General features: G+C 68.8%; 86 protein-coding genes and 3 pseudogenes. 37 read left to right on the top strand and 52 right to left on the bottom strand.

What is annotated here, in order from left to right:
• Positions 1-88 precede the first annotated feature (88 nt).
• Together AB0D57_RS11905 and AB0D57_RS11900 are read right to left on the bottom strand one after the other, a co-directional pair.
• Positions 89-445, bottom strand: a complete 357-nt coding sequence (locus AB0D57_RS11905; protein WP_362070594.1) for a hypothetical protein — start codon at positions 443-445, stop codon at positions 89-91.
• A gap of 116 nt (positions 446-561) precedes the next feature.
• On the bottom strand, positions 562-1,515 hold the full coding sequence (locus tag AB0D57_RS11900; protein WP_362070632.1) for a heme o synthase: 954 nt from the start codon (positions 1,513-1,515) through the stop codon (positions 562-564).
• Positions 1,516-1,893: 378 nt separating this feature from the next.
• Here AB0D57_RS11900 and tkt point away from each other — a divergent pair, with 378 nt between their 5' ends.
• From tkt to pgl, 5 genes are read left to right on the top strand one after another with little or no spacing between them, the layout of a single operon-like run.
• Complete coding sequence (gene tkt, locus AB0D57_RS11895; RefSeq protein WP_362070592.1) at positions 1,894-3,981, top strand: transketolase; 2,088 nt, start codon at positions 1,894-1,896, stop codon at positions 3,979-3,981.
• Between the two features lie 34 nt (positions 3,982-4,015).
• Complete coding sequence (gene tal / locus AB0D57_RS11890) at positions 4,016-5,134, top strand: transaldolase (RefSeq protein ID WP_362070590.1); 1,119 nt, start codon at positions 4,016-4,018, stop codon at positions 5,132-5,134.
• Between the two features lies 1 nt (position 5,135).
• Positions 5,136-6,662: a glucose-6-phosphate dehydrogenase gene (gene zwf, locus AB0D57_RS11885; RefSeq protein ID WP_362070630.1), complete on the top strand. Its 1,527-nt coding sequence runs from the start codon at positions 5,136-5,138 to the stop codon at positions 6,660-6,662.
• Positions 6,659-7,774, top strand: coding sequence for a glucose-6-phosphate dehydrogenase assembly protein OpcA (gene opcA / locus AB0D57_RS11880; RefSeq protein ID WP_362070588.1), 1,116 nt, complete (start codon positions 6,659-6,661; stop codon positions 7,772-7,774). Before zwf ends, opcA begins: the two co-directional genes overlap by 4 nt.
• Complete coding sequence (pgl, locus tag AB0D57_RS11875) at positions 7,771-8,553, top strand: 6-phosphogluconolactonase (RefSeq protein WP_362070586.1); 783 nt, start codon at positions 7,771-7,773, stop codon at positions 8,551-8,553. The genes opcA and pgl overlap by 4 nt, the downstream gene beginning before the upstream one ends.
• A gap of 353 nt (positions 8,554-8,906) precedes the next feature.
• Here the strand turns inward: pgl and pgi are convergent, their stop codons facing one another.
• From pgi to uvrC, 12 genes are all read right to left on the bottom strand, one after another.
• Positions 8,907-10,559, bottom strand: coding sequence for a glucose-6-phosphate isomerase (gene pgi, locus AB0D57_RS11870; protein ID WP_362070584.1), 1,653 nt, complete (start codon positions 10,557-10,559; stop codon positions 8,907-8,909).
• Positions 10,560-10,641: 82 nt separating this feature from the next.
• Positions 10,642-11,910, bottom strand: coding sequence for an MFS transporter (locus tag AB0D57_RS11865; RefSeq protein ID WP_362070582.1), 1,269 nt, complete (start codon positions 11,908-11,910; stop codon positions 10,642-10,644).
• 121 nt (positions 11,911-12,031) lie between these two features.
• Positions 12,032-12,367: an RNA polymerase-binding protein RbpA gene (locus AB0D57_RS11860; RefSeq protein WP_006349936.1), complete on the bottom strand. Its 336-nt coding sequence runs from the start codon at positions 12,365-12,367 to the stop codon at positions 12,032-12,034.
• Positions 12,368-12,606: 239 nt separating this feature from the next.
• A complete protein-coding gene (gene secG / locus AB0D57_RS11855; RefSeq protein ID WP_362070579.1) occupies positions 12,607-12,837 on the bottom strand; it encodes a preprotein translocase subunit SecG in 231 nt (76 codons plus the stop codon).
• A 150-nt stretch (positions 12,838-12,987) separates the two neighbouring features.
• Entirely contained in the window at positions 12,988-13,764 is a 777-nt protein-coding gene (gene tpiA / locus AB0D57_RS11850; RefSeq protein WP_362070577.1) for a triose-phosphate isomerase, read from the bottom strand.
• A 6-nt stretch (positions 13,765-13,770) separates the two neighbouring features.
• Entirely contained in the window at positions 13,771-14,982 is a 1,212-nt protein-coding gene (locus tag AB0D57_RS11845) for a phosphoglycerate kinase (protein ID WP_362070575.1), read from the bottom strand.
• A 127-nt stretch (positions 14,983-15,109) separates the two neighbouring features.
• A complete protein-coding gene (gene gap / locus AB0D57_RS11840; protein ID WP_362070572.1) occupies positions 15,110-16,120 on the bottom strand; it encodes a type I glyceraldehyde-3-phosphate dehydrogenase in 1,011 nt (336 codons plus the stop codon).
• Between the two features lie 188 nt (positions 16,121-16,308).
• On the bottom strand, positions 16,309-19,266 hold the full coding sequence (locus AB0D57_RS11835) for a M14 family zinc carboxypeptidase (RefSeq protein WP_362070570.1): 2,958 nt from the start codon (positions 19,264-19,266) through the stop codon (positions 16,309-16,311).
• Positions 19,267-19,428: 162 nt separating this feature from the next.
• The gene (gene whiA / locus AB0D57_RS11830; RefSeq protein ID WP_266757464.1) at positions 19,429-20,418 is read right to left on the bottom strand and encodes a DNA-binding protein WhiA; all 990 of its coding nucleotides are present in this window, start codon (positions 20,416-20,418) and stop codon (positions 19,429-19,431) included.
• Positions 20,409-21,479, bottom strand: a complete 1,071-nt coding sequence (gene yvcK / locus AB0D57_RS11825) for a uridine diphosphate-N-acetylglucosamine-binding protein YvcK (protein WP_362070567.1) — start codon at positions 21,477-21,479, stop codon at positions 20,409-20,411. The genes whiA and yvcK overlap by 10 nt, the downstream gene beginning before the upstream one ends.
• Positions 21,476-22,513, bottom strand: a complete 1,038-nt coding sequence (rapZ, locus tag AB0D57_RS11820; protein WP_362070565.1) for an RNase adapter RapZ — start codon at positions 22,511-22,513, stop codon at positions 21,476-21,478. Before rapZ ends, yvcK begins: the two co-directional genes overlap by 4 nt.
• Positions 22,510-24,546, bottom strand: a complete 2,037-nt coding sequence (gene uvrC, locus AB0D57_RS11815) for an excinuclease ABC subunit UvrC (RefSeq protein ID WP_362070563.1) — start codon at positions 24,544-24,546, stop codon at positions 22,510-22,512. The genes rapZ and uvrC overlap by 4 nt, the downstream gene beginning before the upstream one ends.
• A 269-nt stretch (positions 24,547-24,815) precedes the next feature.
• On the opposite strand from uvrC, the gene AB0D57_RS11810 reads away from it, so the two are divergent.
• The gene (locus tag AB0D57_RS11810) at positions 24,816-25,763 is read left to right on the top strand and encodes a hypothetical protein (RefSeq protein ID WP_362070561.1); all 948 of its coding nucleotides are present in this window, start codon (positions 24,816-24,818) and stop codon (positions 25,761-25,763) included.
• 45 nt (positions 25,764-25,808) lie between these two features.
• Here the strand turns inward: AB0D57_RS11810 and AB0D57_RS11805 are convergent, their stop codons facing one another.
• A complete protein-coding gene (locus tag AB0D57_RS11805; RefSeq protein WP_362070559.1) occupies positions 25,809-26,219 on the bottom strand; it encodes a Rieske (2Fe-2S) protein in 411 nt (136 codons plus the stop codon).
• A 209-nt stretch (positions 26,220-26,428) separates the two neighbouring features.
• On the opposite strand from AB0D57_RS11805, the gene AB0D57_RS11800 reads away from it, so the two are divergent.
• Positions 26,429-27,523 carry a LacI family DNA-binding transcriptional regulator gene (locus tag AB0D57_RS11800; protein ID WP_362070557.1) on the top strand — a complete coding sequence of 365 codons (1,095 nt, stop codon included), beginning with the start codon at positions 26,429-26,431 and terminating at the stop codon, positions 27,521-27,523.
• The gene (locus AB0D57_RS11795; RefSeq protein WP_362070555.1) at positions 27,520-28,431 is read left to right on the top strand and encodes a carbohydrate kinase; all 912 of its coding nucleotides are present in this window, start codon (positions 27,520-27,522) and stop codon (positions 28,429-28,431) included. Before AB0D57_RS11800 ends, AB0D57_RS11795 begins: the two co-directional genes overlap by 4 nt.
• 204 nt (positions 28,432-28,635) lie before the next feature.
• Here AB0D57_RS11795 and uvrA read toward each other — a convergent pair whose 3' ends face one another.
• On the bottom strand, positions 28,636-31,677 hold the full coding sequence (gene uvrA / locus AB0D57_RS11790; protein ID WP_362070553.1) for an excinuclease ABC subunit UvrA: 3,042 nt from the start codon (positions 31,675-31,677) through the stop codon (positions 28,636-28,638).
• Positions 31,678-31,899: 222 nt separating this feature from the next.
• Between uvrA and AB0D57_RS11785 the strand changes: the two genes are divergently transcribed.
• The 3 genes and pseudogenes from AB0D57_RS11785 to AB0D57_RS11775 form a co-directional block, all read left to right on the top strand.
• Entirely contained in the window at positions 31,900-32,586 is a 687-nt protein-coding gene (locus AB0D57_RS11785) for a maleylpyruvate isomerase family mycothiol-dependent enzyme (RefSeq protein WP_362070551.1), read from the top strand.
• Between the two features lie 9 nt (positions 32,587-32,595).
• Entirely contained in the window at positions 32,596-33,252 is a 657-nt protein-coding gene (locus AB0D57_RS11780) for an MBL fold metallo-hydrolase (protein ID WP_362070549.1), read from the top strand.
• Positions 33,253-33,516: 264 nt separating this feature from the next.
• Positions 33,517-33,666: pseudogene (locus AB0D57_RS11775) on the top strand (amino acid ABC transporter permease); the annotation flags it as partial.
• A gap of 7 nt (positions 33,667-33,673) precedes the next feature.
• Here the strand turns inward: AB0D57_RS11775 and aroQ are convergent.
• Entirely contained in the window at positions 33,674-34,147 is a 474-nt protein-coding gene (gene aroQ, locus AB0D57_RS11770) for a type II 3-dehydroquinate dehydratase (protein ID WP_362070547.1), read from the bottom strand.
• 129 nt (positions 34,148-34,276) lie between these two features.
• Between aroQ and AB0D57_RS11765 the strand changes: the two genes are divergently transcribed.
• Both AB0D57_RS11765 and AB0D57_RS11760 read left to right on the top strand, forming a co-directional pair.
• On the top strand, positions 34,277-35,323 hold the full coding sequence (locus AB0D57_RS11765) for a S66 peptidase family protein (protein ID WP_362070545.1): 1,047 nt from the start codon (positions 34,277-34,279) through the stop codon (positions 35,321-35,323).
• An 88-nt stretch (positions 35,324-35,411) separates the two neighbouring features.
• Complete coding sequence (locus AB0D57_RS11760; RefSeq protein ID WP_362070543.1) at positions 35,412-36,713, top strand: MFS transporter; 1,302 nt, start codon at positions 35,412-35,414, stop codon at positions 36,711-36,713.
• A 12-nt stretch (positions 36,714-36,725) separates the two neighbouring features.
• On the opposite strand, the gene AB0D57_RS11755 is transcribed toward AB0D57_RS11760, so the two are convergent.
• The 6 genes from AB0D57_RS11755 to AB0D57_RS11730 all read right to left on the bottom strand — a co-directional run bounded on the left by AB0D57_RS11755 (position 36,726) and on the right by AB0D57_RS11730 (position 45,248).
• Positions 36,726-37,826 carry an ionic transporter y4hA gene (locus AB0D57_RS11755; RefSeq protein ID WP_362070541.1) on the bottom strand — a complete coding sequence of 367 codons (1,101 nt, stop codon included), beginning with the start codon at positions 37,824-37,826 and terminating at the stop codon, positions 36,726-36,728.
• A gap of 198 nt (positions 37,827-38,024) precedes the next feature.
• Positions 38,025-39,020: a TerC family protein gene (locus AB0D57_RS11750; protein WP_362070539.1), complete on the bottom strand. Its 996-nt coding sequence runs from the start codon at positions 39,018-39,020 to the stop codon at positions 38,025-38,027.
• Positions 39,021-39,305: 285 nt separating this feature from the next.
• Positions 39,306-41,372 (bottom strand): TerD family protein, encoded by a 2,067-nt coding sequence (locus AB0D57_RS11745; RefSeq protein WP_362070537.1) that lies wholly within the window; start codon positions 41,370-41,372, stop codon positions 39,306-39,308.
• A 43-nt stretch (positions 41,373-41,415) separates the two neighbouring features.
• Entirely contained in the window at positions 41,416-41,982 is a 567-nt protein-coding gene (locus tag AB0D57_RS11740; RefSeq protein ID WP_362070628.1) for a TerD family protein, read from the bottom strand.
• 208 nt (positions 41,983-42,190) lie between these two features.
• The gene (gene uvrB / locus AB0D57_RS11735; protein ID WP_362070535.1) at positions 42,191-44,320 is read right to left on the bottom strand and encodes an excinuclease ABC subunit UvrB; all 2,130 of its coding nucleotides are present in this window, start codon (positions 44,318-44,320) and stop codon (positions 42,191-42,193) included.
• A gap of 40 nt (positions 44,321-44,360) precedes the next feature.
• Entirely contained in the window at positions 44,361-45,248 is an 888-nt protein-coding gene (locus tag AB0D57_RS11730) for an MHYT domain-containing protein (protein WP_362070533.1), read from the bottom strand.
• 279 nt (positions 45,249-45,527) lie between these two features.
• On the opposite strand from AB0D57_RS11730, the gene AB0D57_RS11725 reads away from it, so the two are divergent.
• Both AB0D57_RS11725 and AB0D57_RS11720 read left to right on the top strand, forming a co-directional pair.
• Complete coding sequence (locus AB0D57_RS11725) at positions 45,528-46,400, top strand: glycerophosphodiester phosphodiesterase family protein (RefSeq protein ID WP_362070531.1); 873 nt, start codon at positions 45,528-45,530, stop codon at positions 46,398-46,400.
• A 116-nt stretch (positions 46,401-46,516) separates the two neighbouring features.
• A complete protein-coding gene (locus AB0D57_RS11720) occupies positions 46,517-47,071 on the top strand; it encodes a methylated-DNA--[protein]-cysteine S-methyltransferase (protein WP_362070529.1) in 555 nt (184 codons plus the stop codon).
• Positions 47,072-47,305: 234 nt separating this feature from the next.
• Here the strand turns inward: AB0D57_RS11720 and AB0D57_RS11715 are convergent, their stop codons facing one another.
• Positions 47,306-47,734, bottom strand: a complete 429-nt coding sequence (locus tag AB0D57_RS11715; protein ID WP_362070527.1) for a VOC family protein — start codon at positions 47,732-47,734, stop codon at positions 47,306-47,308.
• 97 nt (positions 47,735-47,831) lie between these two features.
• Here AB0D57_RS11715 and AB0D57_RS11710 point away from each other — a divergent pair, with 97 nt between their 5' ends.
• Positions 47,832-48,737 (top strand): pseudouridine-5'-phosphate glycosidase, encoded by a 906-nt coding sequence (locus AB0D57_RS11710; RefSeq protein WP_362070525.1) that lies wholly within the window; start codon positions 47,832-47,834, stop codon positions 48,735-48,737.
• Between the two features lie 110 nt (positions 48,738-48,847).
• Positions 48,848-49,756, top strand: a complete 909-nt coding sequence (locus AB0D57_RS11705; protein ID WP_362070523.1) for a PfkB family carbohydrate kinase — start codon at positions 48,848-48,850, stop codon at positions 49,754-49,756.
• Between the two features lie 84 nt (positions 49,757-49,840).
• Here the strand turns inward: AB0D57_RS11705 and AB0D57_RS11700 are convergent, their stop codons facing one another.
• Positions 49,841-50,632, bottom strand: a complete 792-nt coding sequence (locus AB0D57_RS11700; RefSeq protein ID WP_362070520.1) for a methyltransferase domain-containing protein — start codon at positions 50,630-50,632, stop codon at positions 49,841-49,843.
• A 248-nt stretch (positions 50,633-50,880) separates the two neighbouring features.
• Here AB0D57_RS11700 and AB0D57_RS11695 point away from each other — a divergent pair, with 248 nt between their 5' ends.
• The gene (locus tag AB0D57_RS11695) at positions 50,881-52,008 is read left to right on the top strand and encodes a magnesium and cobalt transport protein CorA (RefSeq protein WP_362070518.1); all 1,128 of its coding nucleotides are present in this window, start codon (positions 50,881-50,883) and stop codon (positions 52,006-52,008) included.
• Between the two features lie 85 nt (positions 52,009-52,093).
• Here AB0D57_RS11695 and AB0D57_RS11690 read toward each other — a convergent pair whose 3' ends face one another.
• The 4 genes from AB0D57_RS11690 to AB0D57_RS11675 all read right to left on the bottom strand — a co-directional run bounded on the left by AB0D57_RS11690 (position 52,094) and on the right by AB0D57_RS11675 (position 54,177).
• Positions 52,094-52,522 (bottom strand): CBS domain-containing protein, encoded by a 429-nt coding sequence (locus tag AB0D57_RS11690; protein WP_362070516.1) that lies wholly within the window; start codon positions 52,520-52,522, stop codon positions 52,094-52,096.
• A 125-nt stretch (positions 52,523-52,647) separates the two neighbouring features.
• Positions 52,648-53,061 (bottom strand): PPOX class F420-dependent oxidoreductase, encoded by a 414-nt coding sequence (locus AB0D57_RS11685; protein ID WP_362070514.1) that lies wholly within the window; start codon positions 53,059-53,061, stop codon positions 52,648-52,650.
• A 58-nt stretch (positions 53,062-53,119) separates the two neighbouring features.
• A complete protein-coding gene (locus AB0D57_RS11680) occupies positions 53,120-53,761 on the bottom strand; it encodes a uridine kinase (protein WP_362070512.1) in 642 nt (213 codons plus the stop codon).
• 17 nt (positions 53,762-53,778) lie between these two features.
• Complete coding sequence (locus tag AB0D57_RS11675; RefSeq protein WP_362070510.1) at positions 53,779-54,177, bottom strand: helix-turn-helix domain-containing protein; 399 nt, start codon at positions 54,175-54,177, stop codon at positions 53,779-53,781.
• Positions 54,178-54,276: 99 nt separating this feature from the next.
• Here AB0D57_RS11675 and AB0D57_RS11670 point away from each other — a divergent pair, with 99 nt between their 5' ends.
• From AB0D57_RS11670 to AB0D57_RS11655, 4 genes are all read left to right on the top strand, one after another.
• Positions 54,277-54,954, top strand: coding sequence for an NAD(P)H-binding protein (locus AB0D57_RS11670; protein ID WP_362070508.1), 678 nt, complete (start codon positions 54,277-54,279; stop codon positions 54,952-54,954).
• 71 nt (positions 54,955-55,025) lie between these two features.
• On the top strand, positions 55,026-55,721 hold the full coding sequence (locus AB0D57_RS11665; RefSeq protein WP_362070506.1) for a DUF2293 domain-containing protein: 696 nt from the start codon (positions 55,026-55,028) through the stop codon (positions 55,719-55,721).
• Between the two features lie 441 nt (positions 55,722-56,162).
• Positions 56,163-56,642 (top strand): anthrone oxygenase family protein, encoded by a 480-nt coding sequence (locus AB0D57_RS11660; RefSeq protein WP_362070504.1) that lies wholly within the window; start codon positions 56,163-56,165, stop codon positions 56,640-56,642.
• Positions 56,643-56,785: 143 nt separating this feature from the next.
• Positions 56,786-58,273 (top strand): glutamate synthase subunit beta, encoded by a 1,488-nt coding sequence (locus AB0D57_RS11655; protein ID WP_362070502.1) that lies wholly within the window; start codon positions 56,786-56,788, stop codon positions 58,271-58,273.
• Between the two features lie 23 nt (positions 58,274-58,296).
• Here the strand turns inward: AB0D57_RS11655 and AB0D57_RS11650 are convergent, their stop codons facing one another.
• The gene (locus AB0D57_RS11650) at positions 58,297-58,836 is read right to left on the bottom strand and encodes a carboxymuconolactone decarboxylase family protein (protein WP_362070500.1); all 540 of its coding nucleotides are present in this window, start codon (positions 58,834-58,836) and stop codon (positions 58,297-58,299) included.
• A 41-nt stretch (positions 58,837-58,877) separates the two neighbouring features.
• On the opposite strand from AB0D57_RS11650, the gene AB0D57_RS11645 reads away from it, so the two are divergent.
• Together AB0D57_RS11645 and AB0D57_RS11640 are read left to right on the top strand one after the other, a co-directional pair.
• Complete coding sequence (locus tag AB0D57_RS11645; protein ID WP_362070498.1) at positions 58,878-60,302, top strand: PLP-dependent aminotransferase family protein; 1,425 nt, start codon at positions 58,878-58,880, stop codon at positions 60,300-60,302.
• A 12-nt stretch (positions 60,303-60,314) separates the two neighbouring features.
• Positions 60,315-60,926, top strand: coding sequence for a protein-tyrosine phosphatase family protein (locus AB0D57_RS11640; RefSeq protein WP_362070496.1), 612 nt, complete (start codon positions 60,315-60,317; stop codon positions 60,924-60,926).
• Here the strand turns inward: AB0D57_RS11640 and AB0D57_RS11635 are convergent.
• Together AB0D57_RS11635 and AB0D57_RS11630 are read right to left on the bottom strand one after the other, a co-directional pair.
• Entirely contained in the window at positions 60,880-61,143 is a 264-nt protein-coding gene (locus AB0D57_RS11635; RefSeq protein WP_362070494.1) for a DUF397 domain-containing protein, read from the bottom strand. The genes AB0D57_RS11640 and AB0D57_RS11635 overlap by 47 nt on opposite strands.
• Positions 61,144-62,004 carry a helix-turn-helix transcriptional regulator gene (locus tag AB0D57_RS11630; protein WP_362070492.1) on the bottom strand — a complete coding sequence of 287 codons (861 nt, stop codon included), beginning with the start codon at positions 62,002-62,004 and terminating at the stop codon, positions 61,144-61,146. It abuts the gene before it with no gap.
• Between the two features lie 190 nt (positions 62,005-62,194).
• Between AB0D57_RS11630 and AB0D57_RS11625 the strand changes: the two genes are divergently transcribed.
• The 3 genes from AB0D57_RS11625 to AB0D57_RS11615 all read left to right on the top strand — a co-directional run bounded on the left by AB0D57_RS11625 (position 62,195) and on the right by AB0D57_RS11615 (position 65,359).
• The gene (locus tag AB0D57_RS11625; RefSeq protein ID WP_362070490.1) at positions 62,195-62,785 is read left to right on the top strand and encodes an ATP-binding protein; all 591 of its coding nucleotides are present in this window, start codon (positions 62,195-62,197) and stop codon (positions 62,783-62,785) included.
• Positions 62,776-63,237, top strand: coding sequence for a hypothetical protein (locus tag AB0D57_RS11620; RefSeq protein ID WP_362070488.1), 462 nt, complete (start codon positions 62,776-62,778; stop codon positions 63,235-63,237). Before AB0D57_RS11625 ends, AB0D57_RS11620 begins: the two co-directional genes overlap by 10 nt.
• 259 nt (positions 63,238-63,496) lie before the next feature.
• Positions 63,497-65,359, top strand: coding sequence for an ABC transporter ATP-binding protein (locus tag AB0D57_RS11615; RefSeq protein ID WP_362070626.1), 1,863 nt, complete (start codon positions 63,497-63,499; stop codon positions 65,357-65,359).
• A gap of 2 nt (positions 65,360-65,361) precedes the next feature.
• Here AB0D57_RS11615 and AB0D57_RS11610 read toward each other — a convergent pair whose 3' ends face one another.
• From AB0D57_RS11610 to AB0D57_RS11545, 14 genes and pseudogenes are all read right to left on the bottom strand, one after another.
• Positions 65,362-65,535, bottom strand: coding sequence for a hypothetical protein (locus tag AB0D57_RS11610; protein WP_362070486.1), 174 nt, complete (start codon positions 65,533-65,535; stop codon positions 65,362-65,364).
• Positions 65,536-65,759: 224 nt separating this feature from the next.
• Positions 65,760-66,458 carry a DUF899 domain-containing protein gene (locus AB0D57_RS11605; RefSeq protein ID WP_362070484.1) on the bottom strand — a complete coding sequence of 233 codons (699 nt, stop codon included), beginning with the start codon at positions 66,456-66,458 and terminating at the stop codon, positions 65,760-65,762.
• Between the two features lie 105 nt (positions 66,459-66,563).
• The gene (locus AB0D57_RS11600; protein ID WP_362070482.1) at positions 66,564-67,937 is read right to left on the bottom strand and encodes an amidohydrolase; all 1,374 of its coding nucleotides are present in this window, start codon (positions 67,935-67,937) and stop codon (positions 66,564-66,566) included.
• 87 nt (positions 67,938-68,024) lie between these two features.
• Complete coding sequence (locus tag AB0D57_RS11595) at positions 68,025-69,902, bottom strand: FUSC family protein (RefSeq protein ID WP_362070480.1); 1,878 nt, start codon at positions 69,900-69,902, stop codon at positions 68,025-68,027.
• Positions 69,903-70,495: 593 nt separating this feature from the next.
• Complete coding sequence (locus AB0D57_RS11590) at positions 70,496-71,227, bottom strand: hypothetical protein (RefSeq protein ID WP_362070478.1); 732 nt, start codon at positions 71,225-71,227, stop codon at positions 70,496-70,498.
• Positions 71,228-71,268: 41 nt separating this feature from the next.
• Positions 71,269-71,484 (bottom strand): annotated as a pseudogene (locus tag AB0D57_RS11585) (nucleotidyltransferase domain-containing protein); the annotation flags it as partial.
• A 101-nt stretch (positions 71,485-71,585) separates the two neighbouring features.
• Positions 71,586-73,715: a DEAD/DEAH box helicase gene (locus tag AB0D57_RS11580; RefSeq protein WP_362070476.1), complete on the bottom strand. Its 2,130-nt coding sequence runs from the start codon at positions 73,713-73,715 to the stop codon at positions 71,586-71,588.
• Positions 73,712-75,043, bottom strand: a complete 1,332-nt coding sequence (brxD, locus tag AB0D57_RS11575; RefSeq protein ID WP_362070474.1) for a BREX system ATP-binding protein BrxD — start codon at positions 75,041-75,043, stop codon at positions 73,712-73,714. The genes AB0D57_RS11580 and brxD overlap by 4 nt, the downstream gene beginning before the upstream one ends.
• Positions 75,040-77,781 (bottom strand): BREX-2 system phosphatase PglZ, encoded by a 2,742-nt coding sequence (pglZ, locus tag AB0D57_RS11570; RefSeq protein WP_362070472.1) that lies wholly within the window; start codon positions 77,779-77,781, stop codon positions 75,040-75,042. Before pglZ ends, brxD begins: the two co-directional genes overlap by 4 nt.
• Positions 77,781-81,623: a PglY protein gene (locus AB0D57_RS11565; RefSeq protein WP_362070470.1), complete on the bottom strand. Its 3,843-nt coding sequence runs from the start codon at positions 81,621-81,623 to the stop codon at positions 77,781-77,783. Before AB0D57_RS11565 ends, pglZ begins: the two co-directional genes overlap by 1 nt.
• 136 nt (positions 81,624-81,759) lie before the next feature.
• Complete coding sequence (locus tag AB0D57_RS11560) at positions 81,760-83,055, bottom strand: PIN domain-containing protein (protein WP_362070468.1); 1,296 nt, start codon at positions 83,053-83,055, stop codon at positions 81,760-81,762.
• Positions 83,056-83,313: 258 nt separating this feature from the next.
• Positions 83,314-84,015 carry a hypothetical protein gene (locus AB0D57_RS11555; RefSeq protein WP_362070466.1) on the bottom strand — a complete coding sequence of 234 codons (702 nt, stop codon included), beginning with the start codon at positions 84,013-84,015 and terminating at the stop codon, positions 83,314-83,316.
• Positions 84,012-85,151: an XRE family transcriptional regulator gene (locus tag AB0D57_RS11550; RefSeq protein WP_362070464.1), complete on the bottom strand. Its 1,140-nt coding sequence runs from the start codon at positions 85,149-85,151 to the stop codon at positions 84,012-84,014. Before AB0D57_RS11550 ends, AB0D57_RS11555 begins: the two co-directional genes overlap by 4 nt.
• A 155-nt stretch (positions 85,152-85,306) precedes the next feature.
• Positions 85,307-85,816: an ATP-binding protein gene (locus AB0D57_RS11545; protein ID WP_362070462.1), complete on the bottom strand. Its 510-nt coding sequence runs from the start codon at positions 85,814-85,816 to the stop codon at positions 85,307-85,309.
• 186 nt (positions 85,817-86,002) lie between these two features.
• Here AB0D57_RS11545 and AB0D57_RS11540 point away from each other — a divergent pair, with 186 nt between their 5' ends.
• Together AB0D57_RS11540 and AB0D57_RS11535 are read left to right on the top strand one after the other, a co-directional pair.
• Positions 86,003-86,857 carry a helix-turn-helix transcriptional regulator gene (locus AB0D57_RS11540; RefSeq protein ID WP_362070460.1) on the top strand — a complete coding sequence of 285 codons (855 nt, stop codon included), beginning with the start codon at positions 86,003-86,005 and terminating at the stop codon, positions 86,855-86,857.
• Positions 86,854-87,060: a DUF397 domain-containing protein gene (locus tag AB0D57_RS11535; protein ID WP_362070458.1), complete on the top strand. Its 207-nt coding sequence runs from the start codon at positions 86,854-86,856 to the stop codon at positions 87,058-87,060. Before AB0D57_RS11540 ends, AB0D57_RS11535 begins: the two co-directional genes overlap by 4 nt.
• An 84-nt stretch (positions 87,061-87,144) precedes the next feature.
• On the opposite strand, the gene pglX is transcribed toward AB0D57_RS11535, so the two are convergent.
• From pglX to pglW, 3 genes are all read right to left on the bottom strand, one after another.
• A complete protein-coding gene (pglX, locus tag AB0D57_RS11530; RefSeq protein ID WP_362070456.1) occupies positions 87,145-90,870 on the bottom strand; it encodes a BREX-2 system adenine-specific DNA-methyltransferase PglX in 3,726 nt (1,241 codons plus the stop codon).
• A gap of 111 nt (positions 90,871-90,981) precedes the next feature.
• A complete protein-coding gene (locus tag AB0D57_RS11525; protein ID WP_362070454.1) occupies positions 90,982-97,743 on the bottom strand; it encodes a DUF3320 domain-containing protein in 6,762 nt (2,253 codons plus the stop codon).
• A 197-nt stretch (positions 97,744-97,940) separates the two neighbouring features.
• A complete protein-coding gene (pglW, locus tag AB0D57_RS11520) occupies positions 97,941-102,383 on the bottom strand; it encodes a BREX system serine/threonine kinase PglW (protein ID WP_362070452.1) in 4,443 nt (1,480 codons plus the stop codon).
• 510 nt (positions 102,384-102,893) lie between these two features.
• On the opposite strand from pglW, the gene AB0D57_RS11515 reads away from it, so the two are divergent.
• From AB0D57_RS11515 to AB0D57_RS11495, 5 genes and pseudogenes are all read left to right on the top strand, one after another.
• A complete protein-coding gene (locus AB0D57_RS11515; protein ID WP_143613026.1) occupies positions 102,894-103,097 on the top strand; it encodes a hypothetical protein in 204 nt (67 codons plus the stop codon).
• 188 nt (positions 103,098-103,285) lie between these two features.
• The gene (locus AB0D57_RS11510) at positions 103,286-105,166 is read left to right on the top strand and encodes a DUF2075 domain-containing protein (RefSeq protein WP_362070449.1); all 1,881 of its coding nucleotides are present in this window, start codon (positions 103,286-103,288) and stop codon (positions 105,164-105,166) included.
• Between the two features lie 453 nt (positions 105,167-105,619).
• Positions 105,620-105,748 carry a DUF6408 family protein gene (locus AB0D57_RS11505; RefSeq protein WP_362070446.1) on the top strand — a complete coding sequence of 43 codons (129 nt, stop codon included), beginning with the start codon at positions 105,620-105,622 and terminating at the stop codon, positions 105,746-105,748.
• 226 nt (positions 105,749-105,974) lie between these two features.
• On the top strand, positions 105,975-107,972 hold the full coding sequence (locus AB0D57_RS11500; RefSeq protein ID WP_362070444.1) for a DUF2075 domain-containing protein: 1,998 nt from the start codon (positions 105,975-105,977) through the stop codon (positions 107,970-107,972).
• Positions 107,973-108,144: 172 nt separating this feature from the next.
• Positions 108,145-109,712 (top strand): annotated as a pseudogene (locus AB0D57_RS11495) (ISAzo13 family transposase).
• Between the two features lie 251 nt (positions 109,713-109,963).
• Here the strand turns inward: AB0D57_RS11495 and AB0D57_RS11490 are convergent.
• A complete protein-coding gene (locus AB0D57_RS11490; RefSeq protein ID WP_362070442.1) occupies positions 109,964-110,347 on the bottom strand; it encodes a hypothetical protein in 384 nt (127 codons plus the stop codon).
• A 290-nt stretch (positions 110,348-110,637) separates the two neighbouring features.
• On the opposite strand from AB0D57_RS11490, the gene AB0D57_RS11485 reads away from it, so the two are divergent.
• Together AB0D57_RS11485 and AB0D57_RS11480 are read left to right on the top strand one after the other, a co-directional pair.
• A complete protein-coding gene (locus AB0D57_RS11485) occupies positions 110,638-111,366 on the top strand; it encodes a hypothetical protein (RefSeq protein WP_362070440.1) in 729 nt (242 codons plus the stop codon).
• 144 nt (positions 111,367-111,510) lie between these two features.
• A complete protein-coding gene (locus AB0D57_RS11480) occupies positions 111,511-111,939 on the top strand; it encodes a RidA family protein (protein WP_362070438.1) in 429 nt (142 codons plus the stop codon).
• A gap of 168 nt (positions 111,940-112,107) precedes the next feature.
• On the opposite strand, the gene AB0D57_RS11475 is transcribed toward AB0D57_RS11480, so the two are convergent.
• Together AB0D57_RS11475 and AB0D57_RS11470 are read right to left on the bottom strand one after the other, a co-directional pair.
• Positions 112,108-112,845 (bottom strand): aspartate/glutamate racemase family protein, encoded by a 738-nt coding sequence (locus AB0D57_RS11475; RefSeq protein ID WP_362070436.1) that lies wholly within the window; start codon positions 112,843-112,845, stop codon positions 112,108-112,110.
• 5 nt (positions 112,846-112,850) lie between these two features.
• The gene (locus AB0D57_RS11470) at positions 112,851-114,326 is read right to left on the bottom strand and encodes an NCS1 family nucleobase:cation symporter-1 (RefSeq protein WP_362070434.1); all 1,476 of its coding nucleotides are present in this window, start codon (positions 114,324-114,326) and stop codon (positions 112,851-112,853) included.
• 268 nt (positions 114,327-114,594) lie between these two features.
• On the opposite strand from AB0D57_RS11470, the gene AB0D57_RS11465 reads away from it, so the two are divergent.
• Complete coding sequence (locus tag AB0D57_RS11465; RefSeq protein ID WP_362070432.1) at positions 114,595-115,251, top strand: GntR family transcriptional regulator; 657 nt, start codon at positions 114,595-114,597, stop codon at positions 115,249-115,251.
• Positions 115,252-115,343 lie beyond the last annotated feature (92 nt).

Here is a 115,343-nt window from a genome sequence, read left to right as displayed (position 1 = left end):
CCTAACGGGTGAACCGGGCGTCGGGTGTTGGTTGCCCACACCCCGTGCGAACGGCCGACGGTTGTCGGCCGCCCCGCGGTACTCGGTCTCAGCCGTTGCCGGGTCCGCCGACCTGGATCCCGGCCATCCGCGTCCACTCGTACGGGCCGGTCTTCACCTTGGCGGCGAACTCCCCGTCGAACGCTTCATGAACAGTGATCCCGGCCTTCTTCACAGCCTGCTCGGCGATGGCGTAGGTGGGTGCCACCAGGTCGCCCCAGCCGCCGTCCGCGCCGACGAGCACCACACGGGCGCCCATCTGCCCGATGTACTCCAGGTGCCCCTCGGCGCCGCCGTGCTCCTTGGTGAAGGCGCCGATCCGCTGGGCGAGTTTGGCCGCCTTGCGCTCGGCCTTGGCGTCCTGGGCGGAGCCGGTGGTCTCGTCAACCTGCTGGGTGTCTGCCATGACCAGGATGCTACCGACGGGTAGACCAAACGGCGACGGGCGGGGTGCGTGGCTTTGACCACGCACCCCGCCCGTTCTCTGTCCAGGTCGCACGAACGGCCGTACGAACGGCCGTACTAACGCAGGAAGGGATCCACCGCGACAGCCACGAACAGAATCGAAACGTAGGTGATCGACCAGTGGAACAGCCGCATCTCCTTCAGCTTCCCACCCGTCACCTCGGCCTTGGCACGGTTCTGCAACCCGTGCGCCTCCCACAGCCAGAAGCCACCCGCGGCGAGCGCGACGGCCGTGTAGAACCAGCCCGTGTAGCCCAGCGGGGTGAGAAGCAGTGAGACCACGACCATCACCCAGCTGTAGATGACGATCTGGCGGGCGACGACCTTGTTGGAGGCGACGACCGGCAGCATCGGCACGCCCACGCGCGCGTAGTCGTCCCTCACCTTCATGGACAGCGGCCAGTAGTGCGGCGGCGTCCAGAAGAACATGACGAGGAAGAGGATGACCGGCGCCCACGACAGGGAGTTCGTGACGGACGACCAGCCGATGAGCACCGGGAGACAGCCCGCGATGCCGCCCCACACGATGTTCTGCGACGTGCGGCGCTTGAGGATCATCGTGTAGACGACGACGTAGAAAAGGAGCGCTCCGAGCGACAGCCACGCCGACAGCCAGTTGACCGTCAGGCCGAACAGCAGCGTCGAGACGACCGCCAGGGAGATACCGAAGGCCAGGCACTCGCGCGGACTGACCATGCCGGTGACCAGCGGGCGCTGCGAGGTCCGCTCCATGAGGGCGTCGATGTCACGGTCGATGTACATGTTGAGGGCGTTGGCGCCGCCCGCCGACAGATAGCCGCCGAGGCAGGTGAGCAGGACCAGCTTCAGGTCGGGCACACCCTGCTCGGCCAGAAACATCACCGGAACGGTGGTGATCAGCAGCAGCTCGATGATTCGTGGCTTGGTCAGCGCCACGAATGCCTTGACACGGGCCCCGAACGGCCGGTGGCTTGGGCTGCTGCTCGTCCCGAGCACCCCCGCTGGACGGGATTCGACGGCCGTCACGCACACCCCTGACAGAGACATCCCAGCAAGCCCCCGGTGTGAACTCCCGGTAAAGGCTCGCGCGTACCACGCCACTGTAGACGTTGCCCAGACCTCGACCTTCGCGGGGGTGGGGTCGTGTTGACGGTGGTCGCAACAGGGGTGCCGAGAGGCGCGCACAACGGGCGCACTGAAGCTCGATTGAGCACTCTTACGAGCGGCTCCGTATTCAGTTGCCGAACACGGATCGGACCAGCCAAGAGGCGGATCCCGGAGACTCCCGGCAGTCTGGAATGACTCGAAAAAACGCACGTACTTACGGGGGTAGGCTCGACAACGGCCGGTGGGCGCCCGAGTGCACCGGCACTGACATGTGGAACATGTGGAGAGGAGCCCTGACCCAGGGTGAGCACCAAGCCGACCACCACAGACCTCGAGTGGACCGAGTTGGACCAGCGGGCAGTCGACACCGCCCGCGTCCTGGCCGCCGATGCCGTACAGAAGGTCGGAAACGGCCATCCCGGTACGGCGATGAGCCTGGCCCCTGCCGCGTACACGCTCTTCCAGAAGGTGATGCGGCACGACCCGGCGGACCCCGACTGGACGGGACGCGACCGCTTCGTGCTGTCCGCGGGCCACTCGTCGCTGACCCTCTACACCCAGCTCTACCTGGCCGGGTTCGGCCTGGAGCTGGACGATCTGGAGTCCTTCCGGACGTGGGGCTCCCGCACCCCGGGCCACCCCGAGTACGGGCACACCCCCGGCGTGGAGACGACGACCGGCCCGCTGGGCCAGGGCGTGGCCAACGCGGTGGGCATGGCGATGGCCTCCCGCTACGAGCGCGGCCTGTTCGACCCGGACGCGGAGCCCGGCACCTCACCGTTCGACCACTTCATCTACGCGATCGCCGGTGACGGCTGCCTCCAGGAGGGCATCTCCGCCGAGGCGTCCTCGCTGGCCGGCCACCAGAAGCTCGGCAACCTGATCCTGCTGTGGGACGACAACCACATCTCGATCGAGGGCGACACCGAGACCGCGGTCTCCGAGGACACCGTCAAGCGCTACGAGGCATACGGCTGGCATGTACAGCGCGTGGCCCCGAAGCCGGACGGCGACCTGGACCCGCACGCGATCTACAACGCGATCGAGGCCGCGAAGAAGGTGACCGACAAGCCGTCGTTCATCGCGATGCGCTCGATCATCGCCTGGCCCGCCCCGAACGCGCAGAACACCGAGGCCGCGCACGGCTCGGCGCTCGGCGACGACGAGGTCGCGGCCACCAAGCGCGTCCTCGGCTTCGACCCGGAGAAGTCCTTCGAGGTGGCCGACGAGGTCCTCGCGCACACCCGTGAGGCCCTGGACCGCGGCCGCGAGGCGAAGGCCGAGTGGGAGAAGGGCTTCCAGGAGTGGCGCACCGCCACCCCGGAGCGTGCCGCCGAGTTCGACCGGATCGCCGCGGGCGAGCTGCCCGAGGGCTGGGAGTCCAAGCTGCCGGTGTTCGAGGCGGGCAAGGGTGTCGCCACCCGTGCCGCGTCCGGCAAGGTACTGCAGGCGCTCGGCGCGGTCATCCCCGAGCTGTGGGGCGGCTCCGCCGACCTCGCCGGCTCGAACAACACGACCATCGACAAGACGAGCTCTTTCCTGCCGGCGGACAACCCGCTGCCGGAGGCGAACCCGTACGGCCGCACGATCCACTTCGGTATCCGCGAGCACTCCATGGCCGCGGAGATGAACGGCATCGCGCTGCACGGCAACACCCGTATCTACGGCGGCACCTTCCTGGTGTTCTCCGATTACATGCGCAACGCCGTGCGCCTGTCCGCGCTGATGCACGCGCCGGTGACGTACGTGTGGACGCACGACTCGATCGGCCTGGGCGAGGACGGTCCGACGCACCAGCCGGTCGAGCACCTCGCCTCGCTGCGCGCCATCCCCGGCCTCAGCGTGGTCCGTCCCGCGGACGCCAACGAGACCGCGATCGCCTGGCGCGAGATCCTCAAGCGCTTCACGAAGGTGTTCGGCAAGGGCGGCCCGCACGGCCTCGCGCTGACCCGCCAGGGCGTGCCGACGTACGAGGCGAACGAGGACGCCGCGAAGGGCGGTTACGTGCTCTTCGAGGCCGAGGGCGGCACGCCCGAGGTCATCCTCATCGGCACCGGCTCCGAGGTGCACGTGGCCGTCGAGGCGCGTGAGCAGCTCCAGGCCGCGGGCATCCCGACTCGGGTCGTGTCCATGCCGTGCGTGGAGTGGTTCGAGGAGCAGGACCAGGGGTACCGGGACAGCGTTCTGCCGCCGTCGGTGAAGGCGCGCGTCGCGGTGGAGGCCGGTATCGGTCTGACGTGGTACCGGTTCGTCGGGGACGCCGGACGCATTGTTTCGCTGGAGCACTTCGGTGCTTCGGCCGACGGCAAGGTGCTCTTCCGCGAATTCGGTTTCACTGCCGAGAACGTCGCCAATGCCGCCCGGGAATCGATCGCCGCAGCCCAGCGCTGACGCTGATATACGACACGTAGGAGATGCAATTTCCATGACAGACGCACTCAAGCGCCTCTCCGAGGAAGGCGTCGCGATCTGGCTGGACGACCTGTCGCGCAAGCGGATCACGTCCGGCAATCTCGCCGAACTGATCGACCAGCAGCACGTCGTGGGCGTCACCACCAACCCGTCGATCTTCCAGAAGGCGATCAGCAGCGGCGACGGCTACGAGCAGCAGCTCACCGACCTCGCCGCCCGCAAGGTCACCGTCGACGAGGCCATCCGCATGATCACGACGGCGGACGTCCGTGACGCCGCCGACATCCTGCGCCCGGTCTTCGACGCGACGCAGGGTCAGGACGGCCGGGTCTCCATCGAGGTCGACCCGCGCCTGGCCCACAACACCACCGCGACCATCGCCGAGGCCAAGCAGCTGGCCTGGCTGGTGGACCGCCCCAACACGCTCATCAAGATCCCGGCGACCAAGGCGGGCCTGCCCGCGATCACCGAGGTCATCGGCAGGGGCATCAGCGTCAACGTCACGCTGATCTTCTCGCTGGAGCGCTACCGCGAGGTCATGGACGCCTACCTGGCGGGCCTGGAGAAGGCCAAGGCCGCGGGCATCGACCTCTCCGGGATCCACTCGGTGGCGTCCTTCTTCGTGTCCCGCGTGGACACCGAGATCGACAAGCGGATCGACGCCCTGGGCACCCCCGAGGCCAAGGCCGCCCGCGGCAAGGCGGGCCTCGCCAACGCCCGGCTCGCCTACCAGGCGTACGAGGAGGTCTTCTCCTCCGACCGCTGGGCCGCCCTCGACAAGGCGCAGGCCAACAAGCAGCGCCCGCTGTGGGCCTCGACCGGCGTCAAGGACCCGGCGTACAAGGACACCCTGTACGTCGACGACCTGGTCGCGCCGAACACCGTCAACACCATGCCGGAGGCCACCCTGCAGGCCGCCGAGGACCACGGCGACATCACCGGAAACACCATCGCCGGTACGTACGAGCAGTCCCGCGCCGAACTCGACGCCGTCGAGAAGCTCGGGATCTCCTACGACGACGTGGTCCAGCTCCTGGAGGACGAGGGCGTCGAGAAGTTCGCGGCGTCCTGGAACGACCTGCTCAAGTCCACAGAGGCAGAGCTCCAGCGCCTCGCCCCCTCGGAGGGCTGAAATCTTGTCAAGCAGCAACCCGCTGCGTGACCCCGCAGACCGACGGCTCCCGCGTATCGCGGGGCCGTCGGGCCTGGTCATCTTCGGCGTCACAGGCGATTTGTCACGTAAAAAGCTGATGCCCGCCGTGTACGACCTCGCCAACCGCGGGCTGCTGCCGCCGGGCTTCTCGCTCGTCGGCTTCGCCCGCCGTGAGTGGGCCAACGAGGACTTCGCCCAGGAAGTCCACGACGCCGTCAAGGAACACGCCCGTACGGAGTTCCGCGAGGAGGTCTGGCAGCAGCTCATCCAGGGGATGCGCTTCGTCCAGGGCACCTTCGACGACGACGACGCGTTCGAGCGGCTGCGCTCCACGATCGAGGAGCTGGACAAGGCACAGGGCACGGGCGGCAACTTCGCCTTCTACCTGTCCGTGCCGCCGTCCGCCTTCCCGGTGGTCATCCAGCAGCTGAAGAAGCACCGTCTGGCCGATCAGTCGAGCGGCTCCTGGCGGCGCGCGGTCATCGAGAAGCCCTTCGGCCACGACCTGAAGTCGGCCGAGGAACTCAACGCGATCGTGCACGAGGTCTTCTCCTCGGACCAGGTCTTCCGCATCGACCACTACCTCGGCAAGGAGACCGTCCAGAACATCCTGGCGCTCCGCTTCGCCAACCAGATGTTCGAGCCGATCTGGAACCGGTCGTACGTCGACCACGTGCAGATCACCATGGCCGAGGACATCGGCATCGGCGGCCGCGCCGGCTACTACGACGGCATCGGCGCCGCCCGCGACGTCATCCAGAACCACCTGCTCCAGCTGATGGCTCTGACGGCCATGGAGGAGCCCTCGTCCTTCGACGCGGACGCACTCGCCGCCGAGAAGACCAAGGTGCTCGGCGCGGTGCGGATCCCGAAGGACCTGGGGCGCGACACCGTGCGCGGGCAGTACGCGGCAGGCTGGCAGGGTGGCGAGAAGGCAGTCGGCTACCTCCAGGAAGACGGTATCGACCCCAAGTCGAAGACCGACACCTACGCGGCCATCAAGGTGGAGGTCGACAACCGCCGCTGGGCGGGCGTCCCCTTCTACCTCCGCACCGGCAAGCGCCTCGGCCGCCGCGTCACCGAGATCGCCGTCGTCTTCCAGCGCGCCCCGCACTCCCCCTTCGACCACACGGCGACGGAGGAGCTGGGCCAGAACGCGATCGTCATCCGCGTCCAGCCCGACGAGGGCATCACGGTCCGCTTCGGCTCCAAGGTGCCCGGCACCTCCATGGAGATCCGGGACGTCTCGATGGACTTCGCGTACGGCGAGTCGTTCACGGAGTCGAGCCCGGAGGCGTACGAGCGTCTGATCCTGGACGTCCTGCTGGGCGACTCGAACCTCTTCCCGCGCACCGAGGAGGTCGAGCTGTCCTGGAAGATCCTCGACCCGATCGAGGAGCACTGGGACAAGCACGGCACGCCCGCGCAGTACCCCTCGGGCACGTGGGGCCCCGTCGAGGCGGACGAAATGCTCGAACGAGACGGACGGAGCTGGCGTCGCCCATGAAGATAGACCTCACGGACACCACGGCCAGCAAGATCAACAAGGCGCTCGTGCAGGGCCGCCGGGCCATCGGCACCCCCGCCGTCGGCATGGTCCTCACCCTCGTCATCGTCACCGACGAGGAGAACGCCTACGACGCTCTGAAGGCCGCCAACGACGCGTCCCGCGAGCACCCCTCGCGGACCCTCGTGGTCATCAAGCGCGTCTCCCGCTCGCCCCGCGACCGCACGAACTCCCGCCTCGACGCCGAGGTACGGCTCGGCGCGGACGCGGGCACCGGCGAGACGGTCGTCCTGCGGCTCTACGGCGAGGTCGCGGACCACGCCCAGTCCGTCGCGCTCCCCCTGCTCCTGCCGGACGCCCCGGTCGTGGTCTGGTGGCCGGTCGGCTCCCCACGTGATCCGGCCAATGACCCACTGGGGGCCCTGGGCCAGCGCCGGGTCACCGACAGCTACTCGGCGGAGAAGCCCGTCAACGAACTGCGGGCCCGCGCAGAGAACTACGAGCTCGGCGACACCGACCTGGCGTGGGCCCGGATCACTCCGTGGCGCTCGATGCTGGCCGCTGCCCTCGACCAGATCAGCTGCGAGGTCATCTCCGCCGAAGTGGCCGGCCAGGAGTCCAACCCGAGCGTCGAGCTGCTCGCCATGTGGCTCGCCGACCGGCTCCACGTACACGTCCGGCGCGCGATCTCCGCCGGTCCCGGCCTGACCCAGGTGCGGATGGAGACGACCGGTGGCCCCATCACGCTGCACCGGTCGGACGGAGCGATGGCCACGCTGGCGCTGCCGGGCCAGCCGGACCGCGCGGTGGCGCTCAAACGCCGCGAGACGTCCGAGTTGCTCGCGGAGGAGCTGCGAAGGCTCGATCCGGACGACACGTACGCGTCCGCCCTGCGGTTCGGGGTGGACCGGCTGGGCGGGATTCCCTCCGCCACGCAGAGGGCGGAGGCGCTCATTCAGACCTCGGCGCCCCTTCCGGTCCGGACGGTGCCGGACTCGGCAGCCCCGGGCCGGACGTCCGCGCAGGCTCTGCCGCCCGCCTCCGCGTCGGGCGACGGCGATCGGCCCTCTCCGGCGAAGATGCCCCCGGTCAAGAAGGCGGACTCGCCGTGAGCACTCCACAGCTCGTCGTGCACCGCGACAAGGAGCTGATGGCCCAGGCCGCCGCGGCCCGCCTGATCACGAAGGTGGTGGACGCGCAGGCCTCGCGCGGCTACGCCTCGGTCGTGCTCACCGGTGGCCGCAACGGCAACGGGCTGCTCGCCGCGCTCGCGGCGGCACCCGCCCGGGACGCCATCGACTGGGGCCACATCGACCTGTGGTGGGGTGACGAGCGGTTCCTGCCCGAGGGCGACCCGGACCGCAATGACACCCAGGCCCGCGAGGCACTGCTGGACTCGGTGCCACTGGACCCCAAGCGCGTGCACACCATGCCCGCGTCGGACGGACCGCACGGTACCGACGTGGGCGCGGCGGCCGAGGTCTACGCCGCCGAGCTCGCCCGGGCCGCGGGACCCGAGAACCACGGCTCGGTCCCGACCTTCGACGTCCTCATGCTGGGCGTCGGCCCGGACACCCATGTGGCGTCGCTCTTCCCGGAGCTGCCCGCGGTACGGGAGACGGAGCTGACGGTGGTCGGTGTGACCGGCGCGCCGAAGCCCCCGCCAACCCGGATCACGCTCACGCTCCCCGCGATCCGCTCGGCGCGTGAGGTGTGGTTGCTGGCGGCCGGCGAGGACAAGGCGCAGGCCGCGGCCATCGCGTTGTCGGGTGCGGGTGAGGTGCAGGCCCCCGCGGCCGGGGCCTACGGTCGTTCCCGAACGTTGTGGCTCCTCGACGCGGCAGCGGCATCCCAGCTCCCGCGCTCGCTGTATCCGCCAGCTTCGGCTTGACGGAGGGGCGGCGGGGTTTTGATTCGCCCCCGCCGCCCCACCCCATTCCTGGGGGCTCCGCCCCCAGACCCCCGTTCGGCCTGAACGGCCTCGTCCTCAAACGCCGGACAGGCTAAAAAACTTCAAGCGCCGCCCGGCATCATCCAGCCCGTCCGGCGTTTGCGGACGGGCCCTTCGGGCGAAGGCGGGGGTCCAGGGGGCGCAGCGCCCCTGGCGGGGGGGTCTGGGGCGGAGCCCCCAGGGACGATGGGGTCACCCTGCTCGAGCGAAGCCGAGAGCTTGGGGGAGGGTAGGGGCGGCGGGGGCGAATCACCCCCCGACCACACCCCCGGCACCCAGCTCACACCCGGGCTCTACCGGCCCCGCAACTCCCGGTACTTGGCGACCAACGCCGTCGTGGACTCGTCCAGCCCCGACACCTCCGCCCCCTCCGTCAACGCGGGCTCGACGCGCTTGGCAAGCACCTTGCCGAGCTCGACGCCCCACTGGTCGAAGGAGTCGATGTTCCAGACGGCACCCTGGACGAACACCTTGTGTTCGTAGAGGGCGATGAGCTGCCCCAGAACCGACGGAGTCAGCTCGCGCGCGAGGATCGTGGTCGTCGGGTGGTTGCCCTTGAACGTCTTGTGCGGCACCAACTCCTCCGGCACCCCCTCGGCCCGCACCTCGTCCGGCGTCTTACCGAAGGCCAGCGCCTGCGTCTGCGCGAAGAAGTTCGCCATCAGCAGGTCGTGCTGGGCGACCAGACCGGGCAGCAGATCGGCGACCGGCTCGGCGAAGCCGATGAAGTCCGCCGGGATCAACTTGGTGCCCTGGTGGATGAGTTGGTAGTAGGCGTGCTGCCCGTTCGTGCCCGGTGTGCCCCACACCACCGGCCCGGTCCCCCACTCCACGGGGCGGCCGTCCCGGTCCACGGACTTGCCGTTGGACTCCATGTCCAGCTGCTGCAAGTACGCGGTGAACTTGGACAGATAGTGCGAGTACGGCAACACCGCATGTGCCTGCGCGTCATGGAAGTTGCCGTACCAGATGCCCAACAGGCCCAGCAGCAACGGCACGTTGGACTCCGCGGGAGCGGTGCGGAAGTGCTCGTCGACGAGATGGAACCCGTCGAGCATCTCGCGGAACCGGTCCGGGCCGATCGCGATCATCAGGGACAGCCCGATCGCCGAGTCGTACGAGTAGCGCCCGCCGACCCAGTCCCAGAACTCGAACATGTTGGCCGTGTCGATGCCGAAGTCGGACACCTTCTCGGCGTTGGTCGACAGCGCCACGAAGTGCTTGGCGACGGCCCCCTGACCTGCCTTCAGCTCGGTCAGCAGCCAGTCACGCGCGGAGGTCGCGTTGGTGATCGTCTCGATGGTGGTGAACGTCTTGGAGGCGATGATGAACAGCGTCTCGGCCGCGTCGAGGTCCCGCACGGCCTCGTGCAGATCGGCACCGTCCACGTTCGACACGAACCGCACGGTCAGCGAACGGTCGGTGAAGGCACGCAGCACCTCGTAGGCCATCGCCGGGCCGAGGTCGGAGCCGCCGATGCCGACGTTCACCACGTTCTTGATGCGCTTGCCGGTGTGGCCGGTCCACTCACCCGAACGGACCCGCTCGGCAAAGCCCGCCATCTTGTCGAGCACGGCGTGCACCGCCGGAACGACGTTCTCGCCGTCGACCTCGATCACCGCGTCACGCGGGGCGCGCAGCGCGGTGTGCAGCACCGCGCGGTCCTCGGTGACGTTGATCTTCTCGCCGCGGAACATGGCGTCTCGCAGCCCGAAGACGTCGGTCGCCGCGGCCAGCTCGTGCAGCAGCCGCAGCGTCTCGTCGGTGATCAGGTGCTTGGAGTAGTCGACGTGCAGATCGCCGACCTGGAGTGTGTAGCCCGATCCGCGCCCGGGGTCGGTCGCGAACAGGTCCCGCAGATGGGTGTCCGCGAGTTCCTCGCGGTGCTTGGCCAGAGCGGTCCACTCGGGCGTCTGGTTGAGCCTGGCACGGCTGTCTGCGTTCATCTCTGACTTCCGCCTTCTTTCCTGCGTGTGCTGCTGCGTACCTCTGCGTACCTAGCCCCGCTGCCGATCCCAACCTAATTGATCAGGGCTTGACGTGAGCTGTCGTCGCGCCGTCGTCCGGCTCAACAACAGATACGTTCGGCTTGAGCGCAGGTATCAGCGAGATGACGGCGAGTGCGAAGAGCACGGCCGCGAACAGCGCGGGCCCGTTCAGCCCGTACGCCCCGGCCACGACGCCGCCCAGCAGGGCGCCGAGCGGGGCTCCGGAGGTCGAGGCGGTGCGGAACGCGGAGCTGATGCGGCCCACCATGGATTCCGGGCTGCGCTGCTGCATCAGCGTGACCTGGTTGACGTTCCACACCATGTTCATCAGTCCGAGCAGCGCCATGCCCACGAGGAGGGCACCCAGGTGGCGGACGGTGCCGATGAGCACCAGGGAGACCGTCTGGACGCTTCCGCACAGCAGCAGGCTGCGGACTCGCCCGATCCGGCGCGCGATGCGCTGTGCCAGCACTCCCCCGGCCAGGCTCCCGGCGGAGTAGGCCGTCATCGCGGCCGCGAAACCGGCGTTTCCCGCGTGCAGCCAGCGGGTCACGTGCAGCACCAATGTGGCGATGAGGGCGCCCATGCCGATGTTGCACAGCAGCGTGGCCACGCAGATCGGGCGTAGTGCCCCGTCGCGCCACAGGGCACGCAGGCCCTCGGCCACCTCCGCCCGCAGGGTGCTCCCGGCCGGGCGGCGCTCCCGCTCGGGCGCCTGGATGCGCAGGGAGGCCACGAGTGCGGCGGCCAGGAGATAGGTGGCCGCGTCGGCCGCGAACGGCATGGCGGCCCCGACGGCGAGGAGCAGCGGTACGAACGGGCTGGCCAGGAAGCCGCCGGCGAGTTGCTGGCCGGTCATCAGCCTGGCATTGGCACTGCCGAGGCCTTCTCGGTCCACCAGGGACGGCAGCAGGGCCGTGGACGCGTTGTCGAACAGCGTCTGGAGGGTGGTCAGCGCGAAGGCGAGCGCGATCAGCAGGCCGATCGACGCCTGTCCGAGCCCGACTGCGAGGGCGAAGCAGACCATCAGCGCGCCACGTACGGTGTCGACGGCCCACATCGCCCGCCGCTGGTCCACCCGGTCCGCGACCGCACCGCCCACCAACCCGAAGAGGAGCCAGGGGAGATAGCCGCAGGCCGTGACGGACGCGATGACGAGCGGATCGTCCGTGAGCTGCACGGCGAGCAGCGGCAGCGCGGCGTTGCGCAGCGCGTCCCCGAACCGCGATACCACCGCCGCGGTCCAGAGCCGCCCGAACCCCCCGCGCCACGCGGGTGCCCGCACGCCCGCCACGTCCGTCGTCACCACAACGCCCCCTCCGATTGCGCCACTTCAACAACCGTAGAGGGCACCACTGACAATCGGTCCCGGCGCTAGGGCGAAACAGCTCCGGCCAGGCACCCTCAGGTGCCTGGCCGGTTGTCAACTCCTAGATCTCGCCCCGCAGTTTGGCGAGCGCCTCGGCGAGGATCGCCTCGCCGTCCGCGTCGCTGCGTCGCTCCCGTACATACGCGAGGTGCGTCTTGTACGGCTCGGTGCGCGGCGGGTCCGGCGGGTTGTCCTGGTCCTGTCCGGCGGGAAAGCCGCAGCGCGGGCAGTCCCAGGTGTCGGGAACCTGCGCGTCGCTGGCGAAGCTGGGCTGCGTCTCGTGCCCGTTGGAGCACCAGAAGGAGATGCGCAGCCGGGGCGCGGACTCGCCACGCTCAGCCTCGCCCATCGGCCCCGCCCCGACCCGGCTTCCTCGGATCGCGTTGCCACTTGCCACGGTCGTAACTCCCTGCGTGATGGTGCCGCGAAGCGAGTCGGCGTTTTCGCTTCGTTGCGAGCGCCTCAGTCTACGTAAGGCCCAACGCGCGTCCAGTGATTGGAGTTACCCCCCCGCCCCTAGACGCAAGCCCCATGATAGGCCGCGCCTGCGGGCGCGTACCGGACATGGGGCCTTACGTGTGTGGAATGTGCTTGCGGAATGCGCAGTTGTGCTGCCGTACCGATATCGGTCGGCGGTCAGTTGTTGACCTTCATCAGGATGCCGAGTACGACGATGCACGCGAACCAGAGCAGACCGATCACCACGGTGATGCGGTCGAGGTTGCGCTCGGCGACCGAGGAGCCGCCGACGGACGACTGCATGCCGCCACCGAACATGTCGGAGAGGCCGCCGCCCTTGCCCTTGTGCATCAGCACCAGCAGCATCAACAGCCCGCTGAAGACGATCAGGGCGATCGAGAACCCCATAACCACGGCTGAACCAACTTCCTCGGATCTGGATCGACGACGGGGGCCCGGTGGCCACGCGGCCGAACCGCACATGGACTGCACCGGACCCCCGCAAGGGTACGACGGATCGCCGCTACCGCATACTCACTGCTCGACTCGCTGGTCGGCTCACTGGTCGCGGAAGCGGACGATCTTGACGAACTCGTCGGCGTCCAGCGAGGCGCCGCCGACCAGAGCACCGTCGATGTCGGGCTTCGCCATGATCTCGGCGACGTTGCCGGACTTCACCGAGCCCCCGTACTGGATGCGGACCTTGTCGGCCAGCTCCTGGGAGTACAGCTCGGCCAGGCGCCCGCGGATCGCCCCGCAGACCTCCTGGGCGTCGTCGGAGCCGCAGACCTTGCCGGTGCCGATGGCCCAGACCGGCTCGTACGCGATCACGATCGTCTCGGCCTGGTCGGCGGGGATGTCCTTGAGGCCGCCTTCGACCTGGGAGAGCGTGTGCGTGACGTGGTTGCCCGCCTCGCGGACGTCCAGCTCCTCGCCGACGCACAGGATCGGGGTGAGGCCGTGCTTGAACGCGGCCTTGACCTTGGCATTGACGACGTCGTCGGTCTCGTTGTGGTACTGCCGGCGCTCGGAGTGGCCGATCGCCACGTACGTGCACTTCAGCTTGGACAGCATCGGGCCCGAGATCTCGCCGGTGTAGGCACCGGAGTCGTGCGCCGAGAGGTCCTGGGCGCCGTACTTGATCTTGAGCTTGTCGCCGTCGACCAGGGTCTGCACGGAGCGCAGGTCGGTGAAGGGCGGCAGGACGGCGACCTCACAGGCGTCGTAGTCCTTGTCGGCCAGGGCGAAGGCGAGCTTCTGGACGTGGGCGATGGCCTCGAGGTGGTTGAGGTTCATCTTCCAGTTGCCCGCCATCAGCGGCGTGCGAGTGGTCATACGGGGTCAGTCCTCCAGTGCGGCGAGGCCGGGGAGCGTCTTGCCCTCGAGATATTCGAGGGAGGCGCCGCCACCGGTCGAGATGTGGCCGAATGCCGTCTCGTCGAAGCCCAGGATGCGGACGGCCGCGGCGGAGTCGCCGCCGCCGACGACCGTGAAGGCCGGGGAGTCGAGAAGGGCCTGGGCGACCGCCTTGGTGCCCTCGGCGTAGTCGGGGTGCTCAAAAACGCCCATCGGGCCGTTCCAGAAGACGGTGGCGGCGTCGGCGAGCTTCGATGCGTACAGCTTGCGGGTCTCGGGGCCGATGTCCAGACCCTCCTGGTCGGCCGGGATGGCGTCCGCGGCGACGGTGGTGGGGTTGGCCGGGGCCTTGGTCTTCAGGTCCGGGAACTCCGGGGCGACCAGAACGTCGACGGGAAGGACCAGCTCGACGCCGCTCTTCTCCGCGCGCTCGATGTACTCCTTGACAGCCGGAACCTGGTCCTCCTGGAGGAGGGAGATGCCGACCTCGTACCCCTTCGCCTTGAGGAAGGTGTACGCCATGCCGCCACCGATGAGGAGACGGTCGGCCTTGCCGAGGAGCTGGTCGATGACGGCGAGCTTGTCGGAGACCTTGGCGCCGCCGAGCGCGACCACGTAGGGGCGCTTCACGTCCACGGTGAGCTTCTTCAGGACGCCGACCTCGGTGGCGATGAGGTAGCCCGCGTAGTGCGGCAGGCGTGCCGGGAGGTCGTACACGGAGGCGTGCTTGCGGTGCACGGCACCGAAACCGTCGCCCACGTAGACATCCGCCAGGGCGGCGAGCCGGTCGGCGAACTCGCCGCGCTCGGTGTCGTCCTTGGACGTCTCGCCGGCGTTGAAGCGCAGGTTCTCGATGACCGCGACCTGGCCGGGCTCCAGCCCGTTCACGGCGTCGTGGGCGGCGGGGCCGACGGTGTCCTGCGCGAACGCGACGGGGGCACCGAGGAGTTCACCGAGGCGCTCGGCGGGCTGCAGCAGGGAGAAAGCCGGGTCCGGGGCGCCCTTGGGGCGGCCCAGATGCGAGGCCACGACCACCTTGGCGCCCGCGTCCGCGAGGGCCTTGACGGTCGGCAGCACGGCGCGGATGCGGCCGTCGTCGGTGATGAGGCCGTCGGCCAGCGGCACGTTCAGGTCGGCACGGACGAAGACCCGCTTGCCGTCCACGCCTTCGGCGAGAAGTTCGTCGATCGTCTTCATAAGGGGACTCCTAGGAAGGCTCTTTTGATCCGAGAGGGCTGATCGATCAGACGCGAGTCAGGGCTCGGGCAGCGCGTCCGTGCGCTGCCCGAGCCCTGTGCTCACATCGAGGTGCCTGCTCCGGGTACTAGAGCTGGCCGCCGACGAAGACCGTGAGGTCGACGAGGCGGTTGGAGTAGCCCCACTCGTTGTCGTACCAGCCGAGGATCTTCACCGAGTTGCCCTCCTGGACCATGGTCAGGGAGGAGTCGAAGGTGCAGGAGGCCGGGTCGCTGACGATGTCCGAGGAGACGATCGGGTCCTCGGTGTAGGCCAGGTAGCCCTTGAGGTCGCCGTCCTCGGAGGCCTTCTTGAACGCGGCGTTGACCTCGTCCTTGGTGACCTCGCGCTGCAGCGTCACGACCAGGTCGGTGGCCGAGCCGGTCGGGACCGGGACGCGCATGGCGATGCCGTCCAGCTTGCCCTTGAGCTGCGGGAGGACCAGGGCGGTGGCCTTGGCGGCGCCCGTCGTGGTCGGGATGATGTTCTCGGCGGCGGCGCGGGCGCGGCGCAGGTCCGAGTGCGGGAAGTCCAGGATGCGCTGGTCGTTCGTGTACGCGTGAACCGTCGTCATCAGGCCCTTGACGATGCCGAAGTTCTCGTCGAGAACCTTGGCCATCGGCGCCACACAGTTGGTGGTGCAGGAGGCGTTGGAGATGACGTGGTGGTTGGCCGCGTCGTACTTGTCCTGGTTGACGCCCATCACGATGGTGATGTCCTCGTCCTTGGCCGGAGCCGAGATGAGGACCTTCTTGGCGCCGCCGGCGATGTGCTTCTCGGCGTCGGCCTTCTTGGTGAAGATGCCGGTCGACTCGATGACGATGTCGACGCCCAGCTTGCCCCACGGGATGTCGGCGGGGTTGCGCTCGGAGAGCACCTTGATGGTGTGGCCGTCGACGGTGATCGTGTCGGCGGTGTGCGACACCTCGGCCTTGAGACGGCCCAGGATGGTGTCGTACTTGAGCAGGTGAGCGGTGGTCGCGGTGTCACCCAGGTCGTTGACAGCCACGATCTCGATGTCAGCACCCTGCTCCAGCAGCGCGCGGAAGTAGTTACGACCGATGCGGCCAAAGCCGTTGATGCCTACGCGGATCGTCACGAACCGATCTCCTCGTTGGTACGCCGGCTCACGTGCCGGCGAGTTGTATGGGATGTCCCCGACCGCCTACGACCCTACCTCCCTGAGGGCCCGGTGGTGACATCGAGATGCCCCATACACGGCAGGGCGTTCCGTACCCACCAGTAGGGGTACGGAACGCCCTCGATGTTGACGACCGTCACGCAGGGTCAGCTCTTCAGTGCCGTGAGCGCCTTCCCGATCAGGGCCGTACGGTCGGCCGCCGCGGTGACGTGCTCCAGGCCGAAGCCCAGCAGCACGGTGTCGCCCGTGGTGACCCCTCCGTAGGTCTTGAACAGATCTCCGTAGCGTGCCCAGTCCTTGAGGACGGCCGGGCTGCCCGGCGGCGGTCCGGCTACGCTCCAGGCGCCGAGGGAGGTCTCGAAGCCCTCGGTCTGGGTGGCCGTGCCGCCGATGACGACAGAGGTGTCGTCGACGAGGAGGCCGTGGCCTGCCGCGCTCGGGTCGGAGATGTAACTGAACGAGACCTCGACCGACTTACCGGCGTACGCGCTCAGGTCGAAGTTGACCTGCTGCCAGCCGGTGGACGCGCCGGTGAAGCTGTTCCACGCCCCGGTGGTGCCGGTGTTGGCGCAGTCGGCGGAGTTCACGGTCAGATACCGCTTGAGGAAGGGGTGCTCCCTGACCAGGAATCCGGCCTCGCACTCCTCGGGGACCGTGGTGCTGGTGGCGCCGCCCGCCTCGGGAAGCGTCGTCCAGTCGTCGGCCCCGGTGGTGTGGGCCTCGAGCACCGCATGGTCGTAGCCGGGCTCGGCGTCCCACAGGAGCTGGGTGCGCAGCGTCGGCGCGTCCGCGGCACTGACACCGGTGAGGTCGATGGTGCGGGTGAGGCGCTTGTAGGCGTCGTCGGTGTGCACCGCGGCGGCCATGTACGAGCCCGCGTAGGGCCCGTACGGGTTGACGGTCCCGGCGAACTGACCCGCTCCCGCGCTCGTCGAGAACTGCGGGTACTGCGCGGCGGGCAGCGAGTCCGAGGTGACGCCGTAGGTGCCCGCGGCGTTCAGCGGGTTGCCCGGCGTGTCGCCGAGCGCCCCCGTGAAGCCGGTGAGCTTCCCGGAGCCGTTGAAGCCGGTGGCGCCAGGAGTGGACGTACGGGAGTACGCGCCCAGGTAGTACTGGCTGAAGTCGTTCGAGAGGGTGCCGCCGCCCAGGTCGACGCTGCCGCCGGCCTGCTCGCCCGACTCGATCAGCTTGCCGCCCTCGTTGAGGTAGGCGCGCAGTTGGAGCTGGGTGGCGTTGCCCGGCCGCGGGGCGCCGGTGTAGTGGACGACCGTCTTGAAGTGGTCGAGCACGCCGAGCGCGTCGGGCGCGCCCAGGGTCGCGACGTCCCAGACGAGGGCCTTCTTGCCGTTGGCCTTGAGGGCGTCGACGTACGTCTGGGCCTGCGTGGCGGTCGCGCCCTCCTCGGCGACGACGAGGGTGTCGGCCTTGGGCCGTTCGGCCACGGTGTAGGTGAAGTGTGTGCTGGAAGTGGGCTTTCCGCTCCTGGTCTCGCCGGTGAACCAGACCTCGACCGTGTCGCCCGGATCGCCGTCCTGGACCTTGGCCCGGTACTCGTCGAAGTAGAGGTTGTCCTTGCCGCCGTAGGTCTCGCCGCCCTTCCATGCCTTGAGCGCCATGTCCCACGTACGGCCGCCGTTGACGCGGTACTTGAGCTCCTTGTCGCGTACGGACTTGCGTACGAGGACGGAGACCTCCTGGTCGGCGCCGCGGGAGTACGACGTCGTGAAGGGGGCCGGGGTGAAGTCGGGGGCGTCGATGCCGACCGAGGAGGAGGGCCGGTCGGGGTGGGCCGCGGTCTCGGCGACGGAGAGCGCGAACGGGATGTTCTTCTCGAACTCCTGCGCGATCAGCTTCTCGTCGTCCGGGAAGGTGAAGACCGAGGCGCAGTCTGCCGCGTTCCAGGTGTCGTTCGGGTCGATGTTCGAGACGGTCTGACAGGTCGACATCTCGGGGGTGAACATCGCGATGCCGTTGACGTTGCCGGCGTGGCCGTCCGCCTCACCGTTGGTGGTGTAGAGCTCCGAGGAGACCTGCGGGCGGTAGCCCTCGATCGCCGGGTTCTCGGGGGTTCCGGCGAGCGCCTTGTAGAGCACGTCGTCCGGGGACGGCGTCGCGACCTGCCAGCCCACCCCGTAGAGGATCAGCTCGGCGGCGGAGTGGTAGTTGATGCCGTACGTGAAGCCGATCCGCTTCTCGAAGGCGTCGAGCGCCTGGGTCTCGGGCTCGGAGCCGGGGCTCGCGCCGCGGTAGGTCTCACTGGTGGGGTTGGGGGACGAACCCTCGTCGTCGTAGCCCCACTTGAAGGGGAAGTTGCGGTTGAGGTCGACGCCGTCTCCGGTGGAGATGGCACCGTCGCCGTTCACGTCCAGCAGGTTCTTGCGCCACTGGCGCGTGTCCTCGCTCTGGAACGTGTAGTCGTAGCCGTCGGGATTGGCCGACAGGACGAACCACAGCTCGGTCGAGTCGACGATCTTCTTGATGCGCTTGTCCGTGGCGTAGTTGTCCAAGTAGTAGTGCATCAGACGCCGCGTCATCTCCGGCGTGATCCACTCGCGCGCGTGCTGGTTGGACGCGTACAGCACGGACGGCTTGGTGCCGTCCTTGGCCTTCTTGGCGCCCTTGGTCAGTTTGAGCGCCAGGATGTCCTGGCCGTTCCGGGTCTTGCCGATGGAGACGACCTTGGTGAGGTCGGGGTGCGCCGCCCCGGTCTTGACGATCTCCTCCTGGAGATTGCCCGCTCCGCTGTACGGGCGGAACACACCCTCGGCCGCGGCTTCTACGCGGGCCTCCGCCTTGGCCGTCAGGCTGTGCTCGGTGAGCTCGACGCCCTGCTTCTCCAGCTTGTCGGCCTGCTGGTCGGTGACGTAGACCTCGACCGTGCTCTTGCCGTTCTTCCAGTTCTGATCGCCGAGTTCGTGACCGTCCTGCCCGGCCGCGAGCAACAGGGGTACCTGCTGCTTCGTGATCTCCGCGTGGAACACCTTGACGGCGTCCGCGTCGGGCGCGGGTGAAGTACCGCTCTGCGCCTGGGCGATGGGCGCCAGACCCGCACCGCCCAGCAGGAGCGCGCCCGTAGCGAGGATCGCTCTCGCTCTTCGTCTCATGAGCCCCCCTTGCATTAGTCCGCCACAGCAGCGAACAGATGCCAGGCTCATGACACTTCATGGTCAAGTCAAGGGCGCCTCACCGTCAGGCAAACACGGATGCCGATGTCCCAATTGGACATCGACACCGGCGTGTTGAGCTCGACTGCTCCATCTGGGCGATCAACCTGCGAGGTTGTCCGCCATCTCCTCGGAGAGGTTCGACTCCGTCCCGGGGATGCCCAGGTCCTGGGCCCGCTTGTCGGCCATCGCCAGCAGCCGGCGGATCCGGCCGGCGACGGCGTCCTTGGTCAGCGGCGGGTCGGCGAGCGCGCCCAGCTCCTCCAGGGAGGCCTGCTTGTGCTCCATGCGCAGCCGTCCGGCCGCCGCGAGGTGCTCCGGCACCTCATCGGCGAGGATCTCCAGCGCGCGCTGCACGCGGGCCCCGGCGGCGACGGCGGCGCGGGCCGAGCGGCGCAGGTTGGCGTCGTCGAAGTTGGCCAGCCGGTTCGCCGTGGCGCGGACCTCGCGGCGCATCCGCCGCTCCTCCCAGGCCAGCACCGACTCGTGCGCGCCCAGCCGGGTCAGCAGCGCCCCGATCGCGTCTCCGTCCCGCACCACCACACGGTCCACGCCGCGCACCTCGCGGGCCTTCGCGGCGATCGACAGCCGCCGCGCGGCGCCGACCAGCGCGAGCGCGGCCTCCGGGCCCGGGCAGGTCACCTCGAGCGAGGAGGAACGGCCGGGCTCGGTGAGCGAGCCGTGCGCCAGGAAGGCCCCGCGCCAGGCCGCCTCGGCGTCGCAGGTGGCCCCCGAGACCACCTGCGGCGGGAGGCCCCGGATCGGGCGTCCACGGCCGTCCACGAGCCCCGTCTGGCGGGCCAACTGGTCACCGCCCGCGACGACGCGTACGACGTAACGCGAGCCGCGGCGCAGTCCGCCGGGCGCCATCACGATCAGTTCGGAGCTGTGGCCGAAGATCTCCAGGATGTCCCGCTTCAGCCGGCGCGCCGCCATCGCGGTGTCCAGCTCCGCCTCGATCACGATCCGGCCGCTCACCAGGTGAAGGCCGCCGGCGAACCGCAGAATGGCGGAGACCTCCGCCTTTCTGCAGCAGGTCCGGGTGACGGGGAGCCGGGAGATCTCGTCCTTCACCGCTGCCGTCATCGCCATGGGCCGATCCTTCCATGCATCCGAAAAATACGGTCGTACGCGGCGGCCAACAGCTCCGGGTCGTGCCTCGGGCTACCGTCGGTCCGGGCCACCGGCGCCAGCTCGACCGCGGCGCCGAACCGCTGGGCGGCGTCGGTGAGTGAGTCGCGGTCGGGCACGGCGGCCTCGTCGGCCAGCACCACGTCCAGGGCGAGTTTAGGGGCGTGTCGTCCCAAAACCTCCAAATGACGCTGCGGGGAGAAGCCCTCGGTTTCTCCGGGCTGCGGGGCGAGGTTCAGGGAGAGTACCCGGCGGGCCTTCGTCTGGGTGAGGGCGTCCAGCAACTCGGGCACCAGCAGGTGCGGGATCACCGAGGAGAACCAGGAGCCGGGGCCGAGCACCACCCAGTCCGCGTCGAGGACCGCCGCGACGGCCTCGGGGACGGCGGGCGGGTCGTGCGGCACGACGTGCACGGACTGCACCTCGCCGGGCGTGAGCGCCACGGTGGCCTGGCCCCGTACCGTCTCGACGCCCTCGGGCCGCTCCGGGTCGTGCCCCTTGACCAGAGCCTGGAGCTCCAGGGGTACGGCGGACATGGGCAGCACGCGACCGTGCGCGCCCAGCAGCTTGCCGACCAGGTCCAGGGCCTGGACGTGGTCGCCCAGCTGCTCCCACAGGGCGACGATCAGCAGATTGCCGACCGCGTGCTGGTGCAGGTCGCCCTTGGACTCGAAACGGTGCTGGATGACGCGGGACCAGGTCTGGCCCCAGTCGTCGTCGCCGCACAGCGCGGCCAGGGCCTTGCGCAGGTCACCGGGCGGGAGCACACCCAGCTCGTCGCGCAGGCGCCCGCTGGAACCGCCGTCGTCGGCCACGGTGACGACGGCGGTGAGATCGCCGGTGATCCGGCGCAGCGCGGCGAGCGAGGCGGACAGTCCCATGCCGCCGCCCAGGGCGACGACCTTGGGCTGGGCGCCCCGGCGGCGCGGCTTCCCGCCGCGCGCCTCGACGGGCTTGGTGCCGCGTCCCTCGGGGGACAACCCGCGCAGCCTGCTCAGCCGCAGTGCGGCTCGTCCGGTCACTCGCGCCCCATGTCCCGGTGTACGACCACGGTCTCCACGCCCTGCGAGGCGAGGCGTGCGGCCAGCTTCTCGGACGTGGCGACCGAGCGGTGCTTGCCACCGGTGCAGCCGACCGCGATGGTCACATAGCGCTTGCCCTCGCGCCGGTATCCGGCCGCGATGAGCTGGAGCAGCTCGGCGTAGCGGTCGAGGAACTCCTTGGCACCGGGCTGGTTGAAGACATAGGCCGCGACCTCCTCGTTGAGGCCGCTGTAGGGGCGCAGCTCCGGGACCCAGTGCGGATTGGGCAGGAAGCGCATGTCCACGACCAGGTCGGCGTCGACCGGGAGGCCGTACTTGAACCCGAAGGACATGACCGTGGCCCGCAGCTCGGGCTCCTCCTCGCCCGCGAACTGGGCATCCATCTTGGCGCGCAGCTCGTGCACGTTCAGGCTGGAGGTGTCGATGACCAGGTCGGCGTCGCCGCGCAGCTCGCGCAGCAGCTCCCGCTCGGCGTCGATGCCGTCGACGATACGGCCGTCGCCCTGGAGGGGGTGCGGGCGGCGCACGGACTCGAAGCGGCGCACCAGGGCGTCGTCGGAGGACTCCAGGAAGACGATCCGCCGGGTGACGTTCTTCGACTCCAGATCGGCGAGGGACTCGCGGAGGTTGTCGAAGAAGCGGCGGCCGCGTACGTCGACGACGACCGCGATCCTGGCGACGTTGCCCTGGGAACGGGCACCGAGTTCCACCATGGTGGGGATCAGTGCGGGCGGCAGGTTGTCGACGACGAACCAGCCGAGGTCCTCCAGACACTTGGCGGCCGTCGACCGGCCCGCTCCGGACATCCCGGAGATGATCACCAGCTCGGGGATGGCGGCATCGGGCACTCCGGCCGTCTCCATCGTCGTATCCCCCTGCGTTCCTTCGGCGGACTGTTGTTCGGTCCGCCCTTCGGCCTGTTGTTCGGTCTGCTCTTCGGCCGGTGCTTCGGTCTGCTGTTCGGCCTGCCGTTCGGTCTGTTCTGGGCTTTCTGGTCGTCCGTTGTCGCTCATGTCTCCTGCCCCCGTCGCTCGTCCGAGGCGCCCGCGGACGCGAGCTCCTCTCGGGAGCCCGTCGTCGTCCCGGGCTCCTCGTCTTCCATGATCTCTCCAGTCGCCGTGTTCACGGCGGGTGCGGCCGGAGCCGCCTGGGCGAGGGCCACGGCGATGGCCTCGGCCGTCTTGCGGCCTATGCCGGGAATCTCGCAGATCTGGTCGATCGTCGCGGATCGCAGCCTTTTCACTGAGCCGAAATGCTTGATCAACGCCTGCTTACGGGTCTCACCGAGGCCCGGTACCTCGTCCAGCGGGCTTGTCTTGAAGCGCTTGGCCCGCTTGGTGCGCTGGTAGGTGATGGCGAAGCGGTGGGCCTCGTCCCGGACCCGCTGGAGCAGGTACAGCCCCTCGCTGGTGCGGGGCAGGACCACCGGGTCGTCCTCGTCCGGCAGCCAGACCTCTTCCAGCCGCTTGGCGAGGCCGCAGACGGCGATGTCGTCGATACCCAGCTCGTCGAGGGCCTTCTTGGCCGCCGCGACCTGGGGCTGACCGCCGTCGACGACGACGAGCTGCGGAGGGTACGCGAAGCGCTTGGGGCGGCCGTCGTCCTCAGTGAGGGCGTTCTCGCCGTCCGTCCACTCGCCCGTCTTCTCCTTCTCGGCGAGGTAGCGCTTGAAGCGGCGGCCGATCACCTCGTGCATGGACCGGACGTCGTCCTGGCCTTCGAAGCTCTTGATCTGGAAGCGCCGGTATTCGCTCTTGCGCTGGAGGCCGTCCTCGAAGACGACCATCGACGCCACGACGTCGTCGCCCTGGAGGTGCGAGATGTCGTAGCACTCGATCCTGAGCGGGGCGCTGTCCAGGTCGAGGGCCTCGGCGATCTCTTCCAGGGCGCGCGAGCGGGTGGTCAGGTCGGAGGCGCGCTTGGTCTTGTGCAGGGCGAGCGACTGGAGCGCGTTGCGCCGCACGGTCTCCATGAGCGCCTTCTTGTCGCCGCGCTGCGGGATACGGAGGGAGACATTCGACCCACGGCGCTCGGTCAGCCACTCCTGGACCGGCTCCACGGGCTCGGGCAGCGCCGGGACGAGCACCTCCTTGGGAACGGAGTCGCCCTTCTCCTCCCCGTAGAGCTGCTGGAGCGCGTGCTCGACGAGGTCACCGGTGGTGACGGCCTCGACTTTGTCGGTGACCCAGCCGCGCTGGCCGCGCACCCGGCCACCGCGCACATGGAAGATCTGCACAGCGGCTTCCAGCTCGTCCTCGGCGACGGCGATCAGGTCGGCGTCGGTCGCGTCGGCGAGCACGACCGCGTTCTTCTCCATGGCCTTCTTGAGGGCCTCTATGTCGTCGCGCAGACGGGCGGCCCGCTCGTACTCCATCTCCTCGGCCGCGTCCGTCATCTGCTTCTCGAGACGGCGGATGTACGTCCCCGTACGGCCGGCCATGAAGTCGCAGAACTCCTCGGCCAGTTCACGGTGTTCCCCGTCGGAGACACGTCCGACGCACGGGGCCGAGCACTTGCCGATGTAGCCGAGGAGGCAGGGGCGGCCGGTACGGGCGGCGTTCTTGAACACGCCGGCCGAGCAGGTGCGGACGGGGAAGACGCGCAGCAGCAGATCCACGGTGTCGCGGATCGCCCACGCGTGCCCGTACGGACCGAAATAGCGCACGCCCTTGCGCTTGTGGCCGCGCATCACCTGCACGCGCGGGAACTCCTCGTTCATCGTCACCGCGAGATACGGATAGCTCTTGTCGTCGCGGTACTTGACGTTGAACCGGGGGTCGTACTCCTTGATCCAGGAGTATTCCAGCTGAAGGGCCTCGACCTCCGTGGACACCACCGTCCACTCCACGGACGCGGCCGTGGTGACCATGGTGCGGGTGCGCGGGTGGAGGTTCGTCAGGTCCTGGAAGTAGCTCGCCAGGCGCTGGCGCAGGCTTTTCGCCTTTCCGACGTAGATCACCCGGCGGTGCTCGTCGCGGAATCTGTACACCCCGGGAGAGTCCGGGATCTGTCCCGGCTTGGGGCGGTAGCTGGAGGGGTCGGCCATGTCTCACACCCTACTGGCGAGGACTGACACCGCGACGGCCTCCCGGCCCGCCTGTGGACACCGGCTCCCGCACCCGCGAGAGGCGGCGACGGCGCGTACGGATGGTGCAGTCGAGCATGTTGAGCATCAGGTGTTGTCGGGGCTTGGTCAACACGCTTCAATGCGGGGGACTCGGGGCCGTGCACCCCGCGCGCCGACCACGCGCCCCCGACGAGCCGCAAACCGACGGTCCGACCAGCCGTTGCGAACATTCACAGAAAGGTCCCCGCATGCGCCACGGCACACAGCACGCGGACATCGCCACGGCGGAACTGGAGACGGCCCTGGCGGGCGGCCCCTTCCATGTCGCGCTGCGCGCCGCGATCGCCGCACGCGGTCTGCCCCTCCAGCGGGTACAGCACCATCTGTCGCGGCACGGCGTCACGGTCGGGGTGACGAGCCTGAGCTACTGGCAGCAGGGCGCCCGGCGCCCACAGCGCCCCGAGTCGCTGCGCGCCGTACGCGCCCTGGAGGAGATCCTCCAGCTCCCGGACGAGTCGCTGATCCGGCTGCTCGCCAAGGCGGACGAACGCTCCGACCTGCAGCACCCCACGGGCCGCTCGTACCGCTCGTTCGTGGAGGCCTCCGGCGTCCTGGAACAGTTCCTGGCCGAGCTGGAGTCATCACTCGACGGGGGGCTGCACACCCTCGGCCACCACGAGCTCGTACGGATCGGCGCGCATCGCGAGTTGCTGGCGCGTGAGTCGCACCACATCGTGCGCGCCCACAAGGACGGCGTGGACCGCTATGTGGCCATCCACCACGGCGACCCCGGATGCGCTCCGGAACGGACAGAGGTCCGCGCCATGGAGAACTGCCGCACGGGGCGCATGCGTTGGCACCACGACACCGGACTACTGGTGGCCGAGCTGCTCTTCGACACGCGGCTGCGCGCGGGCGACACCTTCCTCTTCCGCTACGGCTTCGAGGACGGCACGGCCGGTGCATCCAGCGAGTACGTACGCGGGTTCGGCTTCGCGGGCGGGCAGTACGCGCTCCAGGTGCGGTTCGCCGAGGAGACGCTGCCCCTGCGCTGCCACCGGTTCACGCAGCACTCGCCGGCGGCACCACGCAGCGGCCGCCAGGAGCTGACGCTGAGCGGGAGCCATCGTTCGGTGCATCTCGTCGAACCGCGGGTCCGGTCGGGCATCGTGGGGATCAGTTGGGACTGGGACTGACCGCTTCCGGTTTCCGTCGCGTCGCCGGCCCGCCGACGGCCCCGGTCAGGCGCCCGGACCCACGATGATCTTCCCGCCCTTCGCCTCCACGGACAGCTCCTCCAGTGGGACGGTGGCCGGCGCCTGCAGCACCTTTCCCGTCGCCGCGTCGAACTCGCTGCCGTGGCACGGGCAGCTCAGCGTGGCGCCCTGAAGCTTGTTGATGGCGCAGCCGGCGTGCGTGCAGATCGAGCTGAATGCCTTGAGGGAACCGTTCTCGGCGCGGCTGACCACGACGTTCTGCTCCCGGTACAGCTTGGCACCGCCCTTGGCGATCTCACTCTCCGCGCCCAGCTCGACGGGCGCGGTCGGCTTCGCCGGAGTCCCGCCACCGCCGGATCCGGCGCATGCGGTGAGGGCGATCCCGGCGATCGGGGTGAGCGCCGCTCCTCGCAGGACGGTACGACGGCCAGGCATGGTGCCTCCACAGGTTGACGCCGGTGCACGTCGACGATACCGGTACGGGTCATTCCGCTTTGAGTGGGTGTGTCGGTGAAGAGGACAGGTGGGGGCGGGGGCGGCAGGGGGCAGGGCGCAGTCGACGTAAACGTTTGCGCAAGCGTTTACGTCCGTCGCCTCATGCGATAGGTTCCCGCCTGGGAAGGGCCCCGGGGAGAGGCGGAGCGATGGCAACGATGGTCGATGTGGCGGCGCGGGCGGGGGTGTCCGTGGCGACCGTCTCACACGTGCTCAACAACACGCGCCCCGTGCTGCCCCACACGCGCCAAGCCGTCCTCGACGCCATCGACGCGCTCGGCTACACACCCAACGCCCTGGCCCGTTCGCTGGTCACCGCACGGACCCGGTCCATCGGGCTCGCGGTGTCGGCGATCAGCAACCCGTACTTCACGGAGATCTTGCAGGGCGTCGAGGCCGGCGCTCTGGAGCGTGGCTACGGCCTGCTCATCGCCGACCCGCACGACGACCCGCACCACGAGCGGAAGGTCGTCCAACTGCTGCATGAGCGACGCGTCGACGGCATGATCGTCGCGCCCTCGGCCGATCCGGAGGCGCTCCTGAACTACCTCGGGCAGCACGCCGTGCCGACCGTGGTCCTGGACCGACTGGTCGACGCCCCGGCCGACCGCCCCTTCCGCTTCGACCAGATCTGCGCCCAGAACGCCGAGGCCATGGCGCAGCTCGTCACCCACCTCGCCGAACGGGGCCACCGGCGCATCGGACTGATCGCGGGCCGGCCCGGGCTCAGTACCACGACCGAGCGGATCTCCGGCTACCGCCACGGCCTCGCGAGCGCCGGATTCCCCTACGACGAACGGCTCGTGGCGCACGGCGACTCCGAGGAGGAGGCCGCCGAGCGTGCCACCGGCGGCCTGCTCTCCCTCGCGGTGCCTCCGACCGCGCTCGTCACCGCGAACAACGTGATGACCATCGGCGCCCTGCGTGCCCTGCGCGAGCGCGGTCTGTCCGTGCCGGACGACCTGGCGCTGTGCTGCTTCGACGACTTCGCCTGGGCGGACCTGTTCACACCCCGGTTGACCGCGATCTCCCAGCCCGGCAGGGAGATCGGGGCGCAGGCGGTGCGACTGCTCCTGGAACGGCTGGCAGCTCCGCACCGCCCCGCCCGAACCGTGCGACTCCCCTGCACCTTCGTCCACCGCACCTCGTGCGGCTGCGCCGACATCTCCCGGTACGCCCGGACCCCCGAGCCCCTCCGGAACATCCAGAGCATCCAGAGCCCCACGAAAGGACCCATGTCGTGATCGTCGTCGCCGGTGAGGCCCTGATCGACCTGGTACCACAGGGCGCGGGCGCGCTCGTGAGTCTGCGGCCCGCGCGCGGCGGCGGACCGTACAACACGGCTGTGGCACTGGGCCGACTCGGCTCCCCCACCGCCTTCTGCTCCCGGGTCTCGCACGACGCCTTCGGCGAGGCGCTCCTGGGCGGGCTGCGCGAGGCGGGCGTCGATGTGTCCGCCGTGCAGCGCGGTACGGAGCCGACGACCCTCGCGGTCGCCTCCATCGGCGCGGACGGCTCGGCCGCGTACTCCTTCTACGTCGAGGGCACGGCGGACCGCCTGTTCGCGACGCCGGACCGTCTCCCGGACGGCACCAGGGCGGTGTCCTTCGGTACCTGTTCGCTTGTCCTGGAGCCCGGCGCGAGCGCGTATGAGGAGCTGATGCGGACCGCCGCCGCGCGCGGCGTGTTCACCGCACTCGACCCGAACATCCGAGCCGGGCTGATCCCCGACGCGGACGCCTACCGGGCCCGCTTCAAGAGCTGGTTGCCGTCGGTGTCACTGCTCAAGCTCTCCGAGGAGGACGCTCAGTGGCTGGGCGGCACCCCGCGTGAGTGGCTGGCGTCCGGCCCCTCGGCCGTCGTGATCACTCACGGCGGCGACGGCCTGACGGTGTTCACCCGCGACGGCGCCGTCCACCCCGTGCCCGGCGAACCGGTCGAGGTCGTGGACACGATCGGCGCCGGCGACACGGTGAACGCGGCCCTGCTGCACGGCCTCGCCGCGCGGGACGCACTGTCTCCGGAGGCACTGGCCGGCCTGGGCCCCGAGGGCTGGACCGACTTGCTGCGGTTCGCGGCGCGCGCGGCGGCGATCACCTGCTCACGAGCGGGCGCGGAACCACCGTTCGCCGCTGAACTCGGCGCCCTCTGAGGCCCGTTCGGCCTGTTGGATCAACCGCTGACGGCCCGCGGCGCCCCGGGCGAGTCGCCAGCACGCCGGGTTCGAGGCGATGGGCGAGTTCCGGCGCAGCGAACGGACGGTGCCCCACGGGGAGTTCCCGTGGGGCACCGTATTTCTTGGGACTTGTCAGGCCATGTACGCGTGGTCTGGTTCGCCCCTGCGCGTCCGGCCTGTTCAGGCTTTGGCGGCCCGTGTGGTCTTCTTCGCGGGCGTTGCCTTCTTGGTGGCCGTCTTCTTCGTGGCCGCTGCCGCCTTCTTCGTGTCCGTGTTGTTGACGGCCTTCGTGGCCGTCCGCTTGGCCGTCGACTTGGCCGCCGCCACCTTCTTGGCCGCGGTCTTGCGCGGGGCCTCCACGGGCTCTGCGTCGCTGATCCGGTCGGCGCCCAGGATCTCGCGCAGGAACTTGCCCGTATGGCTGGCCGGAACCCCGGCGACCTGCTCGGGCGTGCCCTCCGCGACGACGAGACCGCCGCCGTTGCCACCCTCCGGGCCCATGTCGACGACCCAGTCGGCGGTCTTGATGACGTCGAGGTTGTGCTCGATGACGATGACGGTGTTGCCCTTGTCGACCAGCCCGGAGAGCACCGTGATGAGCTTGCTGATGTCCTCGAAGTGCAGACCGGTGGTCGGCTCGTCCAGCACGTACACCGTGCGGCCCGTGGAGCGCTTCTGCAGCTCGCTCGCGAGCTTGACGCGCTGGGCCTCACCGCCGGACAGCGTCGGCGCGGACTGGCCGAGCCGGACGTAGCCGAGACCGACGTCGTTGAGCGTCCTCAGGTGGCGGGCGATGGCCGGGACGGCCTCGAAGAAGCCGAGGGCCTCCTCGATCGGCATGTCGAGAACCTCGGAGATGGACTTGCCCTTGTAGTGGACTTCCAAGGTCTCCCGGTTGTAGCGCGCCCCGTGGCAGACCTCGCAGGGGACGTACACGTCCGGCAGGAAGTTCATCTCGATCTTGATGGTGCCGTCGCCGGAGCAGTTCTCGCAGCGGCCGCCCTTGACGTTGAAGGAGAAGCGGCCGGGCAGGTAGCCCCGCACCTTCGCCTCGGTCGTCTCGGCGAAGAGCCTGCGGACGTGGTCGAAGACTCCGGTGTATGTGGCCGGGTTCGACCGGGGGGTGCGGCCGATGGGCGACTGGTCGACGTGCACGACCTTGTCGACGAGGTCGTCGCCCGCCACGCGCGTGTGCCGCCCGGGGACGCTCCGTGCGCCGTTGAGCTCGCGCGCCAGGTGCGTGTACAGGATGTCGTTCACCAGGGTCGACTTGCCCGAGCCCGAGACGCCGGTGACCGCGGTGAGCACGCCCAGGGGGAAGGAGACGTCGATGTCCTGGAGGTTGTTCTCGCGGGCGCCGTGCACCGTGAGCTGACGCCCCGGGGCGGTGGGGCGGCGGAGTTCCGGGAGCGGGATCTCCTTCTTGCCCGACAGGTACTGTCCGGTCATCGACTCGGCGTTGGCGAGCAGCTCCTTCAAGGGGCCGCTGTGCACGACCTTGCCGCCGTGCTCGCCCGCACCGGGGCCGATGTCGACGACCCAGTCGGCGACCTTGATGGTGTCCTCGTCGTGCTCGACGACGATGAGCGTGTTGCCCATGTCGCGCAGTCGGACGAGGGTCTCGATCAGGCGGTGGTTGTCGCGCTGGTGCAGGCCGATGGAGGGCTCGTCGAGGACGTACAGGACGCCGACGAGTCCGGAGCCGATCTGGGTGGCCAGGCGGATGCGCTGGGCCTCGCCGCCGGAGAGGGTGCCGGCCGCGCGGTTGAGCGACAGGTAGTCGAGGCCGACGTCGACCAGGAAGCGCAGTCGTTCGTTGACTTCCTTCAGGACGCGTTCGGCGATCTTCTTGTCGCGTGCGTCGAGCTTCAGCTCGCCCAAGAAGTCCGCGCAGTCGCTGATCGACATGGCGGAGACCTCGGCGATCGACTTCTCCATGACGGTGACGGCGAGGATGAGCGGCTTGAGGCGCGTGCCCTCACAGGTGGGGCAGGGCACCTCGCGCATGTAGCCCTCGAAGCGCTCGCGGCTGGCGTCGCTCTCCGCCTCGCTGTGCCGCCGCTTGACGAAGGGGACGGCGCCCTCGAAGGGCGTGGTGTAGACGCGCTCGCGCCCGTACCGGTTGCGGTACCGCACCTCGATCTGCGTCTTGTGGCCGTGGAGCAGGGCCTTCTTGGCACGCTGCGGCAGACCGGCGAAGGGGATGTCGGTCCGGAATCCCAACGCGTCCGCGAGAGCGCCGATCAGGCGGCCGAAGTAGTCCTTGGTGTGCCCGTGCGACCAGGGGTGGATGGCGCCCTCGTCGAGGGACTTGTCCTCGTCCGGGACGATCAGCTCGGGGTCGACCTCCATGCGCGTACCGATACCGGTGCATTCGGGGCAGGCGCCGAAGGGCGAGTTGAAGGAGAAGGAGCGGGGCTCCAGCTCCTCGAAGGACAGGTCGTCGTACGGGCAGTACAGGTGCTCCGAGTACATGCGCTCGCGCTCGGGGTCGTCCTCGGGGAGGTCGACGAAGTCGAGCACGACCATGCCTCCGGACAGGCCTAGGGCCGTCTCCACGGAGTCGGTGAGGCGGCGCTTGGCGGAGTCCTTCACGGTGAGGCGGTCGATGACCACCTCAATGGTGTGCTTCTCCTGCTTCTTGAGCGTGGGCGGCTCGGCGAGCTGGATCGTCTCGCCGTCGACCCGGGCCCGGCTGTACCCCTTGGTCTGGAGATCGGCGAACAGGTCGACGAACTCACCCTTGCGCTCGCGCACCAAAGGCGACAGCACCTGGAAGCGACTCCCCTCCGGCAGCTCCAGGACCCTGTCGACGATGGCCTGCGGCGACTGACGCGTGATGGAGCGGCCACACTCGGGACAGTGCGGCTTGCCGATGCGCGCGAAGAGCAGACGCAGATAGTCGTAGACCTCGGTGATGGTGCCGACCGTCGAGCGCGGGTTGCGCGAGGTCGACTTCTGGTCGATGGAGACCGCCGGGGAGAGGCCTTCGATGAAGTCGACATCCGGCTTGTCCATCTGTCCGAGGAACTGCCGGGCGTACGAGGAGAGCGACTCCACGTAGCGCCGCTGCCCCTCGGCGAAGATCGTGTCGAAGGCCAGCGAGGACTTGCCCGACCCCGACAGGCCCGTGAAGACGATGAGCGAGTCGCGCGGGAGGTCGAGCGAGACATTCTTCAGATTGTGCTCGCGCGCTCCACGGACGATGAGACGGTCGGCCACGCCGGTCCGCACCTTTCTTGAGAGAAGTGACAGGGGCGGGGCCCCCGTCCTTTTCAGACTAGGGGGAGCCACTGACAGCGCCGGTTGCTTTCCCTGGTTCACAACAATCCCGGGCCTTCCAGCATGCCCGACGCCACGCTCGAGCCTATAGCACGCACATTCGATTTGCGGGGGTGGCCGACCACCTTCACCCGAACGTGTGGCGGGACTAGGGTCGGCCTCATGATTGATCATGCGCGCGACCTGGAGTCTGTACGTGACGCGACCGAACGGCTGCTCAACGCAGCCGCCGCATGGGACAACGCTGCCGTGGCCGAGCCGTCACGGCTCCCCGGCTGGAGCCGCGGCCACATCCTCGCCCACCTCGCCCGCAACGCGGACGCGCTCGTGAACGTCCTCGCGGGGCGCCCCATGTACGTCTCCGGGGCCGCCCGCGACGCCGACATCGAGCGGGACGCACCGCGCCCCCTGAACGTACAGGTCACGGACGTGCGCGAGAGCGCGGCCCGCTTCCAGGAGGCGGGGACCGCGCCCGCGGACTGGTCGCGCACGGTGGAGCTGCGGGGCGGAGTCACGGACACCGCGGCCATGGTTCCGTTCCGGCGGTGGATCGAGGTCGAGCTGCACCATGTGGATCTGGGGATCGGCTACGAGCTCGAGGACCTCTCCGCCGAGTTCACCCGGCGCGAGATCGACTTCCTCACCTCACGATTCCTCGGCCACCCCGACGTGCCCGCCCTGGTCATCGAGGAGGACGACAAGCGCCGGATCCCCTCCGGCCGTCGCGAGGGCGAACCGGTCATCGTCACCGGCCGGCAGGCCGACCTGCTCGGCTGGCTCTCCGGCCGCCGCGACGGCTCGGGGCTGAGCACCGACGGCGGGCCACTCCCAGAGCTCCCCCCGCTATAGGCTGCCGTCATGACGTACAGCGGAGCGGTGAAGGTCGGCGGACCTGCCGACGTGCACGAGTTGCAGGACCTGATGATCTCCAAGGTCGCGGTCGGCCCGATGAACAACAACGCCTATCTGCTGCGCTGTCGAGCCACCGACGAGCAACTGCTGATCGACGCGGCCAACGACGCCGGCACGCTGCTCACCCTGATCGGCGACGACAGCATCGCGTCCGTCGTGACCACCCATCAGCACGGTGACCATTGGCAGGCACTCGCGGAGGTCGTGGCGGCCACGGGCGCCCGCACCTACGCGGGCCGGGACGACGCCGACGGCATCCCGGTGCCGACCGACGTCCTCGTGGGCGACGGCGACACGATCCGGGTGGGGCGCGTGGAGCTCACCGCGCGCCATCTCGTCGGGCACACGCCGGGCTCGATCGCGCTCGTCTACGACGACCCGCACGGACACCCCCATGTATTCACAGGGGACTGTCTTTTCCCGGGCGGTGTGGGCAACACGCGCAAGGACCCGAAGGCGTTCGCCAGTCTCATCCACGACGTCGAGACGAAGATCTTCGAGATGCTGCCGGACGAGACCTGGGTCTACCCGGGGCACGGCAACGACACGACGCTGGGCGCGGAGCGCCCGCATCTGCCGGAGTGGCACGCACGGGGCTGGTGACCACCGGCCTGATGACCACGGGGCTGGTGACCACGGGACTGGTGACCACGCACCAGGGGGCGTGAAGTCCATGAACGCGCGCCCCGTGTGAATCGAGCGCACGCGCCGGTGGCACGCGTGCGCTCCCGGCGCGCGCGGTGCCGCAGTCCACTGGAGGCAGCCCCGCACAGGACGACGGCTCCTGTTGCGGAACGGGCCGTCGGCCTGTCGATCCCCGCCCTCGGCCGACGGCCCCGGCAGGACGCTCGCCGGCCTGCGACCGGCCGCGCGGGCATCGAGCCCAACCACCCCTTGCAGCGCGCCGCGCCCCGCTCGCTCGGCCTCACCAATCGGCAGGCCCTGCGGTACGTCGTTCTCCCCCAGGCCGCGCGCCGCCAGGTACCGCCCCTGCTCAACGACCTGGTGTTCCTCCAGAGTCCGCTTACGCCTCCGCCTGCCCCGTCCCCGCCAGCGCGGCGACCCGCTCCACCGCGAACGCGTACCCCTGCACACCGCACCCCGCGATGACTCCGTCGGCCCGCAGCGAGACGTACGAGTGGTGCCGGAACTCCTCGCGCTGGTGAATGTTGGAGATGTGGACTTCCACCACCGGCAGGCCGTCACAGGTGTTGAGCGCGTCCAGGATGGCGACGGAGGTGTGTGAGTAGGCGGCCGGGTTGATCACGATCCCGGCGTGGTTCAGGCGCGCCTCGTGGATCCAGTCCACCAACTCGCCCTCATGGTTGGACTGGCGGAAGTCCGCCGTGCCACCGTGCGCGGCCGCCGCCTTGGCACACAGGGCCTCGACGTCGGCGAGCGTGTCGGAACCGTAGATCTCCGGCTGCCGTTGCCCGAGAAGGTTCAGGTTCGGCCCGTTGAGAATCATGATCGGGGCGTTGGCGAGGGTGCGGGGCACGGTTCCTCCGGTCCTTCCAGGTCGGCCGGTCCTTTTCAGGACGGGTCCTCTGCCGGTCCTTTCGGACCGCTGCTCAGACCCCGGTTTATCACGGTGCGGCGCGGCGCTGACGGCCCGTACCCTCCCGCCATGACGACACCCTCGTACCCTCCCAAGCCTTCGTCGGGCGACCGGATAGCGGTGATCTCACCGTCCTCGGGGCTGCCGGGTCTGTTCCCGCTCCCGTACGAACTGGGCTTGGAGCGGCTGCGCACGGAGTACGGCCTCGAACCGGTCGAGTACCCGACGACCCGCAAGATGGGCGCGACGCCGCGCGAACGCGCCGACGACATCCACGCGGCGTTCGCCGACCCGACGATCAAGGCGGTCATCTCGTCCATCGGCGGCGACGACCAGATCACCGTGCTGCCGCTGCTGGAGCGGGAGTTGATCCGCGACAACCCGAAGCCGTTCTTCGGCGTCAGCGACAACACTAACCTTCTCGCCTACCTGTGGAACGCCGGAGTCGTCGGCTACCACGGCGGCTCCGTGATGTGCGAGCTCGGCCGCCCCGGTGCCCTGGACCCGCTGACCGCTGAGTCACTGCGGGCCGCGCTGTTCACCTCCGGTCCGTACGAACTGCGCCCCGCCGACCGCTTCACCGACGTCAACAGCCCCTGGGAGGATCCGGCGACCTTCGACCGCGAGCCGGCCACTGAACCGGGTGGGGGATGGACCTGGCACCGCCCGGACCGCGTGATCGAGGCCCGCTCCTGGGGTGGCAACATCGAGATCCTTTCGTGGCTGCTGATGGCCGACCGCGAGATCGCGCCCGACCCTTCCGTGTACGACGGTCATGTGCTGTTCCTGGAGACCTCGGAGGACATGCCGAAGGCCGACGAGGTCTTCTGGATCCTTCGGAGCATGGGTGAGCGCGGCCTGCTGCGGCGCTTCCCGGCCCTCCTGATGGGCCGCCCGAAGGCGTGGTCGTTCGAGCGGCCCAACGGCGCGGAAGCGAAGGCCCGTTATGTGCGGGAGCAGCACGAGGCGGTACTCCGGGCCGTCGACATGTATGCCCAGGGCATGATGGTTGTTCTCGATGTGGACTTCGGTCACACCGATCCGCAGTTCGTCATCCCTTACGGAGGCACGATCCGCGTGGACGGCCCCTCCCGGCGCATCACGGTCACGTACTGACGCGGGCGCGCGGCAGTCGCGTGCCGAAAGGGAACCGAGCACCCACGCGCCCCCGTAACCGGTGGTCACCGTGGGTAGTTGACGCGGCATGCACGACGTACGCACCGTAAGGGCGCCTTCCATGCTCCGGCTCGCGGCAGCCTCGCTCGCGGGGACGGCCATCGAGTTCTACGACTTCTTCGTCTACGGGACTGCTGCCGCGCTGGTCCTCGGACCGCTGTTCTTCCCGACGTTCTCGCCGCTGGCGGGGACGCTGGCGGCCTTCGCGACGTTCGGCGTCGGGTTTGTCGCCCGCCCGCTCGGTTCGGTGCTGTTCGGGCACATCGGGGACCGGCACGGACGGCGCCCGGTGCTCGTCGCCTCCCTGCTGCTGACCGGTGCGGCGACCGTCGCGGTCGGCTTCGTGCCGACGTACGAATCGATCGGTACGGCCGCTCCCGTGCTCCTTCTCGTGCTGCGTTTTCTGCAGGGGCTGGGGCTCGGCGGGGAGTGGGGCGGGGCGGTGCTGCTGACCGCCGAGCACGCGCCCGCCGAGCGGCGCGGGCTGTGGTCGAGCTTCCCGCAGATCGGTCCATCGCTGGGGTTCGTTCTGGCCAACGGTGTGATGCTGGTGTTGTCGGCGACGCTGTCCGACGCGCAGTTCGCGTCGTGGGGATGGCGGGTGCCGTTCTGGGCCGCGGGTGTGCTCGCGGCGGCGGGGCTGTGGCTGCGCAGCTCGCTCGCCGAGAGTCCGCGATTTCTGGAGATGCGGGACCATGCGCGTGTGCCGCTCGTCGAGGTGGCGCGCGATCACTGGCGGCTCGTTCTGCTGACAGCCGGCGGACTCGCGGTCGGCTACGCGGTGTTCTACGCGGTGACGACCTGGGCGCTGGCCTACGGCGTCGAACGGCTCGGTGTGAGCCGTACCGTGATGCTGGCCTGCATCATGGCAGCAGTGGTGGTGAAGGGTTCCCTGACGCCGCTGGTGGCCCTGCTCGGCGACCGCTACGGGCGGCGACCGCTGTGCCTGGCGGGCTGTATCGGCGCGGCGCTGTGGATGTTCCCCATGGTCGCGCTGCTGTCGACCGGCGAACCTCTGCTGATGTTCCTCGGCTTCCTTGTGGCGCTGCTCGCGTTCATCACGATGTTCGCCGTGATCGCCGCGTATCTGCCGGAGTTGTACGAACCTCGGGTGCGCTGCACGGGCGCGGCGGTGGGCTACAACCTGGGCGGGGTACTCGGGGGCGCGCTCACGCCTCTCGTGGCGACGGCGCTGGCCGACGGAGAGCGGGTTCCCTGGGGTGTGGCCGCGTATCTGACGGGTGTCGCGCTGCTCAGTCTGGGGTGCTTCGCGCTGCTGCCGGAGACCCGCCCGGTGCCCCGTCTGGCGGTCGCACCGGCCACTGAGTGACCATCGGGCCGACTAGGGATTGACCGCGAGCTCCAGATACGCCGCGAACACCACCAGATGGACGCCTCCTTGGAGGGGGGTCGCGCGCCCGGGAACCACCGTCAGGGAGCTCACCACGACGGTCAGCGCGAGCAGCACCATGTGGGTGGGGCCGAGGCCGAGCACGAGTGGTCCGGAGAGCCAGATGGATGCCAGGGCCACCGCGGGGATCGTGAGGCCGATGCTGGCCATCGCCGAGCCGAGGGCAAGGTTCAGGCTCGTCTGCACCCGGTCGCGGCGGGCCGCCCGGACGGCGGCGATGGTCTCGGGGAGCAGCACGAGCAGTGCGATGATCACGCCGACCACGGAGTGCGGCATGCCTGCCGCCTCGACGCCTGACTCGATGGTGGGCGACACGCCCTTGGCGAGGCCGACCACGCCGACGAGGGCCAGGGCGAGCATCCCCAGGCTGATTCCGGCGGTACGGGCGGACGGGGCGCCCGCGTGGTCCTCCACATCGATCACTTCGCCCTGGCGGGTGATGGGCAGGAAGTAGTCGCGGTGGCGGACGGTCTGGGTCGTCACGAAGAGGCCGTACAGGACGAGTGAGGCGAGCGCGGCGAAGGTGAGCTGGGCGGTGGAGAACTCCGGGCCCGGCTTGCTGGTGGTGAAGGTCGGGAAGACCAGGCTGAGCGTGGCCAGCGTCGCGACGGTCGCCAGGGCGGCGCCGGTGCCCTCCGCGTTGAAGACGGCGAGCCCGTGCCGCAGCGAGGCGACGAGCAGGCACAGTCCGACGATGCCGTTGCAGGTGATCATCACGGCGGCGAACACCGTGTCGCGGGCCAGGGTCGAGCTCTTGGCGCCGCCGTCCGCCATCAGGGTGACGATGAGGGCCACTTCGATGATCGTGACGGCGACGGCGAGGACAAGCGAACCGAAGGGTTCGCCGACCCGGTGCGCGATCACTTCGGCGTGGTGGACGGCGGCCAGCACCGCCCCGGCCAGGACGAGCGTCACCAGCACGACGACCACGCCAGGCAGGTCACGGCCCCAGGTGAAGGCCAGCAGGACCACCGCGGCCACGGGCAGGACAGTCGTCCAGTGCGTCACGGGTGACCGGAGCCGAGCGATCATGCAGCGATCGTCGCAGGCATGGACGGGCCCCGCATTCCGATGGCAGCCAGGACTCGATCACCACGAGACAGCAGGCCGGAATGCCCCAGGACGGAAGCCCTCAGCGCCCGAGCGAGCGCCGGAAGCGGTGCCCGGCAATTTCGCCGTGCACCGCTCCCTGGGGACGGTCGCGTCCGCGTCTTCCCGCTCCTACGAGGGTCAGACGTCGATGCTGTCCTTCTGCGTCCCGTCGGTCTCCAGGACCCCTTCCGCCGCCTGCTTCTTGGTGGCGATGAGGCTGGTGATCGTGGTGATGACGAGGACCGCGCAGATCACGCCGAGCGAGACCGGGATGGAGATCTCGGGGACGTGGACGCCGGATTCGTGCAGCGCGTGCAGCACCAGCTTGACGCCGATGAAGCCGAGGATGACGGACAGGCCGTAGCTGAGGTGGACCAGCTTCTTGAGCAGGCCGCCGATCAGGAAGTACAGCTGGCGCAGACCCATCAGCGCGAACGCGTTGGCCGTGAAGACGATGTACGGGTCCTGGGTCAGCCCGAAGATCGCGGGTATGGAGTCGAGCGCGAAGAGCACGTCCGTGGTGCCGATGGCGAGCATCACGACCAGCATCGGCGTCATGACGCGCTTGCCGTTCTGCTGGATCCACAACTTGGTGCCGTGGTAACGGTCGGCCACGCCGAAGCGCTGCTCGGCGGCCTTCAGCAGACGGTTCTCCTCGTACTCCTCGTCCTCCTTGTCGGCTCGGGCCTCCTGGATCAGCTTCCAGGCGGTGTAGAGGAGGAACGCACCGAAGATGTAGAAGATCCACGCGAAACTCGCGATGATCGCGGCGCCCGCGGCGATGAAGATCGCGCGCAGAACGAGCGCTATGAGCACGCCGACGAGCAGCACCCGCTGCTGGTACTGCGAGGGCACCGCGAACTTCGCCATGATCAGGACGAAGACGAAGAGGTTGTCCACGCTCAGCGACTTCTCGGTGATGAAGCCCGCGAAGAACTCGCCGGCGGGCTGGCCACCGGAGAAGACGAGCAGTCCCAGTCCGAACAGTCCGGCCAGGGCGATCCAGACGATCGTCCAGATTCCGGCTTCCTTGATCGATACGTCGTGCGGCTTGCGGCCGATGAAAAAGTCGATGGCGATGAGGGCGGCGAGGCCCAAGATCGTCAGGACCCAAAGGGTCGGGGAAACCTCCACTGCGCCTCCGGCAGTTCGTAACGGCAAATTTCAGCGTCGTCGCTACCGGAGGTCTCTTCCACCCTGGACGGCTGTGACGCGTGATGCGTCCAGTGCCCATGGGCCGACGCCCCGGGATCTGGCCAGATCCGTATTGACGGGTACGCCGCAGCAGGTAGGGAGTACTCCCCTCCGTACGGAAGACAGTACCCGAATCACCAAGGAAAGGTAAAGAGCTTAGTAAAAGAAAGACCAAAAGCGCAGGTCAGATCTCTTTTACTGATGCTTGGTACAACCCTCCACAGGTCAGCGATTCCGCGGGTGGCGGGCCGCCGCCACCTGGGCCAGTACCTGCTGGAGCACCTGGCTGCCCGCCGGGACGAGTGCGGGCTCGTACGTCCAGGCGTGCCCGACCCACGGGTCGGCGAGGTGATCGTCGGGTACTGGGGTGAGTCGCAACAGCGAACGCCAGAGAGGGTCCAGCAGTGGCCCGTAGGCGGCGGCGTCCTCCCTGTCGGCCACCATCATCAGATGGACGCCGACGGCCGGGCCCTCGTCCGCGAGATAGCGCAGCTGGGTCACGGCACGGTCGTCGAAGCCGTGCGGGAAATCGTTGACGATCAGCAGTTGCTCGGCTGTGTCGAGGCCCGGCGGCAGCGCGTCGGCCGCTCCGCCGCGCACCGCCATCTGCACCAGGTCGACGCGCTGGGTGAGCCGCGCCAGAACGTCGGCGACGCCCCCGGCGCCGACCGCGGGCGGGCCGTCGAGCACTCCGGACCGGACCAGCGGCGCGAGGGACGAGGCTCCTGAACCGGCCGGGTCGATGACGTGCACCGCGAACTCACGTGCGGGATGGACGGCGAGCAGCCTCGCGGCGTGCGCCACCGCCGTGTCCATGGCCAGTCGGCGCAGCTCGTCGGAGTCGGCGAGCGAGTCGTCGAGGGTAGCCCGTCCGCTGTCGACCCATAGGCCGCGCTCGAGCGGCAGCCGGACCAGCATCGGGATGCGCAGACCCTCGCTCTCGGGCAGATGGAGGTCGCCGAGACGCAGGGCCATGGGGACCTCCATGGGCACCCGGTAGCCCTGCCAGACCGGGTTGTCCCAACGCGCGAAGGCCGCGGGCAGTGCGGGCTCGACCACCTGGGCCTCGGCGGTGAGCTGGGCGAGGTCCCGGTCGAGCGCCGCGCGGGCCTGGTCGACCAGACCGGCGTGCTTGGCCTGAGCCGCCTCGCGCGCGGCGTCACCCTGTCCGCCGATCCGGCTGCGCGGGTCGGACAGGACCTCGTCGAGCTCCTGCTCCATGCGCGAGTCGGCGAAGTCGACGGCGCTGCGATACGCGGCCGTGGTGCGCGCCAGGTCCTCGAACATGCCCCACACCTGGTTGTGGAGCCGCTCCTCCATGGACCAGCCCGTCGCGTCGCCCGCCACGGGCCGCGCGGGCTGCCCGGGCGGTGCCGGTGACGCGGTCGGCGAGGGTGGGGGAGGCGCGGCGGTCCGCCGGCCGGGGTGGCTGTAGTCGACCGGGCCGCCGACGGCCGCGGACGGACCGGGGATGGCTGAGGGGTCGCTCTGCGTGGGGCCGCTGCCCTGGTAGCTCGTCTGCGGCAGCGCCAGTCCTTGGGAAGCGGGCGCGTCGTACGGGGACTGCTGCGGCGGTACGGCCCCGGAGGCGCTCTGCGGTCCGGCGTACGGCTGATCCAGTCCCGAGGCCGAGGTGGCCGCCTGCCGTGAGCGGTCGGCGTCCGCCGTATGCGGTGGAGGTGCCGACATCGAGCGGGCCAGGCCCTCGGCGACGGCTTCATTGATGCTGCCCGCGAGCTGCTGAGCCTCCGGCAGGCCCTGGTCGGTGAGGAGTTCGGCGAGGCCGCCTGCGTACCCCTGGCCGACCGCGCGCACCTTCCAGGCGCCCTGCCTGCGATAGAGCTCCAGGGCAACGACGGCCGACTCTGCATCCAGGCCGGTGATGGTGTAGCTCGCGACCTCGGCACCGTCGAGGCCTGTGACCGCGACAAAGGGCGCGGCGAGGGCACCGAACCGGACCGGGCCTCCCCCGCTCTCGGCTTCGCTCGACGCTCGACCGGACGTACCCCCATCGCCGGTCGGCAGTGCGAGCAGCACATTGACCCGGTGTACGGCCACCGGCAGGGCGTCCAGGTCGAACGCGAGGCGGTGGTCGGCCGCCGCCTGCTGGGAGACCTCGAGTCCGGGCAGTGTGGGCGCGCCCGGGTGGGCCACCCATTCGACACCCCGGACCCTGCCTTGCTCGTCGCTGAGCGTGACCCCGGCCACGATCGGTCTGCCGGCCGATACGCGGACTTCAAGACGGACCTGGGAGAGCGGGTGGTTCTGCCCGCGGACCAGCTCGGCCGTCATCGCCTTGTCCCCCTGTGTCGCTTCGTGGGCCGCGCCCGGCCGCCTACAGGTGCGGCAGGATCGCGGGCATCAGGTCCTGGAAGGTGCGGCCGTTGGCCGGCGTGCCGAGGGCCGTCATCTGCCAGCCCGTGCCCGCACGGTGCACCTTCGCCATGATCTGGGCCGTGTACTGTCCGCCGCCCGCCAGCGTGTAGCGGGCGAGCTCCTGGCCGTTGGTCTCGTCGACCAGACGGCAGAACGCGTTCTGCACCTCTTGGAAGGTCTGGCCCGTGAAGGAGTTCACGGTGAAGACGATCTGGTCGATGTGGACCGGGATGCGCTGCAGGTCGACGAGGATCGCCTCGTCGTCGCCTCCCTGGCCGACGCCGCCGACCAGATTGTCACCGGTGTGCCGCACGGAGCCGTCGTCGCTGACGAGGTGGCGGAAGAACACGACGTCGACGGGCTGCTTGTCGGCGAACAGCACGGCGGAGGCGTCGAGGTCGATCTCCCGGGTGCGCGAGCCGAACAGACCGCGCCGGGGAGCCGCCTGCCAGCCGAGACCCATGCGCACCGCGGTGAGGGTGCCCCCGTCCTTCTTCTGCAGGCTGATGGCCTGGCCCTTGGTCAGATTGATACCGGGACCACTGGGCGTACTGCCCTTGGATACGTCCACCACGCGCTGTTCCCCTCTCGAGCTGTCCCCTGTTTCCGCGGACACCGCGGATGACCAGAACACTACGCAGCGGCATCGACGGCGCCGAACCCTGGGGCGCATTTTGTGTCGGTGTTGCAACACAGTGCGCATATGCCCAGGTCCGGCGTCGGCAGCGGGGACGTCAGGCCAGCCCCGCCTCCTTCATCTGCCGCAACTCCTTCTTCATCTCGGAGACCTCGTCGCGCAGTCGGGCCGCGATCTCGAACTGGAGGTCGGCCGCGGCGGCACGCATCCGCTCGGTCAGCTCCTCGATCTGCTCGGCGAGTTCGGCCGCGGGGCGGTCGGTCGGCACCGTCTCCTTGGCCTTGCCCTTGGCGGACTTGGCCGCCTTGCCGCCGAGCGAGGGCACGGGGGCCTTGGCTCCCTTGCCGTCCTTCGCCTTGCGGTAGCCCGAGCCGAGCAGCTGCTCCGTGTCGACGTCCTCGCGAGCGATCTGCGCCACGATGTCGTTGATCTTCTTTCGGAGGGGCTGTGGGTCGATGCCCCTCTCCTTGTTGTACGCGACCTGCTTCTCCCGGCGGCGGTTGGTCTCCTCGATGGCCTTCTCCATCGCCGGGGTGATCCTGTCGGCGTACATGTGGACCTGGCCGGACACATTGCGCGCCGCTCGGCCGATGGTCTGGATCAGCGAGGTGCCCGAGCGCAGGAAGCCCTCCTTGTCGGCGTCGAGGATCGACACCAGGGAGACCTCGGGCAGGTCGAGGCCCTCACGCAGCAGGTTGATGCCGACGAGGACGTCGAACTCGCCCGCACGCAGCTCGCGCAGCAGTTCGACGCGACGCAGGGTGTCGACGTCGCTGTGCAGATAGCGCACCTGGATGCCGAGCTCCAGGAAGTAGTCGGTGAGATCCTCGGCCATCTTCTTGGTGAGCGTGGTCACCAGGACGCGCTCGTCCTTCTCGGTGCGGCTCCGGATCTCGTGCACCAGGTCGTCGATCTGACCCTCGGTGGGCTTGACGACGACCTCGGGGTCGATCAGACCTGTGGGGCGGATGATCTGCTCCACATAGCCGTCCGCGCGGGAGAGCTCGTACTTGCCGGGGGTCGCCGACAGGTAGACGGTCTGGCCGATGCGCTTTTGGAACTCCTCCCATTTCAGGGGGCGGTTGTCCAGTGCGGACGGCAGTCGGAAACCGTGGTCGACGAGGGTGCGCTTACGGGAGGCATCGCCCTCGTACATGGCGCCGATCTGCGGCACGGTGTTGTGTGATTCGTCGATGACGAGCAGGAAGTCTTCCGGGAAGTAGTCCAGGAGTGTGTTCGGCGGGGAGCCGGGTTCGCGGCCGTCGAAGTGCATCGAGTAGTTCTCCACGCCGGAGCAGGAGCCGATCTGGCGGAGCATCTCGATGTCGTAGGTCGTCCGCATCCGCAGGCGCTGGGCCTCCAGGAGCTTGCCCTGCTTCTCGAGCTCGGCGAGGCGCTCCCCCAGCTCCTTCTCAATGTCGTTGACGGCGCGCTCCATGCGCTCGGGGCCCGCTACGTAGTGGGTGGCCGGGAAGACGTGCAGCGAGGTGTCGTCGCTGATGACCTCTCCGGTGAGGGGGTGGAGCGTGGAGAGGGCCTCGATCTCGTCGCCGAACATCTCGATGCGGACGGCCAGCTCTTCGTAGACCGGGAAGATCTCGATGGTGTCTCCGCGGACCCGGAAGGTGCCTCGGGCGAAGGCCACGTCATTGCGCGTGTACTGGATGTCGACGAAACGGCGCAGCAGGTCGTCGCGGTCGATCTCGTCGCCGACCTTGAGCTGGACCATCCGGTCCACGTACTCCTGCGGAGTACCGAGGCCGTAGATACAGGACACGGAGGCGACCACGATGACGTCGCGGCGGGTGAGCAGCGAGTTGGTCGCGGAGTGGCGCAGGCGCTCGACCTCCTCGTTGATCGAGGAGTCCTTCTCGATGTACGTGTCCGACTGCGGGACGTACGCCTCGGGCTGGTAATAGTCGTAGTACGAGACGAAGTACTCGACCGCGTTGTTCGGCAGCAGCTCGCGGAATTCGTTGGCCAGCTGGGCGGCCAGCGTCTTGTTCGGCGCCATGACGAGCGTGGGGCGCTGGAGCTTCTCGATCATCCACGCGGTGGTGGCGGACTTGCCGGTGCCGGTCGCACCCAGCAGCACGACATCCTTCTCACCTGCGCGGATGCGCTTGTCCAGCTCGGCGATGGCCGCCGGCTGGTCACCGCTCGGCTGGTAGGGGCTGACGACCTCGAAGGGCGCCACCGAACGTTCGATCTCTGATACGGGCCGCATGGGTTCCACCGTACGACCCCGCACTGACAACGGGGTCGGATCACCAGCTCTGCGGGGTGCGGGAGCTCCGGCGTCCACGGTCTCGTCCGGGGCCGGGCCGGTCCTGACCGGGGCGGGGCGAGGGACGGCGGCCGGGGTGCGGGGCGGCGGGGTGGGCCGGGATGCCGGGCTTGCGGTCCGTGGGTGTCCAGTCGGGCTTGCCCATGACCATCAGCGGGTCGAACATCACAACGACACCGGCGAGGCACAGGAAGACCAAGGGGCCGATCATCATGGGCGCGAGCAGCGCGGCGGCCGACTCGCCTCCGGGGTTGTTGGACGTGCCGTGGAGATGGACGCTGAGGGCGGCCATGCCCACGTAGTGCATACCGCTGACGGCCAGCCCCATGACGAGAGAGGCGCCCACACTCCAGAGGAATCCCCGGACCTGCCCGGCGGCCCACAGGGCCGCGGTGGCGGCGACGACGCCTATGACCACCGAGGCGGAGACGGTGAGCGTGTTGTACTCGAGTTTCCCGTTGAGGCGCATGCCCGCCATGCCCAGGTAGTGCATGGAGGCGACTCCCAGACCGGTGATGGTGCCCCCGGTGAAGAGCGCCGTTCCGGTGGCGCCCCGATAGCCGACGATGAAGATCCCGATGCCGACCATCACGATGGCCACACCCAGGCTCGCGAACGTCGTCGGTTTGTCGTAGTGGACCGGGGTCTCCTCGACCGCGAACCCCATCATCGCGATGAAGTGCATGGTCCATATGCCCGACGCGATCGCCACCGAGCCGAGCGCGAGCCAGCCGGCGCGCCACGAGTGGGCGACAAGCATCGATCTGGTGGTACAGCGCAGCCCCAGTGCTCCGCCCAAGCAGGCCATGAAGTACGCCACCAGCGGTGTGACGAGTCCGTAACTGAAGCCGTCGACCGTGCCCTGCATGCGCGGCTGCCCTTCCCGCCGTATTACACCCGAAATTCCCGGAAATGCCCCACCCTGAGGACCGTACTAATGGCCAGGGTTGAGTGCAGAGAGTATGACCCCCACCGGAATGGTCGAACGATTTTCCGGCAAAGAATCACGACCTCGCCCCACTTGTGCGGCGCCAGTGAGCGGACTTGGGCAACTCCATTCAATCCGTGCCCATCCCGCACCCCTCCTCCATTGACCCTCTGCTGCCACTCTTGAGCTGTCCGTGATCGCTCGACGTGAGGAGTACGCATGCACGCGCGCGTTGCCGCCACGACCGCCGCGCTTCTCGGGAGTGCCGTCCTGATGGTGCCCGACCTCTACGCCCAGGTCGGCTCCCAGGGGAACCGCCCGGTGATCGTCTCCCACCGTGGTGCTTCCGCCGACGCGCCCGAGAACACCCTGGCCGCCATCGACAAGGCGGCCGCGATGGGATTCGACTGGGTCGAGAACGACGTGCAGCGCACCAAGGACGGCGAACTCGTCGTCCTCCACGACGACACGTTGGCGCGTACGACCGACGTCGAGGAGGTGTATCCCGACCGGGCCCCCTGGAAGGTCAAGGACTTCACCGCCGCGGAGATCGCGCGTCTGGACGCGGGGAGCTGGTACAGCCCCTGCTACGCGGGTACACGCGTGCCGACGCTGAAGCAGTACATGAACCGCGTCTCGCACAACCACCAGAAGCTCGTCCTGGAGATCAAGAACCCCGAGCTCTATCCGGGCATCGAGCAGCAGACCCTCAAGCTCCTGGGCAACGAGGGCTGGCTCGATCCGGACCACGTCGGGAACAGACTGATCGTCCAGAGCTTCAGCGCCCAGAGCGTGCGGACGGTGCACGATCTGCGCCCCGACATCACGACGGCCTTTTTGGGCACGCCGTCGGTCGAGCGGTTGCACGAGTACGCGCGGTTCGCCGACCTGATCAACCCGGACTACACCTCCGTCTCATCCGGCTATGTCTCCGCGGTCCACGCGCTCGACGGACCGCACGGCAGGCCCATGGAGATCTTCACCTGGACCGTGGACGACGCGGACACCGCTCGACGCCTGGCGGGCTACGGCGTGGACGGTGTCATCACGAACAAGCCCGACGTGCTCCGCAGCGCCCTGGAGGGGAGATGAACGGCCCCCTCGTGGGCTTTCTGGCCCCCTCGTGAGCTTCTCTCCTCCGTGGTGCGGACGCGGGGCCGGAGTCCGGGCCACGGGTGTTGTCAGTGGCGCGCCGTACGGTGGGTCGCATGAACAGCCATGGGCAGGACGAGCACTGGATCGGGTGGACCGTCGTGGGCACGGACATCGGTCCGCTGCTCCTGGCGGCGACGCCCGACGGTCTGGTGTGCGTGGTGTTCCACGCCACGGACGCGGTGCGCGACAAGGCGCTCGAGCGGCTCGCGTCGCGTCTGGGCACCGAACCCGTCGAGGCTCCCGAGTCGCCGCTCCTGGCCGAGGCGATACGTCAGATCACGGCGTACTTCGCGGGCGAGCGGCGTGACTTCGAGCTGCCATTGGACTGGTCGCTGATCTCCGGGTTCAACCGCCAGGTGCTGCGCGAACTGGCTTCCGGCGTTCCGTACGGGGCGGTCGTGGGCTACGGAGATCTGGCCCGGCGGGTCGGCCAGCCGGGCGCGGCGCAGGCCGTGGGCGTGGCCATGGGCTCGAATCCGCTGCCGGTCGTCGTGCCGTGCCACCGGGTCGTGGAGAGCGATGGCGGCATCGGAGGGTTCGGGGGCGGGCTGGAGACCAAGCGGAAGCTGCTCGCGCTGGAGGGGGTACTTCCGGAGCCGCTGTTCTGACGGCACAGGCGGCACGGCTCCGACGACACTGACGGCACGACGACAACCGCGAGGGGAGGCGGCGAGCCATCGTGGCGCCGTGCCCGTGCCCATGGACGCGGGCGCGGGCGCGATACCGACCCTGCGGCGATTCGCTTTCGGGGTCGCGCCCACCGCGACGGTCACCGGGAGTGCTCGTACCAGGGGTGCTCCCGAGTGCGGGAGCACCCCTGGTACCCATCTCCTGCCCGCGAACTACTCGTAGTGCCGTGCCTCAAACACGTTTCCGTCCGGATCGCGGAAGTAGAAGCTGCGCTTGGCCATTCCACGGGCGCCGTAGGAGTCGTACGAGAAGCCCGAGAGAGGGACGGACCGCTCCTCCAGGCGGGCCCGCAGCGCGTCGAAATCGTCCTCCTGGAGGGACAGGCATACGTGGTTGACCGGATGTCCGGCGCTGTCGGTGCCTCCGGGGACCATGTTCATGTACGCCGCCAAGGGGAGGGGCGCGAGGTCGAAAATGGTCTCTTCATTGAGGCGTACGGAGGGGAACGACGCCTTCCCGGCGGCGTATTCGGCGACCTGCAGAGGCTCCAGGCCGACCGTCTTCCCGTAGAAGTCGGCCGAGGCGAGCGGATCGCGCACCCAGAGGACGACGTGGTCGAGACGTGGGGAGTTGTCCGTCATGCCCCCAGGCTGGTGTCGTACACCGAAGGTCGCAAGGGTTTGGCCGGGCGCGCCGCCCGCCAGAGATGAGGAAAGGCGACCGACAGGAGGCAGGCGCGTGATCGTGGTGTCCGAAGAGGTACGGGAGGCGCTCGACGCGCGCCGACCGGTGGTGGCCCTGGAATCGACGATCATCGCGCACGGGCTGCCGCGCCCGCGCAATCTGCAGGTCGCGCTGGAACTGGAGGACGTCGTACGGCGGGAAGGTGCCGTACCCGCGACGATCGCCGTACTGGACGGGCGGCCCCACGTCGGACTGGACAAGGAGCAGTTGGAGCGGGTCGCCAACGAGGACGGGATCCGCAAGCTGGGGCACCGCGATCTGCCGCTGGCGGTGGCGGCGGGCGCGAGCGGGGCGACGACCGTGTCGGCGACGGCGCTGCTGGCCGCGCTGGCGGGCGTCCGCGTGTTCGCGACGGGCGGGCTGGGCGGCGTGCACCGGGAGTGGACGGTGACGCAGGACGAATCGGCTGACCTGGGCCTGCTGGCGCGTACCCGGATCACGGTGGTGTGCGCGGGCGTCAAGTCGATCCTGGACGTACCGGCGACGCTGCAGCGCCTGGAGACGCTGGGCGTCGCGGTGGCCGGGTACGGCACCGATCGCTTCCCTGGTTTCTACCTGTCCGACTCGGGGCATCCGGTGGACTGGACGCTGGAGTCCCCAGGGCAGGTGGCGGATGTCATGCGCGCGCAGGACGCACTGGACGGCCCGGACTCGGCCCTCATCGTCGCGAACCCCGTCCCCGAAGAGGAGCAGCTCGATCCCGTGCTGCACGCGCGCGTGCTCACCGACGCGCTGCACGCGTGCGAAGCGGAGGCCGTGACCGGACAGGCCGTTACACCGTTCCTGCTCGACTATCTGGTGCGGCACACCGATGGCGCGTCACTGAGCGCCAATCTGGCGGCGGTGCGCGGCAACGTACGACTCGCGGCGCGGATCGCGGCGGCCTGGGCCGGGGCGTGAGCCAGACAGATCACAGCCGCCCGAGCCAAGGCGGAAGCCAGACGGATCACAGCGGCCCGCGCCAAGGCGCGAGCCGAGCCGGTCGGGACGGTGCCGACACCGGTGCGGACGTGCCGACGGGAGCGCTGCTCGTCGTCGGTGACGTGGTCACGGACGTCGTCGCCCGGTACCGCGGGCCGCTCATGACGGGCACCGACACGGCCGCCGCGATCCGAACCCTGCCGGGCGGGGCCGGTGCCAACGTCGCGTGCTGGGCGGCGCATTGGGGCTGCGCGGACGTGCGGCTGCTCGGCCGGGTGGGGGCGGATGCCGCGGCCTGGCATGAACGCGAGCTGGCGGCTTGCGGCGTACGTCCCCTCCTCGTCGTCGATCCGCAGGCGCCGACGGGGACAGTGATCTGCCTGGTGGACCAGGGCGCCTCGGCCGAGCGGACGTTCCTCACGGACAGCGGGGCCTCCCTGCGCCTCGAATCCGGCGACTGGTCACCCACGCTGCTCGACGGTGTCGCGCGGCTGCATCTGTCCGGCTACCTGTTCTTCTCCGAGCCGAGCCGGGCGCTGGTGTCGGTGGCGGTGGAGTCGGCACGCGCGCGTGGCGTACCGGTGAGCCTGGACCCGGCGTCGGCGGGGTTCCTCTCTGAGCTGGGTGTGGACCGCTTCCTCGCGCTCGCCGAGGGCGTCGACCTCCTGCTGCCCAGTCGCGACGAGGCGTTCCTGCTCACGGGCCTGCCCGATCCTGCGGACGCGGCGGCCAAGTTGAGCCGCCACGTCCCTCTGGTCGTCGCGAAACAGGGGAGTGACGGAGCCCTCGTGGCCCGTTCGGGCGCCGTACAGGCCCATGTCCCGGCGGCGCCCGCGACACCCCGCGACACCACAGGCGCCGGTGACGCCTTCACCGGCGCGTTCCTCGCCGCCCTCCTCGCGGGCGCCGAGCCCGAGGTCGCGGCGGTGGACGGGTGCAGGGCGGGAGCGGCGGCGGTGGAGCGGATAGGGGGGAGGCCGGAGGGGGCGAGCCGGTAGCGCCCGGCGCCCGCGCCTGCCCCTCTCCCCTATCCCTCTTTTATCCCTCGTTCTCCTGTCCGCCTGCTTGCGCGCCGCCGATCCCTACTTGCGCCCCCACGCCGAGATCATCGGCGCAGTCGCCAGATCCATCGTGCCGGAGGCCACGTTGGTCAGGTGGCGGTCGATGTCCTCGTGGGTGGCGAGGCCCGCGGCGACGAGCCGGTCGCGGATCTGACGGATCGTCGCGGACTCCAGGGCCGCGCAGGCGGGCGAGGTGACGGGGAAGTACGCTTCGGCCTCCACCTCGCGCAGGCCCGCCTCGCGGAGCAGCCGCGGGAGTTTGCGGCCGTAGGCGAGGTCGGCGCCGCGCTCGGCCAGCAGGGTGCGGAAGCCCTGGCGCAGCCGGTTCGCGAGCTGCTGCTCCGGACCGTACTCGTCGGGGCAGAGCAGGGGCTGCAGAGCGGGGTCGGCGTCCTCGAGGAGAAGTCTGCCGCCGGGCCGCAGCGCCTTGACCATCGACCGCAACGCCCGCTCCCGGTCGGGCACATGGACCAGCACGAGCCGTGCGTGCACGAGGTCGAACCCTTCCCACGGCGGTTCCTCCGCGCCTACGTCGTGCACACGGACCTCGACCGGCGGGCGGGCCGCCGAGGCCGCCCACGAGGTGTCGATGTCGGTCGCGATGACCCGCCCGGTCGGGCCGACCTTTTTGGCCAGCCAGGACACCACCGACGTGCCGCCCGCGCCGACCTCCCAGCAGCGCCAGCCGGACCCGATACCGAGGCGCTCGATGTGCCGGAACGTCGTGGGGTCGAAGACAGTGGCGAAGGCGTCGAAGCGCTGCGCCGCCTCGGACTGCCGGTTGGCGAGGAGATATCCATCGATTTGCGTCATACCGAGATCATCCCAGTTGACCCGCCTGACCGGAATGGCCGACGCTCCCGATGTCGACACCGACGCGATTCGCGTGGTCCGCCCGTCCGCAGCTGCGGATTCCTCCGGGCGCAGGGCGCTCACCCCATCTCATGGACCGGAACGGAATCTTCCGTTCCCACAGGCTTTCCCGGAGATCGATTCCGCCTGGCAAACTGTCGTGTCAAGGCGCAAAGTGCGGCGCGGGGGATCCACGCAAGGAGATCCAGATGTCCATGGCAGGGAATCTGCGGAAGGTCACGGCCCTCGGCGCGGTCGACGGCCTCCGCAAGGTGGCACGGCTGGCACGGCGGCGCGCCCGTGTCGACCTGAGCCACCCCGCCCGGTCCCCGCTGGGCTCGGCGGTGGTGAACTGCGTGGCATATCAGGACGGCGCCCGAGTGCCCGGCGGCAGTGATCTGGTCGACACGGTCGAGCGGATCCGCAAGAGCGACGAGGGGTTCGTCTGGCTCGGCCTGCACGAGCCGACCGACCGGGAGTTCGCGGGCGTCGCCGAGCTCTTCGACCTGCACCCCCTGGCCGTCGAGGACGCGGTGGAGGCCCATCAGCGCCCGAAGCTGGAGCGATACGGCGAGACGCTGTTCGCGGTGTTCAAGACGGTTTGCTACGTCGAACACAAGGAACTGACAGCGACCAGCGAAGTGGTCAACACCGGCGAGATCATGGTGTTCCTCGGACCCGAGTTCGTCATTACCGTGCGCCACGGTCGGCACGGATCCCTGGGCCCCCTGCGCGAAGAGCTGGAGGCCGATCCGCAGCAGCTGTCCAAGGGGCCGGCCGCGGTGCTGCACGCCATCGCGGACCACGTGGTCGACGACTATGTGAGCGTCACGGACTCCGTCCAGGCCGACATCGACCAGGTCGAGGCCGATGTGTTCGCCGAGGACGGCGCACGGGTCGACGCCGGCCGGATCTACCAGCTCAAGCGTGAACTCCTGGAGCTGAAGCGGGCCGTATCCCCGCTCGCCCGCCCGGTCCAAGAGCTCGCCACCCGGCCGATACGCGTGGTCGACCCGGAAATACAGGCGTACTTCCGGGATGTCTCCGACCATCTGCTGCGCGTCACCGAGCAGATAGCCGCCTTCGACGAACTGCTCAACTCGATCCTGCAGGCGCACCTCGCGCAGGTGACGGTGGCTCAGAACGAGGACATGCGGAAGATCACGGCATGGGCGGCGGTCATCGCCGTACCGACGATGGTCTGCGGGATGTACGGCATGAACTTCGACCACATGCCGGAACTGCACTGGAGGTTCGGCTATCCCCTGGTCCTAGGGGTGATCACCGCCCTCTGTCTCGTTCTGTACCGGGGATTCAGGCGCAACGGCTGGCTGTGAGACGCATGAGACGCACCTCGCCCGGCACGGCCGGCCGGACGAGAGCGTGTTCTCATGACCCGTGTGAGCGGGGGATTCAGCGCGGTCAGCGCGTCGCGCTCCTCGCGTAGACGCTCTCGACCCAGGCGGCGAGCTGTTCGTCCGTCAGGTGCTGGGCCAGGTCGGCCTCACTGATCATGCCGACCAGTCGCTTGTCCTCGATCACGGGAAGTCGGCGTATCTGGTGCCCCTTCATCTCTTGGAGCACCTCGCCGACATCGGCGCCCGCCTCGATCCAGCGCGGGGTGCCCTGAGCCATCTCGCCCGCGGTGATCCGAGCCGGATCGTGACCCATGGCCACACAACCGACGACGATGTCGCGGTCGGTGAGGATGCCGCAGAGCCGTTCGTTCTCGTCACTGATGGGCAGCGCGCCCACGTTGAGCTCGCGCATCAACTGGGCGGCGCGGTCCAGGGTCTCGTGGGCGGGAATCCACTGAGCGCCACGGTGCATGATGTCTTTGGCGGTGGTCATGAAGTACCTCCCGGTGCCGGAAGGCCGGCGCGGCGCGGAACACACCGCTAGTCCCGGCGCCCTACATTCTTGCCGCGTCGCCAGGGATGCGCACCCGGAGGTCCACGGGGCGCGCACCCCGAGGTTCAGACAGAGAAGCCGACGATCTTCTGGGGAACGACGCGGATGATCAGGCGCACCTCGTCGTCCTTCTCACCGGGAGGGTCGATGCCGAGGTACTTGTGCGAGAGCTCGTAGGGGAGGCGCTTGTACTCGTCGGGGAGGATCTCGGCGACACCGCGGATCTCGACCGAGGTGTAGGGGTTGGCGAGATCGAAGACCGAAAGGCTGACGCGGGGGTCGCGTTCGAGGTTGCGCACCTTTTGGCGGCCGGCAGTCGACGAGAAGACCACGGTGTCGCCCTCGCGCTTGATCCACACCACCGAGTTGTGCGGGGTGCCGCCGGGGCCGAGGGTGGCGACGCTGGCGAAGTTCTTGCCGTCGAGGAGGCTGCGCACAGGGTCGCTGAAGGCGACCGATTGGCCCGAGGAAGGCGTCATGGACACAGACTAACTACATGTGCATGCATATAAAAGTGTTTCGGGTCGGTCCATGCGATCAGCCGTTCCACGCGGGGCGACGGGGGTCGTCCGCGCGGACCAGCACGTCGGCCGTGGCTCCCGGGTCCACTTCCGTCTCGTAGCGCGCGAAGGCGGGGAGGGTCCAGTGCTCGGGCTCCGGGGTGCGGCGGCTCAGGGCACCCGGGGAGAGGAGGACATGGACGCTCAGGTCGAACGGGAACCAGTGATGCAGGAGGAGGGGGCCGTGGAGCAACAGCAGCCCACGGGGCGGAAGTTGGACGTAGGGGCTGCGGGTGGCTCGGTCGGCGGCCGGGTCCCAGAGGTCGGGCAGTACACGACCGTCGCCCCCGGGTTCGAGGGGGCCGAAGACCTCGCGCCACAGGGCACCGGTGTCGAACCAACTGTTGTAGTACGCCTCGACGTCCTCGTGGCCGTACTCGAACCGGAGCGACGCGGGGCGCAGGAAGCCCTCTGTGCCGATCACGAGCGAGGACCGGCCGCGTATGCGCAGCGCCTCGGACACGCGGTGCGCGAGGTCGCCGGGGCTGGCTGCCGGGGCTCCGTCGAAGGCGATGCGTGGCCAGGGGCTGCCGTCGTCCGGTTTCAGGTCGAGCAGACGATCGGCGAGGAGGTCGCCGAGCCGTTCCCAGGTGATCGGTTCGAGTCGCACAGGGCCCATGATGCGTCAGCCCCCGGTCAGGACGTGTTCCCCCCGTGGGTTCGGCGGGCGGCGAGCAGGTGCGGGAGGTGGGTCTCGCTCCAGGCCCGGGCGGCGTCGAGCAGGGGAATCAAGGTGCGACCGAGAGGGGTGAGGGCGTATTCGACGCGGGGCGGGTTCTCGTCGTATGGAGTGCGGTTAAGCAGGCCGTCGCGTTCCATAGCGCGCAGGGTCTCGCTGAGGACCTTTGGGGTGACGGACTTGAGGGGGATACGGAGTTCGGTAAAGCGGCGCGGGCCGCCTTCGAGACATCGGACGACCATGCCGGTCCACTTGTCGCCGACCCGGAAGGGCATCGCGGAGGAGGGGCAGACGGGGTCGAACATGTCCGCGTGCAGCGGGGCGAGCCGTATGCCGTCGTCGGTGGAGTCGGTCATCGGACGAGGCTAGCGCCGATACCGTTGAAGTAACCGGGCACCCTGCCCGTAGCGTCCGGGCAAGGCGGCGAAATGCGCTGCCGGGCAAGGGGGTTGGGCATGGCGGGGATCGTCGTCTTCGGTGCCGGAGGGCGGGCCGGGCGGGCGGTGACGGTGGAGGCACGCGGGCGTGGGCACGAGGTGACGGCCGTGGTGCGGGAGCCCGGGCGGTATCCGGATCTCGGGGCGGAGGGTGTCGCGGTCGTGCGCGGTGACGTGACCGATCGTGGCTGCGTCGGCGCCGTCGCGGGCGGGCATGTCGCCGCCGTGCACGCCGTGTCTCCGTTCAGCGGACCGGAGCAGGGCTTCGACTCGCTCGACCCGGACTTCTTCGTCAAGGCCGCGGACGCGCTGCTCGGCGGTCTCCACATCGCGGGGGTGCGGCGCCTCGTCGCCGTGGGGCTGTTCGCCGACCTCCTCGGCTCTGACGGGCGGCCCGTGATGGACGACCCCGTGGCGTTTCCACCGGAGATACGGCCGTTCGCGCTGGCGCACACGGCGGGGTTGCGACGGCTGCGGGCCGAGGGCGACGAGGCCGCCGTGGACTGGGTGATGCTCACGCCGGCCGGCGGGCTGGAGCAGGGCGCGCCGCGCACCGGGCGGTACCGGCTCGGCGGTGAGCGGGTCCCCGACGGTGCCCACGTCCTGTCGTACGCCGATCTGGCGGTGGCGGTGGTCGACGAGATCGAGGGGCCGACTCAGCACCGTACGCGGGTGTCGGTGCGGCCTGGGGTGTAGCGGGCGGGCGCGGCGGAGAGCCCACGACCTCCGGGGTTCCTTCGTCGGCCACCACGGGAAATGAACCGCATATGGCTCCGATCACAACGCCACCGCCCCGCAACGGGCTTCTCGTCATCCAGCCGCTCAAGAAGCGGAACTGTGCCGAGTGCCGGACCGGACCACTGGCGCTGCTGGTGCTGGAGGAGGGATCGCCGTGGTGTCTGGACTGCGCGGATCTCGGGCATCTGGTGTTCCTGCCGCGGGGCGACACCGCACTGACGCGCAGAGCGCGGGAGGGCAGCGCGCTGTCGGCGGTGGTGGTGCGGTTCAACCGGCGGCGGAGCCGGTACGAGCGACAGGGCGTGCTCGTCGAGGAGGCGGCGCTCACCCGGGCCGAGGAGCGCTGTCTGGCCGACGCGGAGGCGCGCGGGCGGCGGCGTGCGCGGGACGCGCGGCGGCGGGATGCGGAGGATCTGCGCTTCACGGACGCGTTCGCGCAGGAGATACGCCGGCTGTTTCCCGGTTGCCCTGCCGACCGGGCGCGGGCGATCGCCGCACACGCCTCGATGCGCGGCAGCGGCCGGGTCGGGCGCAGTGCCGCCGGCCGCGCACTGTCCGAGGCCGCGGTGACCTCGGCGGTCCGTGCCTCCGTACGGCACGCGGATACGCCGTACGACCAGCTGCTGATGAGCGGCGTGCCGCGGCACGAAGCGCGCCGACGAATCGCGGCCGCGGTGGAGGCGAGCCTCCAGGAGTGGCGCGACGAGTTCACGGCACGCGCATGAGTGGACACTGTCCCTCGCCGGGCCGCGCACGTCAGAACACCCTAGGGCCTGTCCGGCGGATCATGCCGCAGACGCGGGGCTTGGCACGCCCGAGGCCGGAAACCCGCCACGCCCGCGGCAGGAAACCCGCCACGGCCGAGGCCGGAGACCTGCCACGCCGGAGGCCGGAGACCCGGCACTCCCCCGCCCGGAGATCTGTGGACACGCCCGGCCGGCTGTGCACACGCCCGCCCGAAGACCTGGCGCCTCCGCCCGGAGACCTTCGCGTGCCCCGCCGGAGACCCCACGCGTCGGTGGCGGGGGCCCGGTGCATGGCTGGACGCTCGCGTATGCCCCCCGCGCAGCTCAGCCATGGTCACTGCCGTCGTAGCGGATTTCACTTGTGGTGACGGTGGGTGCCATGCAGGATCTTTGGATTCGGGGATCGACGCGGGGGTTGTCATGATCGATGGGCCGTATTTCGTGCTGACGGTGCTGGGTGTGCTCGGCTGCGGGCTGGTTGCCGGGGTGTTCTGCGGGTTCTCGACGTTCGTGATGCGGGGGCTCGCGGAGCTGCCGCCCACGCAGGGCGTGGCGGCGATGAACGCGATCAACGTGGCCGCGCTGCGCCCGGCCTTCATGCTCGTGTTCGTCGGGTCGGCGGGACTGTGCGCCGTACTCGCCGTGGTCACCTTCGTGCTGCTGCCGGACGAGGGGACGGTGGAGCTGCTGCTGGGTAGCGCGCTGTATCTGTTCGGGTCGTTCGGGGTGACGGTCGTGGCGAACGTCCCGCGCAACGAGACACTGCTCAAGATGGACCCGGGCAGCCCGGAGGCCACCGTGTACTGGCGTTCGTACGTGCGTGAGTGGACGACGTGGAACCACATCCGCACGGTCGCGTCAGCCGCCGCCGCCGTCTCGTACACGCTGGCCCTCACCTGAGCCGCACGCCCGCCCTCACCTGAGCGGCGGAGCCCACGGAGGCGACGTATTGTGGCGGGAAAGGAGTGTCGCCCAAAAGCCGTGGGCCCAGGTCGCCGACGGTCGCGACCCCGTACCGGTACGCGTACGCAAGGGAGACGGCCATGGCCGATCCCAAGGGATTCATGACCACGCCGCGCGAGGAGTACCCGCGCCGCCCCGTCGAGGAACGGGTGCGGGACTGGAACGAGGTGTATGTCCCCGGGGCGCTGCTGCCCATCATCAGCAAGCAGGCCGACCGCTGCATGGACTGCGGAGTCCCGTTCTGCCACGAAGCCTGCCCGCTGGGAAATCTGATCCCCGAGTGGAACGACCTCGTCTCGCGCGAGGACTGGCGGGCGGCGAGCGACCGGCTGCACGCGACGAACAACTTCCCCGAGTTCACCGGGCGGTTGTGCCCCGCGCCCTGCGAGGCGGGCTGTGTCCTCGCGATCAACCAGCCCGCGGTCACCATCAAGAACGTCGAGGTGGCCATCGCCGACCGCGCCTGGGAGGAAGGTTTCACGCCACCACGCCCGCCGGACCGTCTCTCCGGGCGGACGGTCGCGGTGATCGGGTCGGGGCCCACCGGGCTCGCCGCGGCACAGCAGTTGACCCGGGCCGGGCACACCGTCGCCGTGTACGAGCGGGCCGACCGGATCGGCGGGCTCCTGCGGTACGGGATTCCCGCGTTCAAGATGGAGAAGCGGCACCTGGACCGGCGGCTCGACCAAATGCGGGCGGAGGGCACGAAGTTCCGTACGTCGACGACGATCGGCCGGGACATCGCGGCGGCGGAGCTACGGGCGCGCTACGACGCCGTCGTGATCGCCGTGGGCGCCACAGCGTGGCGTGAACTGGACGTACCGGGCCGGGAGTTGGGCGGCATCCATCAGGCCATGGAGTATCTGCCGCTGGCCGACCGGGTGTGCGAGGGCGATCTGGAGGTCTCACCATTGTCCGCGGCCGGCAAACACGTCGTGATCGTCGGCGGTGGTGACACCGGGGCCGACTGTCTGGGGACGGCCGTGCGCGAGGGCGCCGCGTCCGTGACCCAGCTCGACATCTATCCACTGCCGGAGGCGGAGCGCGACGAGGACACCGAGCCGTGGCCGACGTACCCGAAGATCTACCGGCTCTCGGCCGCGCACGAGGAGGCCCGCGACCTTGAGACGGCACCCGCGGCGGACGCGGACGCCCGGCTCTTCGCGGCGTCCACGCTCCGCTTCACCGGGGACGCGACGGGACGGGTGCGCTCGCTGCACCTGGTCGAGGTGGACGCTGGGCGCCGCCCCGTCCCCGGCTCCGGTCGGACCCTGCCCGCCGACCTCGTACTGCTCGCTCTCGGCTTCTCGGGCCCCGACCGCCACGACGGGCTGATCGACCAGCTCGGCCTCACCCTCGACCCGCGCGGCACGATCGCCCGCGACGCCGACTTCGCGACCAACGTCCCCCAGGTGTACGTCGCCGGGGACGCGGCCCGTGGCCAGTCCCTCATCGTCTGGGCCATCGCCGAGGGCCGCGCTGCGGCTGCCGCCGTGGACCACGCCCTGACGGGAGCACCGAGCCTGCCGGCCCCGATCGGCCCGTACGACCGGCCGATGACGGCATAGAGGTCCCGATGGCGGCATAGAAGTCAGCGACTGTCCGTGCCCGCCGCCTTCGCCGTGGACAGCGCCACCCGGTTCCAGGTGTTGATCGTGAAGATCAGGGCCAGGACGTGGGCGAGTTCCTGGTCGTCGAAGTGGGCGGCGGCCTCCGCGTAGACGTCGTCGGGCACACCCGCGTCGGCGACCCGTGTGACCGCCTCCGTCAGAGCGAGGGCCGCCTGCTCCCGCGGCGTGAAGAAGTGCCGGGCCTCACGCCACACCGCGACCATGTGCAGCCGGTCCTCGCTCTCGCCGGCCTTGCGGGCGTCGTTGGTGTGCATGTGGAGGCAGTACGCACAGTGGTTGAGGTGCGAGGAGCGGATCTGGATCAGTTCGACGAGGGCCGGGTCGAGCCCCTCGCGGGCCGCCGCGTCGAAGCCGATGAGGGCGCGGAAGACCTTTGGGGCGGCCTTCGCGAAGTCGAGGCGAGGGTTCTCGGCCACGACCGTTCCCGCGGCGCCAACGGTGTGCGCGTGTGTCGTGTTCGTCGTGTTCGTCGTGTGCGTCGTGTTCGTCTTCATGACCATGAATCTACGGAGCGAAAAGACCGCCTGTAGGGTGCATTTTCATGCCGGAATCATGGGTCAATTCCGCGGAGCGGATCGGTGCCGATCTGCATCTGGAGCTGTCCGGGTCCGGCGGGCGCCGCAGCGCGCTGATCCGCGCGCTGCGTGAGGCCGTACGAAGCGGCAGGCTCGCTCCGGGCACCCGGCTCCCGCCGTACCGTTCGCTCGCCGCAGACCTGGGCGTGGCGCGCAACACGGTCGCCGACGCGTACGCCGAGCTCGTCGCAGAGGGCTGGCTGACCGCCCGCCAGGGCTCGGGCACCCGGGTCGCTGAGCGTGCCGAACCGGTGGGCGCCCCGGTGCGCGTACCGAAAAAGGCACCTCCACGCGCGCGTGGGCTCCGGCACGATCTGCGGCAGGGCACGCCGGACGCGTCATCGTTCCCGCGCACCGCCTGGCTCGCCTCGTACCGGCGGGCTCTCCAGCAGGCACCGAACGATGTCTTCGGGCCCGGCGATCCCGCGGGCCGCCCCGAACTGCGCCAGGCCCTCGCCGAGTACCTGGCACGCGCGCGTGGCGTGCGCACGGAGCCGGGACGGATCGTGGTCTGCTCCGGTTTCGCGCATGCCCTGCGGCTGCTCTTCCCCCAGGTCCTGCGCGGGCCGCTTGCCGTCGAGTCGTACGGCCTCGGCTTCCACCGCGAGCTGCTGGCCGCCGCGTCCGTACGCACCGTTCCGCTACCCCTGGACGAGGACGGCGCCCAGGTGGACGAGTTGGGCCGGGAGCGGGCCGCACTGCTCACGCCCGCACACCAGTTCCCGACCGGCGGCCCGCTGCACCCGGCACGGCGTGCCGCCGTGATCGACTGGGCACGCGCGCATGGCGGCGTGATTCTGGAGGACGACTACGACGGGGAGTTCCGCTACGACCGCAAACCCGTCGGCGCCCTGCAGGGCCTGGATCCCGAGCGGGTCATCCACATCGGCTCGGTCAGCAAGAGCCTGTCGCCCGCTCTGCGGCTCGGCTGGATGGTTCTTCCGGAGCGGTACGTCGATGCCGTGCTCGCCGCCAAGGGGGAACGGGAGGCTTGGGCGAGCGTCCTGGAACAGCTGACGCTCGCCGACTTCCTCGCTTCCGGGTCGTACGACCGCCACGTGCGCCGCATGCGGCAGCGGTACCGGAGACGGAGGGACCGGCTCGTCGCGGCGCTCGCCGAGCGGGCACCACACATCGAGGTCACCGGGATCGCGGCCGGGCTGCACGCGGTGCTGCGGCTGCCGCCCGGGACCGAGCAGTCGGCGGTCAAGGCCGCGACCTGGCAGGGCGTCGCGCTGGACGGACTCGCGGAGTTCCGGCATCCGGCGGCGACGATGCCCGCGCCGGAGGGGCTGGTGGTGGGGTACGCGACGCCGTCGGAGCATGCGTACGGAACTGCGCTGGAGGCGTTGTGCGGGGCGCTGCCGCCGTCATTCCCTGGCCGGAAGTGACGTCCAACTGACGTGGAACACAACAGCGGTGGGGTCATCGGAGGCAGGAGGTGTGTTGCCGCCGCGGCCGTGAACCGGTCGTGCGTGGCTGGCCGGACCTCCGTACGGCGCAAGGCCGGACTCGACGCCGTACGCCTGCCCGTGCGCGACGGACAGACCCCGACGCCCCGCCAGGTGGAGCGTTTCCTCGACCTGGTCGGCGAGACGTCGGGGCCGGTGTTCGTGCACTGCGGTGCGGGGGTCGGCCGTACGGGGGCGATGGCGGCGGCGCATCTCGTGCGGACCGGAGAGTTGTCGCCGCCGACGGCGGTCCGGCGCAACCTCGCGGTCGGACCACCGTCGATCGAGCAGATCTCCTACGGACTGAGCCTCGGCCAAGGCCGCGCGCACCAGCCGCCGTTCCCGGTCATCGCGGTCAACCGCCTGGTCGACGCGCCGCGCCGCGCCGCATGTTGTCGTGGTTTTAGTGTTTCAGCATCGCTTTATTGTTTCAGCACCATTTTTAAGGAAGTTCAAGAAGCAGAACCAGGATCAGAAACAGAGAAAAACCAAGAAGTTCAACAAATATCAAGTCGGTTCAGGAGAGAAGGAAGTCCGCGTCCCCCGCCTTCGCCCCTTGGATGAACGCGGTTATCTCACCGGGGGTGTAGATCAGAGCCGGCCCATCCGGGTCCGCAGACTGGCGGACCGCGATGCGCCCGTCCGCGAGCTTCATCGCCTCCAGGCAGTTTCCGCCATTGCCGCCGCTCCAGGGCTTGTGCCAGCCCTCACTGCCCAGTTCACGGGCGGGCATGCCGTTGTAGATCCGCTCATTGCGCATCCGCTGTTTGATGTTTTCCATTCACAGCTCCTTGCGGAGATCCTGGAGGATCTCCTTAGTGCGGTGTGCCGTGGCGGCCTGAGCCGCCATGCGGTCCATGACCTCGAGGTGGGTCGCCACCTCGGAACGCCCGTCCAGATAGACGGCGCCGGTCAGGTACTCGCTGTAGACCATGTCCGGGAGCTCCGGCATGGCAAAGCGGAACAGCACGAAGGGCCCGTACGTGCCGGGGTGCGGCCCCGTGGAGAACGGGACGACCTGCAGCGTCACATGGGGCAGCTTCGTGACCTGGAGCAGCTTGTCGATCTGGGCGCGCATCACTTCCGGACCGCCGACGGGGCGGCGCAGGGCCGTCTCGTCCATCACGGTCCAGATCCGGGGTGCGCCCTCACGAGTGAGCAGATCCTGACGTTGTATGCGCAGCGCGACATGGCGCTCGATCTCTTCGGGTCTCGCGTGGCCGACGGCACCCGACTCCATGACGCCGCGGGCATAGTCCTCGGTCTGCATGATGCCGGGGACGAAGTGGGGCTCGTACGAACGGATGAGCGTGGCCGCGCCCTCCAGGCTGACGTACATCGAGAACCAGCCCGGCAGGATGTCGTGAAAGCGCTGCCACCAGCCGGGCCGGTTGGCCTCCTCGGCCAGTTGGACGAAGGCCTCGGCCTCGCTGTCGGAGACCCCGTACGACTTCAGCAGGAGCTGAAGGTACGGGATTTTGAGGGCGACCTCGGCCATTTCCATCCGGCGGACCGTGGCCGGCGCGACCCGTAGGATGCGCGCGGCTTCCTCACGCTTGAGACCCGCGCTTTCCCGCAGGTCCAGCAGGCGCCGGCCGAGGACGACCTGGCCGACCGTCGGCGCGGACCGCGGTTCGCTCACGCCCTTGCACCTCCACTGAGTCCCGACAGACCGGGCGGCGCCGTCGGGGTCCTCTTCGTCTCCTTCGACGATTCCAACTGGCGCCGCTCGACATGCTGTTGTCAGCAGTGTGCCACGGCCCTACTCGGAGTCACATGGCACTCTGCATTTTTCAGAGTGACTCTTGCCAAGTGTTCATGGCGGGGCGATAGTGGCACCCGTGACTCCGTCCGCGCCCTTAGGAACAGACGCCTTCGAAGGCCGCTCCCGTTCGCGTGCCACGGCAGGGGCGCGCCCCGGCGCGGCCGCCGTGCGCCGGTTCCGCTTCGAACTGGCCGCACACCCGGGTTCCGTGGCTCAGGCCCGGCATCTGACGCGCGCCCGGTTGTCCGGCTGGGCGGTGTCGGACGACACCTGCGACACGGCGGTCCTCGTCGTGTCCGAGCTGGTCACCAACGCCATCCTGCACAGCGCGAGCGAGCGTGTCGTCTGCGAGCTGCACGATGACGACGACCTGTTGCGGATAGCCGTACGCGACGAGGGACGCGCTCCGGGTGAGCCGCGCCCTTCGCCCGGGCGGCCCGACGAGGAACACGGGCGGGGACTCCTTCTCGTCGCGGCCACGTGCAGGTCCTGGGGCGCCCAGGCAACCGGGCCGGGACTGCTCGTCTGGGCGGATCTGCCACGCTGCCCTGACACCGAGGCGCGATCCGACCTCGGGTGGAGCGCGAAGAAGCCACCTGCCGGCGGCCGGGACACCGGGACGGAAGCGTCCTGGGGAACGGCGTGCGAATGGGTGTGAAAGGCGTGCGGGCTACGTCGGCGGCAGGAACCAGCGCTCAGGTCCTGAGCCTGGACACGCTGGTCCGCCTGAAGCGCGCGCAGTCGGCATCCGGAGCGTTCAGGCGTCTCCCCGTGCCCGAGGGCATGACGATCCCGCTGGGCTGCGACGCGGTGTCGGTGCCCGCCCGGTTCGGCCCGCTGCTGCTGCCGCGGCTGCCCCGCGTGGGCTGCGTCTACGCCGACGGGGCGCACTGGTGGTGGCTGGTGCCCTCCGAGTCCGACGTCTCTCTGGACTGGCCCGCACCCGCCCACTACGCCACCGGCGCGGTCGTACCGGACACGCCGCGCGCCCCCGGGCTCATCCACAAGCCGAACAGCACCCTGCCGTACACACCGCCGATCCCCCTCTATCTGGCCCTGTGCCGGGTCACGGGGACGACACCCGTCTGGTCGCGCCCGATCAGCGCGTAAACCTCCGGTACGGGGCAGCCGAGCGGGTCCGAAGTGCGCCGGTCGCCCCCACACTCCGTCGCCGCCGCGGGTGGAGCGCCGCGTTCCTGGGGAATGCACCGTTCGTCCATTCCCGGGGAGGCCCATGGTGGGGAAATCGGCAAGGAAGACAGGACAGACAGGGAAAACAGGGAAGACCGAGTGGAAGAAGCGCGGCGACGACAAGCCGCCACCCTCCGCTTCGGAACGCCTGCTCTTCGGCGGCCCGCTGCGCTACGACATGGGGTGGTCCCAACACGCCGACGCGTTCCTGGAGTTGAACTTCCGCGCGATGGTCACGCGGCTTCCGTCGCTGCTCGCGTCCAGTTTCCGGCTCGCCTGGACGGCGGACCGCCGCGCCGCCCGGATCGTGCTCGTCGCCGAACTGTCGCGGGGCGCGGCGCAGGCGGTGAGCCTGCTGGCCGTCAACAGCGTGCTGGGCAGGCTGATGACGAGCGGCCCGGTCGAGGACCGGCTGCACGGCGCGGTTCCGGCGCTGGTCACGGTCGCCGCGGTGATGCTGCTCGGCGCGCTGCTGCGGGCGGCGTCGACCTACGCCACCGGGCGCCTGGAGCCGAAGGTGGAGCGGGTGGCGACCGAGCTGTATCTGGAGCGGGCGGCGGCCGTGGAGCTGTCAGCGATCGAGGACGACGCCTTCCACAAACTGCTGGACACCGCGCAGTACGGCGCCCAGTCGGCCCGGCGCATGATCGCGATCGCCACCCGGGTGGTGAACGCGATGATCTCGCTGATAGCGGCCGCGGGCGTACTGACCGTGCTGCACCCCGCCCTGCTGCCGCTGCTCGTGACGATGACCCTGCCCAGCGCCTGGAGTTCCCTGACCATCGCCCGGCGTCGCTACGAGTCCTTCCACACCTGGGTGCAGCACGCCCGCGCCGGGCATCTGATCAGCAGCCTGCTCACCGAGCCCGCGGCGGCTCCGGAGATCCGCGTGCACGGCGTCGGCCCGTTCCTGCTGCGCCACTTCCGCCAGATGTCGGAGACCGCCGAGGCGGAGCAGGCCCGGCTGGCCCGGCTCTCGGCCCGCACGGGCCTGATCGCGGCGGCCTGGACGGGACTTGCCACCGTGGCGACGTACGCGACCCTCGGCGGACTGCTTCTGGCCGGCGCGATGGCGCTCTCGGTGGTGGGTACGGCCGTGATCGCCATCCGCACCGGCTCCGCCAGCCTCGACACCCTCGTGCTCGAGGTCAACTCCCTCCACGAGGAAGCCCTGTTCGTGGGCGACCTGCAACGCCTGTACGTCGAGGCGGCCGAGCGTGCGATCCCGCTGGGCGGCGATCCGCTCCCCGACGATCCGAGCGAAATCCGCTTCGAGAACGTCACGTTCACCTATCCCGGCGCCTCGACCAGGCCCGCGCTCGCCGACGTCACCCTCACCGTGCCGCTCGGCAAGATCGTGGCGCTCGTCGGGGAGAACGGCTCGGGCAAAACGACCCTGGTGAAACTGCTCGCCGGCCTGTACGCGCCGCAGCGGGGCCGGATCGTGTGGGACGACGTCGACGCGGCGACCGCGGACCGGCATCAACTCGCCGAGCGCATCGCGATGGTGGCGCAGGACTTCAAGCGGTGGCCGTTCACGGCCCGCGTCAATGTCGCCGTCGGGCGGGCCTCGGCGCCGCTGACGGATGAGCGGCTCGCCTCCTCGGTGACGGAGGCCGGGGCGGAGGACGTCGTGGCGGATCTGCCGCGCGGCCTCGACACGCTCCTCGCCCGCGGATTCAGCGGCGGTCACGAACTGTCGGGCGGGCAGTGGCAGCGTCTCGGCATCGCGCGGGCCGCGTACCGGCGTGGCGCCATATTGATCGTGGACGAGCCGACGGCGGCGCTCGACGCCCGGGCCGAGCTGGAGGTCTTCGAGAAGATCCGGGCGCTGGCGGGCAGCGGCCAGACAGTCATCCTCATCACGCACCGGCTGGCCTCGGTCCGCCATGCCGACCTCGTGCACGTCCTCGAGCAGGGCCGCCTGGTGGAGTCCGGCAGCCCCGAGGAACTGCTGGCCATGGGCGGCGTCTACGCCGAGCTGTACTCACTGCAGGCGGAGCAGTTCACGACGAAGGTGCCGACCGGGGAGGCCGGTTGACCTCACTCGACGAGTTCCCCGCCCCGCACGATCACCAAAAACGCGTCCGTGGCGAGGTCCATGACAACCTCCGCGGGCTGCCCCTCCAGGCGGCACGCCTGCGCGAACTCCTCGGCGGGCCACGATCCGCGCGGCCCACCGGCGGGAAAGCGCTCCAGCACCATTCGCCCGTTCACCCTGCACCTCCATGTAGCGCCGTACTCCAAAGAGTTAAACGCCGACATCGGGGTGAACGGATCGCCAAGTGACCGTACTGAGACGTAGTCAACACTCGTTCACTACCATGATGTGAGGGAAATCTCAGAGTTTCAGAGCCTCGGAGTCGCAGTCCACCGCCCTCAGTCCTCAGTCCTCAGTCCTCAGTCCTCAGTCCTCGTCCTCAGTCCTCAGTCCTCAGTCCTCAGTCCTCGTATTCGTCGTGGTACCGGATGCGCTCGCTCCCCGCCGGCGCCCCCAGCGCCGATGCGCGCCCCTGGGGCTCCTCCCACTCCTCCTGTCGGCCGAGTGCCGTGAGATCCAGCAGGGTGGTCGTGGAGCCGAGCCCGTCGAGGCCGCGTTCGTACGTCGAGTACGTGTGGAAGACCCGGTCCCGGTCCCACAGGAAGCAGCTGATCCCCGGCCGCTCGGAGGGCTCACCGCCGCCGGAATCACCCCTGAAGGACACCTGGAAGTCGTAGTTGAAGTCGTTCTCGTACGACGAGTACCAGGGTGCGGTCCACCCCATACGGGCCTTGAACGGCAGGATCTTCGTGTACGGCGCCCGGGACACGGCGGCGAACTCGGTGCCCCGCGCCCGCAGATGCGCGAGGTGCCCGATCTGGTCGAGGAACGCCGAGCAACTGCGGCAGCCCGCGTCCCACTCGGGCGCGAACATGAAGTGATAGACGACGAGTTGCTGCCGTCCTTCGAAGAGGTCGAGCAGCGTCGCCTTGCCGTCGCCGCCCTCGAACACGTACTTCTTGTCGATCTCGACCATCGGCAGCCGCCGCCGCTCCGCGCCCAGCGCGTCCCGCGCGCGCGTCGCTGCCTTCTCCTCGACCAGCAGTTTCTCGCGCGCGGCGCGCCACTCCTCGCGCGAGACGATCTGCGGAAGCGTCATGTGCCCCTCCTACGGAACGGTGCCTTCGTTGTGGTGACCGGGCGCGGGAGCGGAACTCATCGGCGGGACGGAGATTTTCTGGACTTGTTTCCGGTCAGGTCCGGATCAGGTGTCGTACTCCTGGATCCGCTTCCCATGGGTCCGGTCGACCAGGGCGGGCAGCCGCTCCCCCAACTCCCTTACGGTCGAGGGAAGATCCAACGTCAGCAGCGCACGGTCGCGCATCAGGACGCGCCCGTCGACGATCGTCGTCCGTACGTCCCCGGAGCGCGCGCAGTGCACGAGCGTGGCCGCGAGATCGTGCACGGGCTGGGTGTGCGGGCCGGTGAGGTCGACGAGGACGATGTCCGCCCGCCGCCCCGGCGCGAGGCTCCCGATCCGTTCACCGAGGCCGACGGCCCGAGCGCTCTGCAGCGTGGCGTGATGCAGCGCCTGCCGGGATGTCAGCGTCCTGGGATCGCCCTCGGCCGACTTCTGCACGAGCGAGGTGAGCGCCATCGACTCCCACACGTCGAGGGAGTTGTTCGACGCGGCGCCGTCCGTGGCGAGCCCGACGGGGATGCCGATCTCGCGCAGGGCGCGTACCGGGGTCGGGTCCCAGGCGAACTTCAGATAGCCGCGGGGTGCGGTCGCGACGGCGACAGGCCCGCCCGCGCCGGCCAGCACGGGCAGGTCGCGGTCGATGATGCCGGTGCCGTGCGCGATGAGCAGTCCGGCCTCATTGTCGAGGAGCCCGGCGTTCCGAAGGATCTCGATGGGTGTACGACCGTACCGGGCGAGGCTGTTGTCGGTCTGCTCGCGGTTCTCGGCCGCGTGCAGATGCACGGACAGACCGTGCTCGCGGGCGAGTTCGGCGGTCGCGGCGAGGTCGGCGGCGTCCACGGTGTACGGGGCGTGCGGGGCGAGGGCCGTGGTGATGCGGCCGTCGGCGGCGCCGTGGTGCCGCAGCGCGAACGCGAGGGACTTCTCCCGGCCTTCGACACCCTGCGACGAGAAGAACGCCTCGCCGAGGTGTGCCCGCAGCCCGCTTTCGATCGCCACGGCGGCGACCGTGTCCATCGAGAAATAGTGATCGGCGAAGCAGGTGACACCCCCGCGGATCATCTCGGCGCAGGCGAGCCGCGCTCCCAACTCCACATCCCGCTCGGTGAGGTTGGACTCGATGGGCCAGATGAAGTCGTTGAACCACTCCTCGACGGGCAGGTCCTCGGCGATTCCGCGCAGCGCGACCATCGGTGAGTGCGTATGGCAGTTGATCAGGCCGGGCATCGCCACCTGGCCGCGACCGTCGATGCGCTCGACGGCGTCCACCGCGCACGCCTCGCCTGTGACCGTCTCGATGACCCCGTCGCGTACGACGATCGAGGCGTCCTCGACGAACCCGATCTCCTCTTGATCGTCGTGCACGAGGGCGGTGCATCCGGTGATGATGAGATCAGCGGGGCCCGATGCGGACGGGCGCACGGCAGACGGCGTCATTGCGTCACCGTACGACGGGGCCGGGTCGCACCACGCACCGGTGTGGGTGCGGTGGGAGTCCTGATCTCCTGGGAGCCTTGACGGTTCTCAGCCCGCGAGCGGCAAGGCGGCCCTCTGCCCCTCCTTCACCACGAGTCCCGCCCGCTCGCGTCGCTCGGCCAGCTCGTCGAGGAGCTCGGCGATCCGCTCAGTGTGCTGGGGGGTGAGCCGCCCGGTGTCGTCGAGCTGCACGGCGCACGCGGTCGTCGTGTCCACGAGCCGTTCGAGGATGGCCACCACCTCGCCCGTACCCTCGGCGTGCCGTGCCAGGGCCGGGAGTTCGGCGGCGGCGAGGTCGATCGCCGCGCGGGCCTCGGCGAGCGCGCGATAGGCCTCACGGCGCAGGGCCCACCGGCGTGCCCGGTCGTCCGTCGTGCCGTCGCTCAGCACATGGGCGAGATATGCGTGCGCGGCCTCCGCGGCCCGTTCGAGCCGCGCCCGTACCCCTCCGCCGCGCTGCCCGAGCGCGGGCAGGTGCCCGACGAGCAGCACGATCGCGCAGGCCATCAGCGTCTCGCCGATCCGGCTCCAGGAGGCCTGCGGCTCTCCTTCCACCATCACGAGGGAGAGGACGAGCACGGTGACGACGGCGGTCTGCGCGGCGAAGTGCCGGGTGGCGACGGGGATCAGGGCGCCGCACAGCGCGACGAGGGCGACGAGCCCGGCGGGCCGGGGCAGCAGCGCCGCGAACCCGGCGAAGAGGACGGCGCCCAGAACCGTTCCCGCCGCCCGGCAGATCACCCGCGAGGCGAGCGGTCCGAGATCGGGCTTGACCAGGAAGACGGCGGTCGCGGGGAGCCAGTACCAGTGGGAGTGGTTCCCGTACCAGCGGGCGTGGTGCAGGGCCTGTGCCACGGCCACGGCGACGCCGAAGCAGAGGGCGACCCGGAGCCCGTACTCGCGTCCGCCGGAACCGAAGGCGGTGCGGACGACAGACGTGGCGGTACGACGCCGGGTGTGCAGCAGGTTGTCGTCGCTGCCCCGGTCGAAGGCGTCGGCCGCGTGGAGAAGCGCGTTGTCCAGGGAGCGAAGGGCTGGTGCGGAGCGGGCGGGCGCGGGCAGCGGCCCGGTGTGCGTACCGCTCCGTACGGCGAGAGCGAGCCGCCGTGGCCCTTCCGCGGCCCGCGCGGGCACCGTGTCCCCCGCCCAGGCGAGCGCGGTGGCGGCCTCGGCGAGCGGCAGCGCGGCGGCGTACTGCGCGTGCAACCGCCGCTCGGCGGCGGAGCTGGCGTACCGCCGCAGGCGGGGCCCGCCGAGCGCGTCCTGCGCGTGATCGAGCGCGGCGGTGAGGGCGACCCGGCGGCGGCTCGCGTCCGGCCCGCCGGCGGCTTCGAGCAGTGCGGCGACGGCGTCGTACACGGCACCGACGGCGTCCCGCTCCCCGTCGAACCGGTAGTCTCCTGCGGTGGCCCCGGGCGTAGGCAGCGCAAGCCGCAGAGCCAGCAACCACCCGGCGCCGCCGACGAAGAAGAGCGCCCGCTGCCAGCCCGGCTCGGGCAGCGGCATCCCGGCCCCGATGGCGGCGGCGACGAGGAGCTGGGTCCCGGCCCCGGACGCGACGGGCCCGATGGCGCTGACGGCGCCCGCGATCAACCCGAGCACGGTCAGCAGGGCGGTGAGCGTCACAGCCCCGACATGCTGACCGGCGTACGACCCGACGAGCAGGCCACCGGCCCCCGCCAGCGCGGGCACCCCCAGCCTCCGTACGGCGGCCCGTCGGCTCCCCGGCCGGTCGTTGATCCCGGCGAGCATGGCACCGAGGGCGGCGACGACGCCGATGGAGGTACGGCCGCACAGCACAGCCGCGAGCAGGAGCGGCCCGGCGGCCAGGGCACCTCGTACGACCGCGTTCCAGGGCACGGGGCCTCGCTGTGCGCGCAGGGCGTGGGCGAGCCAGGGCGGTACGGCGACACTGAGGCGGGACACGGGGCTCCTGTCGGGCGAGGGCGGGTGCCTTCGGGCGACGTCGGCCGGGCTGTTGTCGTACCTACGGTAGATCGGGTTGCTGGAGAGAAGGGGACGCGGACATTTCCACGACGTGACAGTTCGCGGGGATGCCGCGTTCTTTATGAACGCAATCGTCATCGCGAGCGGGATGCCGGTGGCGGCGTCGGTGGCGGGGAGCGGGTCCGAGGGCGTAGCCGGCCCCCGGACCCTGTGATGCCACCCATGTCACAAGCCGGCACGCTTGAGGACCCAGGTCAGTCGTCATGTCGCCGCGTCCTGCCTTTGGACCACCGCACATCGAGCTGTGCGGGCTGGACTTGAACCAGCATTTCGACGTCCCGGGGCCCGGGCCCGGTCGATCCGGCGATCGGCGGCGAATACTGAATCTGGAGCAATAGTCTGAGATTGATCGCGGTCTGCCTCTGCCGATTGGGCTACCGCGGCAGGGCTGAGTGCCGCGGGGAGGACTCGAACCTCCACTGGAACCGCGCAGTCACGACAAGCCTCAGTTTCAGCTTGCGCTCCTCGCGCACCCCGGCCGTGGTACGTGGTGGCCGGGGAGTTCGTGAAGGCTACCCGAACAGATAGCCGAAGACGGAGTCACCGACGCGCTGATCGGCAACATCCACGCCGTTGGCCTCCTCGCGGGCGAACTTGACGGCCTGCTGCAACTTCTCCACCCGATCGAGCAGTTCGTTCACGCGCCGCGCGGGCAGAGCACCGGAGAACTTCACCGTCGTCCAGTATCCGACCGGGATGTCCTCGTAATACACCTCGACCTGAGCCGGATGCTTGTCGGTGGCCTCGGCCTTGACGTGGTTCCGCGGCACCTTCTTGGTCCGCAGCGTCCTGACCGGCTCGGTCTTCCACGCGTCCGTAGACGGATCCTGCACCCACGACTCGGAGGCGTCGAGAACGGGCAACTTCCGCACGAAGGTGTTGAGATCGGTGAGCTGCTTCTCCAGGAACAGCAAATACGACACCGGCACATCGGCGACGAGCACCCGCCCGTCCACCTTCACATCGGCCCGCGCCGTGCAGTTCGCCCAGTCCTTGGTGGCGGTCACATCAAACAGCCGCGTGAGCGTCCCCGCGGTCTCCCGCAACACACTCTCGGCCTGCACCTGCACCCGCGTCGACTCGGGCGGCAACTGCTCACCCTCCTCGTCCTTCGGCTGATACGTCCGCGAGATACCGGCCAGCAACGCGGGCTTCTGCAGCCCATGATGAGCAGCCGTCAGGTCCTGGTGGGACTTGGACTTGATGCCCTTCTCCACTGCGATGATCTGATTGAGTTTCGCCACGTCGGTGACGGTAGCAGTGGCAACGGGGGCTTTTCGAAGGGTTATTCGGCGCCGGATTCCTTGGCCCTGGCAACCGCATGGTCCAGGACCTCCCCGGCCCACCCGAGAACCTGCACAAGCCCTTCCGGTTCACTCACACAGCCGCGCACAACTTCGTCGAGCCCTCTCAACCCGGCCCGCTCCAGCAGCCTCTTCTCATTCGTCACCCACTCCCCACGCGCCGCCAGCACCGCATGACCGGCCTGCATGGCGGCGGTTCCCCTCTCCCACGAGAAGAAGGCCCGATCCGATCCCGCACCGTAGCCAACGGAAATTATTCAGTCCGTGACGCATGCCCGCGCTTCTGGCCACACTCCCCTCAGCTGCTTTCAGCCACGAACCTCACGGGCTCCCTCAGGACAGCCTGAGCGCCTTCCAAGTCTGCGAATCGCGCGGCAAGAGTGGCCTGGGCCAGCCGTGGTGGAAGAGCCTCGGCGAACTTGAGCCCCTTCACCGCCCGTTCATCGACTTCGGGCAGGCAGAGCTGCTGCGGCGCATCCGCGACGATCTGCTTCCATGCATGAGGCCTGACGTCCTCCCGCATTCGGATCCACCAGTCGTTGACACGCTGAACCGGCGAGGCTGCGGAGCCGAGAGACGCGGCGAGCGTGGCATTGGCACGGTGTCCTGCCCAAGTCCACCACCGCAGATATCCCCCAGAACCGCGAGTGATGAGCGTCCCGCCCGGATGCACCTCCTCCAGAAAGAGGTCCCTTGCTTCGGCCAAAGCCGCAACAGCACGCTTGGTGAGGGTGACATCGGGGTCTTGCCCCAGAAGCACATCACGTGCAGCTCGAGTCAGTTCGAAGGAGGTGACGCCCTCGAAGCCGAACCCGCTCCACTTGGCTTTGCCACCACCGTCGATCGGTTCCACGAAACACCGTTTGCGCTGCCAGTCGATGTACGTGACCAGCCAACTCCTACCCGCGAGGAGAAGCTTGCGAGGCCCATCGATCTTCTCCGTGAGCAGATCCGGGTCGGTCCTGCCAATTTCCGTACGCCCCTGCATCACGGTGAACTGAGGCGGCGCTGTGAAGACAGCGGTCAGTCCCATGAAGTGCCGGTGGCCGAAGCGACGTTCAGCTTCCGGCCCGATGAAGAGCATCCCGCCGTCACGGTCCAGGAACCCCTCACTCACCAGGTGTCGGACAATCGGCTCGGCTGCCGGGCCGAAGGGACCGAATCCGCTCCACCATTCCTGCCAGAGTCGATCACCCACCCGGTTTTCCTGCAGACAGAGAGCGATGAGCTGCTGCGCCACGATATGCCGTGGCTCGGGCGGAGCCACCACCGGCTCGACCCAGCCCTGCGACCACTTCAGCAACAGAGCCGCCGCGGATACCAGACCGTCCAAACTCAGCGCTAGGAAAAGGCAGTTACGGCTGGCCCCCGATCTGCGCCCCGTTCGACCCAAGCGCTGCAGAAAGGACGCCACGGTGGCAGGTGCGTCGAGCTGGATGACACGGTCCAAGTCACCCACATCGATCCCGAGTTCCAGCGTGCTGGTGGAGACGATGACGCAGTCGCGGGCCTCAGCAAACGCTTCCTCCGCTCGCCGCCGCTCATCGACGGACAGCGAGGCGTGCGAGAGGAATGTCGTCACGCCCTTCAGCCGCAGCTTTTCGCCCAGTTCTTCCACCAGACGGCGCGACTCGCAGAAGACGAGTCGCTTCTCGCCCTGGTGGAGTGCCGCGATGACAGTCGCCGCGTTCTCGACGGACCCCACATAGTCGAGCTGGATGTCGGATGGCGGGTGTGGGGCGGGGTGTGCTTCCGTGCCAGGTTCGTCGAGGTGCGGAGCAACGACCCTCGCCGGCCGTTTCCCGGCCGCCGCCCCCTGTAGCCACGTCAGGAGCTCGGCCGGGTTTCCGACCGTCGCGGAGAGCCCGACACGCTGCACGGGCCGTCCCACAACCTTCTGCAGCCGTTCGAGGACGGCCAGTAGGTGCCAGCCTCGGTCATCTCCCGCGAATGCATGGACCTCGTCGACGACGATGGCCCGCAGCCCTGCGAAAAAGGCACGGTGATCGACATTGGCACTGACCAGCATGGCCTCCAGCGATTCTGGAGTGGTCAGCAGAATGTCCGGCCGGTCGGCCAGGATCCGCTTGCGTCCCGAGGCGGTCACGTCGCCGTGCCAGAGTGCTGCGGTGCGGCCGAGCCATCCGCTGTAGGTCTCAAGTCGTGGCAGCAGGTTGTTGAGCAGCGCCTTCAGGGGACACACGTACAGCAGGGAGGTGCCTGTCCACTGTTCGGCGGTCATCCTCGACAACAGAGGGAAGCCGGCCGCCTCAGTCTTGCCACCTGCTGTCGGAGCCAGCAGCACGGCGTCCTCACCCGCCATGACCGGCCCGATGGCCTCCTCCTGCAAAGGGCGCAGTCCACGCCAGCCAAGAGAGTTGACGATGTGATGGGCAAGGACCGGATCGAGGTCGTCGATACCGCTCACGGAAGTTCCAACTCCACGTCGTCCGCGTTCGACGCAGCCGCGTTGCGTTCCACCTCGTTCAACTCCGCGCTGGAAACAGTGAGCGCGTAGTGCCGACGTGGGTCGAAGTCCTCGAACTCGTCGACCCGGTCGAGCACGTCCGCGACGAGTTTGCGCAGGAAGAGACGTGGCGCGACGCCGACCTTGCCGCCCAGCCCGCCGGTCACGGCTGTGGCCAGTTCGGCGATATAGGCATCGTCCACCGAGGCTGCGATTCGCTCCGGATGGCGGGCGGCTCCCGCATACAAGTCACGTACGTTCCGGCCGAGTTCACCGAGTCTGACCAGGTCGAAGCCGGCCAGCCTGAGCTGAACGGCACGCGGTGAGTCGAAGCGCGGATCGGTGGTGAAGTCGGTCGCGAGACGCTGAGCGAGTGGTGCCAGCCGCTGTGCCCCCTGCTGCCCGTCGTAGAAGGCGGGCGTCCCCGTGATGACCAGGAACAGTCCGGGAAAGCGACCTGCGTCGATCTCGTCGAGCAGCTGGCGCAGCGCGTTGAGCCCCTTCTCGCGCACGTCACCCCGTACCCGCTGCAGTGTTTCGATCTCATCGAGAACCACAAGCAGTCCAGGATGGCCGCAGTCCCGCAGCACGGTGAGCAACCCCTGCAGGAATCCGAGCGCGGCAAAGTGATCCAGGTCGCCGCGGACACCGGCTGCCCGACGCGCGGAAGCCGCCACCGATTTCTGTCCACCGAGCCAAGCGATGAGCGCCTCCGCCGTGGCCGCGTCTCCGGACGCACGCGCGTGGCGGTATCCGCGCAGGGCCGCCGCGAACGCGGGCGTGGTCCGTGCCACATCTGCCAGCCGCTGCTCCATGAGTGCGTCAACGGCTTCGGCCAGTGCCTTCTCGTCATCGTCGGCGATGTCGCCCGCGTCGAGGATCTCCTCCTCCAGCGTGTAGAACCACGAGTCCACGACGGCACGCAAGGCGCTGGGCTGGTGGGTGGCGGTGGCCAGCCGCTCCGTGAGCCTTCGGTAGACGGTTTCCAGCCGGTGCAATGGCGTTTCGGTCTCGGAGACCTGTACTTCCGTTGTCGCGAGCCCGGCGCGCTTGGCGCGTTCGGCGAGCCAGCGGGCGAAGAAGGTCTTGCCGGATCCGTACTCGCCCCGGATGGCGTGGAACGCGGCGCCGCCGCCCGCAACCGTGGCGATGTCGTCGTCCAGTGCTCCGGTGAACCGGTCGAGTCCGACCGCGAACAGGTCGAGCCCCGCCTGCGGCACCGTGCCGCGCCGCAGGGCGTCCACCACCTCGCGACGCCGCGCCGCACTGATTTCGGGCAGACCGGTCACGGCTCCTCCGTTCCGAACTGCTCTTTCAGGAGAGGCACGTTCAGCTCTACGGTCCGACCCGCCTCCACGAGGTTGATCACTCCGTAGCCTTCGACGTTGAGCAACCGCTGGACGACAGTGACGAAGATTTCCGCGTTCCGCTGCGACCTGCCGGTCGCCCCGGCGGCCGCGGCGGCGACCGCGTCCGGCGTGAGTTTGCCACCGGCCGCGGCAAGCGCGTCGATGACGGCCGCGACCGCTTTGGCATCGGGCGGGCGGCGGACGAATGCCTTCTGCGCCCGGTAGCGGTCGGACCCTACAACCCGCCCGCCCAGCGTCCGGGCCGGCGCGTCGGGGGCCACCGCAGCCTCCGCGAACAGCCCCTCTCCGTCTTGAGTCGGGGTACGTCGACGCGTCTTGCGCGCAGGCTCGGCCTCAGGCTCTTCGACAGGAATCCGCGGCTCGGCCCGCGTGTGCCACCACGTCGGCACGACACGCTCGCTGGGCAGCACCGTCCAGTTGGCCGGCTTCAAATCCTGCGACGGCACCAGCACGATGACGGGCACCGTCACCTCGGCAGGCGACGCGCCACCGTGATAGCCGGCCTTGCGTGGCGTGTAGCGGATGTCCTCGCGCCACGGCGCCACGATGGTGCCGCCCCCTTCCAGCACGCGCGGCCCGCTCAGTTCGACCTCGCCCTCGCCCGGTTCGCCGGTGCGCCATCTGGCCCGCTTCGCTCCCGGCACGTTCACCGGCCCCTGGCCCTGCGGCGAGCGGTCGAGCACATGGCCGTGGTCGGAGACGAGGATGACCGGTCGGCCGTAACCACGGGCCGCGTTGAGCAGATCCAGCAGGTGGCTGATGTCCCTGAGCCGCCAGTTGGTGCGCTCGCCTTCCTGCCCGTGGTCCAGCGCGTCGTCGATGGTGTTCAGTACGACGCCGACCACGTCCTCGCCCGCGAGTGCCGCGAGCAGTTCAGGAGCCAGGCGATGGCCCTCGACACCGCCGATCTGCCCTTTGTGGAAGAGCAGGCCGACGCGACGGTGCCGCTGCCAGAAGGCTGTGAATCCAGCGCTTTCCACTGCTTGTCCACCCGGGGTGGGCTCCCCGGTGAGCAGCGCGCTCCGGCTGACGGTGGTGACCGAGGGAAGCATGGACACTGCGGCCTGCCGCCGCGGCGCAGCACCCCCCTCCGGCCTGGGCACGATCTCCGTCCACACACGCCGGTCGATCTCGTCGCTCAGCTGCGCCGCAACTGCCGCGCTCATCCCGTCCAGGACCAGAACGAGCGGTGGTGCCTGCGCGGCGACGGGAACGGCGAGCTTCGCCAGTACGTCCTCGATGAGCAACGCGCCTCCAGGGGCCGCTGACATCGCCGTACGAGTCCAGGCGGCGAGGCGCGTGCCGAATTGCTCATCCAGTTCGCCACGTCGCTCACGCGCCACCGTGATCAGTCGGTGGTAGGCCTGCCCCACCACCGGGTCTCCTATGGGGTCCCCCGCGGAGAGCACGGTCAACGCCCGGTCCACCCAACCCCACTGGGCCACCTGCTCGCTGACCGCTTGCGCGACCGACTCCACAACGGGAGTCGGCTCGCTCAGCCACCGCACCACACGCACGGCCATGCGCGCGGCGTCGCAGCTCTCCGGATGCAGACGCGCGAGCTGGTGCGCGAGAACCTGACCGAGTGCCGTCTCCGCGGCCTGGGCCGAGGTGTCCAGCGCCGCGGCAAGATCCCGAAGCCGGGTCCGCATGCCCGACGGCAGGAGCGGGTCGGCGCGCAGTGCCTGAGTCAGGCCCGCACCGGCAGCGAGCTCGTCGGCCCGGTCGAGCACCGCGTAGACCCGCTGCCGCGCTTCGGCACCCTGTGCGCTGTTGCTTTCCGCTTCGGCGATCCAGCGGGCGAGAGTGCCGGTGACGGCGTCGGTGAAGGGCGGCAGGTCGTCGGGCGAGCGCAGAGTGGATCCGAAGAGGCCGCCCAGCGCGAAGGTGGCGCCTGCCGGGGCTTCGGGGGCACTGAGTACGGATCCCAGCACGCCGAGTGCCATCGCGTCCTGGCCGCGCCCGTCGGCGACGAGTGCCAGCAGGGTGGGCGCGGCAGCTCCGACCGCTTCGGTGAGCCATCCGGTGAGGCCCTTGCGCTCCGCACCTGGCAGCTCGACGAACCGCGCCGGGCCCGCCGTCGTACGCGACCAGCCGAGAAGTGCGTCGGCGTCCAGGTCCAGGGGACCATGACCGGCAGCGGACGGAATCCCGAGACGTTCCCCGACGAGCGCCCGCACAGCGGCATCCCGGGTGAGCACGGCCCCGCTGCGGGGCCAGCCTTCCACCGGTTCGGCCTCCAGCAGCGCGTCGAGCAGCCATGTCTCCCGGAACATGCGCGGGTCGAGGTCGGTGGCGCCGAAGAGCTGTTTGACGATTTCCGCCCGGTCGACGCCCAGGCTCCGGCGCCCGACCGCGTGAGCTCGTACGTCCCATCCGAGCTGTGCCACGGATACCCCGCTCGTGATCACGAGCACCCGGTCGTCGTCCTTCTCCACGAGGTGTCGCTGCCAGGCGTCGACGATGCCCAGCACCGAGTCCTCGTCACTGACGTGCACACGCCGCTGCACACCGTCGACCCGCGTCGTGAAGTCCCTCGGGGAGCCGTCGTCGTAGCGTGCGTTGACGAGGAGCAGTCGGCGATCCCTGGCCCGGCGCAGCTCGGTGTCGAGGAGGGCTTCGATGATTCGCCGGTTGGCGAGCGGCCGTAGAGCCATCAGTGCTCGGCCTGCTCGCCGGCCGCGTTGACGTCGTCGTCCGCGGGCACGGCACGCCAGGTGACCTCCACGGTCATGCCCGGATGATTCGCGGAGTAGGCGAGGATGTCGTCCCACAAGCTGTTCAGCTTGTTCTCGAGATGCGTCGGCTCCAGTTGTACGGAGCGGACCTGCACGGTGGGAGAACTGACTCCGCCACCGGGTGAGGACTGCTGCGACGGGACGGCAGGATCCCTGTGCTCCGTCCGCGAGACGTCGTTCGCCGTGGTGGGTGTCGGTGCCACCGGCGGGGTCACCGGCTCCGCCACCTGAGCGAGCCTGGCGGCATCCCTGGCCAGAGCGACGGCCTTGTTCCGGATGCCGTCCAGGACGGGCACAAGGGAGCGCTCGAACTCGCTGTCCATGGCCGTCCGCGTAATTTCCTCGAGGAGCCGGTCCGCCCGTTCCCCGATGCCGTCCTGGCGCCCGGCGAACTCCTGAACCGTCTCGAGCATCTCCCAGTCGGCTCCGTCGAGGGCCTTCAGCACCGCCGGCGCGGAGCTGATCGCGGTGGCGAGTACCTCGTCGCTCGTCGCGTACGACACCGCGGCGAATTCCCGCACGAGACCGGTCGCGTCCCGATGACGCCCGAGCCGGGCCAACAGGTCCGCGGCATCCTTCGCGGAGGCCATGCGCGAACTCGAAGTCTGGTCGATTCCCAGGGCGGCGGCATGCCTCACGAGCGAACTACGCAAGGCATTGACCGGCTGCTCCAGGGCATCGATCTTGTCCCGTACACCCGTATAGAGCTTGGTGACGTTCCTCGCGAAGAGCGTGGGCTGCACCGCGAGGCCGAAGATCTTCGCCGTCCGCTCGCGGGCGGTCGCATACTCCTCGTCGCTCGGCAGTTCCTGGGCGCGCAGCCCGTAGCCGGCGCCGATGCGCTCCAGCTCGGGCGGCTGCGGCACCGGGCTGCCGTGGTAGGTCCACGCGCGGTCGTCGAGCAGCGCGTAGGTGGCGATGATCAGGTTGCTGATGCTCTTGTCGAGTCCGGTCCAGCCGAGGTCCTTGGCGATCCACTCGCGGATCTCCTCGACCGACAGGTCCTGCTCACCGGGCCGGTGCTGGTGGGCGGACTGGTTGATCCTGGCCCGCCAGTCGTTGCGCAGCACGAGCGGACCGTCGTGGACCTGGCCGAGTTCCAACGGCTCGACGATCTTCTTGACGGTCTTGAGGTGGTGGCTGTCGACCTCGACGCGTCGGCCACCGTCGTCCATGGCCCTGGTGATCCAGGTGAGGGCGGTCTTCAGTTCCGGCAGGGTCACCGGCTTGCGGTCCCCGGCCTTGTCGAAGTCCGGGTGCCGGGGATACAGGGCGGTGAAGACGCCGTCGGCGAGATGGAGCATGTTGTCTCGGAACGACTTGGCGCCCTGCAGTTGCGGCCTGCCGTACTCGGGCAGTAGCGACAGGACGTGCACTCCGCCGTCGACGTCGACGGAGACGCTGCTCTCCTCCGCTTTGGCGATGCCGTACAGCTGGGCGAGCGTGGCGGTCAGCTGTGAGGTCAGCGTGTCCCGTTGGGCTGCCAGCTGGTGCCGGACGCGTGCCCGGTCGTCGGAGGCGAGATGCCCCGCGTAGTCGTCGAGGCGGTCACGCTCCAGCAGATAGTTGATCTTGATGAGACGGCCGAGCTGAGCATGCTTCTGCTCGGAGAAGAACGAGGGCAGCCACACCAGAGTCGGGGCCATGAGCCCGTCCGCCCGCAGCTCGTCGACCCGTCGAGCGTCGTCGCTGGGCCAGTGCTGACCGTCGTCGAAGGGATAGTCCACGATGAAGCGGACCCTCCCGTCCACGCCCGGTCGGAACTGCTCGGCGGACAACTGCACGGTGTCCCGTACGTTCTCGAAGACGAACTCGGCGGTGCGCCGCGTCCCCTGCCAGACGATCTCGTGCTCGCACACGAAGGCGCCGGTGTCCTTGAGCCCCAGTGCCTTCCACAGCTGGTCCCGGACCCAGATCCGCCGGGTACCGGTGCGGTCCTCGTCGGCGACCATGTCGAGCAGCGGCTCGATGTCGAGGTCGGACAGGTGCAGCGTGAAGACGGGGTCCTGGTCGCCGTCGGCCCGGATCTCGCCGAACTCGGCCTGCAGTTCCCGCAGCCGGTTGACGACCATGGATCCCGGGGCCACCGTCCTGGAGCGGATCGACCCGTGGTTGAGGGCCGCGAGGCGTGTGCCGGTGAGCCGCTTGAGCGCGGGCACGTCGGGGGCAAGGGCGGCGAGCAGCAGGGTCTTGACGAAGCGCTCGTCGGCGATGAACTTCTCGTTGTCCTCGGACCCGTACTTCTCGAGCAGATGCGTCCGCACCTTGGCGTGGAAGGTGTGCGCCGCCTCGGCCTCGCTCCGCAGCCGATCGGTGAACGCCTCACCCGTGCCGTCCGACAGGACGTCCCACAGATCGCCGAGCGGGATCAACTGCCCGAGCTGGAAGTCGGCACGGCGCCGCCGCAGCATCTCCTGAAGCAGCTTCAGACCGGTCCGCTCGCGCTGCAGCGCGCCGGACAGCGCCACCAGCACGTTCAGCAGTGCGGGCGACAGCGGGTACACGTCACGGAAATCGGTCCAGTCCGCGTGCGTGGCGCCATTGGCGTCCAGCAGTACGTCCTTGACCTGGGCGTTGGTCGATTCGATCGAGGCGAACGCACCGTCCAGGGCGGCCCGCGCCTCGGCGTTCTTCGGCTTGAGGATGCGCTCCTTGATGATCTCCGGAAGGTTGCGGTCCTCCAGGCTGACCACGTCGAAGCGCCCGGCGAGGTACTCGACCTGCTGCTCCAGGTTCTTCACGTCGGCGCCCACCACGTCCGCGCCGACGAGCTGCGAGAGATCGCGCTGGCGGGAGATGAAGGACACGATCGGCAGTGGCCGCGCGCTGTCCCCGGACTCGATCAGCTTGACGAGTTTGCTGACCTCCGAATTGACCTTCTCCCGGTTCGACATGTGGGCCTGCAGCCACAGGATCAGTTCGTCGAGGAAGAGCACGATGCCGTCGTAGCCGAGCGACTTCGCGTGCCTGCTGATGACGGCGAGCCCGTTCTCCAGGGGCAGGAACGCCTGCGCGTCGCCGCGGGCGCCTTCCGCGTACGAGGACATGGGTCCCGTCAGGAGAGCGGAGACGAGCCCGTCGCGCAGCGCGTCTCCGGCGGGCGCGGCGAAGGCTCGGTCCAGCTCCCCTGCCGTCCAGCTGCTGCCGGACCCGTCGATCACGTCAAGATCGTCAAGGTCCTCGCCCGTGCTCCCACTGCCCGCCCCGGCACCCGGCAGGAGTTTCACGAACGCCTCGTCCCCGATGCTCGCCCGAAGGTTCGCGGCGTCCGCGAGCATCGCGTCGGCTCGGTAGACGGGCGGCGTAGCGGCCCCGGGGTGCAGTCGCCGCACCGCGGCGACATACCCGCCGAGCAGGGCGGAGTCCAGATCCGTGGAGCCGACGAGGTGGTACGGCACCATGAGGAACCGCTTGCCCCGCAGCCAGTCGTCGTGCTCGGCGATGACTTCCTGGAGCCGCGGCTTCGCGCGCGCTGCCGGCTCATTGTTAAGAACAGCGTGCAGCACGGTCAGGAAGTGGCTCTTACCGGAGCCGAACGATCCGTGCAGATACGCGGCATGCGAATTCCCGCTGCGGACAGCGGCTCGCACGAGTCCGAGGGCCTTGCCGAACGCCTGCTTGAGCTGGTCGGTGACCACATACTCCGCGACGCGGGCTTCCGTTTCGGTGAAGCCGCCTGTCAGCTCCACCTTGAAGTCGCCGGCGTGGACGTCTTCCTTGATGTCGATGACATCGCGCAGGAAGAGATCGGTCGTGGACATCAGCAGCTCTCGTTCCCTCAGGTCGGCGGTTCACCTATCCCGCGCAGCACGCACGTCCCCCCAATCTTGCCAGCTCGCGGCCGGTGCCGACCTGCGCATTCGAACATCGTCTCCGCCGACCGGCGGGTACCGCTGACTACTGTCCGCCGTCGTGGTCCTCCCCCTTCGGGCCTTCGCCGTCGCTCTCCGGCCCGTCCTTCTGGGACTCCGGCCACAGGGGCCCGCCCTCGAAGCTCTCGCGCAGCAGCGGGACCGCCTCGTCCGGGATGCGGAAGCCCGTTGCCCATGACGGTTCGCTGAGCGAGCCGTAGATGGTGTGCAGCAAGAAGGGCTCCTCGCCCGTCAGCACACCCTGGTCCTCCAGCTCCCTGGCCACGGTGCTGACCGGCCGGGTGAACCCCTTCAGCTGTCGGTCGCCTGGATACCCGGCGAGTTCGTAGACCGTCGCGCGGTCCACGAATCCCCCGTTCGCCGCGGCGTTGATGATCACCTTGGCCTGCGCCTGGTACCGCGACCTCAGCTCACGGATGAAGTACCCGAGCGATTCCTCCGTCCAGCCGACCTCGGGGGCCTCTTCCGCACGGTCTGCACCGCGCAGCTGTTCCAGATCGTTGACGGAGTCCTTGTCGACCTGCAGGCCTTCGAGCAACTCCTCGGCACGGGTGAGCAGTTCGGCAGGGGTGAGCATATAGAGACGGGTACCCGCGTGCTCTCTCAGCTCGACGATCAGCTCGGCCCTGGGCCGTGCCGGAATGTCCCCGTCGCGGGTGTGCCACCAGTCCTTCTTGACGTCCCCGGTCACGAGGAGCACATCACACGCGCGGTTCTTGGCCTCCGTCAGCAGCTCCACCCAGAGCAGATAGTCGCCGGCGGCCTGCTCGGGCGGCTTGTTCTTGAAGTCCTCGTATCCGGGCGGCGTTTCCTCGGCCGCACGCTCCTGAGCTTCCTGGACCGCCTTGTCATGATCAGCCGGGGACAGCGGATCACCGATGCGCCCCTGGAGAAGCGGCTCCAGCTCGGTCAGGACAGGATCGGTGTGCGTCTCGGCGGTTCCCGCGAGAGCATCCCGCTGCGACTGCCCGTCGATGGTGTCCCGCAGCCCGTCCAGCGCCTCGGCGAGCGCCTTCAGTCCTTCGTCGATCCGCTCGGTGACCTCTTCGCCGTCCTTGAGGCGTACGTCCTTCACCCACCGCTCGACGGCGTCCTGTGCGGACCGCCGCGCCCGGTCGAGGGCGGTGGAGGTCTCTTTCGCCTTGGTGCTGTGATGGTGGCGCACGGACTTCGACTCGCGGTTGCGCCAGAACTCGGTCAGCACCTGATGGGGCACCCACAGCCGGTCGCGCAGTTTGCTGAGAACGGCGAGGGTGTCGCGGCGGGTGCGCTCGTTGGACCGGTAGAGATTGAGCAGCACGTTGGTGTCGAGGACGACCATGCCTGACTGGAAAACCTGTTCGTAGTCTGCGGCAAGGGGGCTGCGGTGCGCTCCGTCGCAGTCGAAAATTCCACGTCCCGTGCGCTCAGGCTCCGACTGGCCGCCGTTCGGCCCAGCATCCGACATACGTGTTCTGCTCCCCCTGGCCGTTCCCCGTCACTCACCGGGATGGGGGGCATTTTCTCAGCTCACGCGCCTCGGACGAGAGTCGAGTCTCAGCCAACCCTTGTTGCGCATTCGTATCGTTGGCGCTTTGTCTCAGCACGCTGATTCGAGGTCCCGAAGAGAAAGCGCGGCTCGGAAGGGGCCATTGAGCCCCCTGTGACGATCGTGATGCCAGCGGCGAGAGTGGCGACCCATCAACCCTTTATCGTCGTGCGGAATTTCGGCCACCGGAGAACAGAGAATGATCAATTTCGGTCTAGAGTAAGAGATCATCAGCACGCTTCGAGACACGGTATGACGTCCTGCGGCCACCATGCGGCCGAGGAGGTCATGACCGTCGGTGGCACTGACCAACCCGTCGACGACAGCCTCGTTCATGAGGTCGAAGGTCTCCTTCGAGGTGATGCCCCGCCGCCGCGCGTACGAGCCGGCCGACCGGTCGTCGGTGATCCACACCGAATCGCGGAACTCTGGGCGCCTGGTGATCAGTACGCAGGTCTCGGCCTCACCGAGGTGTTTGGTCGGCGCCGACGCGACACCACCGAAGACCGCTCGCCGCACACGGTCGACCGCGGCGATTTCCTCGACGTCCGTGATGGCGATCGGCTCGCCGAGCATGCCGACGGACACGATGTCCCGTAATCGAGGGAGGTATTGAGCGGATTGCTCAGCTTCGTGAGCTACGGCCTCGGTCCAGCGGCCGCGCCCGTCGAGCACTTTCTCCAGCAGTGGCAGGCGGTCGACGGCCGCGAAGTTGCACAGGACGGTGTTGTCCGGGAACCAGCAGATTCTCATGGCTGGAAGATCAGGTCCCCTTCTTCCACTTCACTGCCGGCAAGCTCCGGAGTGTTGGGCTCGGCCGGGTCGAGAAGGTTGTGCAGTTGGTCCACGTCCATGCCCAGCAGGGCGGCGAGGGGCCGGAGCGTGGTCTCTCCGTCGGCGTAGCACTTGTAGAGAGCGGCCACGAGGCGTACCGGGAATCGCTCAGCCGCGGCCCAAGCGAGCTGCCTCTGAAAGGCATCCGTCGCGGCGGCCAGCAGGTGGCAGATCTCGGTAGTGAAACCCCGGTAGTGGAGCGCCGACTTCGTGTCGATCAGCCGGAGTTGACGCAACCGTGCGCTCAGCGCGCTGGGCGAGACCTTGAATGCGACGACCAGCTCGGAGAACGCCTCGTCGGTGAGCCTGCCGTGCTGGTCGGCCACCTGCCGGAACTGGTCGCGGACTTCGGGCGCGGGCATCAGCAGGTTGGCGGCGAAGACGTTGGCCCGCACCTCGGTCAGGTCCTTCTGTCGCCCCGGCGCGACATGCGACTCGACGACGAGGTCCTGGGCGTCTCGGGCCAGGATGTGGCCGAGTTCGTGCGCCAGGGTGAACCTCTGCCGGGTCCAGGTCTCCGTGGGACCGATGAGAACGAGCCGGAATGTGTCTGTCTGCCAAGTGAGCCCTTCGACAGTGTCGGGAAGGCGCGTGACCGCGACGTCCACGCCGAACGTCTGCGTACAGGCCGTGATCAGCACATCGGTCTCCAGGCCGGCCACGGTCCGAGGACCGTCGGCCGCCGTGAGGACGCCGACGGCGTCCTGCGCGAGCTGCTTCCCCTGGTCCACGTAACGCTTCAGGTCGGAGCGCACGGAGGGCATCGGCGGCAGCTTCGGCAACCTCCCCAACAGCTCCAGCACCTCGTACGCCGCCGTGAACCGGTCCGCTGCATCGCTGACGCGGCCCCGCCGGGGAGCCGCTCCGGCAGTGGTCCGAGCCGCGAACGACGGCCGCAGCGGATCGCGCCCCGTGAGCAGCCAGTCCACCGTCCTGCCGCCCGCCTCGGCGATCAGCGCCAGATCGAGCGACGTGAAGCGGCGCACCCCGGCCAGCGACTTGGACAGCTTGTCGGGCGTGAGCCCCACCTTCTCGGCGAACGCAGCCTGACTCATCGAGGCCGCCTCTATAACTCTGCGTACACGATCGATCACGGATTCAGACATACACCCACCGTAACCGCGTATTGCGAAAATCGCAACGCATTGGCCAGAGCATCAGTGTCTGCGACGGCGGACACCAGGACGTACACAGCGACCAGCGCTTCCACTCACGCCTGCACAGCGGGCTCTTCGGTTGGTGGCGCCGGTGGCGTGCCTGCTGAGCCTGCGCCGAGTACCGCCCAAACACACTTGCCCGGGGCGGCGGCGCGGGACATCACGCCCCAGCGATCGGCGAGGTGGGCCACCAGGAGGAGACCTCGGCCGGCCTCGGCGTCGGCGGGCGGCGGGGCCGGAGAGTCCGAGGCGGGACAGCGGTCGCCACGCGTATCGCTCACCTCGATGCGCAGTGCGGACGGCGTGGCCGCGAGCCGCAGGTGGAAGTCACGGCCGGGAACGTGGCCATGACGGACGGCGCTGGCGGCGAGCTCGGCGGCGATGAGAGTGAGGCTCGCGTTCGCATCGGAGTCGTACGGGTAGCCCCACTCGTCGAGGCGGTGCGAGACGAGACGACGGGCGAGTCGTGCACCGCGTGGGGTGGATGTGAAACGCATGGCGAACTCGCGTGCGAGCGCGGGTTGTTGTGGCATATGCCCGTTGGGTGGAGTTGCTTGCTTCATGGCACTGACGGTCTCGGCATCTGCGTAGCGTTGACCAGGAGTGACGCGCTGACCGCTGTGAGTTGTACGCGGCGGTGGCCTGCTTGTACGCGACTTGGGGCGTGACCGGCTTCGGGTGCGTCGCGTTTGGCGGGCACGGGAGTGCGGGGTGGTGCGGGTCTGGCTGCGGTACGGGAGGTGGCGGGCGTGGAGGAGCGGGAGCCGGCGGAGTCGGGGGCGGGCGCCGGGGCGCCGGAGTACGAGTTCGGGGCGGGGGTTCTGTACGTGTTCGGGCGGCAGTTGAAGCTGTTCCGAGCACGGGCGGGGCTGGAGCGGGCGGAGTTCGGGGCGCTGACGGGGTACTCGGCGTCGACGATCGCCTCGTTCGAGCAGGGCCGACGGATTGCTCCGCCAAAGTTCATCGACAAGGCCGATGAAGTGCTCGATGCGGGTGGGGTGTTGAAGGCGGGGAAGGAGGAGGTGGCTCGGGCTCAGTATCCGGCGTTCTTCAGGGATGCGGCTCGGTTGGAGGCGGAGGCGGTAGCACTCCACGTGTACGCGACGAAGGCGGTACCCGGCCTCTTACAGACCGAGGAGTACGCGCGGGCAGTGTTCACGATGTGGCGGCCACTACTCGACGAGGAGACAGTCGGGCAGCGTGTTGCAGCTCGCTTGGCCCGCCAAGAGATCTTCTCTCGCACTCCATTGCCGACGATCAGCTTCGTCATCGAGGAGTTCGTGCTGCTGCGACCGCTGGGCGGGAGAGCTGCGATGAGGGGACAGCTGGAACAGATCCTGCTGCACGGCCATCGACGCAACGTCGAAATCCAGATGATGCCGATCGCCCGAGAGGAGCATGCTGGGCTGGAAGGCCCCTTCACCTTGATCGAGACGAAGGAAGGACAGAGGATCGCCTACGTGGAGGCGTACAAGGACAGCCGTCTCTACTCGGATCGGACGTCGGTACGGGAGATCGAGGAGCAGTACGGGATTCTCCGAGCACAGGCGCTCACTCCACGCGAATCGCTGGCCCTCATCGAGAAGTTGCTGGGAGAAGCATGAACGTCGAAGAGCCCCGTCAGGCTGCGCCCACGTTGGCCTGGTTCAAGAGCAGTTACAGCACCGGCTCGGGTGGCGAGTGCGTCGAGGTCGCTGCTTGCCCCGGCTCCACGTATGTCCGCGACTCGAAGGACAAGGCAGGCCCGGTTCTATCCTTCACCCATGGCAGATGGACCGCTTTTATAGAGTTCGCAACGCAGAACTGACCCACACGCTCGTTGGCGGCCCGCCGCCGGAAGCGATCCGGTGGCGGGGCGCCATCTTGGTGGTACGAGCCTGCACGTGAGACGTCAGTCAGCCTTCTTCGCGCGGCCACGCGTCTTCTTCTCTGGACGCCAAGCCTTCAGGTCGTCGGCCGAGAGCCCGTGCTTGGCACACTGCTCGTCGAGGTACGCCTGGTACTCCTCGGCAGGCGTCCCATCCCACTCTTCGTCGTACTCACCGTGCCACTGGTGAACCCACGGCATGAGTTCCTGCACACCGGCGAGAAGCGGTGCGATGCGTGAGGTGCCCCAAGCGGCTTGCTCGGTACGGTCGTTGATGACGTTGACCAGCGCCTGAACCTGGTCCTTGTGATCCCAACCGGCCCAGCCGAGCAGGAGGGTGGGGTCGGAGTCCGGCGACGCATCCGGGTAGGAGATGAAGCGCTCCTTGGAGACGTCCAGCTTACCTCGGTGCGACCAGTAGGAAGTCTTGAGGAAATCGACGGAGGCGTACTTCGGTGGCACAGGGATGTCGAGCCGCTTCCCGGCCTTGTCTTCCTCACGCTGAAGATCCCACACGTACTCCCACTGCTCGCGCTTGCGTAGGCCGGAGTCCCTGTAACGCAGGGCAGCGAGGTAGGGGACGTGCTCGGTGGCGATGATGTCGGTCAACACGGTCGCGAGGGTCGCGTCTCGCTTACCGAGGTGATCGGCGGCATACAACTCGGAAACAGCTAGCACTTCGACGTCCTGCCGGAGAGTATCGGCGAGTTGGGAAACAGTGAGGGCGCGGGGCTGCCGCATGCCATCACGCAAGCCGAACCAGAGGTTCTCGTCCTCGCATCGATCGAGAAGCCAGGTTCGGAGGGCTTCCTTCTCCTTATTCTCCCAAGGGTTGGAGGCCCAGCGACGCTTACACTCAGGGCGCTCGATGAGAGCGATGTCTTGACGAGAATTGATGATGTCGATCCGAGCCCGAACTACCGCTTTGTAGGCTTCGGGCCAGCAAGCGGGGATCTCGGTGACGGGGGTAGAGCCATGCCTCTCGAACCAGGCTGTTTCAGCCTCTCCAGCGGCCATCTTCCGCGCCAGCACGATCTCGAATGCGCGCTCTCCAAGGGAAACTTCAGGCACGTCGTCCCAGCTCGCCAAGGTGGTACGCGCGACGTCGCCTTCCGACAGCAGGTTGTACGCGCCATACACAGTCCAGTCGAGCTCCTCTTGGAACGCGATCATTCTGGCGCGGACGCGAATAGACTCAGCACGGGTCTCGTCGAGCCGCAACCGCGTGGGCAATGCTGCTGCAGAAATCACAGCAGGCTCACGATCGGTCAACTCCGCCGCGAGAGAATCGAGCAACTTGCCGAGCTCCAGCGGAAGCACCTGGGGAAGCGGGAACTCTTGTAGCCTGTTTCCGGTAAACTCGTATCGATGTTCCCAAAGTTCATCAGAAATCCCACCGCCAATCCCGCCATTCCCCTTAGATTGACTCACCTGCTTCATCATGAAGCACGCTGCCGATGAGTTCAGCACCCCCAGAATACCCGACAGAGTTTCATCCTCAACCCCCTCAGCAACTGCCACTGCAGGCATATGCTGCGTCGTGATAATTCCAGCGTAGTTGAGGGCTACGTGATTATGCGTGGCAACCTTTGCCATCACAACAGTGCGTCGCGCTCCGGCTCGTGACTGCGTCCACCGATACCAAGACCACCACGGTGTTCCTGAGGCGAAGCGTGTTTTCCCTGAGAAGTCAGCCAGCGCACCTAGCGGCTGCTTCACTGTCCAAAGATTCCTAGCCCAAGCACTCTTCCAATCGAGATCAACGATTGTACCGTTCGACGAATATGGAGCAATAGCGACCCTTGCAGGAGCGATGGTCCAGTCCCTGAGCTCATCCCCCACAGCAACTGAGCGAATCATTTCGCTCTCAGTGCCAAAACGCTGATGCCAACGCGGATCATGATAGAAAGCATCATCCGCTCCTGAGAATCCAGCAAAACCAGCGTGCGCTCCACAATAGGACTCCACCGTTCGCGATGCGGAGTTCTGGATGGCCTTGAACAGATCCTCGGAACCGCCCCCGCTCAGACTCCACGGGTAGAAGGCGAAAGAGCTGCGTTCCCTGTCGCTGCAAGTCACCCAATCCGATGCGCTCCCGGGGCGTTCCACCTGCCCAATAATTGCCGACCACACCAGCCCGACAGCCGGATCCTCAGGCTGCGACGGTTCCCCCCGAACTCCAAGAACTGCCCGAATCGGATCCGCTTGCACAGCGACCCGATTCCGCCCCGCCAAAATCACTGTCGGCGTTCCGTGCCCAGGAATGTACGCGCCGGACGTATCGATGACATGACTCAGCTCAACGCCCGCAAAGCTCGCCTTCCTCTGCGTCTTCGGGTCTTTGTACTCCACTCCTCCGCCAAAGAAAGACTCGATCAGCGCCTTGCCAAACTCCCTCTTCATAAAAGAGTTCGCCGTGATCTGCCCCGTGAACCCAGCCTTGCGGTCAGACCCCGATCCACGCACCGCCAACTCGAAGATTCGCTGAGCAAAAGGAACAGACAACGCATACTTCCCCGAACACGCAAAGTACGCCTTGCGGTAATTATCGTTCTCCTGCTTATCCTTGACGGTGATGTAGGGAGGATTCCCGACCACAACATGGTACGTCCCCCGCCCCAACAGATCCACTCGCTCGGAGAACTCCCATACATCCTCCGTCCGGTAAGCGAACGCCTTTTCCTCATCCCGGAACAGCGTGTCCAGCGTCTCCGTAACCGATTCCGCCCCCCGTCCATGCAGCAGCGAATCCCCCACCGCCACATTGATAGGAAACGCCGGAGCCGCTACCAACCGCCGCTCCCCACAAGCTTTAAGCGCAGCAACAAGCAACCGGAAGCGGGCAATGGCCACCGCGAACGGATTTTTGTCGCACCCATGGACAGACTCCAACGCACGCCGCACCAGCTCCCAATCCCCCGTTCCCGGCTCAGCCGCCCGCCACTTCGCCAACAACCGGTCGAACATCCCCAGCAGGAAGTGCCCCGATCCGCACGCCGGGTCAATGCACCGCAGCCCCCGCACGATGGTGTCCGCCCCCCGCCGCCCGCTCGGCTTATGCTTCCACTCAGGATCGAGTCCGAACTCCTCGACTGCAGGCTCCAGCGTCAAATCAAGGATGAACTCCTCGACGAACTCCGGCGTCTGCAACAGCGCATACGCCTTCCGAGCGTGCTCACTCAGGTCCTGGTACAGGTCACCGAGGAACCGCGTATCCAGCTCCTCATCCGTGAAGTCGTACCGAATCTCGGCATCGGCGTCCCGCTCCCGCCAGAACGCCAGCAGTCGAGTCGCAGCCTCATAGGAGGGATCCAGCTCCCACAGCGGATTGTGAGCCCGGTCGAACAACCCGGCCACCGCCTCATGCGCCCCAGCCAGCGCCTCGAACCCCGCAACCAGCCAATCCCGGTCATTCAGCTCAGGCCGCTCCCGAAAGAACGCCGCCTGCCTATCCTCCGCGTCAGCAAGTCGCTCCCCCGGCCCAGCAATGTACGGATCCTCGACAAGCCCGTTGTCCTCACAGAACCGCACAAACACCGTCGCCAGAACCCAGGCAGCCGCAACCTGGATAACCCGCTCATCGCGCCACGCCCCATACGTCGCCGCCGTACGGCTCCCCTCCCGCGCCGCCGCATACTCCCGCTCAAGATCCACGCGGAACTCATCCACGGACTCCGTCCGCTCCCGCAGGTCGTCCTCCAGCGCGGTGACCTGCTTCCGCAGATCCTTCAGCAGTGCGGCCTTGTCCACCGGGGAGTCCTACCTTCGCTCAGTCGCGTCGTTCCATCGCATGGCTGCTCGCTCAATCCTGCCAGCTCAGCAGACCTCTCCCGGCGAGCATGGAGAACCTGCCGTAACGCCTCAGTCACCCTCCGGAGGCATCAGCCCACCCTCCGTCTCCACGAAAGATCCACAGGCGATCAGCTCATCAATATCTCCCGACAGCGCATCCCTGATGTCGGACCCGAGCCGCGCCCACCCGAAGAAGCGTGCGGCCTCACGCAGCAGGTCCTCACGCTGCACGCCCGGTCCTTCCTCGACCACGTTCCTCAGGACGAGCTGACGCTCGACGGCCGGAACCTCCCCCACCTTCCGGTCGCACCGCGGAGTCGGTGTGCGCGCGAACTCCACCTCATGGCCGGGACGGTCGTAGGCCGTGCCCAGGCGGATGATCTTGCCCTGCTTGACCAGTCGTTGAAGGGCCCGGCCGATACGGTCCCGGACCACCTGACCAGAACGTCCGATGCCCCACGCCAAGCGGACCCGAGTGAAGATCACCTCCTGCTCCACCGGCCCCTCCACCTCGACGACGCACAGGGCGACATCCGCCACCACACCGGCGGCGTCGGGGTCCTGCAGCTCGGCACCCGACATGCCCCGCTGGCTGCTCGACCTGCGCCGCACCTCCACCAGGAGGTCCGCATCCACCTCCTGGTAGGGACGGCTCCACGTCGACGGCCCGTGGTCCACCGTCACGAACTCCACCCTCGAAGCCGAGCCGCCGCCGACCCCCCGAGCCGCCTCTCCGCGACCATCAGCGCTCACAGGCTCGGCAGGCTCCGCCACAGCCGCTTCCCCCGCCACCGGCACCTCCGCACCCCGCACCGGCGGCGCCTCCCGCACCGCATGCGGGTCCTCCGCGCACGCCGCCTCCACCGCGGCCCGCAGCCGGGTCATCGCATCGCGCCGGTTGCGATACCAGTCCGTGCCCCAGATCCGGTGCAGCTTCCAGCCGAGGTCGCGCAGGACCGACTCGCGCAGCCGGTCACGGTCCCGGGCAGCGCGAGAGGAGTGGTACATCGCGCCGTCGCACTCAATGCCGAGGGCGTACGTACCGGGCCCGGCCGGGTGGCGTACGGCCATGTCGATGCGGAAGCCGGCGACGCCCACCTGTGGCTGGACCGAGTAGCCCCAGTCCCTCAGCACGTCGAGTACCTCCTCCTCGAAGGGGCTCTCCGGCTCGGCGTCCGGGTCGGCGGCCTCGGTCTGGAGGATCTGGGGGCCGTGCTGGGCGTACTCGAGATAGCGCTTGAGCTTCCGCACGCCTTCCTTCGCGCTCTCCGACAGATCTCCGCCGTAGAACGAAGCAACGACTTCCATGCGGCGGCGAGCGCGGGTCACCGCCACGTTGAGGCGCCGCCAGCCGCCGTCCCTGTTGATCGGGCCGAAATTCGACTGCAGCTTGCCCTGCTGGTCGGGGCCGTAGCCGACCGACAGGATGATGACGTCTCGTTCGTCGCCCTGGACGGTCTCCAGGTTCTTGATGAAGAAGCCGTCGAGACGGTCCTCCGTGAAGAAGTGATCCAGGTCGGGGCGCGCCGCCCTGGCCTTCTGCACCGCCTCCTCGATCGCCTCGGCCTGCGCCTTCGACAGCGCGACCACGCCGAGTGTGAGTCCGGGGCGCGTGGCGAAATGGTGGATGACGCGCTGGGCGACCTTCGCGGCCTCGCCCGGGTTGTTGCTGCGTCCGCCCCTGTCGTAGACGCCCTCCGCCTTGATGAACTCCACACCGATGTCCGGGCCCTGCTCCAGCGCGCCCGGGAAGGTCACCATCTTGTTGTCGTAGAACTCGTGGTTGCTGAAGGCGATGAGGTTCTCGTGCCGGCTTCGGTAGTGCCAGCGCAGGGGCAGGCCACGCAGCACGCCGCTGGCCTTGCACATGTCGAGAATGGACTCGAAGCCGTCGGTGCCGTCCTCGTCCCACTCGTCGTCATCGTCGCTGCCGCCACCCGCGCTGAAGAACGAGGTGGGCGGCAGCTGCTTCTGGTCTCCGGCCACGATGAGCGCGTTGCCGCGGTAGACGGAGTTCACCGCGTCCTGCGGAAGTACCTGGGAAGCCTCGTCGAAGATGACGACGTCGAACTTGAAGTCCGGCGGCAGGAACTGACTGACTGTCAGTGGGCTCATCATGAAGCACGGCTTGATCAGACGTACGACCTCGCGAGTCTGGCTCATCAGGTGGCGCACCGGCATGTGGCGCCGCTGCTTCTCCGCCTCGCGGCGGATCACGGCTGCCTGGCCCACCGACGTACGGCGGGGACGGCGGGCGTTGCACGCGGCGATGACCTCGGCGTGCGCCGCCTCCACCATGTCGTGGTCCGCCGATCGGAACCGCTCCACAAGTTGGTCGCGCTCCATGGCCCGCATCGGCCGCAACCGCGCGTCGGTGGAGAGCTGATGCTCGACCCAGGCGGTGAGCACCGCACGTTCCATCGACGCGGGGAAGTCCTCGGCGGAGAGCTCGCGTCGAGCGAGCTGGTCGGGCAGTCCGTCGAGGTGGTACTGGCGTAGTCGGGACAGCGCTTCGGCGCAGGACGTCCACGCCTCCGGGCCGTAAGGGTCGTGGTCCAGTCGCGACAGGGCGGCCTCCGCCTCGGGCAGCGCGCGGGACAGTTCCCGCCGCATTTCGTCCGCCCGCGCAGGTTCGAAGTATGCGGCGAACGCGTCGCGCTGGCGGCACCAGTCGTCGTCTCGCGCTGCGACAGAGGGGTCGGCGGGCGCGGTCAGCATCATCCGCGCGGCTGCTGCCGACAGGGGAGCGGAGTGGCCGCCGTGTGCGGTGCGCCGGACCTTCTGGGCCCAGTCCACGGCGTCCAGAACCTCGTCGCGGTCCGTCTCGGTGCCGCGGTACAGGGATCCGAGAAGGTCACGGTAGAGGGGGTCGTTCTCGGCGAACCGCGCTTCGGCAGCGCGTGCGGCGACGACGGCGGCCACCGCTTCGCGAGCTCGGGAGAGGGGCAGTCCCGCGTTCTCGTCCATGACCCGCGCGACGGAGTGAATGAGGTCGGTCGCGTCCTCGAAGGGCTCCACGTGCGCACGCAGCCAACGCGCCACCTGGTCCAGCGGACGAGCCATAAGAGGGGAACCAACAGACGCGAGATGCGGCTGCTGAATACGCTCCTGCCAGCGGTCCAGCTCGCTGCGGATCTGCTCGGCCTGCCTCAGGAGTTCCCGCGGTTCGGGCCGGCCGTCGGCCAGCACATCGGCGAGACGGGCTCGACGCGCCGGATCCGCGAGTGTGTCCAGGGCCAGGCTCGCAATCAGCTGCGCGGCCTCAAGCGCGCCGCGCAGAGCCTCGGTGTCGGGACGGCCGTCCGCCGCGTGGCGTCCCAGCAGGTGGCGTTGCTGCTCTGTGGCGTAGGGGCCCGGCCGCTGCCGGGTCAGGTCCAGTGCACGGCGGAGGAGTTCTCCGGTGGCCTCATAACCCGTCACATCGTGGGGAGCGCCCTCGCTCAGATCGGCCGCCTCGGTGTCCAGCCCCCGATACCAAGGGCCGAGAAGGCGGCGGTCGAGCACCGCCTGGGCTCCGAATGAGACCGTCTCCCGCTGTGCCGCCTGCGCGACCGTGATCGCTGTACGTGCGGAGGCCAGGGTGTGCTCGGCACCGGGACTGTTGTCGCGTCGGCCCACCGAGGTCACGGTGTCCAGGAGCGCGACGGCCTGGCGGAGGGGGCTGAGGTGAGCGCGCAGCCATCGGGAGACATCACCCAGAGGCTTTTTGGTCAGTTCGGCGGCGTACGCCGAGAGCTGCGGACGGCTCAAGTCCTGCCGCCACTTCGCGAGCTCCCGGTGCAGGGAGGCACCTTGTCCGAGGAGTTCCGGCTGCGGCGTACGTGCGTCGGCCACCTGAGTGGCGAGAAGGCCTCGGCGGTACGAGTCCGCGACCGTCTCCGGCACGAGCCTGTGGACGGATTCGGCATGCGCCAACGCCGCCTGCAGGGCGGGGACATCGGGCAGCTCCGTCCCCGCGTAGCGACCGATCAGCTCGGTGTGGGACACGGCCAGCGAGCGCAGGTGGTGGTGCGCGGTGTACCAGGCGACGGCCAGCGGCAGCTTGTCCTGCAGGTCGCTGCGCCAGGAGCCCCCGTGGGTGAGCTGGCCGACGAGCTTCCGGTCGGCCCGGATACCGCTGGACATCGCGCCGACGATTCCCCGATGGCCGTCCGTGAGACGGCGGACGGCTTCGGGGAGTTCCGGCGTGGAAACCACCTTGGTATGGAAGGTGTCGCGCGCCGCCTGTTCAGCGGCATCCAACTCGTCGGCGGCCGATGCGATGTCGGCGACCGCAGTCTGGACGAGGGGCAGCACGCGCGGATCAAGCCAGGCTTCCAGAGCACGGTTCGACGCGCTGGCCGACTCCACGACGGCAGCCACGTCCTCAGCCTCGGAGGTCGACTGCGGCCCGCTGCAGCCGAGCCGGGCGGCAGCGGAGTCGGCGTGCTGTCCGGCCGATTCCAAGGTCTCCGCGAGGGCTTCGAACCAGGTGGCCAGCTCTGTCGCCTGCTGACTGGACTGCGACGCAACGTCCATGCCGGGCGGTTCCAGCTCGGCGAGCGCCTGCTCATTGGCAGGGCGTTGTGCGCTCAGCTCCGAGCGGAGCTCGCTCCAGCCCGGCCCCGCCTGGGCCGTCGCGAGCGACTGGGCGTGCACCACCTGATCCCGGCGAGCGAAGAACGCATGGAGCGCGTCGGCCACGACGCACACCGCCGCCTCGTCTGCCGCCGCTGCGCCGCCAGGGGTGAGCCACTGCTCCAAGGGTCGATGGGGGGTGCCTCCCAGCGCGACCACGTCGCAGGTGTGGCGCGCCTCTTCGAGGTTTTCCGGCTCCTTGAGCCCGGCAAGATGGCTGACGCTGGTGAGGCTCTGGTGCGTGCGGTCGAGCACGTTCGCAGTCTCGGCGAACTCCTGGGCGAACTCGGCGGAGCGCGCCTCGGTGAACCCTGCCGGGTCGATCCCCGGTGGCGTCATCGCCGACAGGGCCCGCTCGGCCTCGCCCGACTCCGCCGTCAGCCGGGCCGACAGTTCCTGCCAACGATCGCCGGCTGCCGCGCGGGCAGCCGCACGCACGCGATGAACCGTGCGCAGCTCCGGCGTAAAGGCGTCGACCCGGTCGTCCACCACGTCCGCGAAGTTTTCCGTCGTCAGCCATGTCTCGGGCACCGCGCTCCGCGAGTCGAGCAACCGCAGCAGCGCGATCAGGCGACGGATACCGGCCTCGTCAACGATGGGTTCGCCGTCCGCGGCAAGGTTCTGGTACCGATCAACGGCTGTGACCAGTCCGTCCCGTGCTGCCATGGCCTGTTCGAGTACGGGCCGAGGGTGTGACACACCCGGCCGCAGGTCGCGCCAAGGGAACGACGGGTCGGCGACTGCCTCCCACGCGTCGGCGATGGACTTCGTCGCCTCGATGATCAGGTGCAGGTCCCGATCGCTGAGCTCTTCGGCCCGAAATCCTGCCGCCCCTTCCGGACCGGCGTCACCCGCGGGAGTCAGATAGGCCACCGGTGCCTCGGACAATCGCCCGACCTTGCCGATCACATCGTGCAGCGTCTGCCCGAGCGGGTCACGGACCTCGTTCATCGCCTCGGCATAGGCGGTGAGCGCCAGCCGCGTCTCCCGAGCCTGCGCACGCGCCTGCTCCGACAGCTGCGGCGCCCGTGGCTCCTCCGCCAAGGCCCGGCCGAGTTCTTGGGCCACAGCCCTGCGGCTCGTGTTGTGGCTGTGCAGGGCGAGGGCGTACGAGTCGAGCCCGACCGAGCGCAGTCGGTCGAGGACGACATCGAGGGCCGCGGCCTTCTCACTGACGAAGAGCACACTTCGGCCGGCGTGCATCAGCCCGGCGATCATGTTGGTGATCGTCTGGCTCTTCCCCGTACCGGGAGGGCCGTCCAGCACAAAGGACTGCCCGGCCACGGCGGCCGCGACGGCCTGCCGCTGGGAGGCGTCGGCGTCGAGCACCAGCGGGCTGTCCTCGGGCGGGCTCAGCTCGTCGATCCGGTCGAGTTCGATCTCCTCGAAGTCGAAGCGATCGGACGCAAGGCCGGCCTGCGGTCCGAGCGCCATCGCCCGTACGAGATCGCTGTCCAGGACGCGGCCTTCGTTGTCCAGCAGGTCCTGGTACATCGACTCCTTGTGAGAGGCGAAGAGAGCGACGACCACCCGCGGCGAGACCTGCCAGCCGGTCTTGCCCTCGACGGCACGGGCAGCGGCCGAAAGCACGGCGGACAGATCCGTCGGATCCTGCTCCGCCACCGGCGTCCAGTCGATGTGGAACTGCTCCAGCTTCACCCTCAGAGCCGGGTTGAGTCGCGGCTCCTCTTCGTCGTTGGCCCGCAGTCGAACGCGTCCGTTCGCCACACGCTCTATGCGTACCGGCAAGAGGATGAGCGGAGCGTCACTGCCCGCTTCGGATCCGTCCTCGCGCCAGCGGAGCATGCCGACACCAAGGTTGAGAGTCCACAGGCCGTAGTCGTTGAACAGCTGGGTCGACTTGCTGCGCAGGCTGTTCAGAGCGCGCAGCAGCGAGGGACCGGAGGTCTTCTGGGTCAGGATCCCGTCGCTGCGGTCGCTTCTCTCGGCGGGGAGTGCCTCGATGTTCCTGTCCGCCTCGTCGGCTTCGGGCTCTTCGTCGGGGAGGGGCGCGAAGTCCCAGCCGCGATCCAGGCCTGCGACGAGAGTCTGGGCGGACGGGTGCGAGATCTCCAGGGTGGCCGACTTGGTGTGCCGGAAGTTGAGCAGACGGTTCCGCCCGCTCAGATCCACGAGGGAGGTCCGCCATCCGGCGAGGATCGTCTTGAGTCGTTCCAAGTCTTCGCCGTCGCCGAAGGCGCCCTGATTTGCCACATTGGCCCCTGTTAATCGCTGTTACGGGCCAACGGAGCACCGACGTCGTCGACACGTTACGTGCCACCAACGTAAACATGACCAGGAACGTTCGTACTGTCCCGGTGGCCGCGCAAGTCCCGTTGATCCCCCCTGGATCCGGAATTGTACGGTCAGTGCTCCATACAGTGAAGTACTGACTACAGAACTGCCCGCACCTACTGGCCCGCGCTGTCTGTGGTCCGCAGCTCCTTCAGGAACAGCGAGTCGAGCACCGCCCACTCCGTGGCCCGGTCCACGACCTCCACCGTCCGCCCGTCCAGCGACGGTGTCTGCTTCGGGTCCTCCATCGGGCACAGCCACCACAGCCCGTGCGGGACCTCGGCCGGGCGGCGGGCGGACTGCTGCAGTGAGACCAGGAGGTCGTGGCCGCCGCCGTCGAAGTAGCGAGCGATCAGTCCCGAGTTGTGGACGAAGAGCACCGTCTTCGGTCCCGTCGCCTCAGCCACCCCCCTCAGGCGATCGGCCAGCCTGGCGGTGACGCGCTGGGCGTAGGAGCGCAGCCCGGGCTTCAGTTCGCCGGACTCCGTGAAGGTGGCGTCCGCGCGCAGGACCTTGGACCAGTCCGTGCGGAGTTCGTCGGCGAGCGCACGGAAGACGGTGAGGAACTCGGCGTTCAGATCCACCGCGACGACACCGAATTCCGCAGCCAGCGCCTCCGCCGTACCCGGCAGGTCAACCCCCTTGAGCGTGAGCGCGAGAAAGCCGCCCCGCTGAGCCGCCGTGGCCAGTTTGACGCGCACCACTGCCTGAGGGTCGCGCCCGGCCGCCACTGCCGCCTGGGCTTCTGCCACCAGCACACTCGTACGCGTATAGGTGGAGCTGGTCCAGCGAGCGCCCTCGACAGCCGGGGGGAAGAACCGCTTGCGTACCGGCTCGTACTCGAGAGGGAAGCCCGCCTCGGTCAGCGCGTCCTCCACCTCGATGTGGGTGGGTGCGGCGGCTATGGCGAGGGACGGGAAGCGCGCGTGCACGCGGGAGAGGAGTTCGGTGACCGAGACGCCTGTCTCTCGGCGTACACCGGCCGCGGCCTGGGAGATGCGCAGTGCGCGGGCGAGGCCGAGGGCCGTGGGGTACAGCTCCAGGCGGGGCGAGGCCGCCGCGTCCTGGGCGACCGCGGCAGCGAGAGCCACCAGCCGGGTGTCCGCGAGCGGAGTCATACCCTCGGGAGCAGGGACTTCACGCAAAGTACGTACGACCGTGCCACGACCCGGCAGAGGGTCTTCGGCGGCAAGCCGGTCTGCGGCGGTGCCGAGCGCCGCCGCGTAGCCGGCAAGTTCCTGGGGAGTGGGGTCGTCGGTGCCAGGCAGGGACTCCAGCGCGAGCAGCACGCGTTGTCCCCGGCGCAGCACCGCAAGGCGTGGTTCGTGGTCCGCGTCGGTGCCTCGCTGCAAAACTTCCGCGTCGGCAGCCGCGCGTACGACGGCGAGGGCCTTGGCGAGGGTCCGCTCAGCCGTGTCAGTGCCCGCGCCGTGCCGGATGCGCAGCTCGGCCGCGGCCTCCTGAGCTGTCAGAACCCGCCCTGACTGGGTGAGTATCTGCACCAGCTCGTCGCGGACAGCCGTAAGCCAGGCGGTGGCACCCCACTCCTCGATCGCGGCGACGTGATGGCGCGAGACGGTGGGCTGGCTGCTGCCCAGGTGTTTCGCGATGACCGTCTGCGGGGGCCAGGGTCCGAGTGGTGAGAGCGCGTCCCCTTCTTCCCGGGGCTGCGGCAGACCGAGCGTGAGCCGCACCACGTCGGGACGAAGGTTTCCCTTACGGGCAGGGGCGGGAGTGAGCCGGGCCGCGAGGGAGTCAACGGACTCACGTGCGATGCGCTGCGCCTCCCCCTCAAGATCCTCCGCATCGCCTGGGGTCGGGTGAACAGCAGGCGGCGCCGGGCGCGGCTCGGCTTCGGCCGCGGGGCGGCGCAGCATCGCCGTCCACTGCTTGTGACGGCGGTTCAGCTCCCTGCGTACGAGCGCTCCGGCACCGCGGGCGCGGGAGATCGTATGAGGCGGGATGTCGAGCAGCTCTCCAACGGTGCCTGCACCCAAACCTCCCGCGACCGAGACGGCGCGGAGGGAGAGGCCTGCCGCGTCCAGCGCGGTGGTGAGGTCGGCCGCTGCCGCGGCGGTCTCCCGTGCCTCCTCGGTCGTGGCAGGCGCGGCGCCGACCGTGGCCTGGGTGGTGGGAGGCTTGGTGGAGTCAGCCGTACGGAAGATGTGCCGCCAGGCATCCTCCATCTGCTGAAACGTGTCGAAGCGGCGGTCCACGTCCCGGTGCAGCGCGCGCTGGAAGAACGCGGTCAGTCCGTCACGCAGCCCGGGCTCGAACAGCTCGGCGGCGACGTACAGTTCGGCCTCGTCGCTCATGCGCGGGTCGGTCTGGCCGTCACCCCACACCGGGCGCTCGCCGGAGGCCATCTCGTGAAGGGTGACCGCGGCGGCGTACCGCTCGGCATGGTCGTCGTACAGAGAACGTCGCGCGCTGCCGAGGAAGGGATCGAGGTAGCCGCGAGTGCCCGCGCTGATGTCGCGCTCGGAGGCGTCGGCGAGGGAGAAGTCGAACAGCATCAGCTGCCACGAGCCGTCGCTGCGCTTGTGCAGTCCGAGGTTGTCCGGCTTGATGTCGCGATGCCGCGTGCCCTTGGCGGCGAGCTGGTCGAGGGCGATGAAGAGGTCGTTTCCGTAGCGCTCCAACTGGTCGTAGGTCAGGCGCCCTTCGCCGCGCAGGCGTGCGCCGAGGGAGGATTCGCCCGCGTACTCCAGTTCCAGGACCGCGTGGCCCGCGATCTCCCGAGGCTCGTCGAGGAGACGGATGATGCGTCCGCCGCCCACTGTCTTGAGTGCCTGGGCCTCCGCGTACAGCCGGGCGTCCTTGTCGCGGTCTAGAGCAACCTTGAACACCCGCTCCTCGACGACCTGCTCGCCCGCGGGGCCTTCGAGGTCCTCAATGACCCGCTCCACCAGCAGAGCGCGTGCCGTCGCTCCCGTGCCCAGGACGCGCTTGACGCTCCAGACTCCGTCGAGAGACTGCCCGGGAAGCGCGGTGAGAGGGTCCGTCTCCGTGGCCTCGGACTGCTCCGGGACGGCGGTTTCCTGTTCGGCCTCGTCGAGCAGGTCCAGGAAGCGTTCGGCCGACGGGAGCCTGTCGTTCACCTCGGCCCGGGTGGCATGGAAGACGAGGTCGTTCAGCTTGTCGGAGAGCCCGTCGGCAACGGCGTACGGGTGCAGGCCACCCTCTGTCGACAACCGCTCGATCAGGGCGCTGCGCTGAGCGGCCGGGCGCTCCCCGGTGAGCAACAGATAGGAGAGGGCGCCGAGGCCGAACATGTCCAGGTCGACCGGATCGGCGAACTCCTGATCCGTCTCGGGCGCGAGGAAGACCTGGGCGGCATCCTCGATCAGGTTCGGGTCGAGCGGGGTGTCTCCGATGGACCGCATCGAACTGGTGTCGAAGTCGCGGGCCGCGGTCTGCCAGTCGGCGATGCGGACGACCGGCTCGCTGCCGTCCTCCTTCGCAGAGACGTACACCGAACGAGCTGCGAGGGCGCGGTGGTAGAGCGATCGGTTGTGTGCGTAGCGCAGCGCTTCGGCGAGTTGGCGGACCAGGTCGAGGCGGGTCTCCGGGGTGAGTCTGCCGCCGTACGCGTCGAGATAGGCGTCCAGACGCAGATCGCTGTGGCGGTGGCGGAACAGGATCGCCGGGCCGCCCTGGTGCTCACGGATCTGCACGGCCTGCGCGACACCGCGGTGGGTGATGCCCTGCAGGACCTGGTACTCACGGCGGGCGGCGCGGTCGGCGGCCTGCCGGGCCTCGTCCGTGGCCATCTGCTCGACGAGATAGATCCGGACCCTGCCCTCTTCCTGGACCAGCCCGTCGTCGCGCGCGGCGAGACGGTCCTCCCAGCCGAACCCGGCGTCCAGTGCGCGCGGCTCGAGTTTCCAGTCGTCCCCGAAGCGCAGGTGTGCGGTGGAGTGGCTGATGCCGATCTTCTGCATCAACTGCTCAAGCAGCTGCGCCGTGTTGGGCGTGATTCGCCAGCTCTCCCGCTCCGGCGGTTTCCCGAGCAGGTCGTCCCAGACCTTGTCGAGGCCGCTCGCCCCGTCGTTGCGGCCATAGACGTTGAGGCGCTGGAACTCGTCGAGGCCGCTGATCAGCCCCGCCCCATGAAGGAACACGGCCGGTTTGATGAAGGGAATCCGGCGCGGATCGATGTGGTTGGCCCGCGCCGCGCGCTCCAACTGGCCTTTGAGCTCCTTGCACTTCAGGTCGGTGAGGTGCAGCGGGTTCTTCAGGGTCCGGACCCGGTCGGCGTGAAACTGCCAAGTATCACCGTGGTTGACCACCCGACCGGGATGTCCCTTGAGTTCAAGGAGGTAGACCCCGCCGGGAACGGCGATGAACAGGTCGCACTCGTTCGTACGACCGGAGGCAGCGGTGAACGAGAAGGTCGCCCAGGCGCGGTACGGCTCGTTGGCGGGCATGAGCTGCCGAATGTGATCGAGCCCGTCCTGCTCCCACGTGTGCGTGGAGCGGCGAGGCTGGAACCAGCGCTGTTGCTTGCGCGGCGGAGGACCCGGCTTCGGGGCGGAAGGCGTTCCTGCTGCCGTCACTGTCCGACCTCCACCGGTGTGCGCCCCCTTCTGTGGGCGTGGTGTGCCCGCTAGACCCTACATCGCCGGGTGGCCACGCCACTCGGGAGATTCCCGCTGCTCAGCACATCCGTCGCGGGGCTGAGCCCCGGAGGCCACGCACCTCACCGCACCATCCCGCCGAAATACGTGGCCACAGCTGTCACTGTCCGTGCTAGCCTTTCGAACACTCAATCGGCCCGCCTGACGCTCCGCCCCCTAGATCCACAGGAGCTCACCACACCGAATTCGGGAGCTTTCGCATGTCCGCATTCTGCGATTCCACGCTTCGCACGGCGTCCTTTGCACATCCCTCTCCCGTACAGCTCCCCTCCCGGGAAGATCGCGTCCTCCGCAGCGGCGACTTCGCCCACGGCATCTTGGCCTGATCCGGCCACGACAGGTCAGACGACAACGACGCCCACCGTGCCCTCGTTCTGGCGCAACGTTCCTGCGTCCGGAATCCGGCACCTCTTCCCCGAAGGTGTTTTCGTGCAGACCCAGGAGACGGCGATCGTCGCCGTCATCGCCGCGGCCGTCACCGTGACCGTGTGCTTCGCGCTTTCTTGCCTCACCTTTTCCAACACCGTCAAGGCCGCGTTGAAGGACAGCAATTCAGCTCACCGCGCCAAGATCCTCACCCAAGTCGCCACAGTGCTGCGGCAGTTGCCGCTGTTCCGCTGGCGCCGCAAGTGATCGCGAAGCGAAGAAGGAGCAGGGTTTCTGCGAGTCGCGGGTACGTCCCGCTCCGCCCCCGCTCAACCGAAGGAGACCGATGTACGCCGATATAGGCTTCAGCCGATCATCTATGCGGCCCGCCGGGCTTCCCGCCGTGGACACGCCCCCACCCGCACGCCTCATATCGTGCTGCCCGGGAGCCCGCCTTGCTTCGTGAATCCGTATCCGCCGCCCGCGAGCAGGTTCACAGCGAGCAGCTGTTTCTGCGGCTGATGGAGCATTTCGTCCGTGACCACGGCCACCGGCCGAGCGATGCCGAAGCCAGGTCCTGGCGGATGAGCATCCCCGCTCTGCTCAACGTCCTGCTGGAAGCGGGACTTGACGACGTGCACGTGCTTTTCGAGTACCAGCTGCCGCTGACCAGCAAGCGCGCCGACGCCGTACTGGCCGGGGTGCATCCCACCACTGGCGAGCCTTCCTACGTGGTGGTCGAGCTGAAGCAGTGGGCCAACGCCGAGCCGGATGATGACGATGCCCTGCTCTGCCGGCTTGACTCCTATCCTCGCCCAGTCCTCAACCCGATCGAACAGGTGCGGGGCTACTGCGACTACCTGGTTTCCTTCAACGGAGCCCTGGCCCAGCACCCGGGCAGGATTTCCGGGGCCGCGTACCTCCACAATGCGACCGAGTTCGGTATCAGCGGCCTGTACAGCGTCGAGCAGAGCGAGCGCGGACGGCTATTCAGCGAGGAACGCCGCGGAGAGTTCATCACCTTCCTCAAGTCACGCCTGGGGCCGGCGTCCGGGGCTGTCTCAGGCGATGAGCTCCTCGCCGGAAAGGTCGGCCCTTCCAAGCAGCTGATCGCCGTCGCCGCCAGGGAGGTGCGCAACCGCGAGGAGTTCGTCCTGCTCGACGAACAGCGAGTCGCGTACGAGGTGGTCATGCGTGCGGTGAACCGGGCCGCACGCGCCGACCACAAGGAAGTCGTCGTCATCACTGGCGGCCCGGGCACGGGTAAGAGTGTCATCGCGCTGTCGCTGCTCGGCGAGTTGTATCGCCAGGGCCGGACGGCTCTCCACGCGACAGGTTCCGCATCGTTCACGAAGACCATGCGCAAGGTGGCCGGCGCCCGCAAGCGCGAAGTCCAGGAGCTGTTCAAGTACTTCAACAGCTTCATGACCGCAGAGCGAAACGGCCTGGACGCCCTGATCTGCGACGAGGCACACCGCATCCGCAAGACCTCGGCGAACAGGTACACGCGCGCGGAGCACCGCACGGGCAAGCCCCAGATAGAGGAGCTGATCGATGCGGCCCGGGTACCGGTCTTTCTTCTCGATGAGCACCAAGTGGTGCGTCCTGGAGAGATGGGGACGGTCAAGGAGATCAGAGATGTCGCGGCGGCCAAGAACCTGAGCTTCCAGGAGATCTCCTTGGACAGCCAGTTCCGTTGCGGCGGCAGCGACGCCTACTTGCGTTGGGTTGTACGCCTGTTGGGTCTGGAACCCGGTGGCCCGGTGAGCTGGAATCCGGACGACCGGATGAAGCTCCTGGTCGCGGACAGCCCTCAGGAGATGGAGGACTTCCTGCAGAAGCGGCGGGCGGAAGGCTACGGCGCTCGCATCTCGGCGGGCTACTGCTGGAGGTGGACCACGAAGTATCCACCCGGCCAAGATCTGCCGACAGACGTAGTGGTAGGCGACTGGGCCCGTCCCTGGAACGTGTTCGGCGAGCGCGGGGTGGCCGGGGCACCTCCGGCAGCGCTCTGGGCAACGGACCCGGCCGGGTTCGGTCAGGTCGGGTGCGTCTACACCGCACAGGGCTTCGAGTACGACTGGAGCGGGGTCATCATCGGTCCCGACCTGGTTTGGCGCGGCGACCGCTGGATCGTCGACCGCGCCGCGTCCAAGGACCCTGTCTTCACGAAGGCGACCCCGGACGCGCTGGTGGACGAGCTGATCCGCAATACGTACAAAGTGCTGCTGACACGGGGCATGGTCGGCACAGTGATCTACTCGACCGACGCCGAGACTCGGGCCAAGTTGCGGGAGTTGGTAGAGGCCGACGAGCCTGCCGTGCTCTCCGCGTAGCGGGCGGGGCCCGTAGTCGACGCGAGACGGAGGCATTCGGCTGAGCCGGAGTGTGCGCCACGCCCCGGATCAGCCAGGCCTGTCGGTCGCACCCAGCCGAGGCCGAGCGTCAGGCATCCCTAATCCGTATACGCGGACAAGCCCCTCAACTAGCGACTTCGCGCCCAGAACGCCTTCCAAACGAGATCGTGTTCCTTCCGCAGTTCATCGACGACCACCGGCATACCGAACCAATCGGAAGCCTGCGCCACTTCACCTCAAATTAATTCACCAGAGTGCAGTGACAGTTGTGCGTTATGGTGACTGCGCGCTGCATACCCCTCCCCGGAGGGAGTACGAGTCGCGGGTCGCGGGATGTGTGGACGACAGTGGACTCACCACTCAGTGAGTACGGATGCCCGGTGGGCTCCCCACCAAGTCCGGTATCCCGACTCCTGTAAGGAGATGCTCCGCATGACCCCCGTTGAGTACAAGCCCCCGCGCCGCACCTGGTTCCGTGAAGTCCTGATCGGCGTCGCTGCCGGAGTGGCCTCCGAGCTAGTGCTGAGGGCTTTGGTGGCGACGGCGCATTTGCTCGTCTGACACGAGCAGGAAGCGGCGGGTCCCGGGGAGGCCCGCCGCTGTTCACTGCAGGGTCACCATCTTCTCGGTATCGCCGTATCGCTGCGGTTGTCGGCGCCCTCTACCCCATATCTGGGTGGACAGATCTCGCTGCGTTAGTCTTCCTCTGTTGTTGCGGCCCGACGGGCTTCCGGTTTCGGACATGCCCCCACCCGCACGAGTCACTTCGTGCCCCGGGGGACCCTTCGTGCTTCTTGGCAGCTCTGCATCCGAGCTCAGTCACCTGCTCGCACCACAGCCCGGTTCTCCAGACCTTGCGCTGACCGAGTTGCTCATAGCCAGACACCGCGAGGCCAAGGGAAACGATCCCAGCCCCGGAGACGTCGCGGCCTGGAACAACAGCATCCCCATCGTCGTCGACTCCCTTCTGCGGTGCAGTCGCGGCGAGGTGCATGTACTCATCGAGTTCGATATGCCGCACACCAATAGCGCGGTGGACCTCATCCTGTGCGGTCAACAACCGGGCACCAACACCCCCTCCTACATCGCTCTGGAACTCAAACAGGTACGCCACGCCACCGTGCACCCGGAGTGCCCCGTAGTCGTTGACCTCGGCTACAACACATACAAGCCTCATCCGGTACGACAGATACAGCGCTACTGCGAGTACTTGACGCGTTATCTCCCTCCCCTCAGAGAGAGCGACGGCTGTCTCACCGGAGCGGCCTTCCTGCACAACGCACGGGACGAACACGTCTCCGCGCTCTTCGATCTGGCGGAAACAGAGCACGGAGTCCTCTACACCCTCGACGACCTCGAGCTGTTCCGCCGAATGCTTACCTCCCGTTTCACAAAGGGTCCTGGTGACGCGGCCGCTCAGGCTCTGGTCGACGCGAAACAGGATCCGCTCCGAAAGGTCACCGACATCGCTCGTCAGCGATCCGTCACGGGTGGCGGACTGACTCTGCTCGACGAACAGCAGGTGGCCTTCGATCTCATCCTCCGGCACGTGGAGCGCGCAGCCCTCGGCGAAAATTCGGGCCGCAAGCGCGTCTTCATCTTTCGGGGTGGCCCAGGAAGCGGCAAGAGCGCGGTAGCGCTGGCGCTGCAGCGCGAGTTCGCCTTGCGCTGCCACCTCGCCGTACTGGCCAGCGGCTCGCACGCGTACACCGAAACTCTGCGCGAGATCCTGCTGAGCACGGCTCGCCACGGCGAGATAAGCCGAAAGCGGCAGGCCGGATTGAAGATGTACCGGTACTTCAACAGCTTCCAGGAGGCCGAACCTGACAGCGAGGAGATCCTCATCTGCGACGAGGCTCACCGCATGCGGCGGTCCTCCACCGACAGGTGGACGAGGCCGGAGGAACGCGAGGAGGATCGACCCCAGGTGGATGAACTGCTCAACGCAGCCAAAGTCCCCATCTTCCTCCTCGACGACCACCAGTCCATCCGCCCCGATGAGGTCGGAAATACCGCGTACCTACGAGATTTCGCCGAGCGTCAGGGATGCGAGGTCACGGTTACAGAGCTCCATGGGACGTTCCGCGCGGGAGGCAGCAAGCGCTATCAGCGGTGGGTGCATGAACTCCTGGGCCTCACCGACTTGGACGCCTCGGCCTGGAAGCCGGACGGCCGAATGCAGCTGCTGGTGGCCGACTCCCCGAAGGATCTAGAGGAGTTCGTGCGAGAGCGGCACCTAGAAAGCGCAACAGCACGCATCACCGCTGGGTTCTGCTGGCCATGGAGCAACCCACTCGACAACGAGCTGGTACTCGACGTCCAGATCGGCGACTGGCACAAGCCTTGGAACGTCAAGCCACAACACCAGGTGCCCGACGCCCCGGCGGCCAGCCTGTGGGCGACAGACCGTCGCGGTATCGATCAAATCGGCTGTGTCTACACGGCCCAGACATTCGAATACGACTGGAACGGTGTCATCATCGGGCCTGATCTCGTCTGGCGCGAAGGCCGCTTCGTCGTGGACCGGTCAGCTTCGAAGGATCCCGCGTTCCGGGGCGCGCCTGACGAAGTCGTCGAGCGGTGCATTCGCAACGCTTACCATGTCCTGCTGACCCGCGGCGTAGCCGGAACGGTGGTGCACTCACCGGACGCCGAAACGCAGAACGCGCTGCGCCGCCTTATCACCGGCACTATCAGCCGACAACAGGTTGCCGGCTCCGCGAGAAGACCCCTTACAGCCGAAGGCACAGCCGTCCCTTCCTCCTATCGGAGAAGCCGCCGCTAAGGGCTTGCAGGGAATCAAGGTGTTGCTTCCCGTTCGGGTAATCGTTGATGTGGTATGCGCATCCCGGACGAGACACGTGACCAACTCGCCGTGAAGCTTGCGGTGTTGTGCCCGCATCTGGACGAGCGGCAACGGCGGCTGTTGATGGCCGCGGAGGCGCGTGCTCTGGGGCATGGTGGTGTTCGGGCCGTTGCGCGGGCGCGCGGTCAGCGAGACCACGGTCCGCAGAGGTGTGTTCGAGCTGGAGGCCGGCGAGGAGCCTCTGGGGCGGGTACGGCGTCCGGGCGGAGGCCGCAAACGGGTCGCGGACCTGGATCCGGGGCTGCGGTCGGCACTGTTGGCGCTGGTCGAGCCTGACGTACGGGGTGATCCGATGTCGCCGCTGCGATGGACGGTGAAGTCGACCCGCACGCTCGCGCGGGAGCCGACCCCGGCCGGACACCAGGTCAGTGCCGACACGGTCGCCGGCATGCTGCGCAAGGAGGGCTTCGGTCTGCAGGCCAACGCCAAGACCATCGAGGGCAGCCAGCATCCGGACCGGGATGCCCAGTTCCGCTATCTCAACGAGCAAGCCCGCGAGCACCGGGACACCGGTCAGCCGGTGATCAGCGTGGACACAAAGAAGAAGGAGCTCGTCGGCGCGTTCAAGAACAGCGGACGGCAGTGGCGGCCCGCGGCCGATCCGGTACGGGTGAACGTCCATGACTTCGCCGACCGCAGCTGGGCAAAGCCGTCCCCTACGGGATCTACGATCTCGCGGCGGACACCGGCTGGGTCAACGTCGGCACCGACCACGACACCGCCGCGTTCGCGGTGGAATCGATCCGCCGCTGGTGGCACGACCAGGGCCGGGGCACCTACCCAGGCGCAACACGACTACTGATCACCGCTGACGCGGGCGGCTCCAACGGCTACCGCACCCGGGCCTGGAAACTCCAACTGGCCACACTCGCCGCCGAAACGGGGCTGACCATCACCGTGTGTCACCTACCGCCGGGAACTTCGAAGTGGAACAAGATCGAGCACCGGCTCTTCTCCCACATCACCATGAACTGGCGCGGCCGCCCGCTGACCAGCCACGAAGTCATCGTCCAGTCCATCGCCGCGACCACGACCCGCACCGGACTGCGCGTGAGGGCAGAGCTCGACACCAACACCTACCCGACCGGAGTCCACGTCGGCGACGCGGACATGGCCGCCCTGCCGCTGACCCGGCACGCCTTCCACGGCGACTGGAACTACGCCTTGCACCCGCAACCATGCCCGGCCATCCCGGCGGCCAGGGCCCCGCAGGCGCGGACCCCGGAATGGGACCAGGCTCTGCTGTCTGACCCCACACTGACCGGCATGTCCCCACAGCAACTGGCCGACCTCGCACAGACTTTGGCCCCGGACGGCGATACCCAGCGCGGCCGCCCGCCCCGGCTCGCCTTCCCCGACCAGGTCCTGGCCACCGTGTTTCACCTACGGGTCGCCCTGGCCGCGGAACCCCTGGCCGTGCTGTTCGACAGCAGTCGGACCGCCATGCACCGCACACTGTTGAAGATCAGGAGGCTACTCAAGGCGCAGAGCATCGTCATCGCGCCGGCAGCCACCCCGCCCTCCGCCCTGCCCTACCACGAGCTCGGCGGCGACTACTTCACCCAACGGGATCCCGAGCGGGCGGCACGCCGGGCCGTTTCCCGGTTGACCGAACTCGGCTACCGCGTCACCCTCGACCCGATGGAGGCCGCCGGGTGAACAGGGGGGAAGGGGCCCGGCGGACAGACCCGACCGGGCCGACACCCCTGCCCGAAAGAGCCCCCACCTGCTGTTATTTACGCGTCAGAGTCAAGTTAGGCTTGATCACAGTTGTCGTCGTGGCCCGCCGGGCCTCCGCTGCGCTGCAACCAGCGCCAGCATGAAAATCACACACGGCGGCCAGGAGCTTCTCGTCGCCCACGGGCTCCCTTCCGGGCAGCCGCCGTAGCCCGTTGGCATCGATGTGCACGTCAGCATTCCCACAGGTTTCGGTGCCGGTGACGGGTCGGCGGGTGGTCCAGGGTTTCCGCTGTGTCGAGCAGGGCTTCCGGGGGTGCGGCGCGGAGGAGTTTGCGGACCGTGGTGCGGAAGCTGCGCAGGTCGGCGCGGGCTCTGGACTCGTACGGGGTGTGGAACTGCGCGTTCAGGGCGCGCGGGTAGGTGTACGCGGCGAACGTGCGGACGAGGTGGATGGGGATGGGTCGACGGCCCTCACAGCGAGCGTTGGTCAACTCCTCGCGGGCATAGCGGAGTTCGGTGAGCGTGTGGTCGGTGCAGGGGCCCCGCAGGCCGGATGACCAGTGCGCGGGGACCGTGCGGTGTCGGGTGGGGACGTGGTGGACGGTGCGTGACATGGCGCGCCTCCGCTGGGGCGCCGGATGTCCGGCGTGCTCCGGCTAGAAGTCCGCTGCGGTGACACGTCCTTGGCGCCTGGTGCGCGGAGGCATGAGCAGCGACAGCCGCATGGGCATGAGGTGAGGATCGGGGAACGAGGCGAGGGAGTCGAGTCAATATTCGTCGGCCGCGGGACGGAGCTGTCGTTCGTCCTCGTTCGACCTCGGGCGGTTGTCAGTGGGGCGCGCTCTAATGGGAGGTGTAGTCACAGAGCGTCACGACTGCGTGCGCTACGGGGGAGGTAGTGATCGTGGGTTACCAGGAATACGGGCAGAGGTATGTGTCGATGGCCGGGCTGCGGGCGCGGGGGTGGACCGGCGGGATAGTGCATCGGCTATTGGGGGCGCCGGACCGGCTCGGTTGCCATCCGCGTTCCCGGACGGCGCCGTACACGCGGTTCTATCGCGTCGAGCGGGTCGAGGAGGCCGAGCGCAGCTGGGGCTTTCGGGCGGTCACAGAGACGGAGGCTGCCTCAGAGCGGTCGAAGCAGGTGCCCGGCGCGGTGGAGCGCCGACGGATGGAGGTGCTGGAGCGGATCCGGGTCGAGCCGACCGGCGTGCCGCGCCTCGACCCGGGCAAGCTGGCTCTCCGGGCCGTTGGGCATCGGGCTCGGAGGGAGGCGGAGTGGGGGCGCCTCAAAGGAGCGGAAGGCGAGGACTCCGGTCGGTCCCGGGCGGCCGCGCAGAGGCGAGACTCGTCCGGCGCTGGTGACCTTGTGCCGTACGGCCGCCCCTCGTCCGGCACCGGTGACCGCACATCCCTCGCCCCCTGGAAGGTCGACTACCTGCGGCATCGGCTGATCCACTACGAGCAGCTCCTGGACGGACTGCCGGGACGCGGGCGCACCTCCGGGCGGGCCGAGGCCGTCGCGCTGCTGCGGCGGCGGATCTACGCGGCCATCGGCGAGGCGCACCCGAACCTGGCTCAGGAGTGTGCGAGGCAAGTGCGCGATCAAGGGCTTGGTCCGTGGTCGTGGTGACAGTCATGGCTAAGGGGTCCCGGTGTGAAATGCGGATGCAGGATCCCTCAACCCACCCGCATCATCGGCAGGTTGCCCGCCGAAGGCGACAACAGCATCGAAGGCCTTGCCCAGAGCCGAAATCGAAGATCCCGGGAGCCTCCCATGGTCCAACGCATCACCGTCCCCAGCCTCTTCGCTCCGCCCGTCTACTCCCACGCGTCCATAGTCGAAGCCGGGACCAAGCTGGCCTTCCTCGCCGGGTCGGTGCCGCTCGACGCCGACGGGAAGATAGTCGGCCAAGGTGATCCCGTACGGCAGGCCGAGCAGGTCCTGGCCAACCTGGACGAGCAACTGCGGGCGGTCGGCAGCGACATGGCGCACGTCGTCTCGACGGACGTGTACGTCGTCGGCAGTGAGCCGGCGGTGCTCTCCGCGGTCTGGGACGTCGTCGAGGCGTCCGGGCTCAGCATCGGCCCGCACTCGTCGACGCTGATCGGGGTGGCCTGCCTCGGATACACCGGCCAGCTCGTGGAAATCACGGCAACCGCCGTCGTGCCCGAACACAGCCACGGGCACATGTCTAGGGTCTGAGCGCGACACAGAGCCCGGGCACGCCTCCCCATGCCAAGCGCGCCCCACAGCCCGGGCACGCCTCCCCACCCAAACACAAGCCAGAGCCCGCACACACCTCCACAATCCGACCACAAGCCAGAGCCCAGCCACCCATCAGAACCCCACCGCTCCCAGACCTCGGCCGGATCACCCCGACCAAGGCAGGCCCCCGGTCCCACGGGACCCCCACGTCCGCCGCTTGGGCAGTGGTCGCGCATAGCTGCCTACCCGACTCGTCCCCAGCCCCAGCGACACCAGGGACTCCGCGAGCTTGACCGCCGCGGCCACCCCGTCGACGACGGGCAGCCCCAGCTTCTCCCCGACCACGCGCTGCAGGCCGGTCATCCCCGCGCAGCCCAGGACCAGGACCTCGGCACCCGCCTCCACCGCGCGCTCCGCCGCGGCGACGAACGCCTCCTGCGTGCGCCGGGCGTCGCCGAGGTCGAGGACGCCCAGGCCGGTGCCGACGACGGCGGCGCAGTTCTGGGCGACACCGGCCGCGTGGAGGCTGTCCTCGATCTGGCCGCGCGAGCGTTCCAGGGTGGTGACGACGCCGTACCGCCGCCCGAGCAGGCAGGCGAGGTGGGCGGCGGCCTCGGTGATGTCGACGACGGGCACGTCGACGAGTTCGCGGGCGCCTTCGCGTCCGTGTTCGCCGAAGCCCGCCATGACCACGGCGTCGTACGGCCCCTCGTACGTCCGCAGGGTGTCGAGTACGGCCGCCGCCGAGAGGTAGCTGTCGAGCCAGCCCTCCGCCGACTCGGGTCCCCACGCGGGGGTCAGTCCGGTCACGGTGGTGCCCGGGCCTGCGGCGGCCCGGGCACCTCGTACGATCTCCTCGGTCATCTCTTGCGTGGTGTTGCAGTTGGTGACGACGATGTGCACGCCGCTCAGGCCTCCACGGGCTCGGGAACGGTGTCCTCGGTAGCGGTGCGCTCGCTCCGGCACAGGGCGATGTACAGGCCCGCGGCCAGTGCGGTTCCGATGAACCACGAGTACGGGGCCACGTCGCTGAAGGTCTTCACCAGCGCGAGCACCGCGGCCACGGCGGCCGAGGGCAGGAACGCCCAGAGGGCCTTCGGGTTGACGCCCTTGCGGTAGTAGTACGGCGATCCGGGCCGGGCGTCGAAGAGCTGCTCGACGTCGACGCGGCCGCGCTTGACCCAGTAGTAGTCGATCATGATCACGCCGAACAGGGGGCCCAGGAAGGCGCCGAGGCCGCCGAGGAAGTAGTTGACGACCGTGGGGTTGGAGAAGAGGTTCCACGGGGTCACCAGCAGCGCGGCCACCGTGCTGATCATGCCGCCGATCTTGAACGTGATCTTCTGCGGCCAGACGTTGGCGAGATCGTACGCCGGGGAGACGAAGTTGGCGACGATGTTGACGCCCATGGTGGCGATGGCGAAGGTCAGGGCGCCGAGGACCAGGACCCAGGTGTTGCCGACCTTGGCGACCAGCAGCGCCGGGTCGGTGATGGCCTCGCCGAACACCTCGATCGAACCGGCGGTGACGATGACCGACACGATCACGAAGGCCGTGGAGTTGATCGGCAGGCCCCAGAAGTTGCCCCGCTTGACGGTCTTGTAGCTGGGGGCGAAGCGTGAGAAGTCGCAGAAGTTGAGCATCAGGGTGCCGTACGTGGCGAGGATGAGCCCGATCGCTCCGAACCACTGCCGCCACTGCTCGCCCACCGAGACCGGGTGCGGGGTCGAGGTGAGCGAGATGGTCCAGCCGGCCTTGGCGAGGACCCAGACGGCGAGCGCGATCATGACCAGCCAGATGGCGGGACCGCAGAAGTCCTGGAACTTGCGGACCGACTCCATGCCCTGACTGATGATCATCGCCTGGATCAGCCACAGCGCGACGAAGGACGTCCAGCCGAGCGCGTCCAGGCCGAGGAAGGAGTGGTGCGTCCACGACTCCAGGCCCGGCCAGGCCGCGAGCAGCATGACGTTGACGGCGACGGAGGCCAGGTAGGTCTGGATTCCGTACCACATGATGGCGATGACGGCCCTGATCAGCGCGGGGATGTTGGCGCCCCAGACGCCGAAGCTGATGCGGCTGACCACGGGGAAGGGCACGCCGGTGCGCTGGCCGATGCGGCCCATCAGGTTCATCCCGATGTAGATGATCACGAAGCCGACGAGCAGGGACGTGAAGATCTGCCAGACGTTCATGCCGAGGACGAGCAGGCCCGCCGCGAACGTGTAGTTGCCGAGGTTGTGGACGTCGGACATCCACATGGCGAAGAGGTCGAAGACCTTCCAGTTGCGCTTGCCCGCGGGCGCGAGGTCTTCATTGGTGAGCCGGGGATCGGGGACGAACGCTGGGGTGCCGGTGGCTTCGGCACTGTCGGCGAGGGACACGGGGGCCTCCATGGGCGAGGGGACAGGAGGAGGGAACGGAAGGAGGGAACGGAGGGAGGGGACGGAGGGCGGAGACGGAGGGCGGAGACGGAGGGCGGGGACGGAGGGCGGGGACGGAGGGCGGCGGCGCTTCGTGCGGACGGGACAGCCTGGGGAGGTTTGTTTGGTATACCAAAGAGCCGTCATGGTCCCGCCGTCGACCGTCCCCGCCGATGTCCAAGCCGTTACGGCCCCGTAAAACACCCGCCAAGTCGGCGAGGATGGGCCCATGACGAAGATCGAACCCCTGGGCGCGGTGCGCGAGCGCGTCCTGGCCGAGCTGCGGCAGGAGATCATCGCGGGGCGGCTGCGCCCCGGCGACCGCCTGGTCGAGCGCGAGCTGGCCGAGCGCTTCGGGGTCTCCCGGGTCCCCGTGCGCGAGGCGATCCGCGCACTCGTCGCCGAGGGCTTCGTGCACTTCGAGACGCCGCGCCGCACCGTCGTACGCCGTCTCACCCCGACGGATGTCGCCGAACTCTTCGAACTGCGCGAGGCGTTGGAGGTCTACGCGGCCGGGCTCGCCGCGTCACGCGCCACACCGGAGGATCTCGCGGAGGTCGAGGAGCTCCTCGACCGCGCGGCCGCCGCCACCCGGGCCGAGGACGCCGAGCTGATCACCGACATCAACAGCCGCCTCCACGACCGCATCCTGGCGATGGCGGGCAACAGCCTGCTGATCTCCGTCATGGAACCGGTCGCCGGCCGTCTGCGCTGGCTCACCCGGCAGAACGAGGAGTGGCCCCAACTCCTCATCGAACACCGCGAGTTGTACGAGGCCATCGCCTCCGGCGACCCGGCGCGCGCCCGCGCCCACGCGCTCACCCACGTACAGACCAACTACCGCTCGACGGTACGGCAGCTGTTCGGCGAGCCCGAAGCTCCCTAGCCTCGCCGTTTCGGTTGGGGTGATGAGGCGTCGCCGAGGGGTATCTGCCGGGTGGCCGAGGTGATTTCGGTGCTCGGGCATGGCGGAGTCCC

This window comes from Streptomyces sp. NPDC048275 (assembly GCF_040652275.1).
GTDB lineage: Bacteria > Actinomycetota > Actinomycetes > Streptomycetales > Streptomycetaceae > Streptomyces.
Note: the sequence above shows the minus strand (reverse complement) of the source record. Positions and strands in the feature narration are given on the sequence as shown.

Coding starts and splice junctions, on each gene's coding strand:
- AB0D57_RS11905 (WP_362070594.1), bottom strand. CDS start 445: ATGGCAGACACCCAGCAGGTTGACGAGACCACCGGCTCCGCCCAGGAC.
- tal (WP_362070590.1), top strand. CDS start 4,016: ATGACAGACGCACTCAAGCGCCTCTCCGAGGAAGGCGTCGCGATCTGG.
- opcA (WP_362070588.1), top strand. CDS start 6,659: ATGAAGATAGACCTCACGGACACCACGGCCAGCAAGATCAACAAGGCG.
- pgi (WP_362070584.1), bottom strand. CDS start 10,559: ATGAACGCAGACAGCCGTGCCAGGCTCAACCAGACGCCCGAGTGGACC.
- secG (WP_362070579.1), bottom strand. CDS start 12,837: ATGGGGTTCTCGATCGCCCTGATCGTCTTCAGCGGGCTGTTGATGCTG.
- tpiA (WP_362070577.1), bottom strand. CDS start 13,764: ATGACCACTCGCACGCCGCTGATGGCGGGCAACTGGAAGATGAACCTC.
- AB0D57_RS11845 (WP_362070575.1), bottom strand. CDS start 14,982: ATGAAGACGATCGACGAACTTCTCGCCGAAGGCGTGGACGGCAAGCGG.
- AB0D57_RS11835 (WP_362070570.1), bottom strand. CDS start 19,266: ATGAGACGAAGAGCGAGAGCGATCCTCGCTACGGGCGCGCTCCTGCTG.
- whiA (WP_266757464.1), bottom strand. CDS start 20,418: ATGGCGATGACGGCAGCGGTGAAGGACGAGATCTCCCGGCTCCCCGTC.
- rapZ (WP_362070565.1), bottom strand. CDS start 22,513: ATGAGCGACAACGGACGACCAGAAAGCCCAGAACAGACCGAACGGCAG.
- uvrC (WP_362070563.1), bottom strand. CDS start 24,546: ATGGCCGACCCCTCCAGCTACCGCCCCAAGCCGGGACAGATCCCGGAC.
- AB0D57_RS11810 (WP_362070561.1), top strand. CDS start 24,816: ATGCGCCACGGCACACAGCACGCGGACATCGCCACGGCGGAACTGGAG.
- AB0D57_RS11805 (WP_362070559.1), bottom strand. CDS start 26,219: ATGCCTGGCCGTCGTACCGTCCTGCGAGGAGCGGCGCTCACCCCGATC.
- AB0D57_RS11800 (WP_362070557.1), top strand. CDS start 26,429: ATGGCAACGATGGTCGATGTGGCGGCGCGGGCGGGGGTGTCCGTGGCG.
- AB0D57_RS11785 (WP_362070551.1), top strand. CDS start 31,900: ATGATTGATCATGCGCGCGACCTGGAGTCTGTACGTGACGCGACCGAA.
- AB0D57_RS11780 (WP_362070549.1), top strand. CDS start 32,596: ATGACGTACAGCGGAGCGGTGAAGGTCGGCGGACCTGCCGACGTGCAC.
- AB0D57_RS11765 (WP_362070545.1), top strand. CDS start 34,277: ATGACGACACCCTCGTACCCTCCCAAGCCTTCGTCGGGCGACCGGATA.
- AB0D57_RS11760 (WP_362070543.1), top strand. CDS start 35,412: ATGCACGACGTACGCACCGTAAGGGCGCCTTCCATGCTCCGGCTCGCG.
- AB0D57_RS11755 (WP_362070541.1), bottom strand. CDS start 37,826: ATGATCGCTCGGCTCCGGTCACCCGTGACGCACTGGACGACTGTCCTG.
- AB0D57_RS11745 (WP_362070537.1), bottom strand. CDS start 41,372: ATGACGGCCGAGCTGGTCCGCGGGCAGAACCACCCGCTCTCCCAGGTC.
- uvrB (WP_362070535.1), bottom strand. CDS start 44,320: ATGCGGCCCGTATCAGAGATCGAACGTTCGGTGGCGCCCTTCGAGGTC.
- AB0D57_RS11730 (WP_362070533.1), bottom strand. CDS start 45,248: ATGCAGGGCACGGTCGACGGCTTCAGTTACGGACTCGTCACACCGCTG.
- AB0D57_RS11725 (WP_362070531.1), top strand. CDS start 45,528: ATGCACGCGCGCGTTGCCGCCACGACCGCCGCGCTTCTCGGGAGTGCC.
- AB0D57_RS11720 (WP_362070529.1), top strand. CDS start 46,517: ATGAACAGCCATGGGCAGGACGAGCACTGGATCGGGTGGACCGTCGTG.
- AB0D57_RS11715 (WP_362070527.1), bottom strand. CDS start 47,734: ATGACGGACAACTCCCCACGTCTCGACCACGTCGTCCTCTGGGTGCGC.
- AB0D57_RS11700 (WP_362070520.1), bottom strand. CDS start 50,632: ATGACGCAAATCGATGGATATCTCCTCGCCAACCGGCAGTCCGAGGCG.
- AB0D57_RS11695 (WP_362070518.1), top strand. CDS start 50,881: ATGTCCATGGCAGGGAATCTGCGGAAGGTCACGGCCCTCGGCGCGGTC.
- AB0D57_RS11690 (WP_362070516.1), bottom strand. CDS start 52,522: ATGACCACCGCCAAAGACATCATGCACCGTGGCGCTCAGTGGATTCCC.
- AB0D57_RS11685 (WP_362070514.1), bottom strand. CDS start 53,061: ATGACGCCTTCCTCGGGCCAATCGGTCGCCTTCAGCGACCCTGTGCGC.
- AB0D57_RS11680 (WP_362070512.1), bottom strand. CDS start 53,761: ATGGGCCCTGTGCGACTCGAACCGATCACCTGGGAACGGCTCGGCGAC.
- AB0D57_RS11675 (WP_362070510.1), bottom strand. CDS start 54,177: ATGACCGACTCCACCGACGACGGCATACGGCTCGCCCCGCTGCACGCG.
- AB0D57_RS11670 (WP_362070508.1), top strand. CDS start 54,277: ATGGCGGGGATCGTCGTCTTCGGTGCCGGAGGGCGGGCCGGGCGGGCG.
- AB0D57_RS11665 (WP_362070506.1), top strand. CDS start 55,026: ATGGCTCCGATCACAACGCCACCGCCCCGCAACGGGCTTCTCGTCATC.
- AB0D57_RS11660 (WP_362070504.1), top strand. CDS start 56,163: ATGATCGATGGGCCGTATTTCGTGCTGACGGTGCTGGGTGTGCTCGGC.
- AB0D57_RS11655 (WP_362070502.1), top strand. CDS start 56,786: ATGGCCGATCCCAAGGGATTCATGACCACGCCGCGCGAGGAGTACCCG.
- AB0D57_RS11650 (WP_362070500.1), bottom strand. CDS start 58,836: ATGGTCATGAAGACGAACACGACGCACACGACGAACACGACGAACACG.
- AB0D57_RS11645 (WP_362070498.1), top strand. CDS start 58,878: ATGCCGGAATCATGGGTCAATTCCGCGGAGCGGATCGGTGCCGATCTG.
- AB0D57_RS11635 (WP_362070494.1), bottom strand. CDS start 61,143: ATGGAAAACATCAAACAGCGGATGCGCAATGAGCGGATCTACAACGGC.
- AB0D57_RS11620 (WP_362070488.1), top strand. CDS start 62,776: ATGGGTGTGAAAGGCGTGCGGGCTACGTCGGCGGCAGGAACCAGCGCT.
- AB0D57_RS11615 (WP_362070626.1), top strand. CDS start 63,497: ATGGGGTGGTCCCAACACGCCGACGCGTTCCTGGAGTTGAACTTCCGC.
- AB0D57_RS11605 (WP_362070484.1), bottom strand. CDS start 66,458: ATGACGCTTCCGCAGATCGTCTCGCGCGAGGAGTGGCGCGCCGCGCGC.
- AB0D57_RS11600 (WP_362070482.1), bottom strand. CDS start 67,937: ATGACGCCGTCTGCCGTGCGCCCGTCCGCATCGGGCCCCGCTGATCTC.
- pglZ (WP_362070472.1), bottom strand. CDS start 77,781: ATGGCTCTACGGCCGCTCGCCAACCGGCGAATCATCGAAGCCCTCCTC.
- AB0D57_RS11565 (WP_362070470.1), bottom strand. CDS start 81,623: ATGTCCACGACCGATCTCTTCCTGCGCGATGTCATCGACATCAAGGAA.
- AB0D57_RS11560 (WP_362070468.1), bottom strand. CDS start 83,055: ATGGTCGTCCTCGACACCAACGTGCTGCTCAATCTCTACCGGTCCAAC.
- AB0D57_RS11555 (WP_362070466.1), bottom strand. CDS start 84,015: ATGAGAATCTGCTGGTTCCCGGACAACACCGTCCTGTGCAACTTCGCG.
- AB0D57_RS11550 (WP_362070464.1), bottom strand. CDS start 85,151: ATGAGTCAGGCTGCGTTCGCCGAGAAGGTGGGGCTCACGCCCGACAAG.
- AB0D57_RS11545 (WP_362070462.1), bottom strand. CDS start 85,816: ATGAAGCAAGCAACTCCACCCAACGGGCATATGCCACAACAACCCGCG.
- AB0D57_RS11535 (WP_362070458.1), top strand. CDS start 86,854: ATGAACGTCGAAGAGCCCCGTCAGGCTGCGCCCACGTTGGCCTGGTTC.
- AB0D57_RS11505 (WP_362070446.1), top strand. CDS start 105,620: ATGACCCCCGTTGAGTACAAGCCCCCGCGCCGCACCTGGTTCCGTGAA.
- AB0D57_RS11490 (WP_362070442.1), bottom strand. CDS start 110,347: ATGTCACGCACCGTCCACCACGTCCCCACCCGACACCGCACGGTCCCC.
- AB0D57_RS11480 (WP_362070438.1), top strand. CDS start 111,511: ATGGTCCAACGCATCACCGTCCCCAGCCTCTTCGCTCCGCCCGTCTAC.
- AB0D57_RS11465 (WP_362070432.1), top strand. CDS start 114,595: ATGACGAAGATCGAACCCCTGGGCGCGGTGCGCGAGCGCGTCCTGGCC.